Consider the following 87845-nt stretch of genomic DNA (forward strand, 5'->3'; position numbering starts at 1 on the left):
CGTAAAGCCTGGTTTCCTGCACAACCTCGCCCCCGTCCTCGACAATGGCGATCTGGCGGCGGGCCTCATAGTCGATGGCGGCCTGAATGAAGCGCATGGAGTTCATGTTCTTGATCTCGCAGCGCGTGCCGAGATGGCTGAAGTCCTGCGTTTCCATGTATTTTTCATACTGACCGGGGCGGCAGACCGACACGTTCACGTCGGCCCGCAGATTGCCGTTCTGCATGTTGCCGTCGCAGGTGCCCAAATAGCGCAGGATCTGGCGCAGCTTGGTGACATAGGCCGCCGCCTCTTCCGGGCCGCGGATGTCGGGGCGGCTGACGATCTCCATCAGCGCGACGCCGGTGCGGTTCAAGTCCACGAAGGACATCGAGGGGTCCATGTCGTGAATCGACTTGCCCGCGTCCTGCTCCAGATGGATGCGCTCGATGCGCACGCGGCGGGCGATGCCCGGTCCCATGTCGACGATGATTTCGCCCTCGCCCACGATCGGGTGGTAAAGCTGCGAAATCTGGTAGCCCTGCGGCAGGTCGGGATAGAAGTAGTTCTTGCGGTCGAAGGCGGAGAACAGGTTGATTTCGGCCTTGAGGCCCAGACCCGTGCGCACCGCCTGTTCGACGCAGAATTCGTTGATGACCGGCAGCATCCCCGGCATGGCGGCATCCACGAAGGCGACGTTGGCGTTGGGTTCCGCGCCGAATTGCGTGGAGGCGCCCGAGAACAGCTTGGCCTTGGACGACACCTGCGCGTGCACCTCCATCCCGATGACGAGTTCCCAGTCCTCGCGCGCACCGGCGATGACGGTGGGTTTCGGGGTCTCGAAGGCAAGATGGTCGAGCATTGCAGGCTCCTAAAACGGTCTATCGACGCCTTCTAGGACAGGGGCGGGGCGGAGACAAGTTCGGCTTGCCGCCGCATAGGTAAAGGGGGGCGGCGCGCGCCGGGACACGGAGAGAATCGGGGGTCTGCGTGGTTCGCCGCGCTCGCGCAAAGGTAAACCGTCCGTGAAATCGAATGGGTCAGTTTAGGGGTCGATTGTGGCGAAATCCCCATATCTGGGGGTCTTCCACAAGTGGAGCGGCGGGAATCTGCCCATTTCCCGTGCAGTCATGGAACCCGGATTGCTGGAACCGCCCAAATCGCGTTTCTCGCGGGAGCCGAAACAATGGACGGAAAGTTACATGGGACTGAAGACCGTACTCATGGGAGGGCTGGCCGCACTCGCACTCACGGGTTGCGCCGAAATGAACATCGAAGAAGTGTTCTCGTCTAAGAGCAACGCCGATGTCGAACTGACGATGCGCTGGGACCATTCGCCGAATGGTGCTGCGTGGACCGCGACACATGAATGCGTTGGATAGCCATGGCACCAACCTGACCGCGATCATTCCGGGTGACATCGACACCTGGTGCCCCGGATACCGCACCGCGAACCTGGACGGACGCAAGGCGTTCTGGACCGGGCTTCTGTCGACGCTGGCCAAGCATGAAAGCACCTGGCGCCAGTCCGCCGTCGGTGGCGGTGGCCGCTGGTTCGGTCTGGTGCAGATCGCACCGTCGACCGCGCGGCTCTACGGCTGCGAGGCCCGGTCGGGCGAGGCGCTGAAGGACGGCAACCTGAACCTGTCCTGCGCCGTGCGTATCATGAACAAGACCGTGGCCCGCGACGGTGTGGTGAGCGCCGGTATGCGCGGCGTGGCCGCCGACTGGGGCCCGTTCCACACCCGCGTCAAACGCGAAGACATGATAAACTGGACCCGCGCTCAGAACTATTGCGCGAGCTGATCCCCGAATAATCGGGCAGTGAAGTCGGGCGCTCACCTGAAACGGGTGGGCGCCCTTTTCGTTCGGATTGCTGCCTGCGGGCGTTTCGACCGTCCGCGCGGCCCCGGGAGTGATCCATATCGCGCCCCCCGCGCGTATGCTCCGCAGAACACTCAAATATGTGGAGGACATATGCGTTTCGTTTCACTCACATTCGCCGCCGCCATGCTGGCCGCGCCCGCCGTTGCCGAAGATGTCGAATACACGGTCGATGGTGAGACCTTCACGGGTTATTTCGCCGCCGCCGACGCGCCCAAGGGCCTCGTCCTGATCGTCCACGATTGGGACGGCATGACCGATTACGAACGGCAGCGTGCCGACATGCTGGCCGAGATGGGCTACGACGCCTTCGCGCTGGATATGTTCGGCGACGACACCCCGACCGAGACGATGGATCACCGCATCGCGGCCACGGGCGCATTGTATCAGGACCGCGACCGGATGCGCAGCTTGATCGAGGCGGGCGTGGCGCAGGCCCGCGCGCAGTCGGACGCGCAGGGCATGGTCGTCGCCGGCTATTGCTTCGGGGGTGCCGTGACGCTTGAAATGGCGCGCAGCGACATGGCGGACATGGCGAACGGGTTCGCGACGTTCCACGGCGGTCTCGGCACGCCCGAGGGCCAGTCGTGGGATGGCGACGAGCCGCCGATCATGGTGTTCCACGGTGGCGCCGATACGTCGATCACGATGGAAGACGTCGCGGGCTTCGCGACCGAGATGGAGGCCGCGGGCAACACCTATACGATCGAGGTCTACTCGAACGCGCCGCACGCCTTCACCGTCTTCGGCTCCGACCGCTATCAGGAACGCGCCGACACGGCGTCGTGGGAGGCGTTCAAGGGCTTCCTGTCCGAAAGCGTTTCGGGCTGACAAGGCACGCCTCGTCGCGTTGCGAAGTGCACGGCCACCCCGACGGGTGGTCGTGCATTTTCATGTTCAGCCGCCGCGCAGCGCCGTGACGCGGGCGAACAGGTCGTCGACATAGGGATCGGACACGTTCAGCGCCGACAGATGCGCGTGCACGTTGTCGAGATAGGCGAAGTTGGTGCCCAGAAGCCCCTCGGCGACGGCGATCATGCGGGCCTGCTCGTCCAGAGGGATACCGGGGCGGATATTCTCTGCCGCGTGGTCGGCGACGAACGACAGGGCCTCGACCGGGCCGTGATCGGTGGACATCATCGACCAGGTCGGCACGTAGCCCTCCGCGATCATCTCGCGCCGGAACAGCACGAAGGTCTCATGCTCGATCCGCTCACGTTCGATCCGGAAGACCAGCCCGTCGCAGCCCGCGCCCGCATCGATGCCCAGCATCAGGCCGGGTTGTTCGGGCGAGCCGCGCCCGCCGTCATCCCACATGCAGAAGGTGCGCGCGAACTCAGGCGCATGGGCGCGGCGCACTTCGGCAAAGATCATCGCGGGGTCCCACATCAGTGAGCCGTAGGCAAAGACCCAGATGTCGTCGTCCAGATGCCCCTCCAGCACCGCGCGGCGGTTCGCCTCGCGCAGGTCATCGGGCGTGCGCCAGTCGGGGTCGCCGCCTGTGGCCAGAACGTGCCTGTGGATCTCGTCCACGTCGAGGTTACGAAAGAACGATTCCTCCGCCGGACGGATCTGGTCGCGCAGACCGGGGTGGTGACGGAACGGGTCGGTCATGGGCCGGGAAGCTCCCCGAACCCGGCGGTGCTGCCGTCGGGATTGACCAGTGTCAGGCGACCCGGATCGCCCCAGAGCGCGGCGGCATGGCAGAACAGCGAATGCCCCCCGACGATGCGCGTCGCGCGCCCGAGGATCGTCAGATCGACCAGCAACCGGGTCAGCCGGGCCGCGCGCACGTCGTCGTTTTCGCTTTCGCTCAGAAACTCGCGATGTGCACGGTCGGGCAGGTCGTCGGGCGACAGGGCCGTGCCGCCTGTCAGGTCGGCCAGCCTTTGCGCGGTCTCGAAATTGTCACTCAGACAGACCGTCTGGCCGTTCCCGGCGGCGCTGGCCCGATCGCGGGCGAGCGCGGCCACCGTTTCGAGGTAGGTGCCGAAGGCCGCGTCGGTGCCTTCGGTGCGCCCGTGGAGATGTTCGCCATTTCCGTGGCGCAGGTGCACGGCGACATAGGCGTCGTGCGGCACGGCGGCTTTGGCGAGTTCGACGATGCGCGGATGCGGGGCGAAGATCGGCGCGATGCGGGGCAGGGACCGGGTCGGCTCCCGCTCCGGCACGACCGAATCCACATAAAGAAGGGCATAGGGGGCAAGCGCCCTTGGCGTCATCGCGTCATCGTCCCATCGGTCGATGAAATCCGCCGTCTTGAGGTCCGGAAACTCGCGCCCGGGGCGCTGGATCGCGTCCTTGCGCCCGACGATGGCGGCGGAGGCTGGCGGATGCGCGTCTCCGGCCAGGGCCGCGTGGATCGGCGCATGGCCGAGCGACACGTCGAAATCGTCGGGCCAAGCCGGGACGAGGTAATTCGAGAAAAAGTCGGCCCCGTCGTCGCCCTTGTCGAACACGGTCCCTTTCGCCGTCACGACAAAGCGCGTGCCGTTCTGCCGGGCGAGCGCGCCGTAGACCGCCGACGAAAACAGCAGATGCCCGATCCCGACCGCCGAGACGGGCCGGTAGATGACCACCTTGTCCGGTTTGTCCGGCTGTGCGGTCCGGCCGAACAAGGACCGGAGCATCCGCATCGCGTCAGGCCCCCCGGATGCGGCTTATCATTTCAGTCGTGTCCCGGCTGAGGCCGGGCGTGGCGAGAATACGGTCGAGCTGATCCGCGATCAGGCTCTGGCGGTCGCCATCGTACCGCTTCCACGTCTCGAACGCGCCGGACATGCGGGCGGTGATCTGCGGATTGATCGGGTCGAGCTTGATGAGCCAGTCGGCAAGCAGGCGGTAGCCCGACCCGTCCTTCTGGTGAAAGCCCGCCGGATGACCCGCGAAGGCACCGAAGACCGAGCGGAAGCGGTTCGGGTTCTTCATGGAGAAGGCCGGGTCCTGCGTCAGTCTCGTCACGGTCTCGGCCGCTTTGTCGGGGTCGGCATGGGCCACCTGAAGCATGAACCACTTGTCCATGACGAGCGCGTCGTCCTGCCATTTGTCGCGGAACGTGGCCAGCGCCGCGTCGGCCTTGCCCGCATTCAGGAGGCAGGCCAGTGCGCCCAGCGAAAGAGTCATGTTGTCGGCCCGGTCGAACAGCGCCTGTGCCGCCTTGCCGCCGTCGAGGCGGGTGAGCATTTGCAGGATGCCATGCCCCAGCGCCCGCTTGCCCGCCTGTTCATGGGTCGGTGCGAAAGGTTCGGTCACCGTCATTTCCGACATGAGCCGGGGCAGCATATCCTGAAAGTATTCGGCGCGCGATTGCTTGAGCGTTTCGGTCGCGTCGTGGATCACGTCCGGGTCCGGGGTGACGCCGGAATCGAACAACGTCTGCGCCATGTCGTCCGCGCTCGGAATGGCGAGGGCGAGGGCGCGGAAGTCGGGGTCGGTGTGATCCTCGCGCAGGACCGAGGCGAGGGCGTCGAAATAGATCGCCTGCGGTGCGTCCTTGCCGGTGATGAGGGCCGTGAGCACTTCCTTGGCGAGCGAACGTCCCGCTTCCCACCGGTTGAACTCGTCCGTGTCGTTGGCGAGCAGGAAGGCGCGTTCCTGCGCGCTCGTCTCGCGCTCGAGGATCACGGGGGCCGAGAAGCCGCGCAGGATCGAGGGCACGGGTTTGGCGGCGAGACCGTCGAAGGTGAAGGTCTGGGTGCCTTCGGTCATTTCAAGCACCTGCGTCGCCACCACTTCGTCCCCGTTGGGGCCGATCAGACCGACCGCGATGGGGATGACGAAGGGTTCCTTCACCTCCTGACCGGGTGTGGGCGGGGTCGTTTGCGTGAAGGTCAGTTGATAGGTGCCGTCGTTCCAATTCTCGCTCACCCGCAGACGCGGCGTGCCCTCCTGCTTGTACCAGCGTTTGAACTGGCCGAGATCGCGCCCGGTCGCATCCTGAAACACCGTGAGCCAGTCGTCGATGGTGCAGGCCTGCCCGTCGTGGCGGTCGAAATAGAGGTCGAGCGCCTTTTTGTAGCCCTCGTCGCCCACGAGCGTCTTGAGCATCCGAATGACCTCGGCGCCCTTTTCGTAGATCGTCGAGGTGTAGAAGTTGTTGATCTCGACGAAGCTGTCGGGCTGCACCTGATGGGCGAGCGGCCCGTTGTCCTCACGGAACTGCCGCCCGCGCAGAGACAGCACGTCGGAGATCCGGCAGACGGACGGGGACCGCATGTCGGCCGAGAAGGATTGATCCCGGAACACCGTCAGCCCTTCTTTCAGCGAAAGCTGGAACCAGTCGCGGCAGGTGATGCGGTTGCCGGTCCAGTTGTGGAAATATTCATGCGCGATGATCGCCTCGATCCGCTCGAAATTCGCGTCGGTCGAGGTTTCGGGCGAACAGAGCACGGCGGAGGTGTTGAAGATGTTCAGCCCCTTGTTCTCCATCGCGCCCATGTTGAAATCGCTGACGGCGACGATCTGGAAAATGTCGAGGTCGTATTCGCGGCCATAGACATCCTCGTCCCACTTCATCGACTTCTTGAGCGCCTCCATCCCGAAAGCCGTCTTGCCCTCATCCCCCGGACGAACCCAGAGCTTCAGGTCAACGTGCTTGCCCGACATGGTGGTGAAGCTGTCCTCGCGCGCGACCAGATCGCCCGCGACCAGCGCGAAGAGATAGGCGGGCTTGGGCCACGGGTCGGTCCATTCCGTCCAGCCGTCGCCGGACCCGGTGGGGTTGCCGTTCGACAGCATCACCGGCTCGTCGCCCTCGATGCGCACCTTGAACGGGGCCATGACGTCGGGACGGTCGGGATACCACGTGATCTTGCGGAAGCCCTCGGCCTCGCACTGGGTGCAATACATGCCGTTGGACATATAAAGCCCTTCGAGCGCGGTGTTGGCGGCGGGGGCGATTTCGACCTCGGCCTCCCACACGAAGGGCGCGTCCGGCACGTCGACCTCGATGCCGCCCTCGACCTCGCGCGGCGTCACCGGGGTTCCGTCGATGCTTGAACTAATGTGCGTAAGCTCCTCGCCATGCAGGAAAAACCGCTTCGATACCGCGTCCGGGTTGGGGCGGAACGCGATGCGGGAGATCACGCGGGTGGCGTTCGGGGACAGCCGGAACGTCAGGTCGACCTGATCCACCAGATAGGTCGGCGGGGTGTAGTCGGTCAGGTAGATCGTCTGCGGGCTCGCGTCTTTCATGGCTCACCTTTTCGGGAGGATTTGAACAGTTTGCGTCGGGGCGACGTTAGTCCCCCAAGAGGCGGGTCACAACCACGTGCCGCCATGAGCCCATTGTCCCGGAGGACAAGACCATGCCGATGCAAAGTGTCAGACCGGAAAGCGATGCACCGCATAGCCCGGCGGACCGCCTCAAACCCATGCTCTACGCAAGTGCGCTCGTGATCGGTGGAGCGGTCGCGACCTATGCCTGGCTCGAAGCCAGCGACACCGATCTGATCGTGTTGCCGGAGGAAAGCCTGAACGCCGGGACGCGATCCCTTACGCCCTAGGCCGCTTGCACGATCAGAGCGTTAACCAGTGCGCGGACAGGTCCGCCGGACAAGGGCCGTGACGGACGCTGGCCGCCTTACCAGAAATAATGGAGAACTTCAGATGTCTGCACCCGATACCAGCCTCGAACGCGAAGAACGCCGCCACGCGCCGGCCCTTGTCGGCATCGCGCTGGCGGTTCTGATCGGTCTCATCATGGGGGCCGCGATCACCTATGCGACCATCGACCGCGCCGATGCGCCCGCGGCGGCGAGCGAAGAGACGACCGACGCGACGGGCACGCCCGTGCAATAACGGGCGCAGCACGCGAACGACCCGTCGCCCCGGCCCGAGGCTGCCCCCTCGGCCGGGGCGACGCCTTTTTCTCAAGCCTTTTCCGACCGCTTGTTGCCTATAGGAAACTTTTTTCCTATTGGTGGCAAAGGGCTATGGCCCAACCCCGAACTCAATTCGTCAGGAGGCGCCATGGAACGGCGGGTGCAGCAATTCGGTCTGAAAATCGCACCGGAAATCGCGTTGTTCGTCGAGGCGCGGGCCTTGCCGGGCACCGGGGTCAAGGTCGACGACTTCTGGCGCGGATTCGCCAAGATCGTCGAGGATCTGACGCCGAAGAACCGGGCGCTTCTGGACAAGCGGGAACAGCTTCAGGGCAAGATCGACGCGTGGCATGTGGCCCACAGGGGTGAAGCCTTCGATGCGCAGGCCTACCGCGCCTTTCTGGAAGAGATCGGCTATCTGCTGCCCGAAGGCGATGATTTCCGGATCGAAACCGCCAATGTGGACCCCGAGATCGCGACGATCGCCGGGCCGCAGCTCGTGGTGCCGATCACCAATGCGCGCTATGCCCTGAACGCGGCCAATGCCCGCTGGGGGTCGCTTTACGACGCGCTTTACGGCACCGACGCGCTGGGCGACGTGCCCATGGGCAAGGGGTATGACCCCGAACGCGGTGCACGGGTGATCGCATGGGTCAAGGCGCATCTCGACGATGTGGCGCCGCTCGCGGGCGGATCATGGGCCGATGTCACGTCGCTCGAAGTGAAGAACCGGATGCTTCTCGTGAACGGTGCCATGGGCGAGACCGGCTTGGCTGATCCGGCCCAGTTCGTCGGATATTCGAGCGAGCTGTGCGACCTTCAGGTGATCCTGCGCGTGAACGGGATGCATCTGGAAATCCTCGTCGATCCGACGTCGGACGTGGGCAAGCAGGACCCGGCGGGGATTTCCGACATCTGGCTGGAAAGCGCCATGTCCGCGATCATGGATTGCGAGGACTCGGTCGCCTGCGTCGATGCCGAGGACAAGGCGCTGGCCTATGACAACTGGCTGGGTCTGATGAAAGGCACGCTGAAGGAGGAGGTCACCAAGGGCGGCGAAACCTTCACCCGCGCGCTCAACCCCGACAGCAGCTACACCACGCCCGATGGGGGAACGCTGACGCTGAAGGGGCGGGCGCTGATGCTCGTGCGTAACGTCGGCCACCTGATGACGAACCCGGCCATTCTGGACGCGAACGGGGACGAGATTTTCGAGGGCATCATGGACGCCATGATGACGACCCTCGCCTCGATGCACGATCTGGAGCGCAAGGCGAATTCGTCCCACGGATCGTTCTACGTGGTGAAGCCCAAGATGCATGGGCCGGAAGAGGTGGCTTTCGCGGACGAACTGTTTACCCGCGTCGAAGAGGTGCTCGGCCTGCCGCGATACACCGTGAAGCTGGGCATCATGGACGAGGAACGGCGGACAAGCGTGAACCTCAAGGCCTGTATCCGCGCCGCGAAACATCGTGTGGCCTTCATCAACACCGGCTTCCTCGACCGGACCGGGGACGAAATCCACACCGCGATGGAAGCGGGCCCGATGATCCGCAAGGGCGAGATGAAGAACACCGACTGGATCCGGGCCTATGAGGAACGCAACGTCGATATCGGGCTGGCCTGCGGGTTGAAGGGCAAGGCGCAGATCGGCAAGGGCATGTGGGCCATGCCGGACCGGATGGCGGACATGCTGGAGGCCAAGATCGGCCATCCGAAAGCGGGCGCCAACTGCGCCTGGGTGCCGTCGCCTACCGCTGCGACCCTGCACGCCACGCATTACCACAAGGTGAACGTGGCCGCCGTGCAGGACGAGATCGCGGCGGGCGGCGCGCGCGGCACGCTGGACGAACTGCTGACCATTCCGGTGGCCGACGGCCAGAACTGGTCGGACGAGGACATTCGCGAAGAGATCGAGAACAACGCTCAGGGCATTCTGGGCTACGTGGTGCGCTGGATCGATCAGGGTGTCGGCTGCTCAAAAGTGCCCGATATTCACGACGTCGGCCTGATGGAGGACCGTGCGACCTGCCGGATCTCGTCGCAGGCGTTGGCGAACTGGCTGCATCACGGTGTGGTCAGTCAGGGCGAAGTGATGGCGGCGATGCGCAAGATGGCCGGTGTCGTGGATCGTCAGAACGCGGGCGATCCGCTTTACCGCCCGATGGCGCCGGATTTCGACGGGATCGCGTTTCAGGCGGCCTGCGACCTCGTCTTCAAGGGGCGCATCCAGCCCTCCGGCTATACCGAGCCGGTGCTGCACCGCAGGCGGCAGGAGTTGAAAGCGTCGCTGACCGGCTGAGGCGATCTGGCGGAGTGCGAGGCGCAGGCGCCTCGCACGCTTTGCAAGCCGCGCCTGAGGGCGCGGCGGTCGGGGGCGCTGCCCCCAAGGTCATGTTTGCCGGGCAAACATGACCACCCCCGAGGTATTTGGAGACCAGAGAAGGACCGGGTCAGCCCGCGTAGTCGGCGTCGCTGACATGTTCGAGCCAGGTCACGGCACTGCCGCCGACGGTTTCCTGAACCGCGATATGGCTCATCCCCGTGTCGGGTCCGGCGCCGTGCCAGTGCTTTTCCCCCGCCTCGAAGCGGACGACATCGCCGGGGCGGATGATTTCCACGGGACCGCCCGCGCGCTGGGCGCGCCCGACACCTTGCGTGACGACGATGGTCTGGCCCGCCGGGTGGGTGTGCCACGCGGTGCGCGCGCCCGGTTCGAAGGTGACCAGTGTGCCGCCGGCGCGGCCCGGGTCTTCGGCGGTGAAGAGCGGGTCCATGCGCACGCGGCCGGTAAACCAGTCGGCGGGACCGATGCGGGACGGGGTTTCGCCTGCGCGGGTGATTTTCATGGGGGCCTCCGTTGCGTTCGCGAGGAGCGTGCCGCGCCGCGCGCCGGCAGGCAACCGCCGTCCTACGTGTTTTTGCGGAGTTGCGGTTCGCGCCGCCGCGCAGGACTGTGTCGCCACATCAGGAGGAGAGACGCCATGACCCAGATCCCGACCATCACCGAGGCGCGCCGCGTGGCGAGCGACCGTTTGGAGACCCGCGTGCTCTTCGCCGGGCCCGAGGATGGCGTGCCGGTGATCTTCGTGCACGGGAACCTGTCGGCGGCGACGTGGTGGGAAGAGACCATGCTGCGTCTGCCCGAGGGATACCGCGCCATCGCCCCGGACCTGCGGGCCTATGGCGAGGCCGACCCGGCGGCCAAGGTGGATGCGACGCGGGGGATGCGCGATTTCTCGGACGATCTGGCGGCGCTGATGGATGCGCTCGGGGTGACGGCCGCGCATATGGTGGGGCATAGCCTGGGCGGTGCGGTGCTCTGGCAGATGCTGGCCGATCATCCGGGGCGCGTGCTGTCGCTCACGCAGGTCTGCCCCGGCGCACCGCAGGGCTTCGGCGGCTGCAAGCTGGACGGCACACCCTGTTTCCCCGACAACGCAGGCTCGGGCGGCGGGGCGGTGAACCCGGACCTGATCGCGCTGATGAAGGCGCAGGACCGGGGCGACGAGACGCCGAACCACATGCGCAATGTGCTCAATGCCTTCGTGTGGAAGCCGCCTTTCGTGCCGGAGCGGATCGAGGATATCCTCACCTCGGCGCTGGCGCAGCATGTGGGCGAGGCCGACTATCCGGGCGACATGGTGACGTCGGACAACTGGCCGGGCGTCGCGCCGGGCAAGCTGGGGCCGATCAACGCGCTGGCCCCGATCCATCAGGCCGATCCGATGGGCTTCACCAAGTCGGGCGCGACGGTGCCGATCCTTTGGCTGAGGGGCGCGGACGATCAGGTGGTCGCGGACGGGTCGCTCTTCGATCTCGGCACGCTGGGCAGCGTCGGCGCGGTGCCGGGCTGGCCGGGGGCCGAAGTGTTCCCGCCGCAGCCGATGATCGCGCAGACCGAGGCGGCGCTCGCGGCCTATGAGGCGGGCGGCGGTCGGGTGGAGCGTGTCGTGCTCGCGGATTGCGGGCATTCGCCCTATCTCGAACAGCCCGCGGCCTTCGATGCGGCGTTCCACGACTTCCTCGCCAGCATGTGACGCAGGCGGCGTGCACAGCCGCTCTGCGGCGGCGCGGCGATCCGCCTCTTTTCCTGCTGGGTCCAAAAGGCTAGGTTTGAATCAAACGCGAACAGGACCAACATGACCCGGCCCAAGATCGGCATCATCGGCAACCAAGGCCTTTTGAACGAGAGCTTCCCCATTCACCTTGGGGGGATCATGAATTCGACGGCGGTGGCCGAGGTTTCGGGGGGCATACCGCTCCTCATTCCGGCCGATCCGGCGCTGGTCAGCGTCGAGGAATTGCTGGAGACCTTCGACGGCTTTCTGCTGACCGGCGGGCGTCCGAACGTGCACCCGGAGGAATACGGCGAGGAGGAGACCGCCGCGCATGGTGCGTTCGACCGCAACCGCGATGCGATCACCCTGCCGCTCGTGCGGGCCTGCGTGGAGGCGGGGCAGCCGTTTCTGGGTGTCTGTCGCGGGTTTCAGGAGGTCAACGTGGCCATGGGCGGCTCGCTCTACCCGGAGATCCGCGATCTTCCGGGCCGGATGAACCACCGGATGCCCCCGGACGGCACGCTGGAAGAGAAGTTCGCGATCCGCCATGCCGTCACCTTCACCGAGGGCGGTGTGTTTCATCAGCTGATGGGTGCGGCGAAGGTCATGACGAACACGCTGCACGGGCAGGGCATCAAGACGCCCGGCGCGCGTGTGGTGATCGACGGCCATGCCGACGACGGCACGCCGGAGGCGATCTACATCAAGGATGCGCCCGGCTTCACGCTCGCCGTGCAATGGCACCCGGAATACAACGCGGCCAACGATCCGGTCTCGCGCCCGCTGTTCGAAGCGTTCGGTGTGGCCGCGCGTGCATGGGCGGATGGCAAGCGGCCGCAGCCGGTGCTGAAAGCGGTCTGACGCGGGACCGGGGCTTTTCGTTTCGTGATCTTGATCCGGCATACGCACGCGCTGCGGCGTGCTGGTTGCCGGTCCTGACGGCGGGCGGTTTGCCTAGGCCGCCAGAAGCCGCGCCTCGAAGCGTTTGAGCACGCGGCGCGCGGTCTTGCCGTAAACGCCCGGATCGGCGCGCAGGTCGGGGAAGAGGGTCAGAAGCTCCTCGCGCGCCTCGGCGGCGAGGGCGTCCAGACCCAGCGCGCCGGGGTGGAAGCTTTCGGACGGGGCGCCGTTGCCCCAGAGCACCTCGTGCCTGTCCAGCATGATGTGGAAATAGGTGACCGTGGGCACCTCGACCTGCCGGATCAGGCGCTGGTCGACAAGGTGTTTGGCGGGAACCATGACTTCCGGCGTGTCGAAATAGAGGTTCGCGCGGCTGCCGGAATACACCATGCGATGCTGGGGGGAGACCATCAGGGGCGCGACGTTGCCGAAGGCGCCGCGTTCGAAGCGGATCGGGGCGAAGGTGCCGGTGCCGGGCACCGTGCGGCGCCCGATCCAGCGGATCGGCTGCGGGCCGCGATCGCGGGTCAGGACCAGATCGCCGGGTCTGAGGTGTTCGACCGGGCAGGGGCCGGAGGGCGTGTCGATGGCGGTGCCGCCGGTGAAGCAGATGATGAGGTTCTCGATGTTCGAGAATGTCACCGTCGTGCCGTCGGACAGCGTGGCCGAGCCGCTTTCCGCATCGGTGTAGCTGATCGTGCCCCAGTCGATCAGCCCGGCGAAATTGAGCGTATCGCCGCCGGTTTCCCCGTCTTCGCTGCCGATGATGTCGATGACCGCGCCCGGTCCGCCCAACGCGTTGGCGGCGTCCAGCCAGATCATGTCGTCGCCCGCGCCGCCCGTGACCGTATCGCCCGCACCGGCCCAGATCGTGTCGTCGCCCGCGCCGCCGAAAAGGGTGTCCGACCCTTCGTCGCCCCAGATCACGTCGTCGCCCGCTTCGCCGTGGATCGTGTCGTCGCCGAGCCCCCCGAAGATGTTGTCGGCGGCGCCGGAGGCGGGGATCGTGTCGAAGCTCACGTCGGTGATGTTGATGCCGTGCGTGCCGGTCAGGGCGTTGACGTAGATGACCTCGAACCACGCCACCGGCCCGTCGATCTCGACCAGCACCGAGCCTTGGGCGTCCTGCGGATTGTCGAGCGTGCCGCCTGCGGTGACGGTGTTGCCGGAAACGCTGTCGTTGCCCGCCGCCGTCAGGGTCACGGCGACCGGATCGCCGTTTTCGTCATAGGCGTTCACGGTCAGCACGTCGATGTGGTTGCCCGCGTAGCTGTCGATGTCGTTCAGGCGGAAGGCGACGTTCTGCACCTCGTCCGACATGCCGGAGCCGGGGACGGCGGCGAAGTCGATGGTGACGGTTCCCGTGGGTCCGTCGCCATTGCCGTAGACATAGGCCGATGAATTGGGGGCGAAGGGTTCGCCCCCCGCCACGTAGTTCGTTTCGGCGGTCGCGACTTCGAACACGGCGTTGTTGCCATCGGCCGAGAACGAGACGTTCACGTCCATGGTGCCGGTGGTCTGGGTGAAGCCGCCCGCGATGCTGGCGCCATCCGCGCCTTGTGCGGACCAGTTCAGGTCTTCCGTGACGCCGGTGGGGCCGTTGTCGCCATAGATCGTGTCGTCGCCATCTTCACCGAAGATGTTGTCGGTCCCGTCACCGCCGTAGATCGTGTCGTCGCCGTCGCCCGCGAAGATGTTGTCGTCGCCGTCGAAGCCGTAGATCAGGTCTTCGTTGCCCGCAGGCCCGGTGCCGTCGCCGTCGTCGATCAGGTCGCCGTCCGGGTCGCCGTAATAGGCGGCGTCGATCGTATCGGCACCCGACGTGCCCTCGACCACACCGTCGCCAAAGACGGGCTGGCCGTTCACGAAGAAAAAGTCGGTGGTGCCGTTCGGGTCGTTGGTGCCGAAGTCGTAGGTTTCATAGTTCGACATCGTGGTGGCATTGCCGGAGCCGGGGAGGATAAAGTCGTTCGCCCCCCCATCCGTGATGCCCGCCTGGGCGACCTGACTGTAGCCGGTCGTCCACTGGATGTCTTCGTAGATGAATTCGACCGTGAAATCGCCGCCGCCGATGTCGGTCAGCACGATCTGGAACGAGTTCGCGCCGGACCCGTTGTAGGGCGCGACCCCGTCCCACGTGATCGTCACGGTGCCTGCGGCGGCGTCGAGATCCCAGTAAATCTCGCCGCCCGAGTTGATGTTCACGTCGCCCCAGAAGGGCGCTATCATGCGTGACGAGGTGCCCGCGAGGTTCGAGGTCTGATAGGCGGTGTTGGCGGCCCCGAAGGTGATGTTGCCGTTCGAGTTGACGTAAAGCCCGGAATAGGTGGTTCCGAAAAAGTCGATGCCGTCGCCGAAGACGGACGAGGTATCGACGTAGACCGACCCATCGTCGTTGTTGCCCGTGGTCTTGGAGGTGGAGGAAAAGACGTTCTCGCCGTAGCCCGCTGGCCCGCCGAGGCCTGAATTCATCGTGGCCATGATCGCGCCTCACACCCGGGGCGGGGCGAGGCGAAGGGTCGGAAGTAGGGGAGGCCGGCAAAACCCGCCAGCGAATACCTGCAACGAACAATGGCTGACCAATACGCCATCACACCTGAACCACTCTGCCTCGATGCCGCCGGTTATGATCCGGTCGTGCTGAAGTGATTTGTAACGAACTGGTTCATTCATTCCGATGATTGACGTAGCGTCAATCTTTTCGGGCAGGTAAGGAATTCCGCCATGAGGCGGAATTCCGTGCGTTTATGCAACAGGGCGCAGTCTCATTTGCGCGCCTTAGGCGTAGAAGTCGACCTCGTGCCGGAAGGGCATCTTGCGCAGGCGCGTGCCGTTCAGGTCGAAGATCGCATTCGCGAGGGCGGGGGCCGCCGGGGGCGTGCCGGGTTCGCCGACGCCACCGACCGCACCGCCCAAGGCAAGGGCCTTGACCTCGAATTCCGGCGTCGCGTTCATGCGAAGCGCGTCGTGATCCCAGAAGTTGCCTTCGACGACCATGCCGTCTTCGAATGTGATCTCGTCATGGATCGCGGCGGACAGACCATAGATCGCGCCCGAGATAAGCTGCGCCTCGACGTTGCCGGGGTCGATGATCTTGCCCAGATCGGCGGCGATCCAGACCTTGTCGATCTTGACCGCGCCGTCCATGTCGGACACCTCGACGATCTCGGCCACGGGCGTCCCGAAGGAATAGGTGACGGCGATGCCGCGCCCTTTGCCCGTAGGTGTTTTGCCCGTCCAGTTCGCCATTTCGGCCACGGTCTTGACGACCTCGACCGTCTCGGCGTCCACGCCCTCCATATGCGCAAGGCGGAAAGCCACCGGATCGACGCCCGCCTTGTGGGCCAGTTCGTCGATGAAGCTTTCCATGAAGAACGCGTTCTGCGAATTGCCGACCGAGCGCCAGAAGCCGACGCGCGGGGACCGCTCGGGCACGTAGCCCCGGATCAGCACGTTGTCGAAGCCATAGGGCTGTTCGGCCACGCCTTCGGTCACCATCGGGTCGGCCATCGGGCGGTCGATCCCCATGAACGCCTTCATCGTCGCGCGCATGACGGACCCGGCGGCGAGGTCGGCCTTGAACATCTCGACCTTGTCGCCGTTCAGGCGTGCCCGCATCCGGCCGATCGCGCCGGGGCGGTAGAAGTCGTGCCGCATGTCCTCTTCGCGCGACCACGTGACGTTGACCGGGGTGCCGGGCATCTCTTTCGCGACCTTCGCGGCGTAGATGGCGAAGTCGTTGAAGCCGCGGCGGCCGAAGCTGCCGCCCATGATCGTGGTGTGGACCGTGACCTGATCCTGTTTCAGCCCCACGGCCTTGGCCGTCTGCTGCTGGGTGATGATCGGGCCCTGAATGCCCGCCCAGAGTTCCAGCGCGTCGCCGGTGAACAGCGCGGTGGCGTTCATCGGCTCCATCGGCGCGTGGGACAGGAAGGGCGCGCGATACTCGGCCACCACATCGTCGTCGGACTCGGTGATTTCGCCGTGATCGTGCGGGGTCGAGTTCACCTCGCCGTCGAAGGCGGCTTCGAGGTCTGCGAAAACCTCGTCCGTGGTCGCGCCATAGGGCGCTTCGCCCCATTCAAACGTGATCGCTTCGGCGGCCTGCATGGCGAGCCAAGTGTTGTTGGCAACCACCGCGACGCCGTCGCCAAGGTCGATGATCTTCTCGATCCCCGGCATCCCTTCGGCCACGCTCGCGTCGAACGAGATCATTTCGCCTTCGATCCGGGGCGTCATCTTGACGGTCGCGAACTTCATCCCTTCGGCCCGCGTGTCGATGGCGAAGGGCGCGGTGCCCGTCGCTTTGGCCGGCTGGTCCAGGCGTGGGAGCGCCTTGCCCACCAGCTTGAAATCCTTGGGGTCTTTCAGCGGCGGATTGTCCGGCGGCGTGATGGCGGCGGCGGCTTCGGCAAGCTCCGCGTAAGGAAGGGTGGTGCCGTCGGTCGCCACGATGGCCCCGTTTTCGGCGCGCAGCTGATCGCGGCCCACGCCCAGTTTCTCGGCGGCGGCGGAAATCAGCATCTCGCGCGCGGCGGCCCCTGCGATCCGGTTCTTTTCCCACGCGTCCACGGCACTCATCGAGCCGCCGGTGATCTGCATCCCCATCATGCGGGGCATCGCCTCCATCACCGTGTTCACCAGCTTGCCCGGCGGTTCGCTGTCATAGCTGCGCGGCAGGATGAACTTGGAGTTGGCATAGGCCTTGGCGGGGGGCCCATGTTCGACGCGCACCATGCTCATCGGCACTTCCAGTTCCTCGGCCACCAGCGCGGCGAGCGAGGTCTGGACGCCTTGCCCCATCTCGGCACGCGGCACGATGACCGTCACGCCGTCCTTGTCGATGATGACATAGGAGTTAAGCGACGCGCCCTCGGACGGGTCGAGCGGATTTTCGGGGTCGCGCGTGATCGCATAGGCGCCGACGGCCACGCCGCCGGTCACGGCAACGGCGCCGACGAGGAAGACGCGGCGGGTGATTTTTCCGAGACGGGACATATCAGGCCTCCTGCATCGCTTTGGCCGCATCATGGATCGCGGCGCGGATTTTCGGATAGGTGCCGCAGCGGCAGAGGTTGCCCTGCATGGCGTCGTCGATGTCCTGATCGGTCGGGTTCGGAATGTCGGCGAGCAGGGCGGCGGCCTGCATGATCTGTCCGGACTGGCAATAGCCGCATTGCGCGACGTTGTTGTCGACCCAGGCCTGCTGAATGGCGGCCAGATTATCCGGCGTGCCGACGCCCTCGATCGTGGTCACCTCGCCCTCGACCGCTTCGAGCGGCAGCTGGCAGGACCGCTGGGCGATGCCGTCGACCTGAACCGTGCAGGCCCCGCAGGCCGCGACACCGCAGCCGAACTTGGTGCCCGTCAGGCCCAGTTCGTCGCGCAAGACCCACAGAAGCGGCACCTCGCCCGGCAGGTCGACGTCGTGCGACGTTCCGTTGACGGTGATCTTGTAACTCATGGCTGGTCTCTCCCGTGACTGGCTGTTCGCGCGCCATTGCTTCTGACAAAATGCACGAAAAATGTCAGCGCGTCAATTGACAGATTTTGTCCAAAGTGTCAGAAGGCTCTCATGCAGGTTGATACGGGACGAATTGGGCAGTCGGATGACAAACAGCAGGTGATCCTCACCGCTGCGATGGCGGCGTTCGCCCAATACGGCTTTCGCCGGGTGTCGATGGACGAGATCGCCAAGCGGGCGGGCATGTCGCGCGCGGCGCTCTATCTGCATTTCCGCAACAAGGAAGACATCTTCGCCACGGGTGTCGAGCTTTACTTCGAACAGGTCGCGGGCGCGATGGCGGACGTTCTGCACGGCGCGGGCGATCCGGTCGAAGCGCTTAGGGGCGCATTCGCGGCCAAGGTCGCGCCGCCTTACGACATGCTGATGGATTCACCGCATGGCGAGGAACTTATCGACCTCAAGACCACCGCCGCCGCCGGCGTAGTGGCCGAGGGCGACGCAAAGCTGATCGCGGTGATTTCGGACTGGCTCGCACGGGCGCAGGCGGCGGGCAGGGTGACGCTCGAGGATTATGGAACGCCGGAGGATGCCGCCCGCACGATCCTGAACGCGCTTCACGGCGTCGTCATGGCCGCGCGCAGCTATGCCGTGCTGCGCGCCGACCTCGACCGCCTCGCGCGGCTCATCGGACGGTCGCTGCGGTCCTGACCGCTACATCTGACCGCCGGCGATCTCGATGGTCTGGCCGTTCACGCTTTCCGATCCCGCGCCGACCAGCCACATCGCGGCCGCCGCGACCTCTTCGGGCTGGATCAGGCGTTTGTGGCGGTTGAGATCGCGCATCATGGCCAGCGCCGCCTCGCGGTCGCCGCCGATCTTTTCCGAGATCGCATCCACGTTGCGGGTGACGATGGCGGTATCGACATAGGCCGGGCAAATCGCGTTGAACGTAAGCCCCGATCCCATGAAATCTTCCGAGAACGACCGGATCAGGCCAATGACCCCGTGTTTCGAGGCGGAATAGGCGCCCGCGCCCTTCAGCCCCTTGAGCCCCGCGATGGACGAGATCGCGACGACACGGCCCCAATCCTCGCGCTCCATGTCTGGCACCACTTCGCGCAGCGTGTAGAACACCCCGTCGAGGTTCACCGACATCACCTTGCGCCACATCTCGGTCGAGGTCTTGGTAAGCTTGCGCCCCTCGGCGATCCCCGCGTTCGCGACGCAGATGGTGATCGGCCCACGCGCCTCGCGCGCCTTGGCGACCGCCGATTTGACGTCGGCCTCGTCCGACACGTCCATCACGCCCGGATGCAGGTTCGGATGCGCCTTGGCCGCGTCCTCCAGAACCTCGATCCGGCGTCCGGTGATGGTCACGTCGGCCCCGGCGCCCGCCAGCGATGTCGCGATGGCCAGACCGATGCCCGTGCCGCCGCCCGTCACAAGCGCATGTTTTCCCGTCAGTTCGTTCATGGTTCCTCCCGCGTTTGTGGTTACGCTACGCCTGTGACGCTGCGGCGCAATCGCTACGTTACGGAAATGCTGCACCTGCGAGGGGTTGCGTCGGCAAGATTGTTCCTCAATAAACGGTGGCTGATGAAATTATGTTGCGCGAGAGATTCTGCTGCTCAAGTGGCTCGACATACCGCCCTTCTGGCTGATCGTGGCGATCGCCGCGTCGTTCGGGCTGGACCGGCTGGTTCCCGGCGGCACGTTCGGGCCGGGCTGGGTGCGCTATCTGGGCGATGCCCTTGTCGTGGTCGGCCTGGGGCTGATGGCCTTGGCGCTCGTGGAGTTTCTGCGCGGGCGAACGAGCTTCGTTCCGCGCCGCGTGCCCTCGGCCTTTCTGCGATCCGGCATCTACCGCGTGACGCGCAACCCGATCTACCTCGGCGACGCGCTGGTGCTGGCAGGCGTGATCCTGCATCTCGACGTGCCGCTCGCGCTGATCCTCGTCCCGATCTTCGCCGCCTTCATCGCGCACAGGTTCATCCGGGGCGAGGAGCGGGGCCTGATCGAAGCCTTTGGCGACGAGGCGCGGGACTGGATGGACCGCGTGGGCCGATGGTTGTGACGCAGGGGCAAGCACGCTAGGAGAACATAAAGTCGCAAACCCTACGGTTTCGGTCGCAATCCGGAATCGTAGCGTATAGGAAATTTTCTTGAGACTGCGGGGGAAACACCCGCGGCGTGAGTGGGAGAAGGAAAGTACCGTGAAGATAGGGGTTCCAAAGGAAACCATCGCGGGGGAAAACCGCGTTGCCATGACGCCGGAATCGGCGGGCATGTTGCAGAAGCTGGGGTATGACTGCCTCATCGAAACCAAGGCCGGCGAAAAAGCCGGGTTCAACGATGCGGATTACGAAGCCGCGGGCGTGAAGGTGGTCAAGACCGCCGCGAGCCTGTGGAAAGAGGCCGACATCATCGCCAAGGTGCGTATTCCGACCGATACGGAACTCAAGCGCCTGACCAAGGACAAGACGCTCATCACCTTCTTCAACCCCGGTGGGAACGAAGAGGGGCTGGAGCTGGCCAAGTCCAAGGGCGCGACCGTCATCGCGATGGAAATGGTGCCGCGCATCAGCCGCGCGCAGAAGATGGACGCACTGTCGTCGATGGCCAACATCGCGGGCTACCGTGCCGTGATCGAAGCGGGCAACAACTTCGGTCGGTTCTTCACCGGTCAGGTGACGGCGGCGGGCAAGGTGCCCCCGGCGAAAGTGCTCGTCATCGGTGCCGGCGTGGCCGGGCTTGCCGCGATCGGCACCTCGACCTCGCTGGGTGCGCAGACCTTCGCCTTCGACGTGCGGCCCGAAGTGGCCGAGCAGGTCGAGTCGATGGGTGCCGAGTTCGTTTATCTCGACTTCGAGGAAGAGCAGGCCGACGGCGCCGCGACAGGTGGCTACGCCGCCGTATCGTCGCCGGAGTTCCGCGAGGCCCAGCTTGCCAAGTTCCGCGAACTGGCCCCCGACATGGATATCGTCATCACGACGGCGCTCATCCCGAACCGGGAAGCGCCGAAGCTGTGGCTGAAGGACATGATCGACTCGATGAAGCCGGGTTCGGTCATCGTCGACCTCGCCGCCGAAAAGGGCGGGAACGCCGAAGGCACGGTGATGGACGAGAAGGTGGTGACGCCCAACGGCGTGACGATCATCGGCTACACCGATTTCCCGAGCCGCATGGCGACCCAGTCGTCCACGCTCTACGCCAACAACATCCGGCACATGATGACCGATCTGACGCCCGACAAGGACGGCAAGATCAACGTCAACATGGAGGACGACGTCATCCGCGGGTCCACCGTGACCCATGCGGGCGAGATCACATTCCCGCCGCCGCCGCCGAAAGTGCAGGCCATCGCGGCCCAGAAAAAGGCGCCGCCGCCCAAGGAACTGACGGCGGAAGAGAAGCGGGCGCAGGAAATCGCGGCCTTCAAGCAGCAGACCAAGACGCAGGCGACCCTTCTGGTCGTGGGCGGTGGCCTGATCCTGCTTGCCGGTCTCTTCGCGCCCGCCAGCTTCATGCAGCACTTCATCGTGTTCGTGCTGTCGGTCTTCGTCGGCTTCCAGGTCATCTGGAACGTGTCGCACTCGCTGCACACGCCGCTGATGGCCGTCACCAACGCCATTTCGTCGATCATCATCCTCGGTGCGCTCATGCAGATCGGATCGGGGAGCTTCCTCGTGATCCTGCTGGCGGCCGTGTCGGTCTTCATGGCCGGGATCAACATCTTCGGCGGCTTCCTCGTCACCCGGCGCATGCTCGCCATGTTCCAGAAATCGTAAGGGGGAGACGGACTTATGGAATTCGGATTCACCACCGCGGCCTACGTGGTCGCAGCCGTCCTCTTCATCCTGTCGCTGGGCGGGCTTTCGGGCCAGGAAAGCGCCAAACGGGCTGTCTGGTACGGCATCGTCGGCATGGCGCTGGCGGTTTTCGCAACGCTGATCGGGCCGGGCACCGGCCTGTGGCTTCTGTCGGTCGTGCTCGTCGCGGCGGGCGGGATCATCGGCTTCTACGTCGCCAAGCGCGTCCAGATGACCGAGATGCCGCAACTCGTGGCGGCCATGCACTCGCTCGTCGGTCTGGCAGCCGTGTTCGTGGGCTACAACGCGCATCTCGAAATGGGCCGCGTGGCCGAGATCATGGCGTCGGCCCCCACCTCGCTCAACGCGCAAGGCATGTCCGTCTGGCTGCATGAGCAGGGGCTGGGCACGTTCGGGGAACTGATCGCCAAGAAAAGCCAGGCCGAGCTGAACATCCTCAAGGTTGAGCTGTTCCTTGGGATCTTCATCGGGGCCGTGACCTTCACCGGCTCGGTGATCGCCTATGGCAAACTTGCGGGCAAAGTGACCTCGGCGGCCAAGAAGCTGCCCGGCGGCCACGTTCTGAACGCGGGCGCCGCGATCATCTCGCTCATCGCGCTGATCTGGTACGTGGGCTCGGGCGCATTCCTGCCGCTCGCGATCATGACCGTCATGGCGCTTTTCATCGGCTACCACCTCATCATGGGGATCGGCGGCGCGGACATGCCCGTCGTGGTCTCGATGCTCAACTCGTATTCGGGCTGGGCGGCGGCGGCCATCGGCTTCTCGCTGGGCAACGACCTCCTGATCGTGGTCGGCGCACTCGTGGGCTCGTCCGGTGCGATCCTGTCCTACATCATGTGTAAGGCGATGAACCGGTCCTTCGTCTCGGTCATTCTGGGCGGCTTCGGCGGCCCGGCGGGCGAGCAGATGGAGATCGAAGGCGAGCAGAAGCCGATCGATGCCGAAGGTGTCGCGCAGGCGCTCAAGGATGCCGACAGCATCGTGATCGTGCCGGGCTACGGCATGGCCGTGGCGCAGGCGCAGAACGCGGTCAGCGACCTGACCAAGAAGCTGCGCGGGCAGGGGAAAGAGGTGCGTTTCGCCATCCACCCGGTCGCCGGGCGTCTTCCGGGCCACATGAACGTGCTGCTGGCCGAGGCCAAGGTGCCTTACGACATCGTGCTCGAGATGGAAGAGATCAACGACGACTTCCCCTCGACCGACGTGGTCATCGTCATCGGCTCGAACGACATCGTGAACCCGGCGGCGCAGGAAGATCCGAACTCGCCCATCGCCGGGATGCCGGTGCTGGAGGTCTGGAAGGCCAAGGACGTGTTCGTGTCGAAGCGCGGGCAGGGCACCGGCTATTCGGGCATCGAGAACCCGCTGTTCTACAAGGACAACACGCGGATGTTCTACGGCGACGCCAAGGATTCGGTCACCAGCCTCTTGTCGCTGCTCGACTGATCCTTTCGCAAGACAAGGAAAAGGCCCCGCGATCTGCGGGGCCATTTTCGTTTCGGGGCCGGGCGGTTCAGTCCAGTTCGCTGGCGCCGTCCGCCTCGTCCTCCTGCCCGAATGTTTCGAGTGAGAAATCGTTGTCGGCGATTTCGACCATCGTGTCGTCAACCGCGTCGGCGAGTCCGGTGACGCTTTGGTCGAAGGCGAAGATCACCCCGGTCGCAAGGCCGAATACGGCGGCGGTGAGAACAAGCCAGTCAACGGTGACAGCACCTGCATCGCTGCCGAAAAAAGTTTTCAAACGCATCGGTTTTCAATCCAGTCATAATGTGTCGTCCGAAATAAAAGTTATGTGGTCAATGCGGTCGCGTCGTGGCCCGAACCGGCGCGATGAAAGGTTCTTTTGGGACCGCCGCGTCACAGCTGTTACCAGATGATTGACGCGGGGGCCGGTCTGCGGCGCGGGCGGCCCGATCCGTCCGCCTGCGCCTGTCGGGCATCAGTCGTTCCACCCGTTGTGGTTGCCGTTGTTCCCGTTGTTCCCGTTATTGCCGTTGTTTCCCGAATTCCCGTTGTTTCCGGAATTGCCGTTCGAACCGGAATCGCTCATCCCGTTGGACCCCGATCCCCAGTCGTCACGCCCGTTCGGGTTTTCGCCGGCATTCCCGACATCCTTGTCGTTGCCCGGGTTGCCCGTGCCACCGTCGTTGCCGCTGTCGCTTCCGCTGTCGGAGCCTCCGGTTTCGTTTGACGCCGTGTCCTCGGTCCCGGTCACGTCATCGTCGGACGGGTCGTCGTCGTTTCCGGTCTGGTCGGGTGCGGCGGTCGTGGCGATGCCGGTGATTTCTTCGAGCGACAGGTTGGTCGCCGCGATTTCCTCCAGCGCGCCCGAGATGCCGTCGGCGGCGCGGATCACGCCATGCGACACGTCGCCGACGACGGTATAGGCCATCAGCATGGAGCCCCCCCAGAACACCACGAAATCGACCGTGATGGCGCCGGTTTCGTCTTTGAGGAAGTTCGATATCGCGGATTTGAGCAGCATTCTAAACGTCTCGATCTGATGAACTGGTATCGTCGGGCAGAAGACGACTTGGGGTAGGGATTACCCCCGGTTTCGGGCCGGAATAGGGTGCGATCACGCTGGGATTGGGCCATTTCTCGGCGATTGGTGACGAAAAAAGGGCAGGATAACCCGTCCATGGCATCCTTGGGATCGGACGGGTCGAACGCGGCACCAATGTGGCCGGCGACCTGTGCCAAAGGATAGGGTCGGCGTCCCGGCCTAGCGCGCGTCGCGCCACGTGCCGGGTGCGATTCCCTCTACCGACCAGTCGCCCACGCGCCAACGCACGAGCCTGAGGGTGGGAAAACCCACGGCGGCGGTCATGCGCCGGACCTGCCGGTTGCGCCCCTCGGTGATGGTGAGCTCGATCCAGCGATCCGGCACGCTTTTTCGATAGCGGACGGGCGGATCGCGCTCCCACAGGTCCGGCGGGTCGATCAGATGCACCTCGGCGGGGCGGGTGAGACCGTCTTTCAACGTCACACCCTTGCGCAACGGGTCGAGGTCGGCGTCGGTCGGTGCCCCTTCGACCTGCGCGAGATAGGTTTTCGGGGTGCGCGACTTGGGCGACGAAATGCGCGCCTGCAACCGTCCGTCATCGGTCAGAAGCAAAAGCCCCTCGCTGTCGCGGTCAAGCCGTCCTGCCGGGTAAACCTTTGGCACATCAATGTAATCCGACAGCGTCGCGCGCGGAGAGGGGGACTTGGTGTCGGTGAATTGCGACAGCACGTCGAAGGGTTTGTTGAACAGGATCAATCTCGCCATGTGTTCCGCATAAGCGGGTTTTCAAAAAATTTCACCCACGGATTCAAAAACTCTTGCAACGACTCAACACATGCCCCAAATGCGCAATTCAAGACGCCAACGCACGCGCCTCTGGCCACGACCGGCAGACCATATGAGCGACCCCCCGCCAAAAGGGGCTGCGAGGATGGATCGGCACGCGTTTATGCAGCGACGGTAACGTCTCCACTTGGAACCTTGGGGTACTGCACCCCTGTCTACTGGAGATAGACATGACCTACGTTGCACAGGGCGATTTCGCCCCGATCACCCGTCTCGAAACCGCTGTTCAGTCGATGTCCGTGGACCGTCCGACGCTCGTCCTCGACGTCGACCGCGTGGAGTACCAGTTCCACCAGCTCGCCCAGGGCCTCGGCCGCGCCAACATCCACTACGCGGTGAAGGCGAACCCGACCCGCGAGATCATCGAGCGCCTCGTGAACATCGGCTCGCATTTCGACGCCGCCTCGCGCGCCGAGATCGAGCTGTGCCTGTCGCAGGGTGCGGACCCGGCGGATATCTCCTTCGGCAACACCGTCAAGAAGGTCGGCGACATCGCCTTCGCCTGGCACGCCGGTGTGACCCTCTTCGCCGCAGATGCGGAAGAAGAGCTCGAAAAGATCGCCGAGCACGCGCCGGGCGCCGAAGTCTACATCCGCATGATCGTCGAGAACTCCCAGGCCGACTGGCCGCTCTCGCGCAAATTCGGCTGCCGTGGCGAGAAGGCGATCGACCTCATGGCCTATGCGGTCGAACTGGGCCTCAAGCCCGTCGGTCTGTCGTTCCACGTCGGCTCGCAGACCAAACGCGCCGAGATGTGGACCGGCGTGCTCGACGCCGTGGCCGAGATCTGGCACCGCGCCGTGGCCGAGGGCTATGACCTCGACCTTCTCAACATCGGCGGCGGCTTCCCGGCCTTCTACGGCGAAGCGATCGATGCGCCCGCCGCTTACGCTGCCCGCGTGATGGACCTCGTCACCGCGCGTTTCGGCGACGTGCCGCGCGTCATGGCAGAGCCGGGCCGGGGCCTCGTCGCCGAATGCGGCGCGATCATCGCGGAAGTGCTGCTCGTGTCCAAGAAGTCGGACGACGACATGCATCGCTGGGTCTACCTCGACATCGGTCGTTTCTCTGGCCTTGCCGAGACCGAGGGCGAAGCGATCCGCTACCAGATCGCGACGCCGCGTGACGGTGGCGAGATGGGTCCCTGCATCCTCGCCGGTCCGTCCTGCGACAGCGCCGACGTGCTCTACGAGAAGCGCCCGATCATGCTGCCGCTCGCGCTCAAGTCGGGCGACCGGGCGATCATCCGCAACGCGGGTGCCTATACCTCGTCCTACTCCTCGGTCGGGTTCAACGGCTTCCCGCCGCTGGACGTCGTCGTTCTCTGAACCCTCGTGACGCGTAGGGGGCGCTTTGCCCCCCGCGCGACAATCGACCACTGTTTCGGTGACCTGACTTCGCGTAACCTCGCCTGACGAAACGCGACGAACGGGACCGGAACCATGGCCACCATCGAAGACCATCCGCTGCGCTACGCGCTGGCGAACGAGTTGCACGCGCGCCCGTTCCCGTCGCTGGAAGCGCCTTGCTTCGCCGTCTACCTCGCCATCAAGCGGTCCGAGAACGCGGCGGGGCGGGACCGGGCGGCGGATGTGGCGCACCTGACCGACCTGCTCGACCGCTACGGCACGGCGCATCCCAAGCCGGGGGCCAACCATTTCTTCGGCGACCTCGGGAAATACCGGCTGAAGTGGGAGAGCCATACGGAGTTCGTGACCTACACGATCTTCGGGGACGGCAATTCCGACACGCCCTTCGACGGCAAGAACTTCGGCGTCTTTCCCCCGGACTGGCTGGAAAACGCGCCGGGGGTGCGCATGACCTCGGCCCTGATCCGGGTGGAGCGGATGCCGACGGATGCGGATATCCGGGCGAAGATCGACAAGTGGTTCGTGCCCGAGAGCATGGCGGCGACCCACGTGCTCGACCGCGCCGGGATCATGGCCGGGGATTTCCGGATCGACGAGGCGGGACACGCGCGGTTCGCGTTCTTCGCAGGCGAGTCCTGTTCCCCGCGCCGCATCGGGCGGGTGGTGCAGCGGATCTGCGAGATCGAGACATACAAGCAGATGTCGATGCTGGGACTGGCCCGGGCCCGCGCGATCCAGGGGCGGCTGGGCGAGATGGGCGACGAGCTGTCGGGCCTCGTGGCCGACATGGGGAGCGAGACGATGGCCTCGGAGACCCGGTTGCAGAAGCTTCTGGGCATCTCGGCCGATCTGGAACGTCTGAACGCCGAAACCTCGTTCCGGTTCGGGGCGACGGCGGCCTATGAGGCCATCGTGAACCAGCGGATCGAGGTCTTGCGCGAGGAACGCTGGGACGGGCGGCAGACCTTTCGCGAATTCATGACCCGCCGCTACGATCCGGCGATGCGCACCGTGAAGGCGGTCGAGAGGCAGTTGCACGACATGGCCGAACGCGCGATCCGCGCCGGTGACCTGCTGCGCACCAAGGTCGATGTGGAACGCTCGGCCGAGAACAAGGCGCTGCTGGAATCGATGGATCGGCGGGCCGACTTGCAGCTACGGCTGCAAGAGACGGTCGAAGGGCTGTCGGTGGTGGCGATCAGCTATTACGCGGTCAGCCTTTTGGGCTATCTGACCGCCCCCGTCGCCAGTGCGCTGCACGTGGACAAGGTGTGGTGGACCGCCGGGCTGGTCATCCCCGTCGTGCTGCTGGTCTGGCTTGCGGGCCGGACGGTGCGAAAACGGCTGATCCCGCACTAGGATCAGCCGCTCGGCAGCGTCATTCGGCGGGCACGGCCAGACCGCGCGGGGCGGCCTCTCCCAGCGCGCGGGAGGCGACGAGGGCGCCGCCCGCGATGGCCACGAGGGCGAGGATCGCGGCGAGCGACAGGGTCGGCACGCCCGACAGGCCCGCACCTACGGTGCAGCCGCCCGCCAGCACGCCCCCGATCCCCATCAGCGCCGCGCCGGACGCGTAACGCCCGGTTTCGCGGGGGGAGGTGAAGCTCTGCCATTTGAAGCTGCGGAACACGAGCGACGCGAGCAGGGCACCGCCAAGGACGCCACCGATCAGCGCCGTGCCGAAACCCGCCGGGATCGAGGTCGAGGCGATGGTGAAGAACAGCGCCTCGGTCGCGGGCGAGGTGAACGACAGGCTTTCCATCGCGATCGGGTCGAAATCGTCATAGAGCACGTATCCCGTGCCCACCCAGGCAAGCGGAACGAGCAGACCCAGAAGCGTGGCCAGTAAAAGGGTGCCGGGGCGGTTGCCGGACCGCAGGGCCCCGGCCAGCGCGGCCACGGCGATCACGGCGGACCACAACAGCGCACCGCCGGGCAGGGCGGCAAGGCTGACCGCGTCGCCCAAGGGCAGGGTGACGGCACCCAGCGACGTGCGGATCGGGGCCAGAACGCCCTTCAGCGTGGCATGGGCCACGACCGCGAAGACGAGGATCACGAACAGCGCGCGCAGGTTGCCGGTGCCCCCCAGCACGGTCAGGCGCGATGCGCAGCCACGGGCCAGCACCATGCCCGCCCCGAACAGGGCACCCCCTATGAGGATGGCGAGGATCGGCAGATCGCCCGTCATGAAGCGGTGATCGTCGAACGCGATCAGCCCGGCGGCCACGGCGGCCTGCGTGCCGATCAGCGCACTCGCCAGCGCCATGAACCAGACACCGGCGGCGGCGCGGCGATCCTGCCCCACGACGGCCCGTCGGAAGCAGAACTTCGTGCGCTCGGCCAGCACGCCGAACAAAACCCCGACAAGGGCACCGAACATAACGGCGACCTGCGGTGCGGTGAGCGTTTCAAACCCAAGGCTTTCGAACATCGCGCTTCCCCCGATCTGGAATGATTGTTCCCTTTGGCCGGAGAAAATGCGCCGATCAAGGAAAAAACCGGCCCGGATCGTCGGTCTGAAAGAACGCTGTTCCGACCGGCGATTGCGGGGAAAACAGCTGCCCGCGCCGTTGCCGCCCCGTCAAAACAATGTCGCCGCACCCGGGGGCGCGGCGACACGTTTGGTCTTATTTGAATATTTGGGTGCGTTCGGCCTCAGACGCCGCCCCAGATCTCTTCGGCGCAGCGCACGATCAGCTCCAGCTTGCGGCGCTGGTCGTCCTCGGTCACGGCATTGCCTTCTTCGGTCGAAGCGAAGCCGCACTGGGGCGCGATGCCGAGCTGGTCGATATCGACGTATTTCGACGCCTCGTCGAACTTGGACTTGAGCCAGTCCATCTCTTCCAGCTCGGGCGTCTTGGTGGTGACGAAGCCGGGCAGGATGCGCTGCTTGCCCTTGGGCAACAGGCCCAGAGGCTCCAGCCCGCCCGCGCGGTCGGTGTCGTATTCCATGAAGAAGATGTCGACGCCGGTGTCGAAGATCGCTTCGGCGGCGAGGTCATAGGCACCTTCGGCCGCATGGGTCGAGCGGAAGTTGCCCCGGCACATATGCATCCCGATGGTCATGTCGGCGGGCCGGTCCTTGATCGCCTCGCGCATCATCCAACTGTATTTCTGGATCAGCCAGTCGGGGTCCTGCCCGTTGGCCTGCTTCTCGGCCCGGTGCTTGGGGTCGCAGAGATAGGCGAAGAAGATGTCGTCCATCTGAAGGTAACGGCACCCGGCCTCGTAGAACTTGGCCACCGCTTTCTTGTAGGTCGCGGCGATGTCCGCCATCAGCACTTCGGGGTCTTTGTATTCCTCGGGATGGATGTCCTCGGGCGCGGTGCGGAAGTGACAGCAGGACGGGCCGGGGATCGAGATTTTCGGCACGACCTTGGTGTTTGCCGCCACGAATTTGAAGTGGTCCAGCATCGGGTGATCGTCGGGGAAGTCCAGCTTCTGCGTGATCGTCGGGAAGATCGGGCGCAGCTTGACGCCTGCGAACTGCACGCCCTCGTCACGTTCGTCGAGGTCGAGGCCCGTCAGCATCCCCATGAAGTCGTAGTGCCAGAACGACCGGCGCGCTTCGCCGTCGGTCACGGCCTTCAGCCCGACGTCTTCCTGCATCTTGATGAGCGCGGGGATCTCGGCATCCTCGACCGCCTTCAGCTCGTCCGCCGACAGGCTGCCCTCTTCGAAATGCTTCTTGCGGGCGGCCTGAATGGCTTTGGGGCGCAGAAGCGATCCGACGTGATCGGCGCGGAACGGGGGTGTCAGGTCAGTCATTCGATCCTCCAAATCTGATTTTCGCGGACGTTAGGCGGAGTTCGTTGCAACGACAACTGTCAAGCGAGGTATTTCCCGGCTTCCTTGCGCGCGAACGCCTTCATCCGGTCGCCATGAGCGGCGAGGAAGGCGCGGGTGCGGTCGGGGTCGTGCTTGGACAGGTCGCGCAGCCACCATGCGACGGCTTTCTGGATGAACCACTCGCGGTCGTCGACATAGGATGCAGCCCAGCCCAGAACCCGGTCGCGGATGGCGAGGTCTTCGGGCTTGGGGTGGTTCTGCTTGGTCCACGGCAGGGTGATGACGAGCGCCGCGCGGCGCGTCCACATATGGTCGGAGGTGGTCCAACCCTCGACCGTGTCCACCCGCGTCGGATCGGCCACCAGCCGTTTCTGCCCCGCCATGCACACATGGTCGGCAATGGCCCAGCTGTCGAAATCCGGCACCCAGGACACGATCAACGCCCACACCGGCGCGTCGCCCTTGATCCGGGCCTGCGTCAGCAGTTTGGCGGCGGCCAGTCGCGCCTCGTAGATGTCGGTCTGCCAGAGCGCATCGGCCAGCGTCACGCGTTCGTCGACGGTGAGGGTCCGGCGCCAGCCCGTCGTGATCTCGTTGATCGCCGGGTTGGTCACGCCAAGGTATTCACGCTCCACCTTATGATAGGCGGCGGCCCCTTCGGCGCGGCCCGGTTCGATCCGGGCGCGCAGGTCGGCAAGCGCCTCGTCCAGCGTCATTCGAACAGTCCCGTGTCCGCACCGTCGATGGTGGAGCGGTTCTTTTCCTCCCAATAGGCCGCGATCCCGTCCGCGCCCTTGTCGTCCGACCACTTGGTCAGCGTGTCGCGTTCACGCGGATTGTCGAAGAACGGCACCGCATAGCCGCAGGAGGTCTGCACCAGATCGACCGTCATGTCGTAGATCTGTCGCGCGCCCGCGTGGTCGTCGAACAGCGCATACAGGTCGTCCCATCCCGCGTCGCGCGGATGCACGGTTTCGGCCGTGCCGTAACAGCGAAGGATCAGGGGGCGGGTCGTGAAGCTGCACCACATGAGCGTCATGCGGTTCACGTCGCGCAGATGCCCGGCGGTCTCGTTCCCCGATCCGGTGAGGTTCAGCCAGACGATCCGGTTCGGCCCCATGATGCGCAAGGAATCCATCCCCTTGGGCGAGACGTTGACGCGCCCTTCACGCGCCGCCGAACCCACGAAATAGATGTGCTGATCCTCGATGAACCGCTTGTGCGGCGCTTCGATGCTATCGAATTGCTTGGCCATGGGCCGCCCTCCGGGTCATTCCACCGTGACCGATTTCGCAAGGTTGCGCGGCTGGTCCACATCCGTCCCCTTCGCGATGGCGGCGTGGTAGGCAAGAAGCTGCGCCGGGATCGCATAAAGGATCGGCTGGATCAGCTCCGGCGCGTCCGGCATCGTGATCGTGCGCCACACGCCGCCGCCCGCCTGCGCAATCGCCCGCGCGTCCGAAATAAGCAGCACCCGCCCGCCGCGCGCCATCACCTCCTGCATGTTCGACACGGTCTTCTCGAACAGCCCGTCATGGGGGGCCAGAACCACGGTGGGCGTTTCCTTGTCGACCAGCGCGATGGGGCCGTGTTTGAGTTCACCCGACGCATAACCTTCGGCGTGCAGGTAGCTGATTTCCTTGAGTTTCAATGCGCCTTCAAGGGCCAGCGGGAACATCTGGCCGCGCCCGAGGAAGAGCACGTCATGGGCTTGCGCCACCTTGCGCGCCGCCTTGCTCAACTCCCCGTCGATGGAGATCGCGTGGCTCATCAGTCCCGGCAGTTTGCGCAGGTCCGTCAACCGTTCGGCCAGCGTATCCGCGTCCATCTCGCCGCGCTCGACGGCGGCCTTCAGCACCATGACCACGAAGGTCGCGAGCATCGCGGTGAAGGCCTTGGTTGAGGCCACCGACACCTCGACGCCCGCGTGGATCGCCACCGCCACATCGCTTTCGCGCGCGATCGAGCTTTCGGGGCTGTTCACGAGGCTGACGATCTTGGCGGCTTTCCCGTCGGAATATCTAAGCGCGGCCAGCGTATCGGCGGTTTCGCCCGACTGGCTGACGAAGACCGACAGGGTGCCATCGGGGAATGGCGGCTCGCGATACCGAAACTCGCTGGCCACGTCGAGGTCGACGGGCAGGCGGGCGTAACGTTCGAACCAGTATTTCGCGACGAGGCCCGCGTAATAGGCGGTGCCACAGGCGACGATCGAGACGCGGCTGACCTTGGTGAAGTCGACGCCGGGCAGGTCCATCGTGATCGCGTCGCCGTCGGGGGTGAGATAGGCGTCGAACACCGCGTCCACCACGGTCGGCTGCTCGGCGATCTCCTTCATCATGAAGTGTTTGTAGCCCGCCTTTTCGATCCGGGTGGCGCTGAGCGCGACCTTGCGAACCTCGCGGTTGGCCAGTTTCCCGGCCTCGTCATAGATCGTCGCGCCCGCGCGGGTGATGACGGCCCAGTCGCCTTCCTCCAGGTAGGTCACACGGTCGGTCATCGAGGCGAGCGCGATGGCGTCGGAGCCCACATACATCTCGCCGTCGCCATGCCCGATGGCCAGAGGCGAGTTCTTGCGGGCGGCGATCATCAGGTCGTCCTCGCCCTCGAACAGGAACAGGAGCGAATAGGCCCCTTCCAGTCGCGGCAGCACCGCGCGCACCGCTTCCACGGGCGTCATGCCCTGATCCATCAGGACGTTGACCAGCCCGGCCACGGTTTCGGTGTCGGTCTGGCTTTCGCAGGCATATCCGCCCGCCTCGAGCTCGGCACGGAAAGTGGCGAAGTTTTCGATGATCCCGTTGTGGACCAGCGCCACACGGCCCGCCTTGTGCGGATGCGCGTTCGGCACGGTCACACCGCCGTGGGTCGCCCAGCGGGTGTGGCCGATGCCCGCTTTGCCGGGGAGGGGGTTGTGGACGAGTTCATCCGACAGGTTCACGAGTTTGCCCACGGCGCGGCGACGGTCGAGCACGCCGCCCTCCTGAATGGTCGCGATCCCCGCGCTGTCGTAACCACGGTATTCGAGCCGCCGGAGCGCCTCGACGATGATGGGGGAAACCTCGTGCGTGCCAAGGACGCCGACAATACCACACATGCTTAATGACCTTTTTTTGCGGCCTTCCGGGCGCGAAGTTTTTCAAAGAGTTTCACGGCGAAGCCCGGCTTCACCTCCATCCGTGCACGCCCCACGCCCATCGCCCCGTCTTCGATGTCGCGGGTGACGACGGTGCCGGTGGCGGTCATGGCGTCCGCGCCCACACGCACCGGGGCCACGAGCATCGTGTCCGAGCCGATGAAGGCGCGCGGCCCGATTTCGGTCCGATGCTTGAACACGCCATCGTAGTTGCAGGTGATCGTGCCCGCGCCGATGTTCGCGGCTTCGCCGACGGTGGCGTCCCCGATATAGGACAGGTGGTTGACCTTGGCGCCCTCGGCGATCTGCGCGTTCTTGATCTCGACGAAATTGCCGACCTTGGCCTTTTCCGCCAGTTCAGCGCCGGGGCGCAGACGGGCGAAGGGGCCGACGACGGCCCCCGCGCTGACATGGCAGCCCTCGAGATGGCTGAACGCCTTGATGCGCGCCCCGGATTCGATGGTCACGTCGGGGCCGAACACCACGTTGGGTTCGATCACGGCGTCGCGCCCGATGAAGGTGTCATGGGCGAAGAACACGGTGTCCGGGGCGACCAGCGTGACCCCGTTCTCGAAGGCTTCGGCCCGCTTGATCGCCTGAAGCTGGGCTTCGGCGGCCGCCAGTTCCTCGCGGCTGTTGATGCCCAGCGTCTCGGCCTCCGGGCAGGTCACGGCTTCGGCACGCAGGCCTTTTTCGCGCGCCACCTCGACAATGTCGGTGAGGTAGTATTCGCCCGCCGCATTCTCGTTCGACAGACCCGAGATCAAGTCGAAGAGTGTGCCGCAATCCGCCGCGACCACGCCGGAGTTGCACAGGGTGATCGCGCGTTCCTCGTCGCTTGCGTCGTTGTATTCCACGATCCGGCGCAATTCCTGACCGTCCATGACGAGACGACCATATCGCTTGGGGTCTGCCGCCTCGAACCCGAGGATGACCACATCCGCGCCACCCCGCCGCGCGGCGATCATCGCTTCAAGGGTCTCGGGCGTGATGAAAGGCGTGTCGCCGTAAAGGACGATGGCGTCCCCGTCGAACCCGGCAAGTGCGGCGCGGGCCTGATCCACGGCGTGACCCGTGCCAAGCCGATCCTCCTGCAACACCACCTCGATTTCGTCGTCGAGCTTGGTGGCGGCGGCCGACACGGCCTCGGCCCCGTTGCCCGCGACCAGCACGATCCGATCCGGGGCGAGCGCCGATCCGGCGGACAGCGCATGGGCGAACAGCGGCGCGCCGCCCAGTTCGTGCAGCACCTTCGGCAGGTCGGAATTCATGCGCTTGCCCTGTCCGGCAGCGAGGATGATGAGGGCGGTGGCCATGCGTCTGCTCTTTTCTTCTCTGTCACCTCGTTTTACCCCTCGGCGCGTATCACGCAATGGGTGCGTCTGAAAGAGCGGGGCTTTGGCATGAAAACGGTGATTTTCGATCTGGACGGAACGCTTGCCGATACGTCGCGCGACCTGATCTGCGCCGCCAACGCCTGTTTTTCGCGCGCGGGCCATGGCGATCTGCTCGACCGCGTCGCGGATGCGGCCACGGCCTTTCGCGGCGGGCGCGCGATGCTGACGCTGGGCTATGACCGGCTTGGGCTGGGCGCGGCCGAGGTGGAGAGGGATTACCCCTATCTGCTCGAATGGTATGGCGAGAACATCGACACCCACACGGTGATGTATCCCGGCGCGGTGGCCGCCGTCGAACGGCTTCGGTCGGGCGGCTATGCGGTCGGCATCTGCACGAACAAGCCGGAGGGGCTCGCTGAAACGCTGCTCACCCGTCTCGGCGTGCGCAGCCTCTTCGCCTCGCTCATCGGCGCGGATACGCTGCCGGTCAAGAAACCGGACGCGGCCCCCTTCGTGGCAGCGGTCGAACAGGCCGGCGGCGAGGTGACGCGATCGCTTCTTGTGGGCGACACCGTGACGGATCGCGAAACATCGCGCGCGGCGGGGGTGCCCTCGCTCCTCATCACCTTCGGGCCGTCGGGGCGGGGTGTCGCCGATCTCGCGCCAGAGGGGCTGCTCGATCACTATGACGATCTCGACCGCGAAGTCGCGCGCCTGATCGGCTGAGGGCAGTTGACCCCAACGCGGACCCCGCGCAATGTCCGGGCCATGAGCGAGACCTTCAAAGGCAATTTCACCCAGCAAGAGCCGATCCCGGAAACGGCGATCGAAGCGGCGGTCGCCGTCATGCGGTCGGGCCGCCTGCACCGCTACAACACGGCACCGGGGGAAGAGAGCCAGGTCGCGCTGCTCGAACGCGAATTCGCGGACTGGTCGGGGGCGAAATACTGCCTCGCCGTCGCGTCGGGCGGCTACGCGCTGGCCACCGCGCTGCGGGCCGTGGGGGTGAAGCCCGGCGACCGGGTTCTGACAAACGCCTTCACGCTGGCCCCGGTGCCCGGCGCCATCGCATCGGTCGGCGCGGTCCCGATCTTCGTCGGCGTGACCGAAAGCCTCGTCATCGACCTCGAGGATCTTGCGGCGAAAGCGGGCCAGTCCGACGTGCTCATGCTTTCCCACATGCGCGGGCATCTCGCCGACATGGACGCGCTCATGGCGCTGGCCGAGGCGCATGGCCTGACCGTGATCGAGGACTGCGCGCACACCATGGGCGCGCGTTGGAACGGCGTGCTGTCCGGTCGTTCGGGTCATATCGGCTGCTATTCGACACAGACCTACAAGCACATGAACTCCGGCGAGGGCGGGTTGCTCATCACCGATGACGAAGACATCGCGGCCCGCGCGGTCATGCTGTCGGGCAGCTACATGCTCTACGGACGCCACCTCGCCGCGCCGGGGCCCGAGGTCTTCGAGCGGGTGAAATACGACACGCCCAACGTGTCGGGCCGGATGGACAACCTGCGCGCCGCGATCCTGCGCCCGCAACTCGCCGATCTGGACGCTCGATGCGCCCGCTGGAACGAACGGTATCGCGTGGTCGAGGACGGGCTTCGCGACACCCCCGGTCTGACCATCGTGGAGCGGCCGGAGGCTGAGGACTACGTCATGTCCTCGTTCCAGTTCCTGTTGCTCGATTGGGACGGGGCGAAAATCACCGAGGTCGTATCGCGCTGCGCGGGGAAAGGTGTCGAGCTCAAATGGTTCGGGGCGGCCGAGCCGGTCGGCTTCACCTCGCGCTACGACAGCTGGCGCTATGCGCCGTCCGCACCGATGCCGGCCTCCGACCGCGTGTTGCGTGGGATTCTCGACCTGAGGCTTCCGCTCACCTTCTCACTCGACGACTGCGCCCAGATCGCGCGGATCATCCGGGCCGAGGTCTCGGCGGTCCATCAATCCGGCTGACGCCGGATCCGGAGGGCCAGCCCTCCGGACCTCCCGGGATATTTCGGACCGGAAAGAGGACGGGTCCACCCCCGGGGGATGCCCGGGGGCTTTCCGGTCACGGCCATCGGCTTCCCAGCCTGTACCGTGAATCAACCGTAGGCCATTAACCTTAACAATTCCTTTCCGGTCCAAAATATCCCGGGAGAGCGCGAGAGGGCTGGCCCTCTCGCATGGGTCGGCGTCCGGCGGAGCCGGGCGGCGAAACATCGGATGCGTCACCGCTTGACCCGACTCGCCACTCGTGACTAGAAATGAACAAGCGTTCAATAAACGGGAGGGCGGCCATGTTCATGGCGTCGATGAATTTCGATCTGGGCGAGGATATCGCGCAGCTTCGCGACATGGTGCATCGGTTCGCGCAGGACCGGATCAAGCCGCTGGCGGCCGACATCGACCAGACGAACGACTTCCCTGCGCACCTTTGGAAAGAGATGGGCGACCTGGGTCTGCTCGGGATCACCGTTTCCGAGGAATACGGGGGGGCCGGCATGGGCTACCTCGCCCATACCGTCGCGGTCGAAGAGATCGCGCGGGCCTCGGCCAGTGTGTCCCTGTCCTACGGCGCGCATTCCAACCTGTGCGTGAACCAGATCAAGCTGAACGGGACCGAAGAGCAGAAGCGCCGGTATCTGCCGGGGCTCATTTCCGGGGACCAAGTCGGCGCGCTCGCCATGTCGGAGCCGGGGGCGGGGTCCGACGTGGTGTCGATGCAGCTTCGGGCCGAGAAGAAGAACGGATATTTCACGCTGAACGGCTCGAAATTCTGGATCACCAACGGGCCGGATGCCGACACGCTGGTCGTCTATGCCAAGACCGATCCCGACGCAGGCTCGAAAGGGATCACCGCCTTCATCGTCGAGAAGGACATGAAGGGGTTTTCGACCAGCCCGCATTTCGACAAGCTCGGGATGCGCGGGTCGAACACGGCGCAACTGTTCTTCGAGGATGTCGACGTGCCGTTCGAGAACATCTTGGGCGAAGAGGGCAAGGGGGCGAAGGTTCTCATGTCCGGGCTCGACTATGAGCGTGTCGTGCTGTCGGGTATCGGCACGGGCATCATGGCGGCCTGTCTGGACGAGGTCATGCCCTACATGGTCGAGCGCAAGCAATTCGGCCAGGCCATCGGGGATTTTCAGCTCATGCAGGGCAAGATCGCCGATATGTACACCAAGATGAACTCGGCCCGCGCTTACGTCTACGAGGTCGCCAAGGCCTGCGACCGGGGCGAGGTCACGCGGCAGGACGCGGCGGCCTGCGTGCTCTATGCCAGCGAAGAGGCCATGACGGTCGCGCATCAGGCGGTGCAGGCGATGGGCGGCATGGGGTTCATGAACGAAACGCCGGTGAGCCGTATTTTCCGTGATGCCAAGCTCATGGAGATCGGGGCGGGCACGTCCGAGATCCGGCGGATGCTCGTGGGCCGCGAACTGATGGCGAAGATGCGCTAACCTCGGGATACGGGGTCGAATCCCCGGTTTTTCAAGGAGTTCATGATGCGTTTCCTCATTGCCTCGTTTTGCCTTCTGGCCACACCTGCGGTCGCGCAGGACCTGACCTATGACTTCGCCCATTCGCGGGACTGCATCGCGGCGACCGACGACTGGTTCGAGAAACTGCAATGCATCGGCACATCGGCCAACCGCTGCATGGAAGACACCGAAGGCGGCTATTCGACGGTGGGCACGGGGGCCTGCATCTGGGCGGAATACGAGGATTGGGACGCCGAATTGAATGCACTCTACGGGCCGCTGCGCGAACGTCTGGCCAATGACGACAAGGTCAACGAGATGCCCGTGAGCACGTCCGACGCCCTGCGCGACGCGCAGCGGGCGTGGATTCCCTGGCGCGACGCGGCCTGCGCTTTCGAACGGTCGAAATGGGGCGGCGGCACGGGGGGCGGTCCAGCCGAAGCGGGCTGCCTGATGCAGATGACCGCCGAGCGCGCGCTTTCGCTGCGCAACGAGTTGGAGTTCCATTGATCCGCAAGGCTCACATCGTCACGCTCGTCGCCCTATGTGGCCTGTCGGCTGTGCTGGGATACCGGGTGGCCGGAATGGGGCCGCCCGACCCGTCGTCGATCGTGGCGGACTGGGCGTCGGTCTATGCCCGCGAAACCGGGCGCGACGATCTGCATTGCGCAGGCTGGCCCGAGGGGCAGGGATACGTGGTCGAATGTGGTCAGGGGGACGACAAGGTCGCCTATGTCACCGATATGTACGGCGCTCTGGTGGGCCGCCGGGCAGGGGGGATCGGCGGATGAAAGGTGCCCTCCTGTTCCTAGCCTTGTTCACGGCGAATGCGGCGCCTGCTCAGGATCAGCCGCCGATCCCGGACTTCCAGACCTGCATGGACGTCTACATGGATCGCTACGAACAGAAGCTTATCGTGAACCGCTCCATCGACATCGACGCGGTCGAAGGCGGGCTTTGGGACGTGGGGCAGGTCTATACCTGCGGCGGGGGCGGAATCGTCCTGTGCGACCGGTCCGACGCGCCGCTGCCGTGCCAGCGCGATCTGGCGGACGAGCAGGACGCGATGACGGGTGCCGTGCTGGCCGACCTGCCTCCGGCCGGCGCGGTCGATGGGAAGGCGTGGGTCGAGGCGCTCTACGACAAGACCTATCTGCTGGCCAACGGCACCTCGGCCGGGCCGGATTGCGACGGGATGCCGGAGATCATGGAGGTCTGGTGCGGTGCGAACGAAGCGAACAACCGGTTGAGGATCGCCGTGCTCGCCTGGCAGATCGCGCGCTGGGCGGGGGAGGTTCCGTCGGCGGTCGAAAGCGGCTGGGCGCGCCGCCCGCCCGCGATCCGACCCCGGCCCCGGCCCGAGGGGCGATGACATGCGCAATCTGACACCCAACGACCGGGCCAAGGGGTTCGGCACACACGGCGTGGCGGCCGAGACGATGAACGAGATGCACGGGCGCGGTGCGCCGCACCCGTCGCAGGAGGAGACGACATGAAACTGCAATCCCAAGCCATGACGGGGTCCGAGAGCTTTCAGGCCAATCGCGCCGCGCATCTGGAGATGCTGGGCACGGTGGCCGACGCGGCGGCGCTGGCAGCTGCCGGAGGCGGCGACAAGTCCCGCGAGCGCCACCTTTCCCGCGGCAAGATGTTGCCGCGCGACCGAGTGGCCAATCTGCTCGACGCCGGGTCGCCCTTCCTCGAAGTGGGCGCAACGGCGGCGCATGGCATGTATGACGACGCGGCCCCGGCGGCGGGCGTGATCGCGGGCATCGGTCGGGTCCACGGGCAGGAGGTGATGGTGATCGCCAACGATGCCACCGTGAAGGGCGGCACGTATTATCCGATGACGGTCAAGAAACATCTGCGCGCGCAGGAGATCGCGCAGGAATGCAATCTGCCGTGCCTCTACCTTGTCGACAGCGGGGGCGCGAACCTGCCCAACCAGGACGAGGTCTTCCCGGATCGCGACCATTTCGGGCGGATTTTCTACAATCAGGCGCAGATGAGCGCGAAGGGCATTCCCCAGATCGCGGTCGTCATGGGCTCCTGCACCGCAGGCGGGGCCTATGTGCCCGCGATGAGCGACGTGACGATCATCGTGAAGGATCAGGGGACCATTTTCCTCGCCGGGCCGCCGCTGGTGAAGGCCGCGACCGGCGAAGTCGTGACGGCCGAGGATCTTGGCGGCGGCGACGTTCACACGCGGCTCTCCGGCGTGGCGGACTATCTGGCCGAGGATGACGCCCATGCGCTCGCGCTGGCCCGCCGGGCGGTCGAGAGCCTGAACCGGACGCGGCCCGACACCGTGCGCTGGCAGGCGGCGGAAGACCCGGCCTATGACCCGGACGAAATCCTCGGTGTCGTGCCGGGCGATCTGCGCACGCCCTACGACATCCGCGAGGTGATCGCGCGGGTCGTGGACGGCTCGCGCTTCGACGAGTTCAAGCCGCGCTTCGGCGAAACGCTGGTGACCGGCTTTGCGCATCTCATGGGCTGCCCGGTGGGGATCATCGCGAACAACGGCGTGCTGTTTTCCGAGGCCGCGCAGAAGGGCGCGCATTTCGTCGAACTCTGCTCGCAACGCCGCATCCCACTGATTTTCCTGCAAAACATCACGGGCTTCATGGTGGGTCGGAAGTATGAGAACGAAGGGATCGCGCGCCACGGGGCCAAGATGGTCACGGCGGTCGCAACGACGAACGTGCCCAAGGTCACCATGCTCGTCGGCGGGTCTTTCGGGGCGGGCAACTACGGCATGGCGGGCCGGGCTTATCAGCCGCGCTTCCTGTGGACATGGCCCAATAGCCGGATTTCCGTCATGGGCGGCGAGCAGGCGGCGGGCGTGCTGGCCACGGTCAAACGCGACGCCATCGAACGCGGCGGCGGCGACTGGTCCGCCGAGGAGGAAGCCGAGTTCAAACGCCCCACCATCGAGATGTTCGAGCGTCAGTCGCACCCGCTCTATGCCTCGGCCCGGCTGTGGGACGACGGCATCGTGGACCCGCGCAAGACCCGCGAGGTTCTGTATCTGTCGCTTCTCGCCGCGCTGAACGCACCCATCGAGGAAACGCGCTTCGGCGTGTTCAGGATGTGACGCCGTGCCGGTCGAGATCATCACCGCCGACATCACCACGCTGGAGGTGGACGCCATCGTGAACGCCGCGAACGAAACGCTTCTGGGCGGGGGCGGTGTGGACGGGGCCATTCACCGGGCGGCGGGGCCGGGGCTGCTGGACGAATGCCGCAAGATCGGCGGCTGCCCGACAGGCGAGGCGCGGATCACCGGGGGCTATGACCTGCCCGCCCGTCACGTGATCCATACGGTCGGCCCGGTCTGGCATGGCGGGGACCGGGGCGAGCCGGACCTGCTGGCCGCGTGCTACCGCGAAAGCCTTCGTCTGGCGCGCGAAAGCGGCTGTGGCAGCATCGCCTTTCCGGCCATCTCGACCGGCGTCTATGGCTACCCGGCGGATCAGGCGGCCCGGATCGCCGTGCGGGAGGTGTCGGCTTGGACCGGCGCGCCGGAGCGGATCGTGCTGTGCTGCTTTTCCGACGACAGCGCGGCGGCGCATCGTCGGGCGATGGAGGACCGGACATGAGCGCTTGGGACGATGAAAAGGCGCAAAGCTACGTCGACGCCTATGGCGACGATCCGAGCATCTTCGCCGTTGTCGACGCCGCCGGGATCGCGAAGGGGTCGGACGTGATCGACATCGGATGCGGCGGCGGCGCGGCCTTGGCGGCCATCGCGCCCCTCGCCGGACGGCTCGCCGGGGTGGACCCCACGCCGCGCATGGTCGAAATCGCGCGCGGTCGCTGCCCCACGGCGGACCTGCGCGTGGCGCCGGGCGAGGCGACCGGGTTCGAGGACGGGGCCTTTGACGTGGTGACGATGATAAACGTGATCGACCATTTCGAAGACCGCGACGCGGGGCTGGTGGAAGCGTTCCGCCTGCTCAGGCCCGGCGGGCGCATCGTCATCGGCGGCGAGGTTTTCGATACCGAATGGGTGCCCGAGGGGCAGAACTATGCGCAGCCCTTGCAGGCGGCGGGATTTGTCGACCATGCGCGTCGGGATCTCGCCGGCGCTTTCATCACGACGGCCCGGAAGGAGGGGTGATGTTCAAGAAAATCCTGATCGCGAACCGGGGTGAGATCGCCTGTCGGGTGATCGACACGGCCCGCAAACTGGGCGTGGCCACGGTGGCGGTCTATTCGGACGCCGACCGATCCGCGCGCCACGTGGCGATGGCGGACGAGGCGGTGCACATCGGCGGCCCGCAACCCGCCGAGAGTTACCTGCGCGGCGAGGCGATCATCGCGGCGGCCAAGGCGACGGGGGCCACGGGCATTCACCCCGGATACGGGTTCCTGTCGGAGAACCCCGATTTCGTCGAGGCGGTCGAAGCGGCGGGCCTGACCTTCATCGGCCCCTCCGCCAAGGCGATCCGGGCGATGGGGCTGAAGGATGCCGCGAAGAAGCTGATGGAAGAGGCCGGTGTGCCCGTGGTGCCGGGGTATCACGGCGCGGACCAGTCCGACGACCTGCTGGCGAACGAGGCCGACAAGATCGGCTACCCGGTGCTCATCAAGGCCGTGGCGGGCGGCGGCGGCAAGGGGATGCGGCTGGTCGAACGTGCGGGCGACTTCGCCGATGCGCTCGCCTCGGCCCGGTCCGAGGCCAAGACCGCCTTCGGCAACCCGGATGTGCTGATCGAGAAGTTCGTGACCAGCCCGCGCCATATCGAGGTGCAGGTCTTCGGAGACGGGACCGAGGCGGTGCATCTTTACGAGCGCGACTGTTCGCTCCAGCGCCGCCACCAGAAGGTGATCGAAGAAGCGCCCGCGCCGGGCATGACGCAGGAGATGCGCGCGGCGATGGGCGAGGCGGCGGTGCGCGCCGCCGAGGCGATCGGATATGCCGGGGCGGGAACGGTCGAGTTCATCGTCGACGGCTCGGACGGGCTCAGGCCCGACGGGTTCTGGTTCATGGAGATGAACACGCGGCTTCAGGTCGAGCACCCGGTGACCGAAGAGGTCACGGGCATAGACCTTGTCGAATGGCAGTTGCGGGTCGCTTCGGGCGAGCCTCTGCCGCTTGGGCAATCCGAAATTCCGCTTCGCGGCCATGCCTTCGAGGCGCGGCTATATGCCGAGGATGTGCCTGCGGGCTTTCTGCCGGCCACCGGGCGGCTGGCGCATCTTGCCTTTGCCGATGGATGCCGGGCCGAGACCGGGGTGCGGACGGGGGACGAGATCAGCCCGTTCTACGATCCGATGATCGCCAAGATCGTCACCCATGGCCCGACCCGCGATATCGCGCTGGGCAAGATGCGGCGGGCGCTGGCCGAAACGCAGGTGGCGGGCACGGTCACGAACCTCGGGTTCCTTTCGGCGCTCTGCGCGCATGACGGGTTCGCGGCGGGCAAGGTCGACACCGGCCTGATCGACCGCGATCTGGCCATGCTGACCAAGACCCCGGCGGCCACTGCCGAGGACATCGCGCTTGCCACCCTCGCGGGGGCGGGTCTGATGGACGCCGCCGAACCTGTCAGCGGCTTCACGCTCTGGGCGCCCATTCGGCGGACCATCCTGCTCGACCATGACGGCGACGTGCTGTCGCCCGCGATCGAATTGTCCGGTCCGGATACGGCGCGGGTGACCGTGGGCGACACCGTGGTCGAGGCGGTGCGAGGCCCGTCCGGCTGGCGGATCGGCGGCGCGCTTGCGCCCGAGGTGGCGATCACCGGAGATCTCGTCACGGTGTTCTCGGGCGCCGGGCTGGGCTTCCGCGTGCCGGACCCGTTGGCCATTCTGTCGGCGGACGCGGCGGGCGGCGATGTGGTCGAAGCGCCGATGCCGGGGCTGGTGAAGGCGGTCTTCGTCAAGCCCGGCGACCGGGTCGAGGCCGGGCAGAAGATGGCGATCATGGAAGCGATGAAGATGGAGCACACGCTGACCGCGCCGCGCGACGGTGTGGTGGGCGAGGTGCTGGCCGCCGAAGGCGCGCAGGTGGAGGCCCATGCCGCCCTCATCGCGCTGGAACCGGAAGAGGAGGCCGCCGCATGATCCGTCTGCACGCCGTGCCCGGCAGCCGGTCGTTCCGGGTGCATTGGCTGCTTGCCGAGATGGGGCTGGAGCCGGAGGTGGAGAACTACCGTATCGGCGACGGCAGCCTCGGCACCGACGACTTTCACCTCGTGAACCCGGCGGGGCGCGTTCCGGCGCTCGAGATCGACGGGATGACGCTGATCGAATCCGGCGCGATCGTGGAATACCTGTGCGAGACGCGGTCCGAGCACGGGCTGGGCCGTCTGCCGGGCGATGCGGAACGTGCCGAATTCCTCGTTTGGCTGCACTATGCCGAAACCGTCGCGACCTGCATCCAGAACCTCAATCTTCAGCAGGTGTTCCTGCCTGATCCGGCGATGCGGTCGCCCACAGTGATCGGGCTGGAAACCCGGCGGTTGGCGAAGGCGCTGAAGCCCGTGGCGAAACGGGTCGAGGCGCAGGATTACCTGCTCGCCTCCGGTTTTTCGGCGGTCGATGTGATGTTCGGGTTCGGGATCGAAGCCGCGTTTCACTATGTCCATGCCGAGAAATTCCCGACGCTCGCCGCCTATCAGAAACGGCTCGCCGCCCGTCCGGCCTATCAGACGGCGTTCGCGGCGCAGGGGCCGGACACGATCTACAAGCAGGATTTCTACGAGGTGCCCGTTGGATAGCGTCGAACTGGTCGAAATGGGCCCGCGCGACGGGCTTCAGAACGAAAAGACCCTGATCCCCACGGATCGCAAGGTGGCGCTTGTCGATACCTTGTCCGGCGCAGGCTTCAGCCGGATCGAGGTGGCGAGTTTCGTCAGCCCCAAATGGGTGCCGCAGATGGCCGACAGCGCCGAGGTGCTGGCCGGGATCACCCGCGCCGAAGGCGTGTCCTACATGGCGTTGACGCCGAATCTGAAGGGTTTCGAACGGGCGATGGAGGCCGGGGCGGACGAGATCGCGATTTTCGGCTCCGCCAGCGAGGGTTTCAGTCAGGCCAATATCAATTGTTCGATTGCTGAAAGTCTTGAGCGGTTTTTGCCGGTCGTTGAGGCAGCTTTGGTTCGAAAAGTGAAAGTCCGCGGATACGTCTCCTGCGTGACGGACTGCCCTTATGATGGCCGGGTCGCGCCGGATGCGGTCGCCGCTGTCGCGGGGGAGCTTATGGCGATGGGCTGCTACGAAGTATCGCTCGGCGACACCATCGGGCAGGGCACGCCCGAGACCATCCGCGATATGCTGATCGCGGTGCTGGACCGCGTTCCGGCCGGGCGCCTTGCCGGGCATTACCACGATACGGGTGGCCGGGCGCTCGACAATATCGAGATGTCGCTGGAACTGGGCCTGCGCGTGTTCGACGCGGCGGTCGGCGGGCTGGGCGGCTGCCCCTATGCGCCCGGTGCCAAGGGCAACGTGGCGACGGAGAAAGTGCACGACCGGCTGACGGCGCTGGGCCTGTCCACAGGGCTGGACCAGGAGGTTCTGGGACGTGCGGGCGACATGGCCAAGGCGATGCGGGGGTAGACATGTACGAAACGATTTCGATCACGACCGACGGGCGGGGTGTGGCGACACTGACGCTGGATCGGGCCGACAAGCACAATGCGCTGTCCGCCACGATGATCCGCGAACTGACGGAAGCGGCGCAGGCGCTTGGCGCGGATGACGGCGTGCGGGTGGTGGTGCTGACCGGCGCAGGGAAAAGCTTCTGTGCCGGTGGCGATCTGGGATGGATGCGCGATCAGTTCGCCGCCGATCCCGAGACTCGGTTCTTCGAGGCGCGCAAGCTGGCGCTCATGCTCAAAGCATTGAACGAAATGCCGAAACCGCTGATCGGCCGGGTGCAGGGGCAAGCGTTCGGCGGCGGGATCGGCATGTGCAGCGTCTGCGACGTGGCGATCGCGGCGGATCATGCCAAGTTCGGTTTGACCGAAACGCGGCTGGGTCTGATCCCGGCCACCATCGGCCCCTATGTGCTGGCCCGGATCGGCGAAGCGATGGCGCGGCGCGTGTTCATGAACGGGCGCGTGTTCGGCGCGGCCGAGGCGCAGCGATTGGGCATTATCGCCCATGCGGTGCCCGAAGGTGCGCTGGATGCGGCGGTCGAAGAAGAGGTCGTGCCCTATCTCACCTGTGCACCGGGCGCCGTCGCGGCGGCCAAGCGACTGGCGCGCCGACTGGGTCCGCCGATCACCGACGACATCATCGACGACACGATCCGCGCGCTGGTCGACTGCTGGGAAGGGGCCGAGGCGCAGGAAGGGATCGGTGCCTTCTTCGAGAAACGCAAAGCGGGATGGATGACGCAATGACGCTGGTTGAAATCGCCGCGCTGGTCTTCAGCGTCCTCGCCCTGATCGTCTGCCTGTTCCAGTTCGCGCTGGCGCTGGGCGCGCCGTGGGGGCATCTCGCGATGGGGGGCCGGTGGCCCGGCAGGATGCCCGTGGCGCTGCGGGTCGGGGCCGTGGTTCAGGGCGGTCTCATGGTTCTGTTCGCGCGGCTCGTGGCAGGCGCCGGGGGGCTGCTTGCCCCTGTCGGTCCTGGCTGGCTGATCTGGGCCGTCGTGGCGATCACGGGACTGTCGACGCTGATGAACAACGTGACCCCGTCACGCCCGGAGCGCCTGCTCTGGGGGCCGGTCACCGTGGTCATGTTTCTTTGCGCGGTCTACGTCGCGGTTTCGGCCTGAGTCGGCATCGGGCCGGGCCGGTTCCTGAACTTCGTTCAAAGATGATTGAATAGCACACCTTTTGTGCGGCGCGGAAAACCGCGTTCCATCCTTGTAAACAACGGTATACAATGCGCTTTGCCGCGTCGCAGAAGCGCGTGGAACCCCTTGTTCAAATTGCCCGAAACAGGGGGTGGCTCGGTTGACCCTCTCCGGTGTTGAGAGTAGACCCCGAATTGAGCCAAACTGTCGCGGGTTCCCGTTCATATGAAACGGCCCGAACAAAGGAGCCAACGTGGAAGACCTTCTTCGTGAATACCTCCCCATCGTGATTTTCCTCGCCGTTGCCGTCGGCCTTGGCCTCGTCCTCGTGCTTGCGGCTGCCGTGCTCGCGGTCCGTCACCCGGACCCGGAAAAAGTGTCGGCCTACGAATGCGGGTTCAACGCCTTCGACGACGCGCGAATGAAATTCGATGTGCGGTTTTACCTCGTCTCGATCCTGTTCATCATTTTCGACCTCGAGATCGCATTCCTGTTTCCCTGGGCGGTGGCCTTCAAGGATGTTGGGATGATCGGGTTCTGGTCGATGATGGTGTTCCTTGCGGTCCTGACCATCGGCTTTGCCTATGAATGGAAGAAGGGAGCACTCGAATGGGAGTGATGACCGGCGCCAACACCGCGGGCGGGGATCGCGAAGTCGCGACTCGCCAGCTTTCGGACGAGCTTCAGGACAAGGGTTTCCTGCTGACCACGACCGACGACATCATCAACTGGGCGCGCACCGGCTCGCTCCACTGGATGACCTTCGGTCTGGCCTGCTGCGCGGTCGAGATGATGCAGTCGTCCATGCCGCGTTACGATCTCGAGCGTTACGGGACCGCGCCGCGCGCTTCTCCGCGCCAGTCGGACCTGATGATCGTCGCGGGCACGCTGACCAACAAGATGGCCCCGGCGCTGCGCAAGGTCTACGACCAGATGCCCGAGCCGCGTTATGTGATCTCGATGGGGTCCTGCGCGAACGGCGGCGGGTATTATCACTACTCCTATTCGGTGGTGCGGGGCTGTGACCGCGTGGTGCCCGTGGACGTCTACGTTCCCGGCTGTCCGCCCTCTGCCGAGGCGCTGGTCTACGGCATCCTTCAGCTTCAACGCAAAATCCGCCGCACCGGCACGATCGTGAGGTAACGATGGTAGACGACGCACTGAACGAGTTGGGCGCGCTGATCGAAGTCAAGCAGATGGACGTGGTCGTGGGGTGGGAGGTCGCCTTTGGCGAACTGACCGTCACCGTGCGGCCCGAGGCGCTGATCGGCTTTGTCGAATTCCTCAAGACCGACCGGGGTTGCCGGCTCTCGACGCTGGTGGACATCACGGCGGTCGACTACCCGGAGCGCGAGGCGCGGTTCGACGTGGTCTATCACTTCCTGTCGATGTACCAGAACCACCGCATCCGCGTGAAAGCGGCGGTCGAGGAGCGCGAGATGGTGCCGTCCATCGTGACCGTCTATCCGGCCGCCAACTGGTTCGAGCGCGAGATCTTCGATATGTTCGGGATCATCTTCAAGGGTCACCCCGACCTGCGCCGCATCCTGACCGACTACGGTTTTCGCGGCCACCCGCTGCGCAAGGATTTCCCGACGACCGGCTTCACCGAAGTCCGCTACGACGAGGTCGAGAAGCGCGTGGTCTACGAGCCGGTGTCGCTGGTTCAGGAATACCGCCAGTTCGACTTCATGTCGCCGTGGGAAGGCGCGGAATACGTGCTGCCGGGCGACGAGAAGGCGGACGGGGCCAAAGGCTGACGTGAGCACCCAGACCCTCATATACTGCGTCGGCGCGGCCAAGGCCGGGACCAGTTGGTTGTTCGATTACCTCTACAACCACCCGGAGACCTATTTCCCGACCGTGAAAGAGCTGAACTACTGGAATTCGGTCGCGATGGGCGCGGGCGAATTCTATCGTGGCGAGCTTGCGCGGCGGAAGGGCGAGATCGCCGCGCGCCATGCGGTGACGCGGGATGAGGATATCCACGCCTATCAGCTGCAAAGCATGGCGGATATCGAGGAATGGCTCGTCACCTTCGACGGCAAGACCCGCGACGACAAAGCCTATCTCGGCTTCATCGGGGCCGGGCTGCGCGACGCCAAGCTGGTGGGGGATTTCTCGCCCGGCTACGCGCTGCTTGGGCCCGAGTGGTTCGCCGAGATGGCCAAGAGCCATGAGAACGTGAAATTCCTCTACCTGCTGCGCGAGCCCGTGGATCGGCTCTGGTCGCATTTCCGCATGAACGCGGGCGGGGACGAAGCCGCGGCGACCTCGATGGTCGACGGTTACCTCTCCGGTGGGGAAGAGAACGTCGCGCGCCGGTCGAATTACCGCCGCACGGTCAAGCGGCTGATGCAGGCGGTGCCCCGGGACCGGCTTCACGTCGAACTTTACGAACGTCTCTTCACCGAAGAGGCGCTTGAGAAAATGTGCGATTTCCTCGGGATCGAGATGATCCCGGCCGATTTTGGCAAGCGGGTGCATGGCTCACCCGAAGCGGGGCTCGACCCCGCGCGGCGGGCGCGGCTGCAATCCGCGCTGAAACCGCAATACAACTTCATCGAACGCTACATGGGCGCGGTGCCCGTGGAGTGGCAGGAAAGAATGGTGGCGGCATGATGGACGGCTCCAAGGGATTTCAGGACGCCGAGACCGGCGAACAGCAGATCCGCAACTTCAACATCAACTTCGGGCCTCAGCACCCGGCGGCGCACGGCGTGCTGCGTCTGGTTCTGGAACTGGACGGCGAGATCGTGGAACGCTGCGACCCGCATATCGGGCTGCTTCACCGCGGCACCGAAAAGCTGATGGAAAGCCGGACCTACCTTCAGAACCTGCCGTATTTCGACCGGCTCGACTATGTCGGCACGATGAACCAGGAACATGCCTGGTGCCTCGTGATCGAAAAGCTCTGCGGTGTCGAAGTGCCGCGCCGCGCCTCGCTCATCCGGGTGCTGTATTCCGAGATCGGTCGCATCCTGAACCACCTGCTGAACGTCACGACGCAGGCGATGGACGTGGGCGCGCTGACCCCGCCGCTGTGGGGTTTCGAAGAGCGTGAAAAGCTCATGATCTTCTACGAGCGTGCCTCGGGCGCGCGCCTGCACGCGGCCTATTTCCGCCCCGGCGGCGTGCATCAGGATCTGCCGCCGAAGCTGATCGACGATATCGAAGCCTGGTGCCACGAATTCCCGGCCGTGCTCGACGACATCGACGGGCTGCTGACCGAGAACCGGGTGTTCAAGCAGCGCAACGTCGACATCGGCGTCATCACCGAGGAAGAGATCCTCGACTGGGGCTATTCCGGCGTCATGGTGCGCGGGTCCGGCTTTGCATGGGATCTGCGCCGCTCGCAGCCTTACGAGTGCTATGACGAGTTCGACTTCAAGGTCTGCATCGGCAAGAACGGCGACTGCTACGACCGTTACCTCGTCCGTATGGCCGAGATGCGCGAGAGCGTGAAGATCATGCTTCAAGCCATCGAAAAGCTGCGGGCACCCGAAGGGCAGGGCGACGTGCTGGCCCGTGGCAAGCTGACGCCGCCCAAGCGCGCCGACATGAAGACGTCGATGGAGGCGCTCATCCATCACTTCAAGCTCTACACCGAGGGCTTCCACGTCCCGGCGGGCGAGGTCTATTGCGCCGTCGAAGCGCCCAAGGGCGAATTCGGCGTCTACCTCGTGTCCGACGGGACGAACAAACCCTACCGCGCCAAGCTGCGCGCCCCCGGCTATCTGCACCTGCAATCGATGGATCACGTCGCGAGCGGGCACCAACTGGCCGACGTGGCCGCCATCATCGGCACCATGGATATCGTTTTCGGAGAGGTCGACCGCTGATGCGTTTCGCCCTGGCCATACTCGTCTGGACCGTGCCAGCCATCGGGGTCGCTGATGCGTCGAACCCGTGGCCGGCCGTTTTCGAGATGATGGAAGCCAAGGATTGCATGGCGAGCGAAGAGGAAATCATAGCGGTCCTGACGGACGAAGGCGTCGATAGCTGGACGCGGAACATCATGATCGCGAACGCAGGCGAGTCCGGAACCTTCTCGCATGACCGGGAGAGCGGAACCTACACCCTGCATAAAACGGAGAAGTGCACCTAATGCTGCGCCGTCTGCACCACGAACAGCCCGCGTCTTTCGCCTTCACGCCTGACAACCAGGCCTGGGCGGAAGCGCAGATGACCAAATACCCGGAAGGGCGGCAGGCGTCCGCCATCATCCCGCTTCTGTGGCGCGCGCAGGAGCAGGAAGGCTGGCTGACCAAGCCCGCGATCGAGGGTGTGGCCGATATGCTCGGCATGGAATACATCCGCGCGCTGGAAGTCGCGACCTTCTACTTCATGTTCCAACTGCAACCGGTTGGGTCCGTTGCGCATTTCCAGATCTGCGGGACGACCTCCTGCATGATTATGGGCGCTGAAGACCTGATCGCGGTCTGCAAGGAAAAGATCGCGCCGAACCCGCACGAGTTGTCGGCGGACGGCAAGTTTTCGTGGGAAGAGGTCGAATGCCTCGGCTCCTGCGCGAATGCGCCCATGGCCCAGATCGGCAAGGATTATTACGAGGATCTGACGACCGAGAGCTTCGGTGACCTGATCGACCGCATGGGTGCGGGCGAGGTGCCGCTGCCGGGTCCGCAGAACGGACGTTACGCCTCCGAACCTGCGGGTGGGCTGACGAGCCTCAAGGACCATGAGGCGAACAAGAACCCGGCGAACGCGTCGGTCGCGCTGGCGACGGACATCGGCGACACGCTCAAGCGCATCGACGGGACCGAGGTGCCGCTCACCGCGCCGTGGCAGGGCGAAGGCCGCAAGGTCGCCGTCAAGGCGCGCAAGACGGTCAAGTCGCCGGGGGATGCCCAGGCGGCCATGTCCGACGCGAACGAGACCGCCAAGCCCAAGGCCAAGGCCACCGGCAAGCCCGCCGAGACGACCGACGCGGGTGCGGCCAAGACGACGACCGGCAAGGCGGACGACGCGAAAGCGGCCAAGGGGGGCGACGCGCCGTCGAAGACGGATGCTCCGGCCATGACCGCCGGATCGGACGCGCCGGGCGCGACCGGAACGCCCGCATCCGGTCCGGGCACGAAGCCCCGCGCGATGAAAGCGCCGCGCAAGTCGGGCGCCGACGATCTGAAGGCGATCAAGGGCGTCGGTCCCAAGCTCGAAACCATGCTGAACGGCATGGGATTCTATCACTACGACCAGATCGCCAAGTGGTCGGGCGAGGAAATCGCCTGGGTCGACCAGAACCTCGAAGGGTTCAAGGGCCGCGTCAGCCGCGACAACTGGGTCGATCAGGCCAAGACACTCGCCGAAGGTGGCGAAACCGAATTCTCGAAGAAAGTGAAGAAAGGCGACGTCTACTGAGGCGTCGGTTCAAGCATGAGGTTGGCAGGGGACATAAGACGAAAGTCTGCGGCACAAGACCGCAGGTCCGTTGCTATGGGTGAAACCCTCAACTGCAACAGGGAATTGGGAAATGGCAAATAACGACGGCGGCCTGTTTTCGTGCCGCAATACCTGCTGGATCGTCGGGGGGCTGCTTGGCCTCGTGGTGCTTCTGCTCATCAACAGCCCGTGGATCGTGGCGATCATCGTGGGCCTCGTGGTCGCGGTGGCCGTGGCGCTGATCCTGCAACGGCTGTTCTGTTCGGACGTTCCGGCGTCCTCCGGCATGGGGACCAGTGCGCCTGCCAGTGCGGCGGCGACATCGACCACCGAACCGGCGGCGGCAGCGGCGAGTTCCGCAGGCACCGGCGACATGGACGCGGCGGCGGCCAAGCCCGCGCCTGCCGAAGAGGCTTCGGCCAAAGCGCAAGCCGCCGAGGATGCACCGGGGACCGAGACGGTGGCGGACGAAACCGCCGCCCCCGCAGCCGCGCAGGAGGCCGAGCCTTCGCCGGACCCGATCATCAAGCCGTCCACCGCGCTTCCGGGTCAGCGTGAGCTGGAAGCCAAGAAGGGCGACTGGAAATACGAGAAAGAGCCTTCGGCGAAACCGGCGGCCAAGACCAAGACCGCCAAGACCTCCAAGGCCGAAACCGCGAAACCGGCGGCAGCCCCCGTTGCGGCGGGCGAAGGCCCGGAATTGCTCGACGGACCCAAGGGCGGCGTGGCCGACGACCTCAAGCTCATCAAGGGCGTGGGGCCGGGGATCGAGAAAAAGCTGCATGATGCGGGCGTCTTCCACTACGACCAGATCGCCCAGTGGACCGATGCCGACATCGCGGTGATGGACGACAAGCTGTCGTTCCGGGGCCGCATCAAGCGCGACGACTGGATCACGCAGGCCAGACAACTCGCCTCGGGCGAACAAACTGAATTCTCGAAACGGGCGTCCTCATCGGGGCTCTACGACGAGAACAAGAAGAAGTAAGGCCAGGTGCACGCGATGAGCACGGGTGAGGACGGACTGGAACGCAAACGGCAGGGGCGGCTGGCCACTGTCGCGATCCTCGCGTCCGCCCTCGGCTTCATGGGGCTGACATGGCTTGGGGAAACCCTCGGCTGGTCGAACCGTGTGCTCGGCCTCATCGGGCTTGCCGCCATGGCGGGCTTCGCATTCGGACTGATCGTGGCCATCCGGCTTTTGCTGGATGGTCGCAACACCAAAGGATAGACAGGCATGCTGAAAGATCAGGATCGGATCTTCACCAACCTCTACGGGATGCACGACCGGACCTTGAAAGGTGCGCAGATGCGCGGCCATTGGGACGGGACCGCCGGCATCATCCAAAAGGGGCGTGACTGGATCGTCGACCAGATGAAAGCCTCGGGTCTTCGGGGCCGGGGCGGCGCGGGCTTCCCCACGGGACTCAAATGGTCGTTCATGCCGAAGGAATCCGATGGGCGCCCCGCCTATCTCGTCGTCAACGCGGACGAATCCGAGCCGGGCACCTGCAAGGACCGCGAGATCATGCGCCACGATCCGCACACGCTGATCGAGGGGTGCCTGATCGCGTCTTTCGCGATGAACGCGCATGCCTGCTACATCTACATTCGCGGCGAATACATCCGCGAGCGCGAGGCGCTTCAAGCCGCCATCGACGAGGCTTACGACGCGGGCCTTCTGGGCAAGAACGCGGCTGGCTCCGGCTGGGACTTCGACCTTTACCTGCACCACGGGGCAGGCGCCTATATCTGCGGCGAGGAAACCGCGCTGCTCGAGTCGCTGGAGGGCAAGAAGGGGATGCCGCGCATGAAGCCGCCGTTCCCGGCAGGCGCGGGTCTTTACGGCTGCCCGACCACGGTGAACAACGTCGAAAGCATCGCGGTGGTCCCGACCATCCTGCGGCGCGGGCCGGAATGGTTCGCGAGCTTCGGCCGCAAGAACAACGAAGGCACCAAGCTTTTCGCCGTGTCCGGTCACGTGAACAACCCCTGCGTCGTCGAAGAGGCGATGTCGATCTCGTTCGAGGAACTGATCGAAACGCATTGCGGCGGCATTCGCGGCGGCTGGGACAACCTGCTCGCGGTCATCCCCGGCGGGTCGTCCGTGCCCTGCGTGCGCGGCGAGAAGATGAAGGACGCCGTGATGGACTTCGACTACCTGCGCGGCGAGCTCGGCTCGGGTCTCGGCACCGCGGCGGTGATCGTGATGGACAAGTCGACCGACATCGTGAAAGCGATCTGGCGGCTGTCGAAATTCTACAAGCACGAAAGCTGCGGCCAGTGCACGCCCTGCCGCGAAGGCACCGGCTGGATGATGCGTGTCATGGACCGTCTGGTGCGCGGCGAGGCCGAGCTGGAAGAGATCGACATGTTGTTCGACGTGACCAAGCAGGTCGAAGGTCACACCATCTGCGCGCTCGGCGATGCGGCGGCATGGCCCATTCAGGGTCTGATCCGCAACTTCCGCGAAGAGATTGAGGACCGCATCAAGGCGCAGAAGTCGGGCCGTATCTCGGCAGCGGTGGCGGCGGAGTAACGGCGTGATGCGGGTGGCGCATAACGGGCCGATGCGGCGAGGGACCGGGCGGGAAAACCGCGCGGCCCATCGTCCTGCGCGTCAGTCGGTATTCGTCACCTTGTCGATGTTCTCGCGGTCCGTCTTCGGCATACCTTCGGAGATGTCGTCCGAGGTCTCTTCGGTCTTCTCGCGGCCCGCGTCGCCGGTTTCGATGAATTTCTCGGTCTGGTCCTCGGCGATTTCCGCGCCTTTCTCAAGATCGGTCGGTTTGACTTTGTCGGACATGGGATGGTCCTCCTTTCCGCTCAAACGCGGCACCGGGGGTCTCGGTTCCGCGCCCGCAACAATGGTGGGAGATGCGGCATGACGCGTGAAGGTCTGCATCTGGCCGAGTTGAACGTGGGGCGTCTCGTCGCCGACACCGAAGATCCGCGTGTGGCCGAATTCATGGGCGCGCTCGACCGTGTGAACGCCATGGGCAAGCGGATGCCGGGGTTCGTCTGGATGATGGAAGGCTCGGGCGAGCCGGGGACCGGCAACACCGAGGCCAAGATCGGCGACGACCCGCGCTTCGTGTCGAACCTGACGGTGTGGGAGAACGTCGAAAGCCTTGAGCATTTCGTGTTCAACACGGTGCACAAGCAATTCTATGACCGCCGCGCCGAGTGGTTCGAACTGATGACCGACCAGCACTTCGTGATGTGGTGGGTGCCGATTGGTCACCAGCCCACGCTCGACGAGGCGCTGGACCGGCTCGAGGCCAGAAAACGCGATGGCGACAGCGACGCGGCCTTTGGCTGGGCGTGGTTGAAAGAGGCGACGCTTCACGAAACCAAATCCTGCGCGGGGGTGGCGGCGGAATGATCCGGGTATCGCATATCGCAATGCTGGCCGCCGCCATCGCGTTGTCGGGCTGCGGGATGCTGAACCGTGTGTCGGCGCGGACAGCGCCGGAGCGCCCGGCGGAGGCCATCGGCTCAGCGGCGCAGGACGTGGACCGCTTCACCTCGGGCGGGGCGGATTACACGGTCGAATATCGCAGCCACGGGTTGTGGCGCGATGCCATGGGCAATGCGGGGGCCGATGCCGGTGCGCCGCAGATCACGGTCGGGCGGGCCGACGGCACGCCGCTGACCGAAGACGACATTCTGGCGGCGCGGGGCGTCGCCAAGGCCTATTGCGCCGAGAACCCGCAGTTCCGGCGTGACACGATCTTCGGCGACGGGGTCGTGGTGGAGGACGGGAAGGTGATCTTCTCGGAAATCTGCGACTAGGGCCGAACGGGAAATGACAAGCGCCGGGGCAGCCCGGCAGGATGAGTGAGAGACGCATGAGCGATCTGAAGAAAATCGTCATCGACGGGAACGAGGTCGAGGTGGACGGGGCGATGACCCTGATTCAGGCCTGCGAGGAAGCCGGGATCGAAATTCCCCGGTTCTGCTATCACGAGCGCCTGTCGATCGCGGGCAACTGCCGCATGTGTCTGGTCGAGGTCGTCGGCGGCCCGCCCAAACCCGCCGCCTCCTGCGCGATGCAGGTGAAAGACCTGCGCCCCGGTCCGGAAGGTCAGCCGCCGGTCGTCAAGACCAACAGCCCGATGGTCAAGAAGGCCCGCGAAGGGGTGATGGAGTTCCTGCTCATCAACCACCCGCTCGACTGCCCGATCTGCGATCAGGGTGGCGAATGCGACCTTCAGGATCAGGCGATGGCCTACGGCGTCGACTTCTCGCGCTACCGCGAACCCAAGCGCGCGACCGAGGATCTGGACCTCGGCCCGCTGGTGTCGACCCAGATGACGCGCTGCATTTCCTGCACCCGCTGCGTGCGCTTCACGACCGAGGTCGCGGGCATTCACCAGATGGGTCAGACGGGGCGCGGCGAGGATGCCGAGATCACCAGTTATCTGAACGAGACGCTGGATTCGAACCTTCAGGGCAACATCATCGACCTGTGCCCGGTGGGCGCGCTGACGTCGAAACCCTATGCCTATCAGGCCCGTCCGTGGGAGCTGACCAAGACCGAAACCATCGACGTGATGGATGCGCTCGGGTCGAACATCCGGGTCGACACCAAGGGGCGCGAAGTCATGCGCATCCTGCCGCGCAACCATGACGGCGTGAACGAAGAGTGGATTTCCGACAAGACCCGCTTTGTCTGGGACGGTCTGCGCCGCCAGCGGCTCGACAAGCCCTATGTGCGCAAGAACGGCAAGCTGACCCCGGTCGAATGGCCCGAGGCGCTGTCGGCGGCGGCCGAGGCGATGAAGGGCAAGAAGGTCGCAGGTCTCATCGGCGATCTTGCGTCGACCGAGGCGGCCTTCAGCCTCAAGCAACTCATCGAGGGGCAGGGCGGCACGGTCGAATGCCGCGTGGACGGGGCGAAGCTGCCCGCCGGCAACCGCTCGGCCTATGTCGGCACCGCGACCATCGAAGACATCGACAGTGCCGAGATGATCCAACTGATCGGCACCAACCCGCGTGACGAGGCGCCGGTTCTGAACGCGCGTATCCGCAAGGCGTGGCTGCGCGGCGCGACGGTCGGCTATGTCGGCGTGCCGGGTGTGGACCTGACCTATGACTACGTGCAGGTCGGCGACGACCGCGTGGCGGTCGAGGAACTGTCGTCCAAAACCATTTCGGACGCGACCAAGGCCAAGAACACGCTTGTGATCGTGGGCATGGGCGCGCTGAACGAGGCGGACGGCGAGGCGGTTCTGTCGCACGCCATGAAGCTCGCTGAGAACACCAACGGCAAACTGCTGGTCCTGCACACCGCTGCGGCTCGGGTCGGCGCGATGGACGTGGGCGCGACCACCGAGGGTGGCATCAAGGCCGCGACCGAGGGGGCCGAGGTCATCTTCAACATGGGCGCGGACGAGGTCGAAATCGACGCGGGCGCGACCGTGATCTACATGGGCAGCCACGGAGACCGTGGGGCGCACCGTGCCGACATCATCCTGCCCTCGGCTGCCTACACCGAAGAGTCGGGCCTGTTCGTGAACACCGAAGGCCGCCCGCAACTGGCGCTGCGCGCCGCCTTCCCGCCGGGGCAGGCCAAAGAAAACTGGGCCGTCCTGCGTGCGTTGTCCGCCGAACTGGGCGCGACCCAGCCGTGGGACACCCAAGCGGGCCTGCGCCGCGCCATGGTGGAAGCGGTGCCGCATCTGGGCGCGGTCGACGTTGTGGCCGAGAACGACTGGCAACCGCTGGCGCTTGGGAAACTCGGCAAGGCGTCGTTCCGTCCGATCGTCGCGGATCACTACCTGACGAACCCCATCGCGCGGGCGTCGGCGGTGATGGCCGAACTGTCCGCGAACGCCAAGGCACGCGGATCGCAGAAGGTGGCCGCCGAGTGATCCGCACCGTCGCATATGGCACGCTGGCTCTGGCCGCGCTGACCGCCTGTTCCGAACAGGTGGAGGTCAGCCGTGCCGTGGCGAGCGCGCAGGCGGCGACAACGCCGTATCAGCCGGAATACCTCGATATCGGGACCCGGCTGCTCGACGGCGACCTCGTTGCCTTCGACGTCAAGATGAAGGGGGCCCGCAACAATCAGGACGTTGCGGACTATGCCCAATGCGCCGCCTCGCAATATGCGTTGATCCGGGGATACGGATTTGCGCGTCACGTGCGAACTGCGGTGGATAAACGCGGCGAAGTGTGGGAAGGGGACGCGACTTACGTGATCTCCGATGCGCTTCCCGATGGGTTGGCCAAGATCGACGCCGAAGTGGCGGTCGCGGCTTGCAAGGAAAACGGAATACCGACGATCTGAGGCGACAGATGTACGAATTTTTCACGACGACCAATCTGGGGATTGCGCTGACGATCGTGGGGCAGGTGCTCCTGATCGTGGTGCCGCTTCTGGTCGCGCTGGCCTTCCTGCTCTACTACGACCGCAAGGTCTGGGCGGCGGTTCAGATGCGCCGCGGCCCGAACGTGGTGGGCGCTTTCGGCCTGCTGCAAAGCTTCGCGGACTTCCTGAAGTATGTGCTCAAGGAAATCGTGGTGCCGGCGGGGGCGGACAAGTTCGTCTTTTTCCTCGCCCCGATGCTGTCCTTCGTGCTCGCCATGGTCGCCTGGGCGGTGATCCCGTTCAACGACCGCTGGGTTCTGGCGGATGTGAACGTCGCGATCCTGTTCGTCTTCGCCGTCTCCTCGCTCGAGGTGTACGGCGTGATCATGGGCGGCTGGGCGTCGAACTCCAAATACCCGTTCCTTGGCTCGCTCCGGTCCGCCGCGCAGATGATTTCCTACGAGGTCTCCATCGGCCTCATCATCATCGGCGTCATCATCTCGACCGGGTCGATGAACTTCGGCGACATCGTGCGCGCGCAGGACGGGGCGGGGCTGTTCAGCTGGTATTGGCTGCCGCACTTCCCGATGGTCTTTTTGTTCCTGATCTCGGCCATGGCCGAAACCAACCGCCCGCCGTTCGATCTGCCGGAAGCGGAATCGGAACTGGTCGCGGGCTATCAGGTGGAATACTCCTCCACCCCGTTCCTTCTGTTCATGATCGGGGAATACGTGGCCATCGTGCTGATGTGCACGCTCGTCTCGATCCTGTTCTTCGGGGGCTGGCTGTCGCCCATTGAGGCGATCCCGGACGGGGCGCTCTGGCTCATCCTCAAGATCTTCTTCTTCTTCACGATCTTCGCGATGGTGAAGGCGATCACCCCGCGCTACCGCTACGACCAGCTTATGCGGATCGGCTGGAAAGTGTTCCTGCCCCTGTCGCTGATCTGGGTCGTGCTGGTGGCCTTCTTTGCTCAATACGGCGCGTTCTGGGGCACCTACGCGCGCTGGACCGTGGGAGGCTGACGCATGGCTAACATCGACTACACCCGCGCCGCCAAATACTTTCTGCTGACCGACTGGATCAAAGGGTTCCAGCTGGGCATCAAGTATTTCTTCAAGCCGAAGGCGACGCTGAACTACCCGCATGAAAAGGGCCCGCTTTCGCCCCGGTTCCGTGGCGAACACGCGCTGCGCCGCTATCCGAATGGCGAAGAGCGCTGCATCGCCTGCAAGCTGTGCGAGGCGATCTGTCCGGCGCAGGCCATCACCATCGACGCGGAACCGCGCGAAGACGGCAGCCGCCGCACCACGCGCTACGACATCGACATGACGAAATGCATCTACTGCGGCTTCTGTCAGGAAGCCTGCCCGGTGGATGCCATCGTCGAGGGTCCGAACTTCGAATTCGCGACCGAAACCCGCGAGGAGCTCTTCTACGACAAGGACAAGCTTCTGGACAACGGCGAGCGTTGGGAAGCCGAGATTGCGCGCAATCTCGAACTCGACGCGCCTTATCGGTAAGGGGGCGGCGGCGCATGGGCGCGAGCGGTGCAAACCTGTTCGAGGATGACGCCTCGATGGACTGGCTGGAGGGCTATCGCGCCTCCGGGGCCGGTGCCGTCGCGTCCGCGCTCGACACCGCCGCCGGGACGCCCGTGACCGACTACCTCGACATGGATCAGGGCGCGGCGGCGCGGGCGGCGGCGGAAGTCGTGGCCGTGGCGCATGGCGCGTTTCCGTCGGGGATGTCGCAGGACCGTCTGGACCTGCTCAACGCCCACGGGTCCGACGTCCGGGCCATGGACAGCATAAAGTCCCGCGCCACGTCGGCGCTGGATCGGTTGATTTCGGAGAACTCCGAGCTTCACGAGGTGTGGATGGACAGCGACGCCCAGTCCGACTGGGTCGCGGCCATGAACGATTTGCGGCGGAGGCTGGGATGAGCGATTTCACCAAGACATACGCGCGGATGATGGAGCAGGGCACGGCGATGCTCAAAGCCTTCAACCCGATGCTCGAGGATTTCACGCCCGAAGGGTTCGACAAGCTCTGGCCGACCATGCCCCGCGACTGGATGGAGGCCATGTTCGGCAATTCGTTCAACCCCGACGGGCTGGACGCAAAGACCCGGCTGATGGTCCTTCTGGGCGGTCTGGTCGCCACGGGGGCGACGCAGGACAGCCAGATCAAATACACGGTGCGTCACCTGATGGAGGCGGGCGCCACGCAGAAAGAGATTGGGGAAGTCATCTACCAGATGTCGATGCTGGGCGGACTTCCGGCGATGAACCACGCGCTCGAACTGGCCCAGGAGGTCTATGACGCGCAGAAAGACGACGAGGAGGGGGACGCATGACCGTCGCCGATTTCGCATTCTACGCCTTCGCGGTGACGACGCTTGTGGGCGGGCTGTTCACCGTTCTGGCCCGCAACCCGGTCCATTCCGTGCTGTGGCTCATCATGGCCTTCATCGGGTCGGCGGGGCTGTTCGTGGTGCTGGGGGCCGAATTCCTCGCCATGCTGCTGATGATCGTCTACGTCGGCGCGGTCGCCGTGCTGTTCCTGTTCGTCGTGATGATGCTGGACGTGGATTTCGCCGAGTTGAAGGCGGGCATGGCGAAATACATGCCGCTCGCGCTTCTGATCGCGGTCGTGCTGCTGATGCAGATGGGTATGATCTACGGCACGTGGCAGTTCGCGGACGGGGCCGAAGCCGCCCGCCGCGCGGTCACGCCGGACATGACCGAGGTCGAGAATACCGCCGCTCTGGGTCAGCTGATATACGACGACTATTTCCTTCTGTTCCAACTGTCCGGGCTGGTGCTGCTGGTCGCCATGATCGGCGCCATCGTCCTGACCCTCCGCCACCGCAAGGACATCAAGCGGCAGGATGTGCTCGCCCAGATGTACCGCGATCCGGCCAAGGCGCTGGAGCTTGTCGACGTGAAGCCGGGGCAGGGGCTTTGATCCGCGCCGCGCTCATATCCTTTGCGCTGGCCGGGGTGCCCGTCGCCGTCGTGGCCGAAGCGCCGCCGATGCCGTCCTGTTCGGCAGGCGGATACGAATGGCATCTGAGCAGCATTTTCGGTGGCGGCCTGATCCATGCCCTGCGCGTGGCCGGGTCGGGGGCCGAAACGGAATACGTCATCGCCTGCACGGCGGGGCGCGCGGTCGAGGCGACCCGTGTCGGCACCGAATACGGCGTGCTCTACGATCTTGCCCAGGGCATGTCGGCATCGGCCGAACGCTACACGCTGGACGACCTTGCCAAGTTCACGCGGGAATCCGGGTGGCATGCCAAGGTGGTCAACTTCGACAAGGGGGCTTGCGTGTGCACGCTGGGGTTCTGAGCATGGCGCGGCTGACCCATATCGCGGCGTTGATGCTGACGCTGGCGGCCACCGGCGCGCAAGCGGCGTCCTGCACGGACGGGGGCAGCACTTATACCTCCGTCGAACGGATCAGCGCGAACGTCGTTTACGCCGAAGACGGCGCGCGGGCGATCATCGCCGTGTGCAGCATGAACATGGCGGTCGAGGCCACGGACACCGGCGGCGCGGAATACCCGGCACGCGACTTTGCGGTGGGGCTGAACCCGAACAACGCGGATTACGACCTGACGGAACTGGCAAGCCTCATGCGCTCCATGGGGCTCGAGGCACAGACGACGCCGTTCAGCAGCAAGGGCTGCGTCTGCGCGGCACAATAGGGCGGCGCCCCGGCGGCGCGGCAAGAGAATGGACCCCGCAGGGGGCCCGAACGAAGACAAACCAAGGGCAAAGGCCCAGAGGGACAAGATGGTTGGACTTGAACATTACCTTGGACTGGCGGGGGCACTCTTCGTCATCGGCATCTTCGGTCTTTTCCTGAACCGTAAGAACGTCATCATCCTGCTCATGTCGATCGAGCTGATGCTGCTCTCGGTCAACATCAACCTCGTCGCCTTTTCCTCTTACCTCGGGGACATGGTCGGGCAGGTCTTCACGCTGTTCGTCCTGACGGTCGCCGCGGCTGAGGCCGCCATCGGCCTTGCCATTCTGGTCTCGTTCTTCCGTAACCGCGGCACCATCGCGGTCGAAGACGTCAACGTGATGAAAGGCTGACGCTCATGGTCACGATCATCCTCTTCGCGCCGCTGATCGGCGCCATCATCGCGGGCTTCGGCCACCGGATCATCGGGGACAAGGGCGCGCAGGTCCTGACGACCGGGCTTCTGTTCCTCGCGGCCCTTCTGTCGTGGATCGTGTTCCTGACCCATGACCCGGCGAACACCGAGCATGTGCAGATCCTGCGCTGGGTCGAAAGCGGGACGCTTAGCACCGACTGGTCGATCCGGCTCGACCGCCTGACGTCGATCATGCTGATCGTCGTCACCACGGTCTCGTCGCTCGTCCACCTCTATTCCATGGGTTACATGGCGCATGATCCGCAATTCGAGGGCGAAAGCTATCGCCCCCGGTTCTTCGCCTATCTCAGCTTCTTCACCTTCGCGATGCTGATGCTGGTGACCTCGGACAACCTGCTCCAGATGTTCTTCGGGTGGGAGGGCGTCGGCGTCGCCTCGTACCTGCTGATCGGGTTCTACTACCGCAAGCCCTCGGCCAATGCCGCGGCGATCAAGGCCTTCGTCGTGAACCGCGTGGGCGACTTCGGCTTCGCGCTCGGCATCTTCGGGCTGTTCTTCCTGACCGACAGCATCCGTTTCGACGAGGTGTTCGCCGCCGCGCCGGGCCTTGCCGAAACCTCGATCACCTTCCTTTGGCGCGAATGGAACGCGGCCAACCTGATCGCCTTCCTGCTCTTCGTCGGCGCGATGGGGAAATCGGCACAGCTGTTCCTGCACACATGGCTGCCGGACGCGATGGAAGGTCCGACCCCGGTGTCGGCGCTGATCCACGCCGCGACCATGGTGACCGCAGGCGTGTTCCTTGTCTGCCGCATGTCGCCGGTGATGGAATACGCGCCCGCTGCGACCAACTTCATCGTCTACATCGGCGCCTTCACCGCCTTCTTCGCGGCGACCGTGGGTTTGGTGCAGAACGACATCAAACGGGTGATCGCCTATTCGACCTGTTCGCAGCTCGGCTACATGTTCGTGGCCGCGGGCGTCGGGGCCTATCCGGTCGCCATGTTCCACCTGCTGACCCACGCCTTCTTCAAGGCGATGCTGTTCCTTGGCGCAGGCTCGGTCATCCACGGGATGCACCATGAGCAGGACATGCGGAACTACGGCGGGCTGCGCACCAAGCTGCCGCTCACCTTCTGGGCAATGCTGATCGGCACGCTCGCCATCACCGGCGTCGGCATCCCGCTGACCGCCATCGGCTTCGCGGGCTTCCTGTCGAAAGACGCGATCATCGAAGTCGCGTTCGCGGGCACCAACGGTGGCGTCGCCTTCTGGCTGCTCGTCATCGCCGCGCTCTTCACCAGCTTCTACTCGTGGCGGCTCATGTTCCTGACCTTCTGGGGCAAGCCGCGCGGCGACAAGCACACCCACGACCACGCGCATGAAAGCCCGGCGGTGATGACGATCCCGCTCGGCGTGCTCGCCATCGGCGCGGTGTTCTCGGGCATGGTGTTCTACAACTCGTTCTTCTACGACCACGACCGGATGAACGCCTTCTTCGGTCTGCCGGAGCATCATGCGGAAGCCACCGAGCACGGCGAAGAGGCCGCAGCCGGCGACCACGGCGAAGAGGCCGCGACGGATGACGCCGCGCATGGCGACGAGGCCACCGATCACGCCATGGCCGACAGCCACGCCGCGCCGCAGGGGGCCGTCTACTTCGGTCTCGACAACACGGTGATCGACGACGCGCACCATGTGCCGACTTGGGTCAAAATCTCGCCCTTCATCGCGATGCTGCTCGGTCTGGCCACGGCATACTGGTTCTACATCGTGAACCCGTCGCTGCCGAAACGGCTCGCCGCGACGCAGCCGCATCTCTACCAGTTCCTGCTGAACAAGTGGTATTTCGACGAGATCTACGACTTTCTCTTCGTGCGGCCCGCCAAGGCCATCGGCCGCTTCCTGTGGAAGCGTGGGGACGGGGCGACCATCGACGGGGCGATCAACGGCGTGTCGATGGGGATCATTCCCTTCTTCACCCGGCTCGCGGGCCGGTGGCAGTCGGGCTACCTCTTCACCTACGCCTTCGCGATGGTGCTCGGCATCGTCGCCTTCGTGACACTCATGACGCTGACCGGCGGTGCGAACTGATGAACAACCTGCTTTCGATCATTACCTTCCTGCCGCTGGTGGCAGCCCTCATCCTCGCGCTGTTCCTGCGCGGTGACGATCCGGCGGCGCAGCGCAATGCGAAATGGCTGGCGCTTGCTGCGACCACGGCGACCTTCCTGATCTCGCTCGGCGTGCTTTTCGGGTTCGACCCCTCGGACACGGGCTTTCAGTTCGTGGAGGAAGCCGATTGGCTCATGGGGCTTCAGTACAAGATGGGCGTTGACGGGATCAGCGTGCTCTTCGTCATGCTGACCACCTTCCTCATGCCGATCACGATCGCGGCCTGCTGGAACGTCACGACGCGGGTGAAGGAATACATGATCGCCTTCCTCGTCCTTGAAACGCTCATGCTGGGCGTGTTCATGGCGCTGGACCTCGTGCTCTTTTACCTCTTCTTCGAGGCGGGCCTCATTCCGATGTTCCTCATCATCGGCATCTGGGGCGGCAAGAACCGGATCTACGCCGCGTTCAAGTTCTTCCTCTACACCTTCCTCGGTTCCGTCCTGATGCTGGTCGCGATGGTCTATATGTTCATGGAGGCCGGGACGACCGACATCCCGACCTTGCTGAACCACGCCTTCGATTCCACCACAATGCGGGTGCTCGGCATCACCGTGACGGGCGGGGCGCAGACGCTGCTGTTCGTCGCCTTCTTCGCGAGCTTCGCGGTGAAGATGCCGATGTGGCCGGTGCACACATGGCTGCCCGACGCGCACGTTCAGGCGCCGACCGCAGGCTCGGTCGTGCTGGCGGCGATCCTGCTCAAGATGGGCGGCTATGGCTTCCTCCGGTTCAGCCTGCCGATGTTCCCGGTCGGGTCCGACGTGATGGCGACCTTCGTACTTTGGCTGTCGGCCATCGCGATCGTCTACACCTCGCTCGTCGCGCTGGTGCAGGAGGATATGAAGAAGCTGATCGCCTATTCCTCCGTCGCGCATATGGGCTATGTCACCGCGGGTATCTTCGCGGCCAACCAGCAGGGGATCGACGGCGCGATTTTCCAGATGATCTCGCACGGCTTCATCTCGGGCGCGCTCTTCCTGTGCGTCGGCGTGATCTACGACCGGATGCACACGCGTGAGATCGACGCTTACGGCGGCCTCGTGAACCGGATGCCGGCCTATGCGCTGGTGTTCATGTTCTTCACTATGGCGAACGTGGGCCTTCCGGGCACCTCGGGCTTCGTCGGTGAATTCCTGACGCTTGTCGGCATGTTCCAGGCTAACACCTGGGTCGCCGCCGTTGCGACCTCCGGCGTGATCCTGTCGGCGGCCTATGCGCTTTGGCTCTACCGCCGCGTGGTCATGGGCGATCTCATCAAGGAAAGCCTCAAGGCGATCACCGACATGAGCCGCCGCGAGAAGTGGATCTTCGCGCCGCTCGCCGCGATGACCCTTCTGCTCGGCGTCTACCCGAGCCTCGTCACCGACATCATCGGCCCCTCGGTCGAAAACCTTCTGAACCACTACGAAGCCGCGCTTCCCGCGGTGGACGACGCCGCCACGGAAGTGGCTCAGGCAGCAGCGCATTGAGGACGTGAGAGTATGGCAACCGATCTTCAAACCATCCTGCCGGAACTGATCCTCGCGGTTTACGCGATGCTGGCGCTCGTCGGCGCGGTCTATACCGGCAAGGACAACCTCACCGGCCCGATCACATGGCTGACCGCCGGTCTCATGGCGGTTCTGGCGCTCTGGATCGGGACCGGCAGCGCCGGGTCGACGCAGGCCTTCGGCGGCATGTTCCTGTCCGATGCCTATGCCCGCTTCGCCAAGGTCGCGATCCTGATCGCGGGGGCGGCGGTGCTCCTGTCGGGGCAGGAAGCCGTGGCGCGGCGCGGGCTGGGCCGCTTCGAATATCCGCTTCTCATCGCGCTGGCCACGGTCGGCATGATGATGATGGTCTCGGCGGGCGACCTCATGTCGCTTTACCTCGGCCTCGAACTGCAATCGCTCGCGCTCTACGTGGTCGCGGCGATGAACCGCGACAGCGTGAAGTCGACGGAAGCGGGCATGAAATACTTCGTGCTGGGCGCGCTGTCCTCGGGCCTTTTGCTCTATGGCGCGTCGCTCACCTATGGCTATGCCGGCACCACACTGTTCTCCGGCATCATCGGCGCGGCGACGGGCGGCGAGATCAGCCTCGGCCTTCTCATCGGTCTGGTGTTCGTCTCGGCCGGTCTTGCATTCAAGATCTCGGCGGTGCCGTTCCATATGTGGACGCCGGACGTCTACGAAGGCGCGCCGACACCCGTCACCGCCTTCTTCGCCACAGCGCCGAAACTGGCGGCGATGGGCCTCTTCGCCCGTGTGCTGTTCGACGCCTTCGGCGGCGCGGTCGGCGACTGGCAGCAGATCATCTCGCTCATGGCGATCCTGTCGATGGCGCTGGGGGCGGTGGCCGCCATCGGCCAGACCAACATCAAACGCCTGATGGCCTATTCGTCGATCTCCCACATGGGCTTCGCGCTCATGGGCCTATCGGCGGGCACCGCGCTTGGCGTGCAGGCGATGCTGGTCTACATGGCGATCTACCTGACCATGAACGTCGGCACCTTCGCCTTCATCATGTCGATGGAGCGGGACGGAAAGCCGGTCACGGAAATCGCATCGCTGAACCAGTTTGCCAAGGGCGAGCCGCTCAAGGCTCTGGCGATGCTGGTTCTGCTGTTCTCGCTCGCGGGCGTGCCGCCCATGGTCGGGTTCTTCGGCAAGCTCTACGTGCTTCAGGCCGCCGTGGACGCGGGCCTGACATGGCTGGCCATCGGGGGCGTCATCGCCTCGGTCATCTCGGCGTTCTACTATCTGCGCATCGTCTATTTCATGTATTTCGGCCAGACCGAGGGGCAGGCGCAGGCGCCGATGTCGCCCGCGGCCTGGGTCGCGCTCATGGGGTCGGCGGCGATCATGGTGCTGGGGGTCGTGAACCTCTTCGGTATCGAAACCGCCGCCGCGCAGGCCGCGCAGGCGCTGGTCAACTGAGCCGGCATTGCCTGATCGCAATATCCGGGGCCTGTGGGAAATGACCCACGGGCCCCGTCTTTATCCGGAGACCTGAGTGTGAGCGGAGACTGGCCCCACGGCTACGGCTACCTGCCCTTGGGCGAGGTGACCTCGACATTGGACGAGGCGCGGGCGCGTGTGGGCGAAATGTCGGGGCCGACATGGATCACCGCGACGCACCAGACCGCGGCGCGTGGGCGGCGCGGTCGGCCATGGTCGAACCCCGCCGGCAATTTCGCGGGCACTCTGGTCCTGCCGAATCTGACCGACCCCGCATCCGCCGCGCTGCGCTCGTTCACCACCGCGCTCGCGCTGGACGAGGCGCTGACGACGCTCACCGGACGGCCCGAAGCCTTCGCGCTCAAATGGCCGAACGACGTGCTTCTGAACGGCAGCAAGCTTGCCGGGATATTGCTCGAAAGCCTGACCGAGCGGGGGCACCTGACCGGACTCGTCATCGGGATCGGCGTGAACCTCGCCTCGGCCCCGGACCCCGGTGCGCTCGAGCCCGGTGCGCTGGCGCCGGTGTCGCTCATGGGGGAGACCGGGTTGTCGGTGACCCCCGACGATTTTCTCGAGGCTCTGGCACCGGCTTTCGCCCGGTGGGAGGCGCAGTTGCGCCAATACGGCTTCGCGCCGATCCGCACCGCATGGCTCGCCCGTGCCGCCCGCATCGGAGAGACCGTGACCGCGCGCTTGCCGGGCGACGAGATCACCGGCACATTCCGCACGGTAGACGAAGCGGGCCATCTTGTCCTATCCACGCCCAAAGGCGAACGCGCCATCGCGGCGGGGGATGTTTTTTTCTGACGGCCGGGAGGCGCCGATGCTGCTTACCATCGACTGTGGCAACACCAACACCGTGTTCACCCTGTGGGACGGGGAAGAGGTGCTGTGCACCCTGCGCACCTCGACCGCGCACCAGCGCACGGCGGATGCTTACTGGGTCTGGTTCTCGACCCTCGTGAAGCACCACGGGATCGACCCCAAGGTCGAGGGCGTCATCATCTCGTCCACGGTGCCGCGCGTCGTGTTCAACCTGCGCGTCTTCACCGACCGCTTCTTCAACCTGCGCCCGCTTGTGGTCGGGCGGCCCGACTGCCTGCTGCCCATCGACGTGCGGGTCGATGCGGGCACGCAGGTCGGCCCCGACCGTCTGGTCAACACCGTCGCGGGATATACCCAGTATGGCGGCGACCTCATCATCGTGGATTTCGGCACCGCGACGACCTTCGACGTGGCCGACAGCGACGGGGCCTATATCGGCGGTGTCATCGCGCCGGGCGTGAACCTGTCGCTCGAGGCGCTGCACATGGCCGCCGCCGCGTTACCGCATGTGGATATCACGCACCCCGACAAGGTCATCGGCACCAATACGGTGGCCTGTATGCAATCGGGGATCTTCTGGGGCTATGTCGGCCTCATCAAGGAAATCTCCAGCAGGATCATGGAAGAACGCGACCGCGAGATGAAGGTGATCGGGACCGGGGGCCTCGCCCCTCTGTTCCAGTCCCACGCGCCCGTGTTCGACCGGTTCGAGGACAACCTGACCATGCATGGTCTCAAGGTGATCTACGAACACAACAGAGAGCAGGGTACCCTATGAGCAAGAACCGTTTGATCTACCTGCCCCTCGGCGGGGCGGGCGAGATCGGGATGAACGCCTATGTCTACGGCTACGGCGCGCCGGGCAAGGAACGCCTGATCCTCGTGGACCTCGGCGTCACCTTTCCGGATATGGAGACGACGCCGGGCGTCGACCTCATCATGGCGGACGTGTCTTGGCTGGTCGAAAACCGCGACCGGCTGGAGGCGATCTTCATCACCCATGCGCATGAGGATCACGTGGGCGCCATCGGGCGGCTGTGGTCGGAACTGCGCGTGCCGGTATATGCCCGCGCCTTCACCGCGCATCACGCACGGCGCAAGATGGAAGAGGCGGGGCAGGACCCGGACGAGGTCATCACCGCCGGGGCCTATCCCGAAAAGATCGAGGTCGGCCCGTTCAAGGTGGCCTTCGTGCCGATCAGCCATTCGATCCCCGAAAGTGCGGGGCTGGTCATCGACACGCCCGCGGGACGGATCGCGCATTCCGGCGACTTCAAGATCGACCTCGACCCGGGCGTCGGCGAAGCCTTCGACGAGGCGATCTGGCGCGAGGCGACGGGGGGCCGCGTGCGGGCCTTCATGTGCGACTCGACCAACGTGTTCTCGCCCAAACCCGGCCGGTCCGAGGCCGAGCTTGGCCCCGAAATCACCAAGCTGGTGGCGGATGCGCCGCATATGGTGGTGGCGACGACCTTTGCCTCCAACGTGGCGCGGGTGAAGACGCTCGCAGAGGCCGGGCAGGCCGCCGGCCGGTCGGTCTGTCTTCTGGGCCGTGCCATGCGGCGTATGATCGAAGCCTCGGTCGACACCGGCGTGCTTACGGATTTCCCCAAGACGGTGACGCCGGAAGACGCCCGCGACATACCGCGCGAGAGCCTGATGCTGATCGTGACCGGGTCGCAGGGCGAGCGGCGGGCGGCCACCGCGCAGTTGAGCCGGGGCAAGTATCTGGGGCTCGAGATGAAAGAGGGCGACACGTTCCTGTTTTCCTCCAAGACCATTCCAGGCAACGAACGCGGCGTGATCCGCATTCTGAACGCCTTTTCCGAAATGGGCGTGGATATCGTGGCGGATGACGACCGCTATCACGTCTCGGGCCACGCCAACCGCCCCGATCTGGAGCGGATGCACCGGATCGTGGGGGCCGAGACCGTGGTGCCGATGCACGGCGAACACCGCCACCTGCGCGAACACGCGAAACTCGCCAAGGCGAACGGGTTCCAGTCGATCGTCGCGGTGAACGGCGCGATGGTCGATCTGACCGGGGCCACGCCGCATGTGGTCGAACATATCGAGGCGGACCGCGTCTATCTGGACGGCAAGGTCATCATCGGGGCGCTGGACGGGATCGTGCGCGACCGCATCCGAATGGCGTTGAACGGTCACGTCATCGTCAACGCGATCATCGAGGACGACGCGGCCCTCGGCGATCCGTGGGTCGAGGTCATGGGGCTGCCCGAAGTCGGCGAGAGCCGTGCGCCGCTGGTCGATGTGCTGGAAGAGGATCTGGGTCAGTTCCTGGGTCGTGCGGGCCGCAAGACTCTGGCGGATGACGACAAGCTGGAAGAAGAGCTGCGCCGCATCGCGCGCAAGGTGACGCAGGACGAGATCGGCAAGAAGGCCGAAGTCACGGTCGTCATCTCGCGTCTGGAAGAGTAGGGCCGGCAAGCGGTGCGGGGCCAGGGCCCCGCGCAGGTTTTGCGCCGCCCCGCCTGCGGCGGGCCGTCGCGGTAGGGGGCCAGCCCCCTTGGCCTCATTTGCAGGCAAACGAGGCCCACCCCCGAGGTTTCGGGAAACAGAGAAGAGGGACTCAGCGCGCGGCGCAGACGGTGACGCGTTTGCCCGTCCAGCAGCCGCCCGCGCCCATGGTCAGGTCGTCGCCGAGGTAGCCTTGGGCATGGGTGGCGCCGGGGGTGCCGTTCCAGTGGGCCTGAGCGGTGCCGTCGCCCGCCGGGCTGACTTCGGCGAAGTAGTCGCCCAAATAGACGTCACGGTCGGTGTTGATCCAGAAGCGCCCGGTGCCGTCGTTCTCCATCCAGATCGGACAGGTGCCGTTTCGCATGTCGAGATAGGTCGTGCCATCGACGACGAGCTTGCAGGAACCCTTGATGACATAGGGGTCGGCGGTGACGGCGGTTGCGCAGAGGGTCGTCACCACGGCGAGGATGGCGTGCAGGGGCAGGGGGCGCGGCATGGGCGTGGTCCGGGAAATGGGTTAACGATACCCGGACTATACGCGCGGCTCTGACCTTGGCGAGCGGTTTCGCTCAGGCCGCCGCTTCGAGTGCCGCGACGGTCTCGGCCAGCCTGTCGGACAGCGCGCCCGGGCGGATCTCGGTCAACCGGTCGGCCAGTTGGCGGTAGTACCAAAGCGTGCCCGTGCGTTTCGCGGTGAACCGGTCGAATACGCCGGGGCCGTGTTCGCGAAGATCGGTCAAGATGGCGGTGGCGTTGTGCAGCTTGTCGCAACTGGTGACGAGCAGCGCGTCCTCGCCCTTGGTGGCGAGCGAGGCGATGTAGCGATCCTTGCGCCACTGCCAGTCCTCCTTGTCCTGCTGGACCGAGTCGGAACAGGCGAGCACGATGTCGGCCACGCGGGCGCCATAGGTGGCGCGGATCATGTCGGCGGTGTCCTGCCCGCCCTGATCCTCGACCGCGTCGTGCAGAAGGCCCGCGATCGCCTGATCCTCGTCCCCGCCGAATTCGATGACGAGGGCCGAGACGGCCAAAAGGTGAGATATATAGGGGATGCCCGAGCCTTTGCGGGTCTGCGTGCGATGCAGACGCGCGGCGAGGCTCAGAGCGTTTTCAAAACGATCTGTCAGCATGGGTTTTCCAATGATGTTGGGAGATGAGCGTTGCGCTCACCTTCAACATGGGGCCGTGCCGGGCAGGGGTCAACCCCTGCGCGTCAGGACCGGCGTTCTTCGAAGCTCTTGGCGATGAAGTCGGGCAGGTGGTCGCCCATGCCCGTCGGGGCGTCGTCGCGGCGACCGCCACGGCCCGAGGGCTTCCCGCGCGAGCGGGTGTCGGACCGGGATTTGGATGCATCTTCCGACTTGGCGGGTGCCTCGTCGCGGGCCGGTTTGTCGTCACGAGCCGGTTTGTCTTCGCGCGCGGGCTTGTCCGACGGCTTCGACCGCGCGGATTTCTTCTCAGGCTTCGGGGTTTCCTCCACCGGAGCGTCGCCCAGCGGGCTTTCGATGCGCGGGATTTCCTTTTCGATCAGGCGTTCCACCGCGTCGAGGTTCTTTTCGTCGCGCGGCTCGCAGATCATCACGGCCTTGCCCTTGCGTCCGGCGCGGCCCGTGCGGCCGATCCGGTGAACGTAGTCCTCGGCGTGCCCCGGCACGTCGAAGTTGAACACGTGGCTGACGGCGGGCACGTCGAGGCCGCGGGCGGCCACGTCGGAGGCGACGAGGAAGCGGAGGGTGCCGTCGCGAAAGCCCTGCAAGGTCTCCATCCGCTTGGACTGGTCCAGATCGCCGTGGATCGGGGCCGCGTCGTAGCCGTATTTCTTAAGGCTCTTGGCCACCACGTCCACGTCCATCTTGCGGTTGCAGAAGATGATGGCGTTGGTGCAGGCCTCGCCCTCGCGGTCGATCAGCGCACGCAGCAGCCTACGCTTTTCGGTGGCCGCGCGGTCGCGGCGCGAGGCTTTGAACTTGCAGACTTCCTGCGCGATGTTCTCGCCGGTGGTCGCCTGACGCGCCACTTCGACGCGGGCCGGGTTGGACAGGAAGGTGTTGGTGATGCGCTCGATCTCGGAGGCCATGGTAGCGGAGAAAAACAGCGTCTGGCGGGTAAAGGGCACGAGGCCGAAGATGCGTTCGATGTCGGGGATGAACCCCATGTCGAGCATCCGGTCCGCTTCATCCACCACCATGACCTGCACGCCGGTCAAAAGCAGCTTGCCGCGCTCGAAATGGTCGAGCAGGCGGCCGGGCGTGGCGATCAGCACGTCGACGCCGCGGTCGATCAGCTGGTCCTGTTCCTTGAAGCTCACGCCCCCGATCAGCAGCGCCTTGGTCAGCTTGACGTGCTTGGCGTAGGTGTCGAAGTTCTCGGCGACCTGCGCGGCGAGTTCACGCGTCGGACACAGCACAAGCGACCGGGGCATACGCGCACGGGCGCGGCCACGGGCCAGCATGGTAATCATCGGCAGGGTGAACGAGGCGGTCTTGCCCGTCCCGGTCTGGGCGATCCCCAGCACGTCGCGCCCTTCGAGCGCGGGCGGAATGGCGCCGGCCTGAATCGGGGTGGGGGTCTCATAACCCGCCTCTTCGACGGCTTTGAGAACTTTCGGGCTAAGGTTCAGATCGGAGAATTTTGTCAATGACGGGTCCTTCGCGTGAGTTGGCGGCTGTCTGGCCGCTTCTCTCCGCGCGGCCCGCCCGACCGGATTGCCGGGCATCCTTTGGGCGGTTCTCTACGCGTCCGCGCATGAAAGGTCAAGAAAGGCTCGTGTCGGGAACAGCCACGCGTGCGATCACGTTGGTTCAGGATGACAAAAGAGGAAAAAGGAAGACAGCCATGATTAAGAAACACGGATCCGCAGAGTGGAGCGGCGGGCTTCAGGACGGCACCGGCACGGTTTCGACGCAAAGCGGCGTGTTGAACGCGGTGCAGTACGGCTTCAACAAACGCTTCGGGGATGAGCCGGGCACCAACCCCGAGGAACTGATCGGCGCGGCCCATGCCGCCTGTTTCTCGATGGCCCTGTCCAACATTCTGGGCGAGAGCGACATCGTGCCAGACAAGATCGAAACGACGTCGACCATTCACCTCGACATGAGCGATGGGCCGAAGGTCGTGAAGGCGCATCTGGACGTGAAGATCAAGGCGCCGGGCGACAAGGACAAGGTGATGGAGGCCGCGAAAAAGGCCGAGCAGGGCTGCCCGATCAGTCAGCTTCTGGATTGTGAAATCACGATGGATGCCGAGATCGAGTGATCTTGCGCCTCACAGGTCGGCGATCCGTGCCCCGCGCAGGATCGCCGCCTGCCACGTCTCAGGGTCGTCGACCAGTTCAAGCGCGCCGATGACGGAAATGCGCTGGCTTTCTTCGATCAGCACGTCCTCGTCCAGCTGGATCTGGAGCGATGCGCCATGGTCGGGCTGGCCGCAGAACGGGCAGTCGCCCATATCCGACACCAACAGCAGATCGCGGCCCGCGACGCCCGGAAACATCGGCACGGCATAGCCGGTGATGCGGAACTCCTGCGCGCCGTTGCGGATGGCGTCCGGATAGGTCTTTTTGACCGTGTAGCTCGTGTCCGAAATGATTTCGTCCACCTCGATTGCGGCCAGCAGCGCCCAAGGGTCGTCATTGGCCCAAAGCGGCGTGGTCGGAACGGCGAAAGCTGCGAGAGCGAGCAGGCTGGTGGAGCGCATGGGGGCCTCACGAAAGGTCTGTTGCCAGCACCTTAGGGTGGCGCGGTCCTGGGGCAACGCCGAATTTCCGGGCGGGCGGCTTTCCGCCGGGTCAGGTGAGTCCGACCGCCGGGGGCAGGTCGTCGTTGTCGACGGCTTCGGGTTCTGCCGCCACCGCGCGGATGCGGGCTTTCAGCATCGCGGGCCCGCCGCCTTCGGCCCAAAGCATCGACAAGGCCAGCCGGAACCGCGGCGCACGGTTCGCGCGGCCGTCGATTTCGGTCAGGAGGTCGGTGCCATGACTGTCCATCAGTTCCTGCAATGGGCCTGCCGCCACGATCTCGAGGTCCTCGGGGTCGTCGCAGGCCGCAAGCACCGCGCAGATCGCATCGAACGCGAGGCCCGGTTTTCGCTGGATCAGGGCTTCGAGCAGGAGATCGGTCCAGTAGTCGGGGTGAGCGTCGAAGGCTTCGGTTTCATAGGTCGCGCGCAGGAAATCGAGGTAGCGCGCACCGAACCGGTCGAGCGGCAGGTCGCCTTCGGGAAGGCTGTCGTCGGTCACGCCGAGGGCGTCGGCGATGAAGTGGCGGTCAATGGCTGTCATCTGTGAAGGCCTACGTGATTGAGTGCGTCAAGGCGAGAGGTGGATTTGCCAACGCGCCTGTCCGAAGTAACGTCGGGCAAGGGACGGAGGTTGCATGGGCGACGATATAGACGTGCGCCGGCTGGGGCCGGTCGATATCGAGGCGATCCTTTCCAGCGACGCTTTCGATCATCCGGCACGCCCGGATCAGACCCGCGCCTTTCTGGACGCGCCCGACACGGCGATCATCGGCGCACTCGACGGCGACCGGATGATCGGGTTCGCCAGCGCGACGGTGCTTCTGCACCCCGACAAGCCGCCGATGCTGTTCGTGAACGAGGTCGGGGTGAACGAAGGGTTCCGCAAAAGGGGCATCGCCACGCGGCTGGTCGAAGCATTGATCGACTGGGCGCGCGCCTATGGGTGCGAGGGCATCTGGCTCGCCACGGAAGAAGACAACGCCGCGGCGCGCGCGCTCTACCGTAAACTGGACGCGCGCGAGACGACGGGGGTCGTCGTGTTCGACTGGGACGGCGCGCTGGAGCGTTAGGGGGCCGACAGGCTCGGATGAAGCGCGGGGATGTATCCGCCCGCAAGCGCGGTGACGGTGGGGGCGGGGGTCAGCACGGTGACCTCGCCGCGCGGGCGCGTGGCGCGGTCGCGGTAGCCGCCGGGGGTGAAGCGCCGAATGAAACCGCCTTGCACGATCCACGGCGCGCCCTCATGCCGGATGAAGGCCCAGTTGGGCAGGGTGTCTGCCAGCGCGACATGGGTGATCTGCGTGCGGTCACGCCGGACCCGCGCCCGGTGCAAAGCCCGGTCGATCTGCGGCGCGCGGTCGATGCCCGACGCCGTGCGGAACGCGTCGAATGCGTGGCGGCGGCAGTAGCCGCAGGGCCGATGCCCGGCGGCGAGCGCCACCGCTTCGTCCAGAAAGAACAGGGGCGTCCAGGCGTTCTGCGGCTGCGGCCCGTGATAGCGCCCGCGGGGGTGCTCCAACGTGCAGATGATCCACGCGTGGTGCGACCAGCGCCGTGCGCCCAGCCTCCCGGTGTCGTCGAAGGCAAGGATACCCCGGTTCCCCGTGAAGCTGCCCCGCGCGGGGTCCACGACGATCCTGCCGTCCGGCATCACGCGGTTCTGAAGCGGCACGTTCCCTCCGGCTTTGGTGCCCAAGCCTCCCGGCACCGCGCGGGGAGGTCACTCCCCATGCAATTCCTTCGTCGCGGTCAGGGTCAACTCGGGATAGTCCCGTTCGACCCGGTCGATGTCCCATTGCAGGCGCGTCAGGAAGACCGGGTCGCCGTCGTTGTCATACCCGATGTGCTGTTTGTTCGCCTCGACCAGCTTGTCCTGTGCGGCCTTGGGGCCAGAGAACCAACGGGCGGATTTGAACTGTGTCGCCTCGAAGCGCACCGGGATGCCGTATTCCAGCTCGATCCGGCTTGCGAGCACCTCGAACTGAAGCTGGCCGACGACGCCCACGATGAAGCCAGAGCCGATCATCGGTTTGAACACTTTGGCCGCGCCTTCTTCCGCGAACTGCATCAGGGCCTTTTCCAGATGCTTGGCCTTCATCGGGTCGGTCGCCCGGACGCCTTGCAGCAATTCCGGCGCGAAGGACGGGATGCCGGTGACGCGCAGCGCCTCACCCTCGGTCAGCGTGTCACCGATGCGAAGCTGCCCGTGGTTCGGGATGCCGATGATGTCGCCCGCCCAAGCCTCTTCCGCCAATTCGCGGTCGGAGGCCAAGAACATCACCGGGTTGGAAATCGCCATCGGTTTCTTAGACCGCACATGCATCAGCTTCATGCCGCGCTTGAAATGGCCCGAGGCCATGCGCACGAAGGCCACCCGGTCGCGGTGCTTGGCGTCCATGTTCGCCTGCACCTTGAAGACAAAGCCCGCGACCTTGTCCTCTTCGGGCGCGATCTGGCGCGGCTCGGCGGATTGGGGCTGCGGCTCAGGCCCGTATTCCGCGATCCCGTCCATCAGTTCCTTGACCCCGAACGAGTTGATGGCGGAGCCGAACCAGATCGGCGTCATCTGACCCGCCATGACCTCGGCCGGGTCCATCGCGGGCAGCAGCTCGCGCGCCATCTCGACCTCTTCGCGCAACTTCTCGAGCAGATGAGCGGGGACGAGTTCGGCGAGTTTCGGATCGTCCAACCCGTCTATCTTGATCGACTCGGCCACCTTGTTGCGGTCGGCGCGGTCCATCAGTTCCAGCCGGTTGTGCAGCATGTCGTAGCAGCCCAGAAAATCGCGGCCCACACCGATGGGCCACGAGGCGGGCGTCACGTGGATCGCCAGCATTTCCTGAATTTCGTCGATGATCTCGAACGTATCGCGGCTTTCCCGGTCCATCTTGTTACAGAAGGTCAGGATCGGCAGGTCGCGCATCCGGCAGACCTCGAACAGCTTCTGGGTCTGGCTTTCCACGCCCTTGGCCCCGTCGATCACCATGACCGCCGCATCGACCGCGGTGAGCGTGCGATAGGTGTCCTCGGAAAAGTCCGAGTGGCCGGGGGTGTCGACCAGATTGAAGCGGAATTTGCCGAAGTCGAAGGACATGGCCGAGGCCGAGACCGAGATGCCCCGGTCCTTTTCCATCTGCATGAAGTCCGAGCGCGTGCGCCGCGCCTCGCCCTTGGCGCGCACCTGTCCGGCCATCTGGATCGCGCCACCGTAAAGCAGGAACTTCTCGGTCAGCGTCGTCTTGCCCGCATCGGGGTGCGAGATGATGGCGAAGGTGCGCCGCCGAGCGATTTCGGCGGGCAGGTTCGGGCGGTTGGGTGTGGCGGCGTCCAGCATGGGGCGGGATATATCCTTGGCCCCTCGCGCAAACAATGGGCCTTTCAGCGCGTCATGCGCCGAGCGACATCCGCGTTTTTTGTACCGATTGTTTCAAATGCCGCACCAATTCCGCATTTCAGCCAGATTCCCCCACTAGTTCGTACACAACGAAACGAAAGAAACGAACAATTTCGTTCAACAAGAGCAGAATTAAAGAGGCAGTCATGGAACGCATCATTCGTGCAGGCGCGCTTGTGGTCCTGATCGCGGGGGCTTCGGGATGCACCGCGACCAAACAGGCGCTCGAGCTTTACGACCGGGCGACCGAATTCAACCGGATCGAGGACGTGAACGACTCGCTCGGCGCCAGTGCGGCAGCCGACATCGCGGCACGCTCCGGCACGGCGATCTACACCGGGCAGACCGGCTTCGGCGGCGTGGTCGACGACACGAACAACGTGGTCATCAGCGCCCCGATTTCCCTGACCGCCGATTTCGACCGGCTGACGGTCGAGGGCGAGATCACCGACATGATGGTCAGCGAACTGACCGATACCGAGATCGCGGACCTGAGGGCGGGGCGTGCCAAGATCAGCACGATCCTCAAATCGGGCAAGGCCGCGACCGGGACGATCGAACTGGCGGGCACCATCGGCGGGGCCGACATCGTCGTCGAAACCTCCGGCACGGCCCAGACCAGCAGCGATGCCTATGACGTGTCCGGCGACGTCGCCGGGACGTTCCGCGGCTCGGACGCGCAGGGCATCGCGCTGGACGAAACCGACAGCTTCCGCGTGACCAAGAACGGCACGGCGCTGCAACGCTCGATCTTTCAGGCCGAACTCGAAGCCGAGTGACGCCGGGAACGCGGCGCGGGTTCAGGCGTTCTTCTGTCAAAAGGAGAGTGCCCATGACCCGCGATCACGGACCCAGCATCAAGGACGACGAAACCTATCAGGCCCTGCGCGACGATGGCGCGAGCAAGGAAAAGGCCGCCCGTATCGCCAATGCCCGTGCGAACGACGACATGCAGCCGTCGAAGAAGGGCGGCAAGGCTGCGGCCTATGAGGATTGGACGAAAGACGAGCTGTATGACCGGGCGAAAGAGATCGGCATCGACGGCCGCTCCGACATGACCAAGGCCGAATTGATCCGTGCGCTTCGGCGCCACTAGGCCAGTCCCCATATCTTGCGTTTCCGACGCAGGAAAAACCCAAATGCCACGACCTGTGGCCATTTGATCCATCCCTGTCGTTTTGGATTGACCGGTTCGCGTGCTCGGCTAGCGTTACGGCAATTCAACAACCAGAAGGGGACATCATGAAACTCATTCGTACTGCATTCCTCATGGGCACGGCGGCTGTCGCCCTGTCCGGCTGTGCCGCGCTTTCGGTGCTGACTCAGGCGCAGAACTTCGCCGAGGTGAAAGACCAGGTCGACGCGCTGTCCACCACCACGACCATGCCGACCAGCGGGTTCGCCGTCTACGAAGGCAACACCGTGATCGGTGCCGATTATGGCTCCAACGACAACGTCGTGCTTCTGGGCGACGCCGAACTGACCGCGACCTTCACGTCGACGGGCGGCACGATGGTCGGCACGCTCGACAACTTCTCGGGCCTCGTGCTGACCGACGCACAGCGCACCCAAGTCGAGAACGGCAACGTGCCGGACGACATCATCAGCGCGGCCAAGAGCGCCTCGGGCGATGTCGCGATCACGGGTGGTGTCATCGCAGGCTCGGCGGTCGCCGCGAACTCGTCGGGAACCGTGCGCATGGACGGCAGCGATTTCGCCGTGTCCGGTAACTTGATGGGGGAATTCCGGGGCACTGACGCCGCGGCCGTTCAGCTGACCGAAGGCGCTACCTTCAACATGACCCGCGACGGGGTGAATCCGACGACCGGGTCCACGATCGAGGTCGACGCGGTTCAGTAAGACCGCTCGACACGACGGGGAACGAAACGGCGGCCCCTCGGGGTCGCCGTTCTTCGTTCAGTTGGATGATATCCGCCGCAACACTTCGACCGCGTCTCCGCGTCTGAGCAGGTCTTTCTCGCGCAATTCGAAGGCGTCGAGCGCGGCCTGTTTCGGCGGCAGGGCCGACAGACGCTCGGCCACCGCATCGGGCAGGGTGGCGCGCGTGACGGTGTCGGCGAACAGGCTCTCGGACGCGATCCCTTCGGCATAGATGATCTCGTGCTGGTCGAAGAGCACCTGAACGTAATCCACGAACCCGCCCGGCGTCTGCGTCACGGTCGTGCCGTTGACCAGCAACCCGGCCTTCACCAGAAGCTCGCGCTGACCCACACCAAGCGCCGAGATGCGCTGGTAGATGAACAGACGGTGGTTCGGGCTGACGATCAGGTCGTTCACGTTATGGAGCGCCCCGGCGGCAATGCGGATCGGGGCGAAAGCTCCTTCGGCCCGCACCGTCTGCATCCCGACCCAACGCACCTCCTGCGCGCCGGAATCGCGGGTCAGCACGCGGTCGCCGGGTTTCAGATCCTCGACCGGAACCTGCCGCCCGTTGGCCATGGTGATATGCGTGCCGCGCGTAAAGGAAACGGTCGCGGCCTCGGCCAGACGCTGCCGCCCGTTTTCGCGGTCGATGGTGACGAGCGTATAGGGCGTGCGCGGGGCGAGCGGGGCGAGCGGGTGCAGATAGACCTCGGCGATCGTGCCGCTTTCCCCCTCGACTTCGACGAGGATCAGCGCCTCGACTGTTTCGCCGTCGGGCGACATATAGGTCACGAGACTGTCGATGAAGACGGGCGCTCCGGGGGTGCCGACCGAGGTGGCTTCGCCCAGCGTGCAGGGCCCGTCCCCGGCCATCGCCAGCGACAGGTGAACGGGTGCGGCATCCGCCGCAAGTTCGTAGGAATCGTCGGGAACGAGGTCCGCGGCATCGGTCAGCGCGTCGCCCTCGTTGACCCCGTGGGTCACACGGAACGCGCGTGACGGATAGACCATCAATTGCCGGACCGGCAGGTGATCGTAGAGGTCTTTCGACATGGCAGCTTCCCCGGCGGGCAATTCGCCCCCGCAACATTCCTGGCGCGCCCCCACCGCCAGACTTGAAGTTAGGGCCAAGACACAGCTTTGGTCAACAAATCCTTGTTTTCGCACCGCTTTGGCCTTGAAAGGCAGGTGAATTGTCGCTGTTTGGGAAACAGATGGCGCAACGCGGCGGATTTGGCGCGGTGCCGTGGGCATGGGCGAATCGCGCGCGCGGTGCTAGCCAAAGCCTCAAACAGACGGAGGGTCACATGGATTTCGGTATCAAGGGTAAACGGGCGCTGGTCTGCGCGAGTTCCAAGGGTCTTGGGCGCGGCTGCGCCGAGGCGCTGGCCGGTGAGGGCGTGAACCTCGTCATCAACAGCCGCACCGCCGAGGTGCTGGAGCAGACGGCGCAGGAGATTCGCGATCAGTACGGGGTCGAGGTGATCGCCGTGGCGGCCGACATCACGACCGAGGAAGGCCGGGCCAAGGTGCTGGAGGCCGCCGGGCAGATCGACATTCTCGTCAACAACGCGGGCGGCCCGCCGCCGGGCGTCTGGACCGACTGGGACCGCGACGATTTCATCAAGGCCCTGGATGCCAACATGCTGACGCCCATCGCGCTCATCAAGGCGCTGGTGCCGGGGATGATGGAGCGGGGCTGGGGCCGCGTGGTCAACATCACCTCGCGCGCCGTGCGTGCGCCGCTGGCGCCGCTCGGCCTGTCCAATTCGGCACGTGCGGGCCTGACCGGCTATGTCGCCGGAACCTCGCGCCAGATCGCGAAGTCGGGCGTGACGATGAACAACCTTCTGCCCGGGATGCACGACACCGACCGGGTGAAGTCGCTGGACGAAAACGCCGCCAAGGCGCAGGGCATCAGCTTCGACGAGGCGCGCGCCAAGCGGATTGCGGGCAGCGTCATGGGGCGCGACGGCACGCAGGACGAATTCGGTGCGGCCTGCGCGTTCCTGTGCTCGACCCAAGCCGCCTTCATCACCGGCCAGAACCTGCTTGCCGATGGCGGCGAGGTGAACCTCACGATGTGAGGACGCCCTGCGACCAGTGGCCGCCCCTTTCACCGGGGGCGGTGCGCTTGCCGCTGGCCTCACCGCCTGCTATCTGCCTGTAAGTCCGATGGTTTTCATCGGATATAAGAGGCTCACTTTGACCGAGGCACCCCGGCTCGAAATCACCAACATCACCCGCCGGTTCGGCGGGCGTCCGGTTGTGGACGACGTGTCGCTCGCGGTGATGCCGGGGCAGGTGACATGCCTTCTGGGGCCGTCGGGCTGCGGAAAGTCCACCACGCTCAGGATCATCGCCGGGGTCGAACGCGCCGACGAGGGCGAGATCAGGATGGACGGCAAGCTGATCGCGGGCGGCGGCGTGCTCGTCCCGCCCGAAGCGCGCGGCACCGGCCTGATGTTTCAGGATTTCGCCCTGTTTCCGCATCTGTCGGTCGGCGACAACGTGGCCTTCGGCCTGTCGGGGACGCGGACCGAGAAGCGTCTCAGGGTGCGGGAACTGCTCGAAAAGGTCGGGCTGCACCGCTACGTCGACAATTTCCCGCATGAACTGTCGGGCGGCGAGCAACAGCGCGTCGCACTTGCCCGCGCGCTGGCTCCGCGCCCCAAGATCATGCTGATGGATGAGCCGTTCTCGGGTCTCGACAACCGGCTGCGCGACGGGATTCGCGACGAAACGCTTGCGGTTCTGAAGGACGAGGGGACGGCGGTTCTGCTCGTCACCCACGAGCCGGAAGAGGCGATGCGCATGGCCGACGAGATCGCGCTCATGCGCCGGGGCCGGATCGTGCAGCGCGGCGCACCCTACAACATCTACAACGCGCCGGTCGACCGCGAGGCGGCGGCGTTCTTCTCGGACGTGAACGTCATCAAAGGCGTGGTGAAGGGTGCCTTGACTCACACGGCGTTCGGCCAGTTCCTCGCCCCCGGTTACCCGGACGGGGCCGAGGTCGAGATCGTGATCCGGCCCCAGCACCTGAGAATCGACTTCGACCGGGGCGGACAGGGGCCGGCGCCCACCCCGGACCACGGCGTCTGGGCCCCCGCCACGGTCGCGCGCGCGCGGTTCGTCGGCACCGAATCCATCGTCGATTTCGTGATGGAGGATGCCTCGACCCTCAAGGCGACCGTTCCGAACGTGTTCCTGCCGAAACCGGGCACGACGCTGTGGGTTGCGATCCGCCGGGATCGCTGTTTCGTGTTCCCGGCAGGCGGCAAATCCGCGCAGCGGTAACGATCCCGTGCATTTTATTGCTCATGCGGCCCCTTTGGGGGTTTGATCTTTTCGGGCAAACCAATAAATACGGTGAACGCAAGGGGCGCGGGAGATGAGCGCCCCGAAAGGGAGACTTCCAATGCTGAACAACATCGGGCTTCCGGGCCTCATCCTGATCGCGGTCGTGGTGCTCGTGCTTTTCGGTCGCGGCAAGATCTCGTCGCTGATGGGCGAAGTGGGCAAAGGCATCACCTCGTTCAAGAAAGGCATCGACGACGGCAAGGCCGAGATCGAGAACGAGAAAGCTGACAGCGCGCGCGACGTGACGCCCGAGGGCGAGAAAGACAAGGCCTGAGCCTCATTCTTCCCGTCTGACAAAGGGCACAGTCCATGCTCGACATCGGTATGACCGAGCTCTTGCTGATCGGCATCGTCGCGCTGATCGTGGTGGGGCCGAAAGACCTCCCCGGCATGTTTCGCACGCTAGGCCGTTTCACCGCCAAGGCACGCGCCTTGGGGCGCGAATTCACGCGCGCGATGAACGACGCGGCGGACCAGTCGGGGATGAAAGACGCGGCCGACGGGCTCAAGGCTGCGGCCAATCCCAAGAAATTCGGAATGGACAAGCTGACCGAGGCGGCCTCGAATTTCGAGAAATGGGACCCGATGAAGCCTTCGGGCAAGGCGAAAGACGACAGCCCCAAGATCGTTGACCCTGAGCGTGAGGCCGACGTGGCCAAGATCCGCGAAGCGACGCGCAAGGCGGGTCAGGCCAAACTCGATGCCGAAAAGGCCGCGAAAGAGGCCGAGGCGGAGGGCGAGGCGAAGCCGGCCGCGAAGAAAGCCCCGGCCAAGAAACCCGCGGCCAAGACGACGACCGCGCGCCAGACGACCAAGGCCGCGCCCGCCAAGTCACCGGCTGCGAAGAAACCCGCCGCGAAAAAACCTGCGGCCAAGACGGCCACCGCGAAATCCGCGACGACGGCCAAAAGCACGACATTCAAGACCCCGGCGAAAAAGCCCACCGCGAAATCGACGCCTGCGAAAACTCCGGCCGCGAAGCCCGCGGCCAAGGCCCCGGCGAAAAAGACGACGCCGCGCAAAGCACCCGCCAAGAAGGCTGCCTCTGAATGAGCGACACCGACGAGATGGAGGCCAGCTCGGCACCGCTGATCGAGCATCTGGCCGAATTGCGCACCCGTCTGATCTATTCCGTCCTCGCCTTCATCGTGGCGATGGTGATCTGCTTCACCGTCTGGAACCCGGTGTTCAACTTCCTGACGCAACCGCTGTGCGAAGCGCAGTCTGCTGCCGGGGACGACTGCGGCCTGATCCTCATCAAGCTGCAAGAGGGCTTCTTCCTCGCCGTGTCGATCTCGCTTTTGGGTGGGCTCGTCCTGTCCTTCCCGATCATCTCCTACCAGATGTGGCGCTTCGTGGCGCCGGGCCTTTACAAGAACGAAAAATCGGCCTTCCTGCCGTTCCTGTTCGCCTCTCCCGTCATGTTCTTCCTCGGCGCGGCCTTCGCGTTCTACGTGGTCACGCCGCTGGCCTTCGACTTCTTCCTGGGGTTCCAGCAGGACGGCACGCTCACGAGCGATGGCGACATCACCAACACGACGGCGGGCGTCGCGTTTCAGGGGTCGGCGCAGGAATACCTCAAGCTCACGATCAAGTTCATCGTCGCCTTCGGGCTGTGCTTCCAGCTTCCCGTGCTGCTCACGCTGATGGGCAAGGCGGGGCTGGTGTCGTCCAAGGGCCTGCGCTCGATGCGCAAATACGCGGTGGTCGGCATTCTGGTGCTCGCCGCCCTCGTCACCCCGCCGGACGTCATCACGCAGGTGATCCTGTTCGTCGTGGTTTACGGCCTTTACGAAATTTCGATCCAGCTCGTGAAGCGGGTCGAAAAGCAGCGCAAGGAAAAGCTTCAGGCCGAAGGTCTGTGGTTCGAGGATGACGAGGAAGAGGCGGACGACCCTCTCATCGCCGAGTTCGACGAAGAAGACGGCGCGACCAAGGCCGACGACGACCCCGGCGCGGTCAACAAGGACTGATGACGGACGAGGCGCTCACCCGTATCGCCGAGGCGTTGGAACGGATCGCGCCGGCCCCGCTGGCCGCGCCCGATTTCGACGGGGCCGATGCCTTCGTCTGGCACACCGACCCGGATCGGCTGGTTCCCGTCGCCCGGGTCAACCGCGTCGACATCGCCCTTCTGATCGGGGTCGACCGCGCCCGCGACACGCTTCTCGCCAATACGCAGCAGTTCGCGCGCGGCCTGCCTGCGAACAATGCGCTTCTCTGGGGCGCGCGCGGCATGGGAAAATCTTCTCTCGTCAAGGCGGTGCATGCCGCAGTCAATGTGGACAACCCGGTGAAGATCGTCGAGTTGCAGCGCGAGGATCTGCCGAGTGTCGGGCGTCTGCTTGCCCATCTTCGCGGCAGCGATCACCGCTTCATCTTGTTCTGCGACGACCTGTCGTTCAGCCATGACGACGAGCATTACAAAAGCCTCAAGGCCGTGCTCGACGGCGGGATCGAGGGGCGGCCCGAGAATGTGGTGCTCTACGCCACCTCGAACCGCCGCCACCTGATGCCCCGCGACATGATCGAAAACGAACGCTCCACCGCGATCAGCCCGTCCGAGGCGACCGAGGAGAAGGTGTCGCTCTCGGACCGCTTCGGTCTCTGGCTGGGCTTCCACCCCTGTTCGCAGGACGAATACCTCGCCATGATCCGTGGCTATTGCGATGCACACGGCGTGACTATCGACGACGACGATCTGCGCGCGCAGGCGATCGAATGGCAGGCGACGCGCGGCGGCCGCTCGGGCCGCGTCGCTTGGCAATTCTTCCTCGATCTGGCCGGGCGGGTGGGCGTCAAACTGCCACAGTGATCGTTTACTCACCACCTGTGCCTTGCAAATCGTGAACCGAAATATAACCTCTGGCGTAATGGGTTAGACCGCAGCCACTGCCAGCGGTCTTAATGACTTTGGGGAATCATCATGGATGATCTGACCGTCCGACAGGCGTCCCGCGCCTATAACGAGAAGAACGACGCGCTTGCGTTCTTCAGCCTCGGCACGAACTTTCTGGTCTACTTCGGCTCGCTCTATCTGGCGATTCAGGCCGCGAACCTCGGGCTGTGGTGGCTCTATGCCCCGCTGGTGGTCGTCGTGGCCGTGTCGTCGGGGCGGCTTTACGTGCTCGAGCACGATTTCGGCCATCTCAGCTTCTTCTCGAAGAAACGCTGGAACGTGCTGGCGGGCCATGCCGTGTCGCCGTTCACCTTGGCCGAATTCTACACGATGCAATACAACCACGATGAGCATCACCGCCAGATCGGCAACCTCGAACACCGCGAGGCGGGCGAGATTTTCACCATGACCGTGCGCGAATGGAACGAAGCGGGGTTCTGGAAACGGCTCTACTATCGCCTTTACCGCAACCCCTTCGTGCTGATCCCGCTCGGCGCCTTCTACACCTACTTCCTCGTCTGGCGGTTCCCGAAGAACACGATGAAGGTCGCGCCGAAGTCGGTGCTGATCCACAATATCGTGCTGTTCGCGTGGTGGGGCCTCGTCTACCTGCTGGCGGGCTGGACCGGGGTGCTCACGATCTGGCTGTCGGTGTTCATCGCCGGGTGTCTTGGCGTGTTCCTCGTCTATCTTCAGCACAATTTCGAGGATACCTATTGGGATCGCCGCCCCGACCTCAGCTTCGATCAAGCCGCGCTTCAAGGCGCCTCCTGCCTGTCGTTCGGGACGTGGTTCGATGAGGCCGTGGCGAACATCACCAAGCACGACATCCACCACCTGAACGCCTCGATCCCCTGCTACAAACTGCGGCAGGCGCACCGGGAGCTCGAAGACATCTTCCCGCTCCGGCGCATTTCCTTCCGCGAGGCGCTCCATGCCTTCACGCTGAAACTGTGGGACGAAGAGACAGACCAACTGGTCCCGTTCCCCAAGGAAAGGCAGATGGCGGTTGCGGCGACGCCAGCGGAATAAGCCAGACCCACAAAGAAAAAGCGGCGTCCCTCGGGGCGCCGCTTCTCGTTTCAGGGCAGGTCACGTCCCTTCTCTGGTCCGAAAATACCTCGGGGGGTGCGGGGGGCTGG

At 65.1% G+C, this 87845-nt stretch carries 96 protein-coding genes (1 of these 96 only partly in view); 69 read left to right on the forward strand and 27 right to left on the reverse strand.

Annotated features, from left to right (window positions below):
• A protein-coding gene (gatB, locus tag RB2654_RS01315) for an Asp-tRNA(Asn)/Glu-tRNA(Gln) amidotransferase subunit GatB (RefSeq protein WP_008327824.1) crosses the window boundary here: on the reverse strand, positions 1-841 show its 5' portion. It extends 767 nt beyond the left edge of the window; 841 of the gene's 1608 nt are visible here — the first part of the coding sequence; it begins with the start codon at positions 839-841; the stop codon falls past the left edge of the window.
• Positions 842-1181: 340 nt separating this feature from the next.
• Between gatB and RB2654_RS22740 the strand changes: the two genes are divergently transcribed.
• From RB2654_RS22740 to RB2654_RS01325, 3 genes are all read left to right on the forward strand, one after another.
• Positions 1182-1361 (forward strand): hypothetical protein, encoded by a 180-nt coding sequence (locus RB2654_RS22740; protein WP_154653299.1) that lies wholly within the window; start codon positions 1182-1184, stop codon positions 1359-1361.
• Positions 1345-1785 (forward strand): transglycosylase SLT domain-containing protein, encoded by a 441-nt coding sequence (locus RB2654_RS01320; RefSeq protein WP_008327830.1) that lies wholly within the window; start codon positions 1345-1347, stop codon positions 1783-1785. The genes RB2654_RS22740 and RB2654_RS01320 overlap by 17 nt, the downstream gene beginning before the upstream one ends.
• A gap of 171 nt (positions 1786-1956) precedes the next feature.
• The gene (locus tag RB2654_RS01325) at positions 1957-2694 is read left to right on the forward strand and encodes a dienelactone hydrolase family protein (RefSeq protein ID WP_008327832.1); all 738 of its coding nucleotides are present in this window, start codon (positions 1957-1959) and stop codon (positions 2692-2694) included.
• Between the two features lie 66 nt (positions 2695-2760).
• Here RB2654_RS01325 and RB2654_RS01330 read toward each other — a convergent pair whose 3' ends face one another.
• Genes RB2654_RS01330 through pepN form a run of 3 tightly spaced genes read right to left on the reverse strand, consistent with a single transcriptional unit; the run spans position 2761 to position 7056 of the window.
• On the reverse strand, positions 2761-3477 hold the full coding sequence (locus RB2654_RS01330; RefSeq protein ID WP_008327833.1) for a gamma-glutamylcyclotransferase: 717 nt from the start codon (positions 3475-3477) through the stop codon (positions 2761-2763).
• On the reverse strand, positions 3474-4493 hold the full coding sequence (locus tag RB2654_RS01335; protein WP_148912533.1) for a hypothetical protein: 1020 nt from the start codon (positions 4491-4493) through the stop codon (positions 3474-3476). The genes RB2654_RS01330 and RB2654_RS01335 overlap by 4 nt, the downstream gene beginning before the upstream one ends.
• A gap of 10 nt (positions 4494-4503) precedes the next feature.
• Positions 4504-7056: an aminopeptidase N gene (pepN, locus tag RB2654_RS01340; protein ID WP_008327835.1), complete on the reverse strand. Its 2553-nt coding sequence runs from the start codon at positions 7054-7056 to the stop codon at positions 4504-4506.
• 113 nt (positions 7057-7169) lie between these two features.
• Here pepN and RB2654_RS01345 point away from each other — a divergent pair, with 113 nt between their 5' ends.
• The 3 genes from RB2654_RS01345 (at position 7170) to RB2654_RS01355 (ending at position 9987) form a co-directional block, all read left to right on the forward strand.
• On the forward strand, positions 7170-7367 hold the full coding sequence (locus tag RB2654_RS01345) for a hypothetical protein (protein ID WP_008327836.1): 198 nt from the start codon (positions 7170-7172) through the stop codon (positions 7365-7367).
• A gap of 103 nt (positions 7368-7470) precedes the next feature.
• Positions 7471-7662: a hypothetical protein gene (locus tag RB2654_RS01350; RefSeq protein WP_008327837.1), complete on the forward strand. Its 192-nt coding sequence runs from the start codon at positions 7471-7473 to the stop codon at positions 7660-7662.
• A gap of 171 nt (positions 7663-7833) precedes the next feature.
• On the forward strand, positions 7834-9987 hold the full coding sequence (locus RB2654_RS01355; protein ID WP_008327838.1) for a malate synthase G: 2154 nt from the start codon (positions 7834-7836) through the stop codon (positions 9985-9987).
• A 151-nt stretch (positions 9988-10138) separates the two neighbouring features.
• On the opposite strand, the gene RB2654_RS01360 is transcribed toward RB2654_RS01355, so the two are convergent.
• Positions 10139-10534, reverse strand: coding sequence for a (R)-mandelonitrile lyase (locus tag RB2654_RS01360; protein ID WP_008327839.1), 396 nt, complete (start codon positions 10532-10534; stop codon positions 10139-10141).
• Positions 10535-10669: 135 nt separating this feature from the next.
• Between RB2654_RS01360 and RB2654_RS01365 the strand changes: the two genes are divergently transcribed.
• Positions 10670-11725: an alpha/beta fold hydrolase gene (locus RB2654_RS01365; RefSeq protein WP_008327841.1), complete on the forward strand. Its 1056-nt coding sequence runs from the start codon at positions 10670-10672 to the stop codon at positions 11723-11725.
• A gap of 102 nt (positions 11726-11827) precedes the next feature.
• Positions 11828-12607, forward strand: a complete 780-nt coding sequence (locus RB2654_RS01370) for a gamma-glutamyl-gamma-aminobutyrate hydrolase family protein (RefSeq protein ID WP_008327842.1) — start codon at positions 11828-11830, stop codon at positions 12605-12607.
• Between the two features lie 93 nt (positions 12608-12700).
• Here the strand turns inward: RB2654_RS01370 and RB2654_RS01375 are convergent, their stop codons facing one another.
• From RB2654_RS01375 to RB2654_RS01385, 3 genes are all read right to left on the reverse strand, one after another.
• On the reverse strand, positions 12701-15127 hold the full coding sequence (locus RB2654_RS01375; RefSeq protein WP_008327843.1) for a Hint domain-containing protein: 2427 nt from the start codon (positions 15125-15127) through the stop codon (positions 12701-12703).
• Between the two features lie 297 nt (positions 15128-15424).
• Positions 15425-17644: a xanthine dehydrogenase family protein molybdopterin-binding subunit gene (locus RB2654_RS01380; protein ID WP_008327844.1), complete on the reverse strand. Its 2220-nt coding sequence runs from the start codon at positions 17642-17644 to the stop codon at positions 15425-15427.
• 1 nt (position 17645) lies between these two features.
• Complete coding sequence (locus tag RB2654_RS01385; protein WP_008327846.1) at positions 17646-18110, reverse strand: (2Fe-2S)-binding protein; 465 nt, start codon at positions 18108-18110, stop codon at positions 17646-17648.
• A 111-nt stretch (positions 18111-18221) separates the two neighbouring features.
• Here RB2654_RS01385 and RB2654_RS01390 point away from each other — a divergent pair, with 111 nt between their 5' ends.
• Positions 18222-18821: a TetR/AcrR family transcriptional regulator gene (locus RB2654_RS01390; RefSeq protein WP_008327847.1), complete on the forward strand. Its 600-nt coding sequence runs from the start codon at positions 18222-18224 to the stop codon at positions 18819-18821.
• Between the two features lie 3 nt (positions 18822-18824).
• Here the strand turns inward: RB2654_RS01390 and RB2654_RS01395 are convergent, their stop codons facing one another.
• A complete protein-coding gene (locus RB2654_RS01395) occupies positions 18825-19586 on the reverse strand; it encodes an SDR family NAD(P)-dependent oxidoreductase (RefSeq protein ID WP_008327853.1) in 762 nt (253 codons plus the stop codon).
• Between the two features lie 190 nt (positions 19587-19776).
• Here RB2654_RS01395 and RB2654_RS01400 point away from each other — a divergent pair, with 190 nt between their 5' ends.
• The 3 genes from RB2654_RS01400 to RB2654_RS01410 all read left to right on the forward strand — a co-directional run bounded on the left by RB2654_RS01400 (position 19777) and on the right by RB2654_RS01410 (position 23392).
• Positions 19777-20187 (forward strand): methyltransferase family protein, encoded by a 411-nt coding sequence (locus RB2654_RS01400; protein WP_008327854.1) that lies wholly within the window; start codon positions 19777-19779, stop codon positions 20185-20187.
• A 139-nt stretch (positions 20188-20326) separates the two neighbouring features.
• Positions 20327-21901, forward strand: coding sequence for a Re/Si-specific NAD(P)(+) transhydrogenase subunit alpha (locus RB2654_RS01405; RefSeq protein WP_040884259.1), 1575 nt, complete (start codon positions 20327-20329; stop codon positions 21899-21901).
• Between the two features lie 15 nt (positions 21902-21916).
• On the forward strand, positions 21917-23392 hold the full coding sequence (locus RB2654_RS01410) for an NAD(P)(+) transhydrogenase (Re/Si-specific) subunit beta (protein WP_008327856.1): 1476 nt from the start codon (positions 21917-21919) through the stop codon (positions 23390-23392).
• Positions 23393-23459: 67 nt separating this feature from the next.
• Here the strand turns inward: RB2654_RS01410 and RB2654_RS23645 are convergent, their stop codons facing one another.
• The 3 genes from RB2654_RS23645 to RB2654_RS01425 all read right to left on the reverse strand — a co-directional run bounded on the left by RB2654_RS23645 (position 23460) and on the right by RB2654_RS01425 (position 25217).
• Entirely contained in the window at positions 23460-23693 is a 234-nt protein-coding gene (locus RB2654_RS23645) for a hypothetical protein (RefSeq protein WP_008327857.1), read from the reverse strand.
• A 192-nt stretch (positions 23694-23885) separates the two neighbouring features.
• Positions 23886-24431, reverse strand: a complete 546-nt coding sequence (locus RB2654_RS23650) for a hypothetical protein (RefSeq protein WP_008327858.1) — start codon at positions 24429-24431, stop codon at positions 23886-23888.
• A 240-nt stretch (positions 24432-24671) separates the two neighbouring features.
• Complete coding sequence (locus RB2654_RS01425; RefSeq protein WP_008327859.1) at positions 24672-25217, reverse strand: pseudouridine synthase; 546 nt, start codon at positions 25215-25217, stop codon at positions 24672-24674.
• A 251-nt stretch (positions 25218-25468) separates the two neighbouring features.
• Between RB2654_RS01425 and RB2654_RS01430 the strand changes: the two genes are divergently transcribed.
• Positions 25469-26626, forward strand: coding sequence for a type III PLP-dependent enzyme (locus RB2654_RS01430; protein ID WP_008327860.1), 1158 nt, complete (start codon positions 25469-25471; stop codon positions 26624-26626).
• A 114-nt stretch (positions 26627-26740) separates the two neighbouring features.
• On the forward strand, positions 26741-28027 hold the full coding sequence (locus RB2654_RS01435; protein WP_008327862.1) for a DUF3422 family protein: 1287 nt from the start codon (positions 26741-26743) through the stop codon (positions 28025-28027).
• Positions 28028-28046: 19 nt separating this feature from the next.
• Here RB2654_RS01435 and RB2654_RS01440 read toward each other — a convergent pair whose 3' ends face one another.
• The 6 genes from RB2654_RS01440 to glmU all read right to left on the reverse strand — a co-directional run bounded on the left by RB2654_RS01440 (position 28047) and on the right by glmU (position 34909).
• On the reverse strand, positions 28047-29099 hold the full coding sequence (locus tag RB2654_RS01440) for a YeeE/YedE family protein (protein WP_008327863.1): 1053 nt from the start codon (positions 29097-29099) through the stop codon (positions 28047-28049).
• 224 nt (positions 29100-29323) lie between these two features.
• Positions 29324-30436 carry a 5-methyltetrahydropteroyltriglutamate--homocysteine S-methyltransferase gene (locus tag RB2654_RS01445; RefSeq protein WP_008327864.1) on the reverse strand — a complete coding sequence of 371 codons (1113 nt, stop codon included), beginning with the start codon at positions 30434-30436 and terminating at the stop codon, positions 29324-29326.
• A gap of 59 nt (positions 30437-30495) precedes the next feature.
• Positions 30496-31173 carry a DNA alkylation repair protein gene (locus RB2654_RS01450; protein WP_008327865.1) on the reverse strand — a complete coding sequence of 226 codons (678 nt, stop codon included), beginning with the start codon at positions 31171-31173 and terminating at the stop codon, positions 30496-30498.
• On the reverse strand, positions 31170-31712 hold the full coding sequence (locus RB2654_RS01455) for a pyridoxamine 5'-phosphate oxidase family protein (RefSeq protein ID WP_008327866.1): 543 nt from the start codon (positions 31710-31712) through the stop codon (positions 31170-31172). Before RB2654_RS01455 ends, RB2654_RS01450 begins: the two co-directional genes overlap by 4 nt.
• 15 nt (positions 31713-31727) lie before the next feature.
• On the reverse strand, positions 31728-33554 hold the full coding sequence (gene glmS, locus RB2654_RS01460) for a glutamine--fructose-6-phosphate transaminase (isomerizing) (RefSeq protein WP_008327870.1): 1827 nt from the start codon (positions 33552-33554) through the stop codon (positions 31728-31730).
• Between the two features lie 2 nt (positions 33555-33556).
• Positions 33557-34909, reverse strand: coding sequence for a bifunctional UDP-N-acetylglucosamine diphosphorylase/glucosamine-1-phosphate N-acetyltransferase GlmU (gene glmU / locus RB2654_RS01465; protein WP_008327871.1), 1353 nt, complete (start codon positions 34907-34909; stop codon positions 33557-33559).
• Between the two features lie 87 nt (positions 34910-34996).
• Between glmU and RB2654_RS01470 the strand changes: the two genes are divergently transcribed.
• The 25 genes from RB2654_RS01470 (at position 34997) to nuoF (ending at position 55097) form a co-directional block, all read left to right on the forward strand.
• Positions 34997-35656 carry an HAD-IA family hydrolase gene (locus tag RB2654_RS01470; protein WP_040884262.1) on the forward strand — a complete coding sequence of 220 codons (660 nt, stop codon included), beginning with the start codon at positions 34997-34999 and terminating at the stop codon, positions 35654-35656.
• A 42-nt stretch (positions 35657-35698) separates the two neighbouring features.
• A complete protein-coding gene (locus tag RB2654_RS01475; protein WP_008327873.1) occupies positions 35699-36892 on the forward strand; it encodes a DegT/DnrJ/EryC1/StrS family aminotransferase in 1194 nt (397 codons plus the stop codon).
• A gap of 326 nt (positions 36893-37218) precedes the next feature.
• Positions 37219-38382 carry an isovaleryl-CoA dehydrogenase gene (locus RB2654_RS01480; RefSeq protein ID WP_008327874.1) on the forward strand — a complete coding sequence of 388 codons (1164 nt, stop codon included), beginning with the start codon at positions 37219-37221 and terminating at the stop codon, positions 38380-38382.
• Between the two features lie 45 nt (positions 38383-38427).
• The gene (locus tag RB2654_RS01485; protein ID WP_040885362.1) at positions 38428-38913 is read left to right on the forward strand and encodes a lysozyme inhibitor LprI family protein; all 486 of its coding nucleotides are present in this window, start codon (positions 38428-38430) and stop codon (positions 38911-38913) included.
• The gene (locus RB2654_RS01490) at positions 38910-39194 is read left to right on the forward strand and encodes a hypothetical protein (RefSeq protein ID WP_008327876.1); all 285 of its coding nucleotides are present in this window, start codon (positions 38910-38912) and stop codon (positions 39192-39194) included. Before RB2654_RS01485 ends, RB2654_RS01490 begins: the two co-directional genes overlap by 4 nt.
• Positions 39191-39775 (forward strand): hypothetical protein, encoded by a 585-nt coding sequence (locus RB2654_RS01495; RefSeq protein WP_008327877.1) that lies wholly within the window; start codon positions 39191-39193, stop codon positions 39773-39775. The genes RB2654_RS01490 and RB2654_RS01495 overlap by 4 nt, the downstream gene beginning before the upstream one ends.
• 1 nt (position 39776) lies before the next feature.
• On the forward strand, positions 39777-39899 hold the full coding sequence (locus tag RB2654_RS24000) for a hypothetical protein (protein WP_008327878.1): 123 nt from the start codon (positions 39777-39779) through the stop codon (positions 39897-39899).
• Complete coding sequence (locus tag RB2654_RS01500; protein WP_008327880.1) at positions 39896-41500, forward strand: carboxyl transferase domain-containing protein; 1605 nt, start codon at positions 39896-39898, stop codon at positions 41498-41500. Before RB2654_RS24000 ends, RB2654_RS01500 begins: the two co-directional genes overlap by 4 nt.
• Positions 41501-41504: 4 nt before the next feature.
• Entirely contained in the window at positions 41505-42005 is a 501-nt protein-coding gene (locus RB2654_RS01505; protein WP_008327884.1) for an O-acetyl-ADP-ribose deacetylase, read from the forward strand.
• Positions 42002-42526: a class I SAM-dependent methyltransferase gene (locus tag RB2654_RS01510; RefSeq protein ID WP_008327886.1), complete on the forward strand. Its 525-nt coding sequence runs from the start codon at positions 42002-42004 to the stop codon at positions 42524-42526. Before RB2654_RS01505 ends, RB2654_RS01510 begins: the two co-directional genes overlap by 4 nt.
• Positions 42526-44475, forward strand: coding sequence for an acetyl/propionyl/methylcrotonyl-CoA carboxylase subunit alpha (locus RB2654_RS01515; protein ID WP_008327888.1), 1950 nt, complete (start codon positions 42526-42528; stop codon positions 44473-44475). Before RB2654_RS01510 ends, RB2654_RS01515 begins: the two co-directional genes overlap by 1 nt.
• Positions 44472-45131 (forward strand): glutathione S-transferase family protein, encoded by a 660-nt coding sequence (locus RB2654_RS01520; protein WP_008327890.1) that lies wholly within the window; start codon positions 44472-44474, stop codon positions 45129-45131. Before RB2654_RS01515 ends, RB2654_RS01520 begins: the two co-directional genes overlap by 4 nt.
• Positions 45124-45972: a hydroxymethylglutaryl-CoA lyase gene (locus tag RB2654_RS01525; protein WP_008327892.1), complete on the forward strand. Its 849-nt coding sequence runs from the start codon at positions 45124-45126 to the stop codon at positions 45970-45972. Before RB2654_RS01520 ends, RB2654_RS01525 begins: the two co-directional genes overlap by 8 nt.
• Before the next feature lie 2 nt (positions 45973-45974).
• Positions 45975-46760: a crotonase/enoyl-CoA hydratase family protein gene (locus RB2654_RS01530; protein ID WP_008327893.1), complete on the forward strand. Its 786-nt coding sequence runs from the start codon at positions 45975-45977 to the stop codon at positions 46758-46760.
• On the forward strand, positions 46757-47137 hold the full coding sequence (locus tag RB2654_RS01535; RefSeq protein ID WP_008327894.1) for a hypothetical protein: 381 nt from the start codon (positions 46757-46759) through the stop codon (positions 47135-47137). Before RB2654_RS01530 ends, RB2654_RS01535 begins: the two co-directional genes overlap by 4 nt.
• A gap of 274 nt (positions 47138-47411) precedes the next feature.
• Positions 47412-47777, forward strand: a complete 366-nt coding sequence (locus tag RB2654_RS01540; RefSeq protein WP_008327895.1) for an NADH-quinone oxidoreductase subunit A — start codon at positions 47412-47414, stop codon at positions 47775-47777.
• A complete protein-coding gene (locus RB2654_RS01545) occupies positions 47777-48301 on the forward strand; it encodes a NuoB/complex I 20 kDa subunit family protein (protein ID WP_008327896.1) in 525 nt (174 codons plus the stop codon). Before RB2654_RS01540 ends, RB2654_RS01545 begins: the two co-directional genes overlap by 1 nt.
• 2 nt (positions 48302-48303) lie before the next feature.
• Complete coding sequence (locus RB2654_RS01550; RefSeq protein ID WP_008327903.1) at positions 48304-48918, forward strand: NADH-quinone oxidoreductase subunit C; 615 nt, start codon at positions 48304-48306, stop codon at positions 48916-48918.
• Between the two features lies 1 nt (position 48919).
• Positions 48920-49780, forward strand: coding sequence for a sulfotransferase (locus tag RB2654_RS01555; protein WP_008327904.1), 861 nt, complete (start codon positions 48920-48922; stop codon positions 49778-49780).
• Positions 49777-51000 (forward strand): NADH-quinone oxidoreductase subunit D, encoded by a 1224-nt coding sequence (locus tag RB2654_RS01560; RefSeq protein ID WP_008327911.1) that lies wholly within the window; start codon positions 49777-49779, stop codon positions 50998-51000. Before RB2654_RS01555 ends, RB2654_RS01560 begins: the two co-directional genes overlap by 4 nt.
• A complete protein-coding gene (locus RB2654_RS01565; protein WP_008327913.1) occupies positions 51000-51266 on the forward strand; it encodes a hypothetical protein in 267 nt (88 codons plus the stop codon). Before RB2654_RS01560 ends, RB2654_RS01565 begins: the two co-directional genes overlap by 1 nt.
• The gene (locus RB2654_RS01570; protein WP_008327915.1) at positions 51266-52537 is read left to right on the forward strand and encodes an NADH-quinone oxidoreductase subunit E; all 1272 of its coding nucleotides are present in this window, start codon (positions 51266-51268) and stop codon (positions 52535-52537) included. Before RB2654_RS01565 ends, RB2654_RS01570 begins: the two co-directional genes overlap by 1 nt.
• Before the next feature lie 112 nt (positions 52538-52649).
• A complete protein-coding gene (locus RB2654_RS22200) occupies positions 52650-53546 on the forward strand; it encodes a helix-hairpin-helix domain-containing protein (RefSeq protein ID WP_008327916.1) in 897 nt (298 codons plus the stop codon).
• A gap of 15 nt (positions 53547-53561) precedes the next feature.
• Positions 53562-53789 (forward strand): DUF5337 domain-containing protein, encoded by a 228-nt coding sequence (locus RB2654_RS01580; RefSeq protein WP_008327917.1) that lies wholly within the window; start codon positions 53562-53564, stop codon positions 53787-53789.
• A 6-nt stretch (positions 53790-53795) separates the two neighbouring features.
• Complete coding sequence (gene nuoF, locus RB2654_RS01585; protein WP_008327918.1) at positions 53796-55097, forward strand: NADH-quinone oxidoreductase subunit NuoF; 1302 nt, start codon at positions 53796-53798, stop codon at positions 55095-55097.
• A gap of 81 nt (positions 55098-55178) precedes the next feature.
• On the opposite strand, the gene RB2654_RS01590 is transcribed toward nuoF, so the two are convergent.
• Positions 55179-55364, reverse strand: a complete 186-nt coding sequence (locus tag RB2654_RS01590; RefSeq protein ID WP_008327919.1) for a hypothetical protein — start codon at positions 55362-55364, stop codon at positions 55179-55181.
• 78 nt (positions 55365-55442) lie between these two features.
• On the opposite strand from RB2654_RS01590, the gene RB2654_RS01595 reads away from it, so the two are divergent.
• The 18 genes from RB2654_RS01595 to RB2654_RS01680 all read left to right on the forward strand — a co-directional run bounded on the left by RB2654_RS01595 (position 55443) and on the right by RB2654_RS01680 (position 71386).
• Entirely contained in the window at positions 55443-55943 is a 501-nt protein-coding gene (locus RB2654_RS01595) for a DUF3291 domain-containing protein (RefSeq protein WP_008327921.1), read from the forward strand.
• A complete protein-coding gene (locus RB2654_RS01600; RefSeq protein ID WP_008327923.1) occupies positions 55940-56353 on the forward strand; it encodes a hypothetical protein in 414 nt (137 codons plus the stop codon). Before RB2654_RS01595 ends, RB2654_RS01600 begins: the two co-directional genes overlap by 4 nt.
• Before the next feature lie 56 nt (positions 56354-56409).
• Complete coding sequence (nuoG, locus tag RB2654_RS01605) at positions 56410-58434, forward strand: NADH-quinone oxidoreductase subunit NuoG (protein ID WP_008327924.1); 2025 nt, start codon at positions 56410-56412, stop codon at positions 58432-58434.
• Entirely contained in the window at positions 58431-58853 is a 423-nt protein-coding gene (locus tag RB2654_RS01610; protein ID WP_008327925.1) for a YNQ4 family lipoprotein, read from the forward strand. Before nuoG ends, RB2654_RS01610 begins: the two co-directional genes overlap by 4 nt.
• A gap of 8 nt (positions 58854-58861) precedes the next feature.
• Positions 58862-59899 carry an NADH-quinone oxidoreductase subunit NuoH gene (gene nuoH, locus RB2654_RS01615; RefSeq protein WP_008327927.1) on the forward strand — a complete coding sequence of 346 codons (1038 nt, stop codon included), beginning with the start codon at positions 58862-58864 and terminating at the stop codon, positions 59897-59899.
• Between the two features lie 3 nt (positions 59900-59902).
• Positions 59903-60397 (forward strand): NADH-quinone oxidoreductase subunit NuoI, encoded by a 495-nt coding sequence (gene nuoI / locus RB2654_RS01620; protein ID WP_008327928.1) that lies wholly within the window; start codon positions 59903-59905, stop codon positions 60395-60397.
• 14 nt (positions 60398-60411) lie between these two features.
• Entirely contained in the window at positions 60412-60819 is a 408-nt protein-coding gene (locus RB2654_RS01625) for a DUF4259 domain-containing protein (RefSeq protein WP_008327931.1), read from the forward strand.
• Entirely contained in the window at positions 60816-61232 is a 417-nt protein-coding gene (locus tag RB2654_RS01630; protein ID WP_008327933.1) for a carboxymuconolactone decarboxylase family protein, read from the forward strand. Before RB2654_RS01625 ends, RB2654_RS01630 begins: the two co-directional genes overlap by 4 nt.
• A complete protein-coding gene (locus RB2654_RS01635; protein ID WP_008327935.1) occupies positions 61229-61843 on the forward strand; it encodes an NADH-quinone oxidoreductase subunit J in 615 nt (204 codons plus the stop codon). Before RB2654_RS01630 ends, RB2654_RS01635 begins: the two co-directional genes overlap by 4 nt.
• Positions 61840-62226: a hypothetical protein gene (locus tag RB2654_RS01640; protein ID WP_008327937.1), complete on the forward strand. Its 387-nt coding sequence runs from the start codon at positions 61840-61842 to the stop codon at positions 62224-62226. The genes RB2654_RS01635 and RB2654_RS01640 overlap by 4 nt, the downstream gene beginning before the upstream one ends.
• A gap of 2 nt (positions 62227-62228) precedes the next feature.
• Entirely contained in the window at positions 62229-62585 is a 357-nt protein-coding gene (locus tag RB2654_RS01645) for a hypothetical protein (protein WP_008327939.1), read from the forward strand.
• Positions 62586-62673: 88 nt separating this feature from the next.
• Entirely contained in the window at positions 62674-62979 is a 306-nt protein-coding gene (gene nuoK / locus RB2654_RS01650; protein WP_040884267.1) for an NADH-quinone oxidoreductase subunit NuoK, read from the forward strand.
• A 5-nt stretch (positions 62980-62984) separates the two neighbouring features.
• Positions 62985-65096 carry an NADH-quinone oxidoreductase subunit L gene (nuoL, locus tag RB2654_RS01655; RefSeq protein WP_008327942.1) on the forward strand — a complete coding sequence of 704 codons (2112 nt, stop codon included), beginning with the start codon at positions 62985-62987 and terminating at the stop codon, positions 65094-65096.
• Positions 65096-66649, forward strand: a complete 1554-nt coding sequence (locus RB2654_RS01660) for an NADH-quinone oxidoreductase subunit M (RefSeq protein ID WP_008327945.1) — start codon at positions 65096-65098, stop codon at positions 66647-66649. The genes nuoL and RB2654_RS01660 overlap by 1 nt, the downstream gene beginning before the upstream one ends.
• 12 nt (positions 66650-66661) lie before the next feature.
• Complete coding sequence (nuoN, locus tag RB2654_RS01665; RefSeq protein ID WP_008327952.1) at positions 66662-68098, forward strand: NADH-quinone oxidoreductase subunit NuoN; 1437 nt, start codon at positions 66662-66664, stop codon at positions 68096-68098.
• A gap of 72 nt (positions 68099-68170) precedes the next feature.
• A complete protein-coding gene (locus tag RB2654_RS01670) occupies positions 68171-68929 on the forward strand; it encodes a biotin--[acetyl-CoA-carboxylase] ligase (RefSeq protein ID WP_040885368.1) in 759 nt (252 codons plus the stop codon).
• A gap of 16 nt (positions 68930-68945) precedes the next feature.
• On the forward strand, positions 68946-69725 hold the full coding sequence (locus RB2654_RS01675) for a type III pantothenate kinase (RefSeq protein WP_008327954.1): 780 nt from the start codon (positions 68946-68948) through the stop codon (positions 69723-69725).
• Complete coding sequence (locus RB2654_RS01680; protein WP_008327955.1) at positions 69722-71386, forward strand: ribonuclease J; 1665 nt, start codon at positions 69722-69724, stop codon at positions 71384-71386. The genes RB2654_RS01675 and RB2654_RS01680 overlap by 4 nt, the downstream gene beginning before the upstream one ends.
• A gap of 151 nt (positions 71387-71537) precedes the next feature.
• Here RB2654_RS01680 and RB2654_RS01685 read toward each other — a convergent pair whose 3' ends face one another.
• From RB2654_RS01685 to RB2654_RS01695, 3 genes are all read right to left on the reverse strand, one after another.
• Entirely contained in the window at positions 71538-71921 is a 384-nt protein-coding gene (locus RB2654_RS01685) for a hypothetical protein (RefSeq protein WP_008327956.1), read from the reverse strand.
• 73 nt (positions 71922-71994) lie between these two features.
• The gene (locus RB2654_RS01690; protein ID WP_008327957.1) at positions 71995-72555 is read right to left on the reverse strand and encodes an HD domain-containing protein; all 561 of its coding nucleotides are present in this window, start codon (positions 72553-72555) and stop codon (positions 71995-71997) included.
• 83 nt (positions 72556-72638) lie between these two features.
• On the reverse strand, positions 72639-74063 hold the full coding sequence (locus tag RB2654_RS01695; RefSeq protein ID WP_008327958.1) for a DEAD/DEAH box helicase: 1425 nt from the start codon (positions 74061-74063) through the stop codon (positions 72639-72641).
• Between the two features lie 197 nt (positions 74064-74260).
• Between RB2654_RS01695 and RB2654_RS01700 the strand changes: the two genes are divergently transcribed.
• On the forward strand, positions 74261-74680 hold the full coding sequence (locus tag RB2654_RS01700; RefSeq protein ID WP_040884270.1) for an OsmC family protein: 420 nt from the start codon (positions 74261-74263) through the stop codon (positions 74678-74680).
• 9 nt (positions 74681-74689) lie between these two features.
• On the opposite strand, the gene RB2654_RS01705 is transcribed toward RB2654_RS01700, so the two are convergent.
• Positions 74690-75121: a hypothetical protein gene (locus RB2654_RS01705; RefSeq protein ID WP_008327961.1), complete on the reverse strand. Its 432-nt coding sequence runs from the start codon at positions 75119-75121 to the stop codon at positions 74690-74692.
• 91 nt (positions 75122-75212) lie between these two features.
• Positions 75213-75704, reverse strand: a complete 492-nt coding sequence (locus tag RB2654_RS01710; protein ID WP_008327963.1) for a DUF6869 domain-containing protein — start codon at positions 75702-75704, stop codon at positions 75213-75215.
• A gap of 94 nt (positions 75705-75798) precedes the next feature.
• Between RB2654_RS01710 and RB2654_RS01715 the strand changes: the two genes are divergently transcribed.
• Complete coding sequence (locus tag RB2654_RS01715; RefSeq protein WP_008327965.1) at positions 75799-76233, forward strand: GNAT family N-acetyltransferase; 435 nt, start codon at positions 75799-75801, stop codon at positions 76231-76233.
• Here RB2654_RS01715 and RB2654_RS01720 read toward each other — a convergent pair.
• Together RB2654_RS01720 and RB2654_RS01725 are read right to left on the reverse strand one after the other, a co-directional pair.
• Positions 76230-76835: a hypothetical protein gene (locus tag RB2654_RS01720; RefSeq protein WP_040884272.1), complete on the reverse strand. Its 606-nt coding sequence runs from the start codon at positions 76833-76835 to the stop codon at positions 76230-76232. The two genes, RB2654_RS01715 and RB2654_RS01720, sit on opposite strands and share 4 nt — an antisense overlap.
• A gap of 48 nt (positions 76836-76883) precedes the next feature.
• Positions 76884-78497 carry a peptide chain release factor 3 gene (locus tag RB2654_RS01725; RefSeq protein WP_008327969.1) on the reverse strand — a complete coding sequence of 538 codons (1614 nt, stop codon included), beginning with the start codon at positions 78495-78497 and terminating at the stop codon, positions 76884-76886.
• Between the two features lie 206 nt (positions 78498-78703).
• Here RB2654_RS01725 and RB2654_RS01730 point away from each other — a divergent pair, with 206 nt between their 5' ends.
• From RB2654_RS01730 to RB2654_RS01740, 3 genes are all read left to right on the forward strand, one after another.
• Positions 78704-79336, forward strand: a complete 633-nt coding sequence (locus tag RB2654_RS01730; protein ID WP_008327971.1) for a hypothetical protein — start codon at positions 78704-78706, stop codon at positions 79334-79336.
• Positions 79337-79389: 53 nt separating this feature from the next.
• Positions 79390-79653, forward strand: coding sequence for a DUF7218 family protein (locus tag RB2654_RS01735; protein ID WP_008327973.1), 264 nt, complete (start codon positions 79390-79392; stop codon positions 79651-79653).
• A 146-nt stretch (positions 79654-79799) separates the two neighbouring features.
• A complete protein-coding gene (locus RB2654_RS01740; protein WP_148912534.1) occupies positions 79800-80417 on the forward strand; it encodes a HupA family protein in 618 nt (205 codons plus the stop codon).
• Between the two features lie 57 nt (positions 80418-80474).
• On the opposite strand, the gene RB2654_RS01745 is transcribed toward RB2654_RS01740, so the two are convergent.
• On the reverse strand, positions 80475-81494 hold the full coding sequence (locus RB2654_RS01745; RefSeq protein ID WP_008327988.1) for a Hint domain-containing protein: 1020 nt from the start codon (positions 81492-81494) through the stop codon (positions 80475-80477).
• A gap of 254 nt (positions 81495-81748) precedes the next feature.
• On the opposite strand from RB2654_RS01745, the gene RB2654_RS01750 reads away from it, so the two are divergent.
• The 7 genes from RB2654_RS01750 to RB2654_RS01780 all read left to right on the forward strand — a co-directional run bounded on the left by RB2654_RS01750 (position 81749) and on the right by RB2654_RS01780 (position 87735).
• Positions 81749-82528 (forward strand): SDR family oxidoreductase, encoded by a 780-nt coding sequence (locus RB2654_RS01750; protein ID WP_040884274.1) that lies wholly within the window; start codon positions 81749-81751, stop codon positions 82526-82528.
• 88 nt (positions 82529-82616) lie between these two features.
• Positions 82617-83741, forward strand: coding sequence for an ABC transporter ATP-binding protein (locus RB2654_RS01755; RefSeq protein ID WP_008327993.1), 1125 nt, complete (start codon positions 82617-82619; stop codon positions 83739-83741).
• Positions 83742-83862: 121 nt separating this feature from the next.
• A complete protein-coding gene (locus tag RB2654_RS01760; RefSeq protein WP_008328002.1) occupies positions 83863-84078 on the forward strand; it encodes a twin-arginine translocase TatA/TatE family subunit in 216 nt (71 codons plus the stop codon).
• Positions 84079-84113: 35 nt separating this feature from the next.
• Complete coding sequence (gene tatB / locus RB2654_RS01765; protein WP_008328003.1) at positions 84114-84857, forward strand: Sec-independent protein translocase protein TatB; 744 nt, start codon at positions 84114-84116, stop codon at positions 84855-84857.
• Entirely contained in the window at positions 84854-85777 is a 924-nt protein-coding gene (gene tatC, locus RB2654_RS01770; protein WP_008328005.1) for a twin-arginine translocase subunit TatC, read from the forward strand. Before tatB ends, tatC begins: the two co-directional genes overlap by 4 nt.
• Positions 85777-86619: an ATP-binding protein gene (locus RB2654_RS01775; protein ID WP_008328007.1), complete on the forward strand. Its 843-nt coding sequence runs from the start codon at positions 85777-85779 to the stop codon at positions 86617-86619. The genes tatC and RB2654_RS01775 overlap by 1 nt, the downstream gene beginning before the upstream one ends.
• A gap of 111 nt (positions 86620-86730) precedes the next feature.
• Complete coding sequence (locus tag RB2654_RS01780; protein WP_008328009.1) at positions 86731-87735, forward strand: fatty acid desaturase; 1005 nt, start codon at positions 86731-86733, stop codon at positions 87733-87735.
• Positions 87736-87845 lie beyond the last annotated feature (110 nt).

It is taken from the genome of Maritimibacter alkaliphilus HTCC2654 (assembly GCF_000152805.1).
Taxonomy (GTDB): Bacteria; Pseudomonadota; Alphaproteobacteria; order Rhodobacterales; family Rhodobacteraceae; genus Maritimibacter; species Maritimibacter alkaliphilus.

What these genes read in the sequence shown, in the direction of transcription:
- RB2654_RS01645 (WP_008327939.1), top strand. Translation starts at nt 62,229, where the DNA reads ATGGCGCGGCTGACCCATATCGCGGCGTTGATGCTGACGCTGGCGGCC.
- nuoK (WP_040884267.1), top strand. Translation starts at nt 62,674, where the DNA reads ATGGTTGGACTTGAACATTACCTTGGACTGGCGGGGGCACTCTTCGTC.
- tatB (WP_008328003.1), top strand. Translation starts at nt 84,114, where the DNA reads ATGCTCGACATCGGTATGACCGAGCTCTTGCTGATCGGCATCGTCGCG.
- RB2654_RS22740 (WP_154653299.1), top strand. Translation starts at nt 1,182, where the DNA reads ATGGGACTGAAGACCGTACTCATGGGAGGGCTGGCCGCACTCGCACTC.
- RB2654_RS01760 (WP_008328002.1), top strand. Translation starts at nt 83,863, where the DNA reads ATGCTGAACAACATCGGGCTTCCGGGCCTCATCCTGATCGCGGTCGTG.
- glmU (WP_008327871.1), bottom strand. Translation starts at nt 34,909, where the DNA reads ATGGCCACCGCCCTCATCATCCTCGCTGCCGGACAGGGCAAGCGCATG.
- RB2654_RS24000 (WP_008327878.1), top strand. Translation starts at nt 39,777, where the DNA reads ATGCGCAATCTGACACCCAACGACCGGGCCAAGGGGTTCGGCACACAC.
- RB2654_RS01725 (WP_008327969.1), bottom strand. Translation starts at nt 78,497, where the DNA reads ATGCTGGACGCCGCCACACCCAACCGCCCGAACCTGCCCGCCGAAATC.
- RB2654_RS01370 (WP_008327842.1), top strand. Translation starts at nt 11,828, where the DNA reads ATGACCCGGCCCAAGATCGGCATCATCGGCAACCAAGGCCTTTTGAAC.
- RB2654_RS01755 (WP_008327993.1), top strand. Translation starts at nt 82,617, where the DNA reads ATGGTTTTCATCGGATATAAGAGGCTCACTTTGACCGAGGCACCCCGG.
- RB2654_RS01440 (WP_008327863.1), bottom strand. Translation starts at nt 29,099, where the DNA reads ATGTTCGAAAGCCTTGGGTTTGAAACGCTCACCGCACCGCAGGTCGCC.
- nuoL (WP_008327942.1), top strand. Translation starts at nt 62,985, where the DNA reads ATGGTCACGATCATCCTCTTCGCGCCGCTGATCGGCGCCATCATCGCG.
- RB2654_RS01735 (WP_008327973.1), top strand. Translation starts at nt 79,390, where the DNA reads ATGACCCGCGATCACGGACCCAGCATCAAGGACGACGAAACCTATCAG.
- RB2654_RS01545 (WP_008327896.1), top strand. Translation starts at nt 47,777, where the DNA reads ATGACCGGCGCCAACACCGCGGGCGGGGATCGCGAAGTCGCGACTCGC.
- nuoG (WP_008327924.1), top strand. Translation starts at nt 56,410, where the DNA reads ATGAGCGATCTGAAGAAAATCGTCATCGACGGGAACGAGGTCGAGGTG.
- RB2654_RS23645 (WP_008327857.1), bottom strand. Translation starts at nt 23,693, where the DNA reads ATGCGTTTGAAAACTTTTTTCGGCAGCGATGCAGGTGCTGTCACCGTT.
- RB2654_RS01690 (WP_008327957.1), bottom strand. Translation starts at nt 72,555, where the DNA reads ATGCTGACAGATCGTTTTGAAAACGCTCTGAGCCTCGCCGCGCGTCTG.
- RB2654_RS01570 (WP_008327915.1), top strand. Translation starts at nt 51,266, where the DNA reads ATGCTGCGCCGTCTGCACCACGAACAGCCCGCGTCTTTCGCCTTCACG.
- RB2654_RS01330 (WP_008327833.1), bottom strand. Translation starts at nt 3,477, where the DNA reads ATGACCGACCCGTTCCGTCACCACCCCGGTCTGCGCGACCAGATCCGT.
- RB2654_RS22200 (WP_008327916.1), top strand. Translation starts at nt 52,650, where the DNA reads ATGGCAAATAACGACGGCGGCCTGTTTTCGTGCCGCAATACCTGCTGG.
- RB2654_RS01445 (WP_008327864.1), bottom strand. Translation starts at nt 30,436, where the DNA reads ATGACTGACCTGACACCCCCGTTCCGCGCCGATCACGTCGGATCGCTT.
- RB2654_RS01495 (WP_008327877.1), top strand. Translation starts at nt 39,191, where the DNA reads ATGAAAGGTGCCCTCCTGTTCCTAGCCTTGTTCACGGCGAATGCGGCG.
- RB2654_RS01320 (WP_008327830.1), top strand. Translation starts at nt 1,345, where the DNA reads ATGAATGCGTTGGATAGCCATGGCACCAACCTGACCGCGATCATTCCG.
- RB2654_RS01530 (WP_008327893.1), top strand. Translation starts at nt 45,975, where the DNA reads ATGTACGAAACGATTTCGATCACGACCGACGGGCGGGGTGTGGCGACA.
- RB2654_RS01705 (WP_008327961.1), bottom strand. Translation starts at nt 75,121, where the DNA reads ATGCGCTCCACCAGCCTGCTCGCTCTCGCAGCTTTCGCCGTTCCGACC.
- RB2654_RS01590 (WP_008327919.1), bottom strand. Translation starts at nt 55,364, where the DNA reads ATGTCCGACAAAGTCAAACCGACCGATCTTGAGAAAGGCGCGGAAATC.
- RB2654_RS01430 (WP_008327860.1), top strand. Translation starts at nt 25,469, where the DNA reads ATGACCTACGTTGCACAGGGCGATTTCGCCCCGATCACCCGTCTCGAA.
- RB2654_RS01660 (WP_008327945.1), top strand. Translation starts at nt 65,096, where the DNA reads ATGAACAACCTGCTTTCGATCATTACCTTCCTGCCGCTGGTGGCAGCC.
- RB2654_RS01480 (WP_008327874.1), top strand. Translation starts at nt 37,219, where the DNA reads ATGTTCATGGCGTCGATGAATTTCGATCTGGGCGAGGATATCGCGCAG.
- RB2654_RS01680 (WP_008327955.1), top strand. Translation starts at nt 69,722, where the DNA reads ATGAGCAAGAACCGTTTGATCTACCTGCCCCTCGGCGGGGCGGGCGAG.
- RB2654_RS01685 (WP_008327956.1), bottom strand. Translation starts at nt 71,921, where the DNA reads ATGCCGCGCCCCCTGCCCCTGCACGCCATCCTCGCCGTGGTGACGACC.
- tatC (WP_008328005.1), top strand. Translation starts at nt 84,854, where the DNA reads ATGAGCGACACCGACGAGATGGAGGCCAGCTCGGCACCGCTGATCGAG.
- RB2654_RS01500 (WP_008327880.1), top strand. Translation starts at nt 39,896, where the DNA reads ATGAAACTGCAATCCCAAGCCATGACGGGGTCCGAGAGCTTTCAGGCC.
- RB2654_RS01515 (WP_008327888.1), top strand. Translation starts at nt 42,526, where the DNA reads ATGTTCAAGAAAATCCTGATCGCGAACCGGGGTGAGATCGCCTGTCGG.
- RB2654_RS01700 (WP_040884270.1), top strand. Translation starts at nt 74,261, where the DNA reads ATGATTAAGAAACACGGATCCGCAGAGTGGAGCGGCGGGCTTCAGGAC.
- RB2654_RS01410 (WP_008327856.1), top strand. Translation starts at nt 21,917, where the DNA reads ATGGAATTCGGATTCACCACCGCGGCCTACGTGGTCGCAGCCGTCCTC.
- RB2654_RS01375 (WP_008327843.1), bottom strand. Translation starts at nt 15,127, where the DNA reads ATGGCCACGATGAATTCAGGCCTCGGCGGGCCAGCGGGCTACGGCGAG.
- RB2654_RS01425 (WP_008327859.1), bottom strand. Translation starts at nt 25,217, where the DNA reads ATGGCGAGATTGATCCTGTTCAACAAACCCTTCGACGTGCTGTCGCAA.
- RB2654_RS01360 (WP_008327839.1), bottom strand. Translation starts at nt 10,534, where the DNA reads ATGAAAATCACCCGCGCAGGCGAAACCCCGTCCCGCATCGGTCCCGCC.
- RB2654_RS01600 (WP_008327923.1), top strand. Translation starts at nt 55,940, where the DNA reads ATGATCCGGGTATCGCATATCGCAATGCTGGCCGCCGCCATCGCGTTG.
- RB2654_RS01520 (WP_008327890.1), top strand. Translation starts at nt 44,472, where the DNA reads ATGATCCGTCTGCACGCCGTGCCCGGCAGCCGGTCGTTCCGGGTGCAT.
- RB2654_RS01325 (WP_008327832.1), top strand. Translation starts at nt 1,957, where the DNA reads ATGCGTTTCGTTTCACTCACATTCGCCGCCGCCATGCTGGCCGCGCCC.
- RB2654_RS01740 (WP_148912534.1), top strand. Translation starts at nt 79,800, where the DNA reads ATGAAACTCATTCGTACTGCATTCCTCATGGGCACGGCGGCTGTCGCC.
- RB2654_RS01355 (WP_008327838.1), top strand. Translation starts at nt 7,834, where the DNA reads ATGGAACGGCGGGTGCAGCAATTCGGTCTGAAAATCGCACCGGAAATC.
- glmS (WP_008327870.1), bottom strand. Translation starts at nt 33,554, where the DNA reads ATGTGTGGTATTGTCGGCGTCCTTGGCACGCACGAGGTTTCCCCCATC.
- RB2654_RS01395 (WP_008327853.1), bottom strand. Translation starts at nt 19,586, where the DNA reads ATGAACGAACTGACGGGAAAACATGCGCTTGTGACGGGCGGCGGCACG.
- RB2654_RS01435 (WP_008327862.1), top strand. Translation starts at nt 26,741, where the DNA reads ATGGCCACCATCGAAGACCATCCGCTGCGCTACGCGCTGGCGAACGAG.
- RB2654_RS01350 (WP_008327837.1), top strand. Translation starts at nt 7,471, where the DNA reads ATGTCTGCACCCGATACCAGCCTCGAACGCGAAGAACGCCGCCACGCG.
- RB2654_RS01635 (WP_008327935.1), top strand. Translation starts at nt 61,229, where the DNA reads ATGACCGTCGCCGATTTCGCATTCTACGCCTTCGCGGTGACGACGCTT.
- nuoI (WP_008327928.1), top strand. Translation starts at nt 59,903, where the DNA reads ATGGCTAACATCGACTACACCCGCGCCGCCAAATACTTTCTGCTGACC.
- RB2654_RS01780 (WP_008328009.1), top strand. Translation starts at nt 86,731, where the DNA reads ATGGATGATCTGACCGTCCGACAGGCGTCCCGCGCCTATAACGAGAAG.
- RB2654_RS01385 (WP_008327846.1), bottom strand. Translation starts at nt 18,110, where the DNA reads ATGAGTTACAAGATCACCGTCAACGGAACGTCGCACGACGTCGACCTG.
- RB2654_RS01455 (WP_008327866.1), bottom strand. Translation starts at nt 31,712, where the DNA reads ATGGCCAAGCAATTCGATAGCATCGAAGCGCCGCACAAGCGGTTCATC.
- RB2654_RS01595 (WP_008327921.1), top strand. Translation starts at nt 55,443, where the DNA reads ATGACGCGTGAAGGTCTGCATCTGGCCGAGTTGAACGTGGGGCGTCTC.
- RB2654_RS01750 (WP_040884274.1), top strand. Translation starts at nt 81,749, where the DNA reads ATGGATTTCGGTATCAAGGGTAAACGGGCGCTGGTCTGCGCGAGTTCC.
- RB2654_RS01630 (WP_008327933.1), top strand. Translation starts at nt 60,816, where the DNA reads ATGAGCGATTTCACCAAGACATACGCGCGGATGATGGAGCAGGGCACG.
- RB2654_RS01345 (WP_008327836.1), top strand. Translation starts at nt 7,170, where the DNA reads ATGCCGATGCAAAGTGTCAGACCGGAAAGCGATGCACCGCATAGCCCG.
- RB2654_RS01510 (WP_008327886.1), top strand. Translation starts at nt 42,002, where the DNA reads ATGAGCGCTTGGGACGATGAAAAGGCGCAAAGCTACGTCGACGCCTAT.
- RB2654_RS01710 (WP_008327963.1), bottom strand. Translation starts at nt 75,704, where the DNA reads ATGACAGCCATTGACCGCCACTTCATCGCCGACGCCCTCGGCGTGACC.
- RB2654_RS01625 (WP_008327931.1), top strand. Translation starts at nt 60,412, where the DNA reads ATGGGCGCGAGCGGTGCAAACCTGTTCGAGGATGACGCCTCGATGGAC.
- RB2654_RS01730 (WP_008327971.1), top strand. Translation starts at nt 78,704, where the DNA reads ATGGAACGCATCATTCGTGCAGGCGCGCTTGTGGTCCTGATCGCGGGG.
- nuoH (WP_008327927.1), top strand. Translation starts at nt 58,862, where the DNA reads ATGTACGAATTTTTCACGACGACCAATCTGGGGATTGCGCTGACGATC.
- RB2654_RS01550 (WP_008327903.1), top strand. Translation starts at nt 48,304, where the DNA reads ATGGTAGACGACGCACTGAACGAGTTGGGCGCGCTGATCGAAGTCAAG.
- RB2654_RS01485 (WP_040885362.1), top strand. Translation starts at nt 38,428, where the DNA reads ATGCGTTTCCTCATTGCCTCGTTTTGCCTTCTGGCCACACCTGCGGTC.
- RB2654_RS01775 (WP_008328007.1), top strand. Translation starts at nt 85,777, where the DNA reads ATGACGGACGAGGCGCTCACCCGTATCGCCGAGGCGTTGGAACGGATC.
- RB2654_RS01335 (WP_148912533.1), bottom strand. Translation starts at nt 4,493, where the DNA reads ATGCTCCGGTCCTTGTTCGGCCGGACCGCACAGCCGGACAAACCGGAC.
- RB2654_RS01470 (WP_040884262.1), top strand. Translation starts at nt 34,997, where the DNA reads ATGAAAACGGTGATTTTCGATCTGGACGGAACGCTTGCCGATACGTCG.
- RB2654_RS01450 (WP_008327865.1), bottom strand. Translation starts at nt 31,173, where the DNA reads ATGACGCTGGACGAGGCGCTTGCCGACCTGCGCGCCCGGATCGAACCG.
- RB2654_RS01380 (WP_008327844.1), bottom strand. Translation starts at nt 17,644, where the DNA reads ATGTCCCGTCTCGGAAAAATCACCCGCCGCGTCTTCCTCGTCGGCGCC.
- nuoF (WP_008327918.1), top strand. Translation starts at nt 53,796, where the DNA reads ATGCTGAAAGATCAGGATCGGATCTTCACCAACCTCTACGGGATGCAC.
- RB2654_RS01675 (WP_008327954.1), top strand. Translation starts at nt 68,946, where the DNA reads ATGCTGCTTACCATCGACTGTGGCAACACCAACACCGTGTTCACCCTG.
- RB2654_RS01390 (WP_008327847.1), top strand. Translation starts at nt 18,222, where the DNA reads ATGCAGGTTGATACGGGACGAATTGGGCAGTCGGATGACAAACAGCAG.
- RB2654_RS01475 (WP_008327873.1), top strand. Translation starts at nt 35,699, where the DNA reads ATGAGCGAGACCTTCAAAGGCAATTTCACCCAGCAAGAGCCGATCCCG.
- RB2654_RS01745 (WP_008327988.1), bottom strand. Translation starts at nt 81,494, where the DNA reads ATGTCGAAAGACCTCTACGATCACCTGCCGGTCCGGCAATTGATGGTC.
- RB2654_RS23650 (WP_008327858.1), bottom strand. Translation starts at nt 24,431, where the DNA reads ATGCTGCTCAAATCCGCGATATCGAACTTCCTCAAAGACGAAACCGGC.
- RB2654_RS01580 (WP_008327917.1), top strand. Translation starts at nt 53,562, where the DNA reads ATGAGCACGGGTGAGGACGGACTGGAACGCAAACGGCAGGGGCGGCTG.
- nuoN (WP_008327952.1), top strand. Translation starts at nt 66,662, where the DNA reads ATGGCAACCGATCTTCAAACCATCCTGCCGGAACTGATCCTCGCGGTT.
- RB2654_RS01565 (WP_008327913.1), top strand. Translation starts at nt 51,000, where the DNA reads ATGCGTTTCGCCCTGGCCATACTCGTCTGGACCGTGCCAGCCATCGGG.
- RB2654_RS01715 (WP_008327965.1), top strand. Translation starts at nt 75,799, where the DNA reads ATGGGCGACGATATAGACGTGCGCCGGCTGGGGCCGGTCGATATCGAG.
- RB2654_RS01535 (WP_008327894.1), top strand. Translation starts at nt 46,757, where the DNA reads ATGACGCTGGTTGAAATCGCCGCGCTGGTCTTCAGCGTCCTCGCCCTG.
- RB2654_RS01365 (WP_008327841.1), top strand. Translation starts at nt 10,670, where the DNA reads ATGACCCAGATCCCGACCATCACCGAGGCGCGCCGCGTGGCGAGCGAC.
- RB2654_RS01560 (WP_008327911.1), top strand. Translation starts at nt 49,777, where the DNA reads ATGATGGACGGCTCCAAGGGATTTCAGGACGCCGAGACCGGCGAACAG.
- pepN (WP_008327835.1), bottom strand. Translation starts at nt 7,056, where the DNA reads ATGAAAGACGCGAGCCCGCAGACGATCTACCTGACCGACTACACCCCG.